General features: G+C 66.6%; 108 protein-coding genes (2 of these 108 running past the window's edge). 40 read left to right on the forward strand and 68 right to left on the reverse strand.

Translation table 11 applies throughout. The features are described from left to right. The 4 genes from CUJ89_RS09500 to CUJ89_RS09515 all read right to left on the reverse strand — a co-directional run. Positions 1 to 197: the 5' portion of a DUF4148 domain-containing protein gene (locus CUJ89_RS09500; RefSeq protein ID WP_114177108.1), read on the reverse strand. Its footprint begins 133 nt before the window's first position; 197 of the gene's 330 nt are visible here — the first part of the coding sequence; it begins with the start codon at positions 195 to 197; the stop codon falls past the left edge of the window. Positions 198 to 271: 74 nt separating this feature from the next. Further along, the gene (locus CUJ89_RS09505) at positions 272 to 598 is read right to left on the reverse strand and encodes a DUF4148 domain-containing protein (protein ID WP_114178563.1); all 327 of its coding nucleotides are present in this window, start codon (positions 596 to 598) and stop codon (positions 272 to 274) included. Between the two features lie 65 nt (positions 599 to 663). After that, entirely contained in the window at positions 664 to 1,083 is a 420-nt protein-coding gene (locus tag CUJ89_RS09510; RefSeq protein ID WP_114178564.1) for an organic hydroperoxide resistance protein, read from the reverse strand. A gap of 279 nt (positions 1,084 to 1,362) precedes the next feature. Next, the gene (locus tag CUJ89_RS09515; protein WP_114177109.1) at positions 1,363 to 1,827 is read right to left on the reverse strand and encodes a RidA family protein; all 465 of its coding nucleotides are present in this window, start codon (positions 1,825 to 1,827) and stop codon (positions 1,363 to 1,365) included. A gap of 251 nt (positions 1,828 to 2,078) precedes the next feature. On the opposite strand from CUJ89_RS09515, the gene CUJ89_RS09520 reads away from it, so the two are divergent. Continuing rightward, entirely contained in the window at positions 2,079 to 3,041 is a 963-nt protein-coding gene (locus CUJ89_RS09520; RefSeq protein WP_114177110.1) for a LysR family transcriptional regulator, read from the forward strand. Between the two features lie 34 nt (positions 3,042 to 3,075). On the opposite strand, the gene CUJ89_RS09525 is transcribed toward CUJ89_RS09520, so the two are convergent. Continuing rightward, complete coding sequence (locus CUJ89_RS09525; RefSeq protein WP_114177111.1) at positions 3,076 to 3,783, reverse strand: SDR family NAD(P)-dependent oxidoreductase; 708 nt, start codon at positions 3,781 to 3,783, stop codon at positions 3,076 to 3,078. Positions 3,784 to 4,265: 482 nt separating this feature from the next. Here CUJ89_RS09525 and CUJ89_RS09530 point away from each other — a divergent pair, with 482 nt between their 5' ends. The 5 genes from CUJ89_RS09530 (at position 4,266) to CUJ89_RS09550 (ending at position 10,204) form a co-directional block, all read left to right on the forward strand. Further along, entirely contained in the window at positions 4,266 to 5,171 is a 906-nt protein-coding gene (locus tag CUJ89_RS09530) for a LysR family transcriptional regulator (RefSeq protein WP_114177112.1), read from the forward strand. Positions 5,172 to 5,265: 94 nt separating this feature from the next. Further along, positions 5,266 to 5,700 (forward strand): MarR family winged helix-turn-helix transcriptional regulator, encoded by a 435-nt coding sequence (locus tag CUJ89_RS09535; protein ID WP_114177113.1) that lies wholly within the window; start codon positions 5,266 to 5,268, stop codon positions 5,698 to 5,700. Between the two features lie 118 nt (positions 5,701 to 5,818). Beyond that, positions 5,819 to 7,339, forward strand: a complete 1,521-nt coding sequence (locus CUJ89_RS09540) for an efflux transporter outer membrane subunit (protein ID WP_114177114.1) — start codon at positions 5,819 to 5,821, stop codon at positions 7,337 to 7,339. A 69-nt stretch (positions 7,340 to 7,408) separates the two neighbouring features. Beyond that, on the forward strand, positions 7,409 to 8,569 hold the full coding sequence (locus CUJ89_RS09545) for an HlyD family efflux transporter periplasmic adaptor subunit (protein WP_114177115.1): 1,161 nt from the start codon (positions 7,409 to 7,411) through the stop codon (positions 8,567 to 8,569). Positions 8,570 to 8,647: 78 nt separating this feature from the next. Then, positions 8,648 to 10,204 carry a DHA2 family efflux MFS transporter permease subunit gene (locus CUJ89_RS09550; RefSeq protein ID WP_114177116.1) on the forward strand — a complete coding sequence of 519 codons (1,557 nt, stop codon included), beginning with the start codon at positions 8,648 to 8,650 and terminating at the stop codon, positions 10,202 to 10,204. A gap of 253 nt (positions 10,205 to 10,457) precedes the next feature. Here the strand turns inward: CUJ89_RS09550 and CUJ89_RS09555 are convergent, their stop codons facing one another. The 7 genes from CUJ89_RS09555 to CUJ89_RS09585 all read right to left on the reverse strand — a co-directional run bounded on the left by CUJ89_RS09555 (position 10,458) and on the right by CUJ89_RS09585 (position 16,802). Next, positions 10,458 to 11,423 carry a D-2-hydroxyacid dehydrogenase family protein gene (locus CUJ89_RS09555; protein ID WP_114177117.1) on the reverse strand — a complete coding sequence of 322 codons (966 nt, stop codon included), beginning with the start codon at positions 11,421 to 11,423 and terminating at the stop codon, positions 10,458 to 10,460. A gap of 134 nt (positions 11,424 to 11,557) precedes the next feature. Continuing rightward, positions 11,558 to 12,655 (reverse strand): alkene reductase, encoded by a 1,098-nt coding sequence (locus CUJ89_RS09560; RefSeq protein ID WP_201752226.1) that lies wholly within the window; start codon positions 12,653 to 12,655, stop codon positions 11,558 to 11,560. 60 nt (positions 12,656 to 12,715) lie between these two features. Then, positions 12,716 to 13,438 carry a hypothetical protein gene (locus CUJ89_RS09565; protein ID WP_201752227.1) on the reverse strand — a complete coding sequence of 241 codons (723 nt, stop codon included), beginning with the start codon at positions 13,436 to 13,438 and terminating at the stop codon, positions 12,716 to 12,718. Between the two features lie 38 nt (positions 13,439 to 13,476). Continuing rightward, positions 13,477 to 13,881, reverse strand: coding sequence for an ester cyclase (locus CUJ89_RS09570; RefSeq protein ID WP_114177119.1), 405 nt, complete (start codon positions 13,879 to 13,881; stop codon positions 13,477 to 13,479). A 149-nt stretch (positions 13,882 to 14,030) separates the two neighbouring features. Next, positions 14,031 to 14,792, reverse strand: coding sequence for an SDR family oxidoreductase (locus CUJ89_RS09575; RefSeq protein WP_114177120.1), 762 nt, complete (start codon positions 14,790 to 14,792; stop codon positions 14,031 to 14,033). Between the two features lie 65 nt (positions 14,793 to 14,857). Beyond that, a complete protein-coding gene (locus CUJ89_RS09580) occupies positions 14,858 to 15,616 on the reverse strand; it encodes an alpha/beta hydrolase (RefSeq protein ID WP_161556535.1) in 759 nt (252 codons plus the stop codon). A 181-nt stretch (positions 15,617 to 15,797) separates the two neighbouring features. Beyond that, the gene (locus CUJ89_RS09585) at positions 15,798 to 16,802 is read right to left on the reverse strand and encodes a LysR family transcriptional regulator (RefSeq protein ID WP_114177122.1); all 1,005 of its coding nucleotides are present in this window, start codon (positions 16,800 to 16,802) and stop codon (positions 15,798 to 15,800) included. 273 nt (positions 16,803 to 17,075) lie between these two features. Between CUJ89_RS09585 and CUJ89_RS09590 the strand changes: the two genes are divergently transcribed. Beyond that, positions 17,076 to 17,732: a glutathione S-transferase family protein gene (locus CUJ89_RS09590; protein WP_114177123.1), complete on the forward strand. Its 657-nt coding sequence runs from the start codon at positions 17,076 to 17,078 to the stop codon at positions 17,730 to 17,732. 114 nt (positions 17,733 to 17,846) lie between these two features. Here the strand turns inward: CUJ89_RS09590 and CUJ89_RS38920 are convergent, their stop codons facing one another. Next, positions 17,847 to 18,134, reverse strand: coding sequence for a DUF4148 domain-containing protein (locus tag CUJ89_RS38920; protein ID WP_114177124.1), 288 nt, complete (start codon positions 18,132 to 18,134; stop codon positions 17,847 to 17,849). A gap of 293 nt (positions 18,135 to 18,427) precedes the next feature. Here CUJ89_RS38920 and CUJ89_RS09600 point away from each other — a divergent pair, with 293 nt between their 5' ends. Next, entirely contained in the window at positions 18,428 to 19,141 is a 714-nt protein-coding gene (locus CUJ89_RS09600; RefSeq protein WP_114177125.1) for a gamma-glutamylcyclotransferase, read from the forward strand. Positions 19,142 to 19,237: 96 nt separating this feature from the next. On the opposite strand, the gene CUJ89_RS09605 is transcribed toward CUJ89_RS09600, so the two are convergent. Both CUJ89_RS09605 and CUJ89_RS09615 read right to left on the reverse strand, forming a co-directional pair. After that, entirely contained in the window at positions 19,238 to 20,149 is a 912-nt protein-coding gene (locus tag CUJ89_RS09605) for a LysR family transcriptional regulator (protein ID WP_114177126.1), read from the reverse strand. A gap of 233 nt (positions 20,150 to 20,382) precedes the next feature. After that, complete coding sequence (locus CUJ89_RS09615; RefSeq protein WP_114177127.1) at positions 20,383 to 20,835, reverse strand: MaoC family dehydratase; 453 nt, start codon at positions 20,833 to 20,835, stop codon at positions 20,383 to 20,385. 328 nt (positions 20,836 to 21,163) lie between these two features. Here CUJ89_RS09615 and CUJ89_RS09620 point away from each other — a divergent pair, with 328 nt between their 5' ends. Next, entirely contained in the window at positions 21,164 to 21,862 is a 699-nt protein-coding gene (locus CUJ89_RS09620; RefSeq protein WP_114177128.1) for a GNAT family N-acetyltransferase, read from the forward strand. Positions 21,863 to 22,286: 424 nt separating this feature from the next. Here the strand turns inward: CUJ89_RS09620 and CUJ89_RS09625 are convergent, their stop codons facing one another. Then, the gene (locus tag CUJ89_RS09625; RefSeq protein ID WP_114177129.1) at positions 22,287 to 22,775 is read right to left on the reverse strand and encodes an aminoacyl-tRNA deacylase; all 489 of its coding nucleotides are present in this window, start codon (positions 22,773 to 22,775) and stop codon (positions 22,287 to 22,289) included. A gap of 100 nt (positions 22,776 to 22,875) precedes the next feature. Next, positions 22,876 to 23,862 (reverse strand): cysteine synthase A, encoded by a 987-nt coding sequence (locus CUJ89_RS09630; protein ID WP_114177130.1) that lies wholly within the window; start codon positions 23,860 to 23,862, stop codon positions 22,876 to 22,878. Positions 23,863 to 24,004: 142 nt separating this feature from the next. On the opposite strand from CUJ89_RS09630, the gene CUJ89_RS09635 reads away from it, so the two are divergent. Next, positions 24,005 to 24,493, forward strand: a complete 489-nt coding sequence (locus CUJ89_RS09635; protein WP_114177131.1) for an adenosine-specific kinase — start codon at positions 24,005 to 24,007, stop codon at positions 24,491 to 24,493. A 385-nt stretch (positions 24,494 to 24,878) separates the two neighbouring features. After that, positions 24,879 to 25,166: a YciI-like protein gene (locus CUJ89_RS09640; protein ID WP_114177132.1), complete on the forward strand. Its 288-nt coding sequence runs from the start codon at positions 24,879 to 24,881 to the stop codon at positions 25,164 to 25,166. A 10-nt stretch (positions 25,167 to 25,176) separates the two neighbouring features. On the opposite strand, the gene corA is transcribed toward CUJ89_RS09640, so the two are convergent. Further along, complete coding sequence (corA, locus tag CUJ89_RS09645) at positions 25,177 to 26,154, reverse strand: magnesium/cobalt transporter CorA (RefSeq protein WP_114177133.1); 978 nt, start codon at positions 26,152 to 26,154, stop codon at positions 25,177 to 25,179. Between the two features lie 191 nt (positions 26,155 to 26,345). Here corA and cydX point away from each other — a divergent pair, with 191 nt between their 5' ends. Continuing rightward, complete coding sequence (cydX, locus tag CUJ89_RS09650) at positions 26,346 to 26,492, forward strand: cytochrome bd-I oxidase subunit CydX (protein ID WP_114177134.1); 147 nt, start codon at positions 26,346 to 26,348, stop codon at positions 26,490 to 26,492. After that, positions 26,489 to 27,106, forward strand: coding sequence for an AAA family ATPase (locus CUJ89_RS09655; RefSeq protein WP_114177135.1), 618 nt, complete (start codon positions 26,489 to 26,491; stop codon positions 27,104 to 27,106). The genes cydX and CUJ89_RS09655 overlap by 4 nt, the downstream gene beginning before the upstream one ends. Positions 27,107 to 27,199: 93 nt before the next feature. Here the strand turns inward: CUJ89_RS09655 and CUJ89_RS09660 are convergent, their stop codons facing one another. After that, positions 27,200 to 28,300, reverse strand: a complete 1,101-nt coding sequence (locus tag CUJ89_RS09660) for a saccharopine dehydrogenase family protein (protein ID WP_034181371.1) — start codon at positions 28,298 to 28,300, stop codon at positions 27,200 to 27,202. 249 nt (positions 28,301 to 28,549) lie between these two features. Here CUJ89_RS09660 and CUJ89_RS09665 point away from each other — a divergent pair, with 249 nt between their 5' ends. The 4 genes from CUJ89_RS09665 to CUJ89_RS09680 all read left to right on the forward strand — a co-directional run bounded on the left by CUJ89_RS09665 (position 28,550) and on the right by CUJ89_RS09680 (position 31,956). Next, positions 28,550 to 29,332 (forward strand): hypothetical protein, encoded by a 783-nt coding sequence (locus CUJ89_RS09665; RefSeq protein WP_114177136.1) that lies wholly within the window; start codon positions 28,550 to 28,552, stop codon positions 29,330 to 29,332. Positions 29,333 to 29,370: 38 nt separating this feature from the next. Then, positions 29,371 to 29,808 (forward strand): hypothetical protein, encoded by a 438-nt coding sequence (locus CUJ89_RS09670; protein WP_114177137.1) that lies wholly within the window; start codon positions 29,371 to 29,373, stop codon positions 29,806 to 29,808. 82 nt (positions 29,809 to 29,890) lie between these two features. Next, positions 29,891 to 30,556 (forward strand): response regulator transcription factor, encoded by a 666-nt coding sequence (locus CUJ89_RS09675; RefSeq protein WP_114177138.1) that lies wholly within the window; start codon positions 29,891 to 29,893, stop codon positions 30,554 to 30,556. Next, entirely contained in the window at positions 30,532 to 31,956 is a 1,425-nt protein-coding gene (locus CUJ89_RS09680; protein ID WP_114177139.1) for a sensor histidine kinase, read from the forward strand. Before CUJ89_RS09675 ends, CUJ89_RS09680 begins: the two co-directional genes overlap by 25 nt. A 3-nt stretch (positions 31,957 to 31,959) precedes the next feature. Here the strand turns inward: CUJ89_RS09680 and CUJ89_RS09685 are convergent, their stop codons facing one another. Next, positions 31,960 to 32,424, reverse strand: coding sequence for an Lrp/AsnC family transcriptional regulator (locus tag CUJ89_RS09685; RefSeq protein ID WP_006755043.1), 465 nt, complete (start codon positions 32,422 to 32,424; stop codon positions 31,960 to 31,962). 375 nt (positions 32,425 to 32,799) lie between these two features. Between CUJ89_RS09685 and CUJ89_RS09690 the strand changes: the two genes are divergently transcribed. Further along, positions 32,800 to 33,351 (forward strand): Spy/CpxP family protein refolding chaperone, encoded by a 552-nt coding sequence (locus tag CUJ89_RS09690; protein WP_114177140.1) that lies wholly within the window; start codon positions 32,800 to 32,802, stop codon positions 33,349 to 33,351. Positions 33,352 to 33,479: 128 nt separating this feature from the next. Further along, positions 33,480 to 33,911, forward strand: a complete 432-nt coding sequence (locus tag CUJ89_RS09695) for a PGDYG domain-containing protein (protein ID WP_021160921.1) — start codon at positions 33,480 to 33,482, stop codon at positions 33,909 to 33,911. 33 nt (positions 33,912 to 33,944) lie between these two features. Here the strand turns inward: CUJ89_RS09695 and CUJ89_RS09700 are convergent, their stop codons facing one another. From CUJ89_RS09700 to CUJ89_RS09735, 8 genes are all read right to left on the reverse strand, one after another. Beyond that, on the reverse strand, positions 33,945 to 34,307 hold the full coding sequence (locus tag CUJ89_RS09700; RefSeq protein WP_114177141.1) for a DUF3022 domain-containing protein: 363 nt from the start codon (positions 34,305 to 34,307) through the stop codon (positions 33,945 to 33,947). A 13-nt stretch (positions 34,308 to 34,320) separates the two neighbouring features. Next, positions 34,321 to 35,109 carry a YhfC family intramembrane metalloprotease gene (locus CUJ89_RS09705; protein WP_114177142.1) on the reverse strand — a complete coding sequence of 263 codons (789 nt, stop codon included), beginning with the start codon at positions 35,107 to 35,109 and terminating at the stop codon, positions 34,321 to 34,323. Between the two features lie 54 nt (positions 35,110 to 35,163). Further along, positions 35,164 to 36,207, reverse strand: a complete 1,044-nt coding sequence (locus CUJ89_RS09710; protein WP_114177143.1) for a LacI family DNA-binding transcriptional regulator — start codon at positions 36,205 to 36,207, stop codon at positions 35,164 to 35,166. Positions 36,208 to 36,611: 404 nt separating this feature from the next. Beyond that, the gene (locus tag CUJ89_RS09715; protein WP_114178566.1) at positions 36,612 to 37,577 is read right to left on the reverse strand and encodes an NAD(P)-dependent oxidoreductase; all 966 of its coding nucleotides are present in this window, start codon (positions 37,575 to 37,577) and stop codon (positions 36,612 to 36,614) included. Between the two features lie 4 nt (positions 37,578 to 37,581). Then, positions 37,582 to 38,862 carry an MFS transporter gene (locus CUJ89_RS09720; protein WP_114177144.1) on the reverse strand — a complete coding sequence of 427 codons (1,281 nt, stop codon included), beginning with the start codon at positions 38,860 to 38,862 and terminating at the stop codon, positions 37,582 to 37,584. 112 nt (positions 38,863 to 38,974) lie between these two features. Continuing rightward, positions 38,975 to 39,967, reverse strand: coding sequence for a sugar kinase (locus CUJ89_RS09725; RefSeq protein ID WP_114177145.1), 993 nt, complete (start codon positions 39,965 to 39,967; stop codon positions 38,975 to 38,977). A 28-nt stretch (positions 39,968 to 39,995) separates the two neighbouring features. Further along, on the reverse strand, positions 39,996 to 40,760 hold the full coding sequence (locus CUJ89_RS09730) for a sugar phosphate isomerase/epimerase (protein ID WP_114177146.1): 765 nt from the start codon (positions 40,758 to 40,760) through the stop codon (positions 39,996 to 39,998). 161 nt (positions 40,761 to 40,921) lie between these two features. Next, a complete protein-coding gene (locus tag CUJ89_RS09735; RefSeq protein WP_114177147.1) occupies positions 40,922 to 41,815 on the reverse strand; it encodes a LysR family transcriptional regulator in 894 nt (297 codons plus the stop codon). A 112-nt stretch (positions 41,816 to 41,927) separates the two neighbouring features. Here CUJ89_RS09735 and CUJ89_RS09740 point away from each other — a divergent pair, with 112 nt between their 5' ends. Both CUJ89_RS09740 and CUJ89_RS09750 read left to right on the forward strand, forming a co-directional pair. After that, on the forward strand, positions 41,928 to 42,995 hold the full coding sequence (locus CUJ89_RS09740; protein ID WP_114177148.1) for a YeiH family protein: 1,068 nt from the start codon (positions 41,928 to 41,930) through the stop codon (positions 42,993 to 42,995). A 103-nt stretch (positions 42,996 to 43,098) separates the two neighbouring features. Continuing rightward, a complete protein-coding gene (locus CUJ89_RS09750) occupies positions 43,099 to 44,832 on the forward strand; it encodes a ClcB-like voltage-gated chloride channel protein (RefSeq protein WP_201752305.1) in 1,734 nt (577 codons plus the stop codon). Positions 44,833 to 44,877: 45 nt separating this feature from the next. On the opposite strand, the gene CUJ89_RS09755 is transcribed toward CUJ89_RS09750, so the two are convergent. Further along, entirely contained in the window at positions 44,878 to 45,498 is a 621-nt protein-coding gene (locus tag CUJ89_RS09755; protein ID WP_114177151.1) for a TetR/AcrR family transcriptional regulator, read from the reverse strand. 180 nt (positions 45,499 to 45,678) lie between these two features. On the opposite strand from CUJ89_RS09755, the gene CUJ89_RS09760 reads away from it, so the two are divergent. The 4 genes from CUJ89_RS09760 to CUJ89_RS09775 all read left to right on the forward strand — a co-directional run bounded on the left by CUJ89_RS09760 (position 45,679) and on the right by CUJ89_RS09775 (position 52,660). Then, positions 45,679 to 46,788 carry an efflux RND transporter periplasmic adaptor subunit gene (locus CUJ89_RS09760; RefSeq protein ID WP_114177152.1) on the forward strand — a complete coding sequence of 370 codons (1,110 nt, stop codon included), beginning with the start codon at positions 45,679 to 45,681 and terminating at the stop codon, positions 46,786 to 46,788. Then, complete coding sequence (locus CUJ89_RS09765) at positions 46,785 to 49,934, forward strand: efflux RND transporter permease subunit (RefSeq protein WP_114177153.1); 3,150 nt, start codon at positions 46,785 to 46,787, stop codon at positions 49,932 to 49,934. The genes CUJ89_RS09760 and CUJ89_RS09765 overlap by 4 nt, the downstream gene beginning before the upstream one ends. A gap of 2 nt (positions 49,935 to 49,936) precedes the next feature. Beyond that, positions 49,937 to 51,511 carry an efflux transporter outer membrane subunit gene (locus CUJ89_RS09770; RefSeq protein ID WP_114177154.1) on the forward strand — a complete coding sequence of 525 codons (1,575 nt, stop codon included), beginning with the start codon at positions 49,937 to 49,939 and terminating at the stop codon, positions 51,509 to 51,511. A 120-nt stretch (positions 51,512 to 51,631) separates the two neighbouring features. After that, entirely contained in the window at positions 51,632 to 52,660 is a 1,029-nt protein-coding gene (locus CUJ89_RS09775) for a MerR family transcriptional regulator (protein ID WP_114177155.1), read from the forward strand. Between the two features lie 234 nt (positions 52,661 to 52,894). Here CUJ89_RS09775 and CUJ89_RS09785 read toward each other — a convergent pair whose 3' ends face one another. Continuing rightward, entirely contained in the window at positions 52,895 to 54,277 is a 1,383-nt protein-coding gene (locus CUJ89_RS09785) for a sigma-54 interaction domain-containing protein (RefSeq protein ID WP_114177156.1), read from the reverse strand. Positions 54,278 to 54,500: 223 nt separating this feature from the next. Between CUJ89_RS09785 and CUJ89_RS09790 the strand changes: the two genes are divergently transcribed. From CUJ89_RS09790 to CUJ89_RS09800, 3 genes are read left to right on the forward strand one after another with little or no spacing between them, the layout of a single operon-like run. After that, positions 54,501 to 55,412, forward strand: a complete 912-nt coding sequence (locus CUJ89_RS09790) for an MBL fold metallo-hydrolase (protein WP_114177157.1) — start codon at positions 54,501 to 54,503, stop codon at positions 55,410 to 55,412. Next, positions 55,409 to 56,731, forward strand: a complete 1,323-nt coding sequence (locus CUJ89_RS09795) for an FAD/NAD(P)-binding oxidoreductase (RefSeq protein WP_415859046.1) — start codon at positions 55,409 to 55,411, stop codon at positions 56,729 to 56,731. Before CUJ89_RS09790 ends, CUJ89_RS09795 begins: the two co-directional genes overlap by 4 nt. 18 nt (positions 56,732 to 56,749) lie before the next feature. Further along, positions 56,750 to 57,556 carry a sulfite exporter TauE/SafE family protein gene (locus tag CUJ89_RS09800; RefSeq protein WP_114177158.1) on the forward strand — a complete coding sequence of 269 codons (807 nt, stop codon included), beginning with the start codon at positions 56,750 to 56,752 and terminating at the stop codon, positions 57,554 to 57,556. 104 nt (positions 57,557 to 57,660) lie between these two features. Here the strand turns inward: CUJ89_RS09800 and CUJ89_RS09805 are convergent, their stop codons facing one another. From CUJ89_RS09805 to CUJ89_RS09820, 4 genes are all read right to left on the reverse strand, one after another. Beyond that, positions 57,661 to 58,482: an ABC transporter permease subunit gene (locus tag CUJ89_RS09805; protein WP_114177159.1), complete on the reverse strand. Its 822-nt coding sequence runs from the start codon at positions 58,480 to 58,482 to the stop codon at positions 57,661 to 57,663. After that, a complete protein-coding gene (locus tag CUJ89_RS09810; protein ID WP_114177160.1) occupies positions 58,479 to 59,405 on the reverse strand; it encodes an ABC transporter permease subunit in 927 nt (308 codons plus the stop codon). Before CUJ89_RS09810 ends, CUJ89_RS09805 begins: the two co-directional genes overlap by 4 nt. Beyond that, positions 59,402 to 60,562, reverse strand: coding sequence for an ABC transporter ATP-binding protein (locus CUJ89_RS09815; protein WP_114177161.1), 1,161 nt, complete (start codon positions 60,560 to 60,562; stop codon positions 59,402 to 59,404). The genes CUJ89_RS09810 and CUJ89_RS09815 overlap by 4 nt, the downstream gene beginning before the upstream one ends. An 86-nt stretch (positions 60,563 to 60,648) precedes the next feature. Continuing rightward, positions 60,649 to 61,743, reverse strand: coding sequence for a polyamine ABC transporter substrate-binding protein (locus CUJ89_RS09820; protein WP_114177162.1), 1,095 nt, complete (start codon positions 61,741 to 61,743; stop codon positions 60,649 to 60,651). Positions 61,744 to 62,168: 425 nt separating this feature from the next. Between CUJ89_RS09820 and CUJ89_RS09825 the strand changes: the two genes are divergently transcribed. Then, positions 62,169 to 62,372 (forward strand): DUF1289 domain-containing protein, encoded by a 204-nt coding sequence (locus CUJ89_RS09825; RefSeq protein WP_114177163.1) that lies wholly within the window; start codon positions 62,169 to 62,171, stop codon positions 62,370 to 62,372. 74 nt (positions 62,373 to 62,446) lie between these two features. On the opposite strand, the gene CUJ89_RS09830 is transcribed toward CUJ89_RS09825, so the two are convergent. From CUJ89_RS09830 to CUJ89_RS09840, 3 genes are all read right to left on the reverse strand, one after another. After that, a complete protein-coding gene (locus CUJ89_RS09830; RefSeq protein WP_114177164.1) occupies positions 62,447 to 63,088 on the reverse strand; it encodes an OmpW/AlkL family protein in 642 nt (213 codons plus the stop codon). 65 nt (positions 63,089 to 63,153) lie between these two features. Next, the gene (locus CUJ89_RS09835) at positions 63,154 to 64,344 is read right to left on the reverse strand and encodes an NAD(P)H-dependent flavin oxidoreductase (RefSeq protein WP_114177165.1); all 1,191 of its coding nucleotides are present in this window, start codon (positions 64,342 to 64,344) and stop codon (positions 63,154 to 63,156) included. 123 nt (positions 64,345 to 64,467) lie between these two features. Further along, the gene (locus tag CUJ89_RS09840) at positions 64,468 to 65,904 is read right to left on the reverse strand and encodes an aldehyde dehydrogenase family protein (protein WP_114177166.1); all 1,437 of its coding nucleotides are present in this window, start codon (positions 65,902 to 65,904) and stop codon (positions 64,468 to 64,470) included. 151 nt (positions 65,905 to 66,055) lie between these two features. Here CUJ89_RS09840 and CUJ89_RS09845 point away from each other — a divergent pair, with 151 nt between their 5' ends. Next, positions 66,056 to 66,421, forward strand: a complete 366-nt coding sequence (locus tag CUJ89_RS09845; protein ID WP_114177167.1) for a hypothetical protein — start codon at positions 66,056 to 66,058, stop codon at positions 66,419 to 66,421. A 279-nt stretch (positions 66,422 to 66,700) separates the two neighbouring features. Here the strand turns inward: CUJ89_RS09845 and CUJ89_RS09850 are convergent, their stop codons facing one another. Further along, entirely contained in the window at positions 66,701 to 67,183 is a 483-nt protein-coding gene (locus CUJ89_RS09850; protein ID WP_114177168.1) for a DUF2501 domain-containing protein, read from the reverse strand. Between the two features lie 300 nt (positions 67,184 to 67,483). Between CUJ89_RS09850 and CUJ89_RS09855 the strand changes: the two genes are divergently transcribed. Together CUJ89_RS09855 and CUJ89_RS09860 are read left to right on the forward strand one after the other, a co-directional pair. Next, a complete protein-coding gene (locus CUJ89_RS09855; protein WP_114178567.1) occupies positions 67,484 to 68,041 on the forward strand; it encodes a hypothetical protein in 558 nt (185 codons plus the stop codon). 82 nt (positions 68,042 to 68,123) lie between these two features. Continuing rightward, the gene (locus CUJ89_RS09860) at positions 68,124 to 68,699 is read left to right on the forward strand and encodes a polysaccharide deacetylase family protein (RefSeq protein WP_114177169.1); all 576 of its coding nucleotides are present in this window, start codon (positions 68,124 to 68,126) and stop codon (positions 68,697 to 68,699) included. Between the two features lie 7 nt (positions 68,700 to 68,706). Here CUJ89_RS09860 and CUJ89_RS09865 read toward each other — a convergent pair whose 3' ends face one another. Further along, positions 68,707 to 69,699, reverse strand: a complete 993-nt coding sequence (locus CUJ89_RS09865; RefSeq protein WP_201752229.1) for a phosphotransferase — start codon at positions 69,697 to 69,699, stop codon at positions 68,707 to 68,709. Between CUJ89_RS09865 and CUJ89_RS09870 the strand changes: the two genes are divergently transcribed. Further along, entirely contained in the window at positions 69,698 to 70,387 is a 690-nt protein-coding gene (locus CUJ89_RS09870) for a cephalosporin hydroxylase family protein (RefSeq protein ID WP_114177171.1), read from the forward strand. The two genes, CUJ89_RS09865 and CUJ89_RS09870, sit on opposite strands and share 2 nt — an antisense overlap. Here CUJ89_RS09870 and CUJ89_RS09875 read toward each other — a convergent pair. The 7 genes from CUJ89_RS09875 to CUJ89_RS09905 form a co-directional block, all read right to left on the reverse strand. Continuing rightward, a complete protein-coding gene (locus tag CUJ89_RS09875; protein ID WP_114177172.1) occupies positions 70,344 to 71,549 on the reverse strand; it encodes a glycosyltransferase in 1,206 nt (401 codons plus the stop codon). The genes CUJ89_RS09870 and CUJ89_RS09875 overlap by 44 nt on opposite strands. A gap of 7 nt (positions 71,550 to 71,556) precedes the next feature. Beyond that, positions 71,557 to 72,609, reverse strand: coding sequence for an asparagine synthase-related protein (locus CUJ89_RS09880; protein WP_114177173.1), 1,053 nt, complete (start codon positions 72,607 to 72,609; stop codon positions 71,557 to 71,559). Further along, positions 72,606 to 73,484, reverse strand: coding sequence for a radical SAM protein (locus CUJ89_RS09885; protein ID WP_114177174.1), 879 nt, complete (start codon positions 73,482 to 73,484; stop codon positions 72,606 to 72,608). Before CUJ89_RS09885 ends, CUJ89_RS09880 begins: the two co-directional genes overlap by 4 nt. Position 73,485: 1 nt before the next feature. After that, the gene (locus tag CUJ89_RS09890) at positions 73,486 to 74,478 is read right to left on the reverse strand and encodes a phosphotransferase enzyme family protein (RefSeq protein ID WP_114177175.1); all 993 of its coding nucleotides are present in this window, start codon (positions 74,476 to 74,478) and stop codon (positions 73,486 to 73,488) included. Beyond that, entirely contained in the window at positions 74,479 to 75,228 is a 750-nt protein-coding gene (locus CUJ89_RS09895; RefSeq protein ID WP_114177176.1) for an FkbM family methyltransferase, read from the reverse strand. 235 nt (positions 75,229 to 75,463) lie between these two features. After that, the gene (locus CUJ89_RS09900) at positions 75,464 to 77,056 is read right to left on the reverse strand and encodes an ABC-F family ATPase (protein WP_114177177.1); all 1,593 of its coding nucleotides are present in this window, start codon (positions 77,054 to 77,056) and stop codon (positions 75,464 to 75,466) included. Positions 77,057 to 77,188: 132 nt separating this feature from the next. Next, the gene (locus tag CUJ89_RS09905; RefSeq protein ID WP_114177178.1) at positions 77,189 to 79,477 is read right to left on the reverse strand and encodes an AsmA family protein; all 2,289 of its coding nucleotides are present in this window, start codon (positions 79,475 to 79,477) and stop codon (positions 77,189 to 77,191) included. A gap of 152 nt (positions 79,478 to 79,629) precedes the next feature. Here CUJ89_RS09905 and CUJ89_RS09910 point away from each other — a divergent pair, with 152 nt between their 5' ends. Next, the gene (locus tag CUJ89_RS09910) at positions 79,630 to 80,331 is read left to right on the forward strand and encodes an ATP-binding cassette domain-containing protein (RefSeq protein ID WP_114177179.1); all 702 of its coding nucleotides are present in this window, start codon (positions 79,630 to 79,632) and stop codon (positions 80,329 to 80,331) included. Continuing rightward, on the forward strand, positions 80,328 to 81,131 hold the full coding sequence (locus CUJ89_RS09915) for an ABC transporter permease (protein ID WP_114177180.1): 804 nt from the start codon (positions 80,328 to 80,330) through the stop codon (positions 81,129 to 81,131). The genes CUJ89_RS09910 and CUJ89_RS09915 overlap by 4 nt, the downstream gene beginning before the upstream one ends. Before the next feature lie 40 nt (positions 81,132 to 81,171). On the opposite strand, the gene CUJ89_RS09920 is transcribed toward CUJ89_RS09915, so the two are convergent. From CUJ89_RS09920 to CUJ89_RS09930, 3 genes are all read right to left on the reverse strand, one after another. Then, positions 81,172 to 81,645 carry a PliI family lysozyme inhibitor of I-type lysozyme gene (locus CUJ89_RS09920; RefSeq protein ID WP_114177181.1) on the reverse strand — a complete coding sequence of 158 codons (474 nt, stop codon included), beginning with the start codon at positions 81,643 to 81,645 and terminating at the stop codon, positions 81,172 to 81,174. 240 nt (positions 81,646 to 81,885) lie between these two features. Then, positions 81,886 to 82,437, reverse strand: coding sequence for a DUF6013 family protein (locus tag CUJ89_RS09925; protein ID WP_114178568.1), 552 nt, complete (start codon positions 82,435 to 82,437; stop codon positions 81,886 to 81,888). A 159-nt stretch (positions 82,438 to 82,596) separates the two neighbouring features. After that, on the reverse strand, positions 82,597 to 83,613 hold the full coding sequence (locus CUJ89_RS09930) for a zinc-binding alcohol dehydrogenase family protein (RefSeq protein ID WP_114177182.1): 1,017 nt from the start codon (positions 83,611 to 83,613) through the stop codon (positions 82,597 to 82,599). Between the two features lie 124 nt (positions 83,614 to 83,737). Here CUJ89_RS09930 and CUJ89_RS09935 point away from each other — a divergent pair, with 124 nt between their 5' ends. Beyond that, on the forward strand, positions 83,738 to 84,676 hold the full coding sequence (locus CUJ89_RS09935; RefSeq protein ID WP_114177183.1) for a LysR family transcriptional regulator: 939 nt from the start codon (positions 83,738 to 83,740) through the stop codon (positions 84,674 to 84,676). Between the two features lie 170 nt (positions 84,677 to 84,846). Further along, a complete protein-coding gene (serB, locus tag CUJ89_RS09940) occupies positions 84,847 to 85,692 on the forward strand; it encodes a phosphoserine phosphatase SerB (protein ID WP_114177184.1) in 846 nt (281 codons plus the stop codon). Between the two features lie 85 nt (positions 85,693 to 85,777). Here the strand turns inward: serB and CUJ89_RS09945 are convergent, their stop codons facing one another. The 5 genes from CUJ89_RS09945 to rimO form a co-directional block, all read right to left on the reverse strand. After that, the gene (locus CUJ89_RS09945; protein WP_114177185.1) at positions 85,778 to 86,959 is read right to left on the reverse strand and encodes a cystathionine beta-lyase; all 1,182 of its coding nucleotides are present in this window, start codon (positions 86,957 to 86,959) and stop codon (positions 85,778 to 85,780) included. A 113-nt stretch (positions 86,960 to 87,072) separates the two neighbouring features. Beyond that, positions 87,073 to 87,615, reverse strand: coding sequence for a hypothetical protein (locus CUJ89_RS09950; protein WP_114177186.1), 543 nt, complete (start codon positions 87,613 to 87,615; stop codon positions 87,073 to 87,075). Between the two features lie 18 nt (positions 87,616 to 87,633). Next, on the reverse strand, positions 87,634 to 88,824 hold the full coding sequence (gene bktB, locus CUJ89_RS09955) for a beta-ketothiolase BktB (protein ID WP_114177187.1): 1,191 nt from the start codon (positions 88,822 to 88,824) through the stop codon (positions 87,634 to 87,636). Between the two features lie 69 nt (positions 88,825 to 88,893). Continuing rightward, a complete protein-coding gene (locus CUJ89_RS09960; protein ID WP_114177188.1) occupies positions 88,894 to 89,820 on the reverse strand; it encodes a sugar kinase in 927 nt (308 codons plus the stop codon). 3 nt (positions 89,821 to 89,823) lie between these two features. Continuing rightward, on the reverse strand, positions 89,824 to 91,185 hold the full coding sequence (gene rimO, locus CUJ89_RS09965; protein WP_114177189.1) for a 30S ribosomal protein S12 methylthiotransferase RimO: 1,362 nt from the start codon (positions 91,183 to 91,185) through the stop codon (positions 89,824 to 89,826). Between the two features lie 379 nt (positions 91,186 to 91,564). Here rimO and CUJ89_RS09970 point away from each other — a divergent pair, with 379 nt between their 5' ends. Further along, entirely contained in the window at positions 91,565 to 91,819 is a 255-nt protein-coding gene (locus tag CUJ89_RS09970) for a hypothetical protein (protein ID WP_114177190.1), read from the forward strand. A 76-nt stretch (positions 91,820 to 91,895) separates the two neighbouring features. On the opposite strand, the gene CUJ89_RS09975 is transcribed toward CUJ89_RS09970, so the two are convergent. From CUJ89_RS09975 to CUJ89_RS10005, 7 genes are all read right to left on the reverse strand, one after another. Continuing rightward, a complete protein-coding gene (locus CUJ89_RS09975) occupies positions 91,896 to 92,972 on the reverse strand; it encodes a lysozyme inhibitor LprI family protein (protein WP_236654883.1) in 1,077 nt (358 codons plus the stop codon). Positions 92,973 to 93,110: 138 nt separating this feature from the next. After that, the gene (gene phaR / locus CUJ89_RS09980; protein ID WP_114177192.1) at positions 93,111 to 93,677 is read right to left on the reverse strand and encodes a polyhydroxyalkanoate synthesis repressor PhaR; all 567 of its coding nucleotides are present in this window, start codon (positions 93,675 to 93,677) and stop codon (positions 93,111 to 93,113) included. Between the two features lie 119 nt (positions 93,678 to 93,796). Continuing rightward, a complete protein-coding gene (locus CUJ89_RS09985; protein ID WP_114177193.1) occupies positions 93,797 to 94,537 on the reverse strand; it encodes a 3-ketoacyl-ACP reductase in 741 nt (246 codons plus the stop codon). A 121-nt stretch (positions 94,538 to 94,658) separates the two neighbouring features. Continuing rightward, positions 94,659 to 95,840: an acetyl-CoA C-acetyltransferase gene (locus CUJ89_RS09990; RefSeq protein ID WP_114177194.1), complete on the reverse strand. Its 1,182-nt coding sequence runs from the start codon at positions 95,838 to 95,840 to the stop codon at positions 94,659 to 94,661. A gap of 99 nt (positions 95,841 to 95,939) precedes the next feature. Further along, positions 95,940 to 97,805, reverse strand: coding sequence for a class I poly(R)-hydroxyalkanoic acid synthase (gene phaC / locus CUJ89_RS09995; protein ID WP_114177195.1), 1,866 nt, complete (start codon positions 97,803 to 97,805; stop codon positions 95,940 to 95,942). Positions 97,806 to 98,165: 360 nt separating this feature from the next. Then, positions 98,166 to 99,005, reverse strand: a complete 840-nt coding sequence (gene pgeF / locus CUJ89_RS10000) for a peptidoglycan editing factor PgeF (protein WP_114177196.1) — start codon at positions 99,003 to 99,005, stop codon at positions 98,166 to 98,168. 6 nt (positions 99,006 to 99,011) lie between these two features. Beyond that, positions 99,012 to 100,220, reverse strand: coding sequence for an RluA family pseudouridine synthase (locus tag CUJ89_RS10005; protein ID WP_114177197.1), 1,209 nt, complete (start codon positions 100,218 to 100,220; stop codon positions 99,012 to 99,014). 41 nt (positions 100,221 to 100,261) lie between these two features. On the opposite strand from CUJ89_RS10005, the gene CUJ89_RS10010 reads away from it, so the two are divergent. Next, positions 100,262 to 101,086 carry an outer membrane protein assembly factor BamD gene (locus tag CUJ89_RS10010; RefSeq protein ID WP_011549700.1) on the forward strand — a complete coding sequence of 275 codons (825 nt, stop codon included), beginning with the start codon at positions 100,262 to 100,264 and terminating at the stop codon, positions 101,084 to 101,086. A gap of 120 nt (positions 101,087 to 101,206) precedes the next feature. Here the strand turns inward: CUJ89_RS10010 and CUJ89_RS10015 are convergent, their stop codons facing one another. From CUJ89_RS10015 to CUJ89_RS10025, 3 genes are all read right to left on the reverse strand, one after another. Further along, the gene (locus CUJ89_RS10015; protein ID WP_114177198.1) at positions 101,207 to 103,453 is read right to left on the reverse strand and encodes an ATP-dependent DNA helicase; all 2,247 of its coding nucleotides are present in this window, start codon (positions 103,451 to 103,453) and stop codon (positions 101,207 to 101,209) included. 55 nt (positions 103,454 to 103,508) lie between these two features. Continuing rightward, a complete protein-coding gene (locus CUJ89_RS10020) occupies positions 103,509 to 103,724 on the reverse strand; it encodes a YdcH family protein (protein WP_006478692.1) in 216 nt (71 codons plus the stop codon). A gap of 77 nt (positions 103,725 to 103,801) precedes the next feature. Further along, positions 103,802 to 104,554 (reverse strand): hypothetical protein, encoded by a 753-nt coding sequence (locus CUJ89_RS10025; RefSeq protein WP_114177199.1) that lies wholly within the window; start codon positions 104,552 to 104,554, stop codon positions 103,802 to 103,804. Between the two features lie 160 nt (positions 104,555 to 104,714). Between CUJ89_RS10025 and CUJ89_RS10030 the strand changes: the two genes are divergently transcribed. Continuing rightward, a complete protein-coding gene (locus CUJ89_RS10030) occupies positions 104,715 to 107,042 on the forward strand; it encodes a Tex family protein (protein WP_114177200.1) in 2,328 nt (775 codons plus the stop codon). Between the two features lie 260 nt (positions 107,043 to 107,302). Here the strand turns inward: CUJ89_RS10030 and CUJ89_RS10035 are convergent, their stop codons facing one another. The 4 genes from CUJ89_RS10035 to CUJ89_RS10055 form a co-directional block, all read right to left on the reverse strand. Further along, positions 107,303 to 109,219 (reverse strand): potassium transporter Kup, encoded by a 1,917-nt coding sequence (locus CUJ89_RS10035; RefSeq protein WP_114177201.1) that lies wholly within the window; start codon positions 109,217 to 109,219, stop codon positions 107,303 to 107,305. A 265-nt stretch (positions 109,220 to 109,484) separates the two neighbouring features. Further along, entirely contained in the window at positions 109,485 to 110,081 is a 597-nt protein-coding gene (locus CUJ89_RS10045; RefSeq protein ID WP_201752230.1) for a phosphoribosyltransferase, read from the reverse strand. A gap of 6 nt (positions 110,082 to 110,087) precedes the next feature. Beyond that, positions 110,088 to 111,434: an adenylosuccinate synthase gene (locus tag CUJ89_RS10050; RefSeq protein ID WP_011352252.1), complete on the reverse strand. Its 1,347-nt coding sequence runs from the start codon at positions 111,432 to 111,434 to the stop codon at positions 110,088 to 110,090. Between the two features lie 113 nt (positions 111,435 to 111,547). Further along, positions 111,548 to 112,072 carry the 3' end of an ATP phosphoribosyltransferase regulatory subunit gene (locus CUJ89_RS10055; RefSeq protein WP_114177202.1) on the reverse strand. It continues 624 nt past the right edge of the window, so the window shows 525 of its 1,149 coding nt (coding positions 625-1,149); its start codon lies beyond the right edge, outside the window — the gene reads right to left on this strand; it ends in the stop codon at positions 111,548 to 111,550.

Here is a 112,072-nt window from a genome sequence, read left to right on the forward strand (position 1 = left end):
CGGCTCAGCGCCGCCTTGAGATTGTCCGGGTAATTCGGGTCGTTGGGGCGGTTCGGCAGGTAACCGGCCTTCTGCAGCGCGGCCAGTTCCGCACGCACCTGCGCACGCGTCACGGTGCTTTCGCCGGCGAACGCCGGTGCGGCAACGGAGGCCGACACGGCAACAAGGAGGGCAGCGATCAATTGGGTTTTCATCATTTACCTCGACAGGAAAACAGGAATTCAGGTGTTGCGCACCGCACGCCGGCAATCGGCGCCGTTCGCGGTTTCGTTCAATGACCGAAGTAGATCGAGCGCTCGGCGATGCGCGTCGCGGGCCGGCTGCCCGACTGCGTGGCGGCAACGGCATCGTTGCCGTAACCGGATGCCGACGGAGCAGCCGCCACGGCGTCGTTCGCGTGAATGCGCGTCAATGCGGCCTGCAGGTCGTCAGGGTAGTGCGGATCGTTCGCGCGGCCCGGCCGATAACCGGCTTGTGCGAGCAGGACGAGCTCGGCACGGACTTGGGCGCGGGACACGACGGCTTCGTCGGCAAACGCCGGTGCGGCAGCAGAAGCCGAAACGGCGACGAGAAGGGCAGCGATCAATTGGGTTTTCATCATTTACCTCGATAGGAAAGAAGTCTGGAATTTGGCGGGCGGCGAGCGGCCGCCCGATGCAACGTTCACGCGATACGGATTTCGACGTCGATGTTGCCGCGCGTCGCCTTCGAATACGGGCAGGTCTGATGCGCGGCATCGACGATGCGTTGCGCGACGTCGCGATCGAGCCCCGGCACGCTCACGTTCAGCCGGGCCTGCAGGAAGTAAGCGTTGTCGGCCGTACCAAGATCCACTTCGGCGTCGACAGCGAGATCGGCCGGCAGCGTCACCTTCGCTGCGCGCGCCGCAAGCTGCATCGCGCCGATGAAGCAGGCCGACCAGCCGGCCGCGAACAGCTGTTCCGGGTTGGTGCCGTTACCGGCGCTGCCCGGCGACGACAACTGGATGTCGAGGCGGCCGTCGGAACTGCGAGCCGAGCCATCGCGGCCACCCGAAGTCGTATGCGTCTTGCCCGTGTACAGCACTTTTTCGATCTTGCTCATCATTTGCTCCGTCATCAGTTGGCAGGTTTTTCTCAGATGCGATTCGATCGCATGCGATGCAGTTTGGTCGAGGCGACCAATCGAGTCAAGCGTATTCGATTAAATCGCACGCGACATTTTGTATTTCAATGTATCCGAAACGTGTCCGGCTTTGCCGGACAAGGCTTCCAGGCGATCGAGCCCTGATATTCAGGATGTCGTCGCCCGCGACGAACTCCTGGCAGGGCGGGTGGAAACGCCCGCGGGGATGGACTGCCATCCCGCGGGACGGGCGATACATCACGCCGGGTCGATCTCGGCGATCACGACGAGGATGACGGCCGCGTCGGCCGGCAACTGGCGCTGGGAGAACGCCGAGCGCGCGTGTCCTGCCTTGCCGCCCAGCACGGCGGCGAACAGGTCCGACGCGCCGTCGATCACGGCCGGCTGCCCGTAAAAACCGTCGGCCGAGCTCACGTGCCCCTCGACACGCACGATCTTGCGCAGGCGGTCGAACCCGCCCAGATGCTTGCGGATCTGCGCGAGCACGTTCAGCGCCGCGAGCCGGGCGGCGTGCCGGCCTTCGTCGACGCTCAACTGCTCGCCAACGCGGCCGGTACAGACGATCCTGCCGTCGACGAGCGGCAGTTGTCCCGAAATGAACAGCAGGTTGCCGGCTTCGCTGACGGCCGTATAGCTGCCGAGCGGGTTCGGCGGTTCTGGTAACGCGAGGCCGAGTTCGGCCAGCTTCTGTTCGACGATCATGTCGTTCTCCAGGCGGGAAAAGGGATCGGGCGATCGGTATTGACTGTCAGTCACTCTAGTCATGCGGCCGAAGCCGGTAAATGTCAGCGGCGCAATTGATTCAGGACGCGGTGTAACGAATGACGCAACGCGCGCAACGGCCCGATGCGGGCCGCGTCCGCCCACGTACGCTCGCTGGTTTCCTGCGCGATACTCATGCACACTCGTTGGTTCATCGTGTGCCACACACCCGAGACGGCAGGAGCCGCCCCATGCAACGAAAATTCGACGATCTGCTGCTGGGCAGCATCGAGCTGTTCTGTCTCGCCGCCGAGCTCGGCAGCTTCACGCTTGCGGCAACCGCGGCGAGCGTCACGCCGGCCGCGGTCAGCCGGTCGGTGGCGCGGCTCGAGGAGCGTCTCGGCGTGCGGCTGTTCGTGCGCACGACACGACAGATCCGCCTGACCGATTCCGGCCGGCGCTATTTCGAGCAATGCCGCGATGCGCTGTCGCAGCTCGTCGACGCGGAACGCGAAGCGACCGGCCAGCAGGCGACGCCCGCCGGCGTACTCCGGATCAGCATGCCGACGCCGTACGGGCACTATCGCGTGCTGCCGCTGCTGCCCGCGTTTCGCGAGCAATATCCGGACGTGCGCGTCGAAACCCACCTGAGCAACCGCAACATCGACTTCGCCGAGGAAGGCTTCGATCTCGCGATCCGCGGGCGCGCGCCGGCCGATTCGAACCTGGTCGCGCGCAAGCTGGAGGACGCCGAACTCGTGATCGTCGCGACGCCCAGCTACCTGAAGCGCGCGGGCATGCCGGCCGCCATCGACGATCTGCATGCGCACGAATGTATCCAGTTCGAGCTGCCGAGCAGCGGGCGGCCGATTCCCTGGCTGTTCGACGACGGATCGGACGAAATCGACGTCGCGACAACCGGCAGCTACGGCACGTCGGGCGACGTCCTCGCCGGCGTGACGCTCGCGCGCGGCGGCGCAGGCCTGTTCCAGACCTACCGCTTCATCGTCGAGCAGGATCTGCACGTCGGCACGCTCGTGGAGGTGCTGCCCAGCCTGGGCGGCCGGTCGCGGCCGTTCATGCTGCTGTACCCGCATGCGCGCTATCTGTCATCGCGCGTGCGCGTGTTTGTCGACTTTCTCGTCGAGCACCTGGCGCGCGCGCCCGGCAAGCAGCAGGGCCGTACGCGCGCCAAACGAGCCGGCGCATCATGATAAGCACGCCGGCTCGTTCTTTCGATGCCGATACTCAATGCCCGGCGCTCTGGCCGCCGTCGACGTGCAGGATCTCGCCCGTGACGAACGGCGCCGAGTCGAGATAAAGGATCGCGCCGACGATGTCGCTCATCTCGCCCATGCGGCCGACCGGGTGCAGCGACGCGAGCGTCGCATGCGTTTCGGGTGCATGCATCGGCGACTTGATGATGCCGGGCGACACCGCATTGACGCGAATACCGGCCTTCGCATACTCGATCGCGAGCGACTTCGTCGCCGCATTCAGGCCGCCTTTCGTCAGCGATGCGAGCACCGACGGCACGTTGCTGTTCGCGTGATCGACGAGGCTCGTCGTGATGCTGACCACGTGACCGCCGCCATGCTTTTGCATTGCGTCGACCGCGCGCTGCGTGACGTGGAAGAAGCCGTTCAGGTTGACGCTCGTGATCTGCGCGTAGTCATCCGCGGTGTACTGCGTGAACGGCTTCGCGACGAACACGCCGGCGTTGTTGACGAGCGTGTCGACGCGGCCGAAGCGTTCGATCGCCGCATCGACCACGCGTCGCGCGACGGCCGGATCGCCGATGTCGCCCGCGACGGTGACGAGATCGGGGGCGTTCGACGGGCCGATCGAACGGGATGTCGCGACGACGCGATGGCCGCGTGCGCGGAATGCATTGACCGTTTCCGCGCCGATGCCTTGCGATGCGCCGGTGACGATGATGACTTTGGATGTGCTCATGATATGCCTCGATGGGTGAATGGCTTTCGGCCTCAGTGCCGACCGGATCGATGAGTCCGATGGGCAGACTGTAGGCGCGCCGATCACGATTTCGAACACCCACCGTGGAGCAACAGTCTTGCGTCGCGGGAACAAATACGGGGAGGGTCGGTTGTCTCCTATTTGTCCGCTACGGAACAGGTAGTTGGATAAATTGATGCATCTATCCGGATAACTTTTCTTATCACAATAGTGTGATTGAAAATCCAAACTCACCGTTTCAGAAACGCGCCTGACGTCGCCGTCCAGCCATTCCCACGTGTGACTCGCCATCGATTCGAGGGTAGGGAAGCGGTCGTAAGGGCGAAGCAGCCCCCGGCCGACACCGATCCTGAAGCGAGCGCACGTACCGTCGCGTTGCGTCGGTCTGGCTTGCCGGTTTTGTTATATTTCTGCGGACAAGCCGCCAGGCGCTCCACCAAACCCGTTCTCGAGATGCCGCCATGGATTACATCGAAAGCATGCGTATTTTTCGGACGGTCGTCGAACTGAAGAGCTTCGCCCGCGCGGCGGATCATCACGGCATGGCGCCGCCGGCGGTTTCGCGAGCGATCGCGGCGCTCGAACAGCGGATGGGATGCCGGCTGCTGAACCGGACGACCCGCCGGCTTTCGCTGACGGAAGCCGCGGAGCGGTTCTACGAAAGCTGCGTGCGTATTCTCGAAGAGGTGGATACGGTCGAGGCGGAAGTCGCGAACCAGACGCGAGAGGCCCGGGGCGTGTTGCGCCTGGTCGCGCATGCGACCGCGACGATACAGCGGCTCGTCCCGCTGATTGCAGGATTCAAACGAGCGCATCCGAAAGTCACGCTGGACGTCACGCTGACGGAGCGGCCGGTCGACCTGGTCGGCGAAGGGTACGACCTGGGCATCGTCGTACCCTTCATGCTGATGAGCGAGACGACGGTCATCCGCGTGCTCGACCGGATTCCGGTGGTCATCGTTGCAACGCCCGACTACCTGAAGGCCGCATCGACACCCGTGCATCCGTCGGATCTGGCCGCACACCAATTCGTACCGCTGTCGCCGTCGATCCGCCGCCCCGACCTCCGCTTCCGGATCGACGGGCAGGAACTCGCCATGGCGCTGAGCTTCGACGTTTCGTCCAACAGCCCCGCGTTCAACCGCGAGATGGTGCTGCAGGGTCTGGGTATCGGCATCACGCCGCTGGCGCTGGTCGAAAACGACCTGGCGTCCGGAAAGCTGCGGCGGCTTCTCGCCGATTTCCCGCTGGTCGACGACAGCATCGAGCTTCAGCTCGCTTACAGCAACCGGACGCTGCTGCCCGCCAAGGTGCGCGCATTCATCGACCACGCGGTCGATTTCTTCGAAACCTCGAGAACGCCGTAAGCCTCAGGCCGCGCGCCATTCCTGCACGAAGCGACAACAATCTGATAACCCGCCCGCCATCGTTCTCCGGCGGGCAGGGTACTAACCTGTGCGCATGCACTCAATCGACCTCCTTGACGACGACTGTTTCGCGCTTCGCCAGGCTTCGCGGCATATCTCGAAACTCTACGAGCACCATCTGTCCGCCGTCGACATCACGCCCACGCAGTTCAGCATCCTGGGTACGCTCGCCGTCGGGGCGGGCCTGACCATGGCCGAACTCGCGAAAGCGATGGTGATGGACCGAACGACGCTGGTGCGGGCACTCCAGCCGTTGCTGCGGCGCGGCCTGGTTGCGACGCCCGCCGAAGGGAAGCGCCATCGTCGGCTCCAGGTCGTATTGACCGCGCACGGATCGAAGAAGCTCGATGAAGCCGCCGTTCACTGGGCGGCGGCGCAGGCCCGCTTCGAACGCGATTTCGGATCGCAGCAGGCGGCTCATCTGCGCCGCGAACTGTTTCGCATGACGCTCGACACGTCAGACAGTTAGCCGCCCCGACAACTCATTCATGCAATTCCAGACATTGATGCGCGACTGCCCGATAGCTAACGTGTGCATATGCACCAATCAATCGTTCGATGACTTGATGACTCAAGGAAAAATGGAAATGGAAACGACGACGTATCACTCGCTCCCCCGGCCGCGGTCGGGCATTCGTAAGGGATGGATCGCCGCAGCGGCCCTGGCGTTCAGCCTGGCCGGCTGCGTGAACTATGCAGGCATCCACAGCGACAAGCAGATGGCGGCCCCGACGAAGTTCGAGTCGACCGAGAGCCTGCCGGCCGAGGGCGGCAAGTGGCCCGCGATGAACTGGGCAAGCCAGTTCGGCGATCCGCAGTTGTCGGCGCTGATCGACGAAGCGTTGCGCGGCAATCCGACGATCGACCAGGCGCGCGCCCGGATCGAGAAGGCGTCGGCGTACATCGGCACCGCCAGATCCGCGCTTTATCCGAATGCGAACGGCAGCTATACGTGGACGCGTCAGCGCTACACCGAAAACGGCATCGTGCCGCCGCCGTACGGCGGCTCGTGGCAGAGCGAGAACAGCCTGCTGGCGAGCGTGTCGTGGGATCTCGACCTGTGGGGCAAGAACCGCGAGCGGCTGCGTCAGGCCGTCTCCGGGGAAAAGGTGGCGGACGCGGAAGCCGAGGAGGTGCGCATCACGCTCGCCGCGTCGGTGGCGAGCACCTACAACCAGCTGGCGCTGCTGTATGCGCTGCGCGACATCCAGGTTCGGGAAGTATCGAACCGCGAGACGATTGCGCGCATCACGGACGGGCGCGTCAGCGCGGGGCTCGACAGTAATGTGGAGCGGCAGACCGCCTACGGCGAAACCGCGACGAGCCGTTCGAGCGTCAGCGATCTCGACGGCCAGATCAAGACGGTGCGCTACCAGTTGGCCGCGCTGCTTGGCGCGGGCCCGGATCGCGGCCTCAAGATCGCCAACCCGTCGCTGCGCGGCGGCGACATCGTCGCGCTCCCCGACAACCTGCCTGCCGACCTGCTGTCGCGCCGGCCCGACATCGTCGCGGCCTACTGGAAGGTGGACGCCGCCGTTCATGACGTGAAGGAAGCCAAGGCCGAGTTCTACCCCGACGTCAATCTGTCGCTGGCGGCCGGGCTCGACGCATTCGGCTGGGGGCGCTTCCTGACGGCGGGCAGCGGGCAATTCCAGGCGGCCCCGGCCATTCACCTGCCGATCTTCGACGCCGGCGCACTGCGCTCGCAATTGAAGGGGCGTTATGCGGACTTCGACTACGACGTCGCGACCTACAACCAGACGCTGATCGGCGCACTGTCCGACGTCGCCACGCAAGTCACGCAGATCCGCTCGACCGATCTCCAGCTGGTCGATGCGCGCAAGGCGCTGGATGCGCAAACGACTGCCTATCAACTGGCGGTCGTCCGGTACCGGTCGGGGCTCAACCCGCAACTGCAGGTGCTGAACGCGGACGACAACCGGCTGGCGGCCGAGACGGCCGTGGTCAATCTCGAGATGGGCCGTCGCAGCCAGCAGATCGGGCTGATCAAGGCGCTCGGCGGCGGTTTCGATGCATCGCACGCCGGTCTCGCGGCGACCGCCGAAACGCCGATTCCTGCGCGATCCCAACCCGCAGCGTCGAACTGATTGATTGCTTCGGCGGGCGCATCCCGTCGAACGGAAAACCTTGAACCTCAACCTTGACTGGAGCCATCCATGAACACCCCCGATTCACAGCCGACCGACGAAGCACCGAAGAACCCGGGCAAGCGCAAGGCGCTGCTCGCACTGGTGGCCGCGTCCCTCGGGATCGCCGGCGCCGCCTACGGCGCCTACTACTTCCTCGACGCGCGCTATCACGTCGAAACCGATGACGCGTACGTCAACGGCAACGTCGTGCAGATCACGCCGCAGGTATCGGGCACGGTCATCGCGGTGAACGCGGACAACACGCAGATCGTGAAGGCCGGCGAGTCGCTCGTGCAGATCGATCCCGCGGACGCGAAGATCGCGCTGCAGCAGGCCGAAGCGAACCTCGGCCAGACCGTCCGCAAGGTTCACGGGCTCTATGTCGACGACGACAAGTACCGCGCGAACATCGCGGAGCGGCAGTCCGATCTCACGAAGGCGCAGGACGACCTGCGGCGGCGCCAGTCGACCGGCATGACGGGCGCCGTGTCGGAGGAAGACATCTCTCATGCGCGGGACGCCGTCCGGTCGGCGCAGGCTGCGCTCGATGCCGCGAAGCAGCAACTCGGCTCGAATCGGGCACTGACGTCGAACACGACCGTCGACCAGCATCCGGACGTGATGGCCAGCGCCGCGCGCGTTCGCGACGCGTACCTGGCTTATTCCCGCACGACGCTGCCGGCGCCCGTCACCGGCTACGTCGCGCAGCGATCGGTTCAGGTCGGGCAGCGCGTGTCGCCGGGAGCCGCACTGATGTCGGTCGTGCCGCTGAACCAGGTGTGGGTCGACGCGAACTTCAAGGAGTGGCAGTTGCGCCACATTCGCATCGGCCAGCCGGTCGAGCTGACTGCCGACGTCTACGGTTCGTCGGCCGTCTATCACGGCAAGGTGGTGGGCTTCACGCCGGGCACCGGATCGGCGCTCGCGCTGCTGCCGGCGCAGAACGCGACGGGCAACTGGATCAAGGTCGTGCAGCGGCTGCCGGTGCGGATAGAGATTCCGCCCGCGGAACTGGACAAGCATCCGTTGCGCGTGGGGCTGTCGATGACGGTCGACGTCAACGTGAAGGATCAGCGCAGTGCCGGTCTCGAAGCCGATCCGCCGTCGATCTACAAGACCGACGTGTTCGCGAAATACGGCGACAAGGCCGATGCCGCGATCGCCGACATCATCGCCGCCAACAAATGACCTTCCGTCGCCCGGCGAACGCGCGTGCGAAGCAGCCTGCGCCCGCGTCGCCGGACCAACCGCAACCGGATGATTAACATGACCGCCAACCAATCGAATCCTCCCCCGCTGACGGGGATGACACTCGCACTGGGCTCATTGAGCGTGGGCCTCGCGGGTTTCATGACCGTCCTCGATTCATCGATCGCCAACGTCGCGATTCCAACCATCTCGGGCAACCTCGGCGTGTCGGTCGACGAAGGCACCTGGGTCATTACCGTATTTGCCGCGGCGAATTCCGTCGCGATCCCGCTGACCGGCTGGCTGACCCAGCGGCTGGGCCAGGTCAAGCTGTTCGTCGGCTCGATCCTGCTGTTCGTGCTCGCGTCGTGGCTGTGCGGCATCGCGCCGTCGCTGCCGTTCCTGCTAGGGGCACGCGTGTTGCAGGGCCTCGTGGCGGGGCCGCTGATCCCGATGTCGCAGGCGCTGCTGCTCAGTTCGTGGCCGAAGGCGAAATCCTCGCTGGCGCTATCGCTGTTCTCGATGATCGTCGTGACCGGACCGATCGTCGGGCCGTCGCTCGGAGGCTGGGTCACGGACAGCTACGCGTGGTCGTGGATCTTCTACATCAATATCCCGGTCGGGTTGTTCGCGGCCACGATGGTCTGGTTCCTCTACCGGAAGCGCGATACGCCAACCCGGAAACTGCCGATCGACTTCGTGGGGCTGACTTTGCTGATCGCATGGGTCGCGTCGCTCCAGGTGATGCTCGACAAGGGCAAGGACCTCGACTGGTTCTCGTCGAACACGATCATCATCCTGACCATCGTCGCGGTCGTGGGCCTGGTGCTGTTCATCATCTGGGAGTTGACCGACAAGAATCCGATCGTCGATCTCACGCTCTTCAAGCAGCGCAACTTCCTCGGCGGCACGATTTCGATCGCGATTGCCTACGGGATCTTCTTCGGTACGCTCGTGTTGCTGCCGCAGTGGATGCAGGAGTATCTCGGCTACCGGGCAGTCGACTCGGGGCTCGCCACTGCGCCGCTCGGCATCTTCGCGGTGATCGGCGCGCCGATCATGGGCAAGATCCTGCCGCGCTCGGACGCACGCATCATCGGCACGCTCGCGTTCGTCGGCTTCGCGGTCGTCTATTACATGCGCACGTTCTTCTTCACGGACATCAGCGAGGGCTACATCATCCTGCCGACCCTGCTGCAAGGTATCCCGATGGCGTTGTTCTTCGCGCCGCTGACCGTGATCATCCTGTCGGGGCAGCCGCCTGAAAAAGTGCCGGCCGCAGCAGGCTTGTCGACCTTCGCGCGGATGTTCTTCGGCGGCATCGGCACGTCGCTGGCGGGCGTCGTGTGGAACAACCGGACGATCATGCACCACGAGATCCTGACGCAGCAGTCGAGCCCGACCAACCCGATGTTCAATGCGCAGATGGACAGCTACCATTCGCTGCTCGGCCTTGGCCAGGGATCGTCGTATGCGTTGTTCGATCATGTCGTGCAGTCGCAGTCGGCGATGCTCGGGCTGAACGACGTGTTCTACGGCGCGGCGGTCGTGATGATCATCATCATCCCGCTCATCTGGATCACCAAGCCGGGCAAGGCAGGGGGTTCGAGCGATGCGGCCGCCGCCGCCCACTGAAAGGGGGCCTGGCGTTTGGCGGCGTCGCTTCTGTCCGTCAAACGCCGAATGAAGACCGATGCACAGGAAGGCCGCGCCCGAATCGGAGCGCGGCTTTTCGCATCAGGCGATGCATCGCTTGCGGTGTCGTTGGCTCAAAGCACTTTGGGAGGCTGTTCGATCTCGCTGTCGATCAAGCCGGGAGGTTCATCGCGTGGCTGCCCTACGAATTGCCCGACGCACAATCGACCAGCCGCATCGGGCATCCCGAAAGTCATGGAAGTGCAGGGGATTGCATCTGGTCGAGCCATTCGACGATGTTGCGCACGGTGTCGCCGTAGAACCTCTCGTACAGCTCGCGCGCCACGTAGCCGATATGCGGCGTGGCGAGCACGTTATCCAGCGAACGCAACGGGTTCGCCGGTTCCAGCGGCTCGGTATCGTAAACATCGATCGCAGCGCCGGCGATCCGACCGTTCTTCAGTGCGGCGAGCAACGCGGCCGTATCGACGATGGGGCCGCGCGACGTATTGACGAGGCGGCTCGTGGGCTTCATCTGCCCGAGTTCGGCAGCCCCGACCAGGCCTCGTGTCCGTTCGCTCAGGCGGACATGGATCGACAGAAAATCGGAAGACGAGAACAGGTCATCCTTGCTGACCCGTTGCACGCCTTTCGATTCGGCGCGCTCCGCCGTCAGGTTCTGGCTCCACGCAATCACGTTCATGCCGAACGCGCGGCCGATCACGCCGACTGCCGCACCGACGTTGCCGAGTCCGAGCAGGCCCAGCGTCTTGCCGGCGAGTTGCGTGCCGAGCGTGACCTGCCACCCGCCGTCGCGCAAGGCTCGATTCTCGACGGCAAGGTTGCGGGCGAGGCCCAAAATCATTGCCCATGTGAATTCGACGGTCGGCGCGGACCAGTATCCCGTGTGAACAACCTTCACGTTCCGCTCGGCCGCCGCCGCTTCATCGATCGACGCGTTGCCGGCACCGGTCGACGCGATCAGCTTGAGATTGGGCAACTGCGCGATGATCGCGCGCGTGAGCGGCGTGCGCTCGCGCATCACGCAAAGCACGTCGAACGGCTTCAGGCGCTCGATGACCTGTGCATCCTCGGCCACATGGTCGTTGAAGACCGTGATGCTTGCGCGGCCGTTCAACGGGGACCAATCGGCCATTTCGAGGGCAATGTTCTGATAGTCGTCGAGCACGGCGACCTTGACGAGAGAGGCATGTGGCATGAACGTTCTCCTTCGAAGACAACCCGGTTTCCGAAGACCGTGGCCTCCGCGCAGCCATGATCGGTCCGCCGGCATCGATCGCGCAAGACGCGCAGGTCACCGATGACTGACGTGATGGCTGGCGCGTCGCCGAATCACGCCGGCAGCGCCTGAAGGGTCGGGTAGTCGGTGTAGCCGTCGGCGTTCGCGCCATAGACCGTCGGCCAGACGACTTCGGCAAGCGGTACGTCGATCGCGAAGCGTTTCGGCAGATCCGGATTGGCGATGAAAGGGCGGCCGAAGGCCACCATGTCGACCAGCCCCGCGTCGATAAGCCGATTGCCGTTCGCACGATCGAGATCGACGTTGGCGATGATGTTGCCGCGGTAGATGCTGCGGAAATGGCGGAACATGCCGTCGCCGGCCAGTTCGGCCAGCGGCGTTGCCGACAGATCCGTCATGGCGCCCATCAGCAGCAGATGCGAAAGATCGAATTCGTTGAGCCGGCCGATCACGTATTCGGATGTCGCGAGGGTCTCGTCCGTGGAAACGAAGGCGCCCGTTTCGGACGTCGCCGGCCCGGTCTTGATCCCCGTCCGGTGTGCGCCGGCTGCCTCGACCACGGTCTCGACAACCTCGAACAGGAAGCGTGCGCGATTTTCAATCGTGCCGCCATATTCGTCCGTGCGCAGGTTGGTGCGAACGTTGAGGAACTGGTTGAACAGATAGTGGTACCCGCCCTGGATCTGCACACCATCGAAGCCGGCCGCGATCGCGTTGCGTGCTGCCCGGCCAAAATCGGCGACCGTACGGCGGATTTCGTCCTTGGTCATTGGACGCGGCACGACGGTGTCCTTGCGGCCGGACGCCGTCACGCTCTGCTGTTCCGGATTGACCGCGGAAGCGGACGGCGGCGCATCGCCGCCCAGCAAATCCGGGTGCCCGATCGAACCGGTATGCCAGAGCTGCGCGACGATCCGGCCGCCTGCTCGATGCACGGCTTCCGTCACCACGCGCCAGCCGCGCACCTGCGCGTCGCTCCACAGGCCGGGAACGTCTGCCCATCCGAAGCCCTCGGGGCTCACGAAAACACCTTCGCTGATGATCAGCCCCGCGGACGCACGCTGCGCATAGTAGTCGGCATGCAGGGCGGTCGGCGCATGCTCGGGATTCGCCGCCCGCATGCGCGTGAGCGGCGCCATGACGATGCGGTTGGGCAAATCGAGATTCCCCATGCGGATCGGTTCGAGCAACGGCTGGTTGTACTGGTTTTTCATGAAAATCTCCTGCGAAACATGAAAGGCGTCCTGCGCCTATTCGGTGTGGAAATCGATGCTGCGGAAGTCGATGGACACCAGCAGCGGTTCGTCGATCTTTTGCGCTGCGTCGTCGTAGGCAAAAACACGGCGCGACATCGGCACCATGACACCGCGCACGTCACGATAGCCGGACGCATAGTTGGCGCCGCGCGCGCCGCCCATCACGTCGACCGTGTAATCGTGGCGGCGCAGCAGCCCGTCTTCGCCGAAATAGGAAACCTGCTCGCGACTGTGGCTGGCGATCGCATCCGGGAACGTGACTTTCAGGCGCCGCCAGGTTTCGCCGTTCTCGTACCAGTCGGGCAGCTCTTCCGTATGGAAGCCCGGGCGGGCGTAGAGAAACGGAATGGTCAGGTAGGTCCAGAGCGCGTAGCCGGTGAAGTAGAGCGCATGCAGGCGGTCCCAGCGGGTTTGCTGGGTATGGCCTTGATAAGCGTCTCGCGGCGTACGCCGTGCTTCGGGCGCCTCGCCGTTCGCGGCGCCGATGCCGACAACGTCCGGCTCGAACGTGCCGCGCCAGCCGCCGGCCTTCGACGTGATGGCGATGTGCTGGCGCCGCAGGTCAGCGGCCAGCTCGATGCCATGGAACATGTCGGGCTGGTCTTTCAGGTGCCAGATGGCGCCCCCGATATCGAGCTCCGCCGAAACCGTGCGGAACCTCTCCCAGTTGTCGATCCCGCCATGGGCCTGAATGGCCTGTTCGAGCAGCGTATTCATTGCGTCCTCCGTGTGTCGAGCGGCATGTCGCGCGCGCGTTAGCGCTCGTCGCCAAACTTGTCGCCAAACATCGGATAGCCGCCGGCGGATTCGCTGCGCACCGCTTCGTTCTGCAGCACGTCCCAATGCTCGACCATCTTCCCGTTCTCGATTCGCAAGATATCCACCGCAATCAGCGCCGTAGGCATGGCGGAGTTGCTGTAGCGGCTGTGCACCCACACGAAGTCGCCGTTTGCGGCCACCATGTCGTACTCGAAACGCAGGTCGGGCATCGAATCGACGAGGCCGAACAGACCGTCGCGGCCAGCCGGAACGAGCTGGCTGTGCTGGATGTAGGAGTCGGACCAGAACTGCGCAGCCTTCTCGTAATCCTTCTTGTTGAACAACGTGTCGAGCGCGTCGAGAACGAGCGCGATGTTCTTTTCTTCAAGTGCCTTCGACATGATTCGTACTCCGATTATTTAAGGTGTCGTTCCGTTCATTCCGGTTTGCTTTCGCCCGGACTGGATGGTCCGGAACGACACGTCAGGGTGACGGGAAAAGCGTCTTCAGTACCGCTTCTTGCGCCGCGAATGCGTGGCGCATGCTGCTGTCATGCAACGGGAATCGGGTTCTCCGCGATGAGCTGGTTGAACTGCTCGACGAATGCGTGTTCGTTCGGCCCCGCGTTGTCGCGCAACGGCTTGGCTGCCTCGACGACGACTTCGGTCGTCGCGGTTTCGAGCAGCTTCAGCGTTTCTGCGACAAACGCGTCGACCGGCATCGCGCGCGAGTCGCCGCTCTTGTGCACGAGATCGGTGTCGACCCACGGCGGGGCAATTTCGAGCACGCTCACGCCGGTGTCGCGCAGCATGAAGCGTTGCGACAGCGTGTACGAGTGGATCGCGGCCTTCGTCGCCGAATAGAGGGCTGTCGACGCGAGCGGCACGTACGCGAGCACCGAACTGTTGTTGATGATCGTCGCGTCGGGCTGCTGCTTCAGGTGCTCGACGAACGCCGCGCTCACGCGCACGGGGCCGAGCAGGTTCGTCGTGACGAGTCGCACCGCCTGTTCGTCATCGAGCGGCCCGCCGGCGTCGTCGAACGGCATGATGCCCGCGTTGTTGATCACGACGTTCAGCGCCGGATAGCGCTCGATCAGTTGCGCGGCGACCTTGCGGATCTGCGCCGCGTCGCCGATATCGAGCTCGACGGTGTCGATGCCGGGGTTTTGCTTCGCGATTTCATCGAGCAGCGCCTTGCGACGGCCGGCGACGATGACCTTGTTGCCGCGCTGGTGAAAGGCTTCCGCCAGCGTACGGCCGATGCCCGATGTGCCGCCGGTGATGAAGATGGTATTTCCGCTGAGTTTCATGATGAGCGCTCCTGGGTGGATGAATATCGATCAAAGGACTTCGAACACGCTGTAAATCGCGGCCATTAGCTGCCCGCAAGCTGGCGCCGGAGGAAACCGCTGACCGCGAGCAGCGTGGGCGCATGCGTCGCGATGCCCGCGCGCGTCGTGCCGGCATAGCGCGCGCATTCCGTGGGGACGCCCGCGGCAATCAACGACGCGGCGTAATGTTCGGCTTCGATATGCAGCGGGTCATGCTCGACCGTGGCAATGAACGTGGCCGGAAGTTGGGCGAGGCGACAGGATTCGAGCGGCGCGGCATACGGATGAACGCGCTGCGACAACGTGGGCAGATACGCGCGGTAGCTGGCCGCCAACGCGTCGATGGCGGGTGTCGCATGCATCGTGTACCGGCCGACGCGCGTCATGCTCGGGTCGAGCAGCGGCGCAAGCAGCACCTGCGCACGGATACCGGCGTCGCCGCGGTCGCGCGCAATGGCGGCGAGACCCGTGGCGATGTTCCCGCCGGCGTCGTGGCCGGCAACGGCCATCTGTCGCTTGTCCGCACGCATCCCCTTGGCTTCGGATCGCACCCACTGCAGCGCACGATGCGCGTCTTCCACCGCATTCGGAAAGGGAAAGGCCGGGGCGAGCGAGTAGCCGATGGAGAGCACCCATGCACGCGCCTGCAACGCGAGCGCCTCGCAGACGGCATTCGTTTCGTCGAGCGAGCCGGTCGTGAACAGGCCGCCGTGGAAATAGAGGACGATCGAGAGCGGGTGCTTCTGCGCCGACGGCCGGAAGCTGCGCACGTCAATCGGCTGGCTGTAGCCGTTGATGCGCACTTCTTCGACCAGCAAACCTGAAAGGGAAACGGTAGACATACCAGTCAACGCGGCTGCGTTCTCATTTGCTTGAACAATGAACGCATTCTGGTTGTTACCGCGAAATCGATAAATCTCGTGCTTGCCGCAACAGTGTTCTCTCCGCGAGAACAATGCGGCGGCCTTTGCGAGCGGGGCTTGCCTACGCTATCGGCTCTTCTTCGTCACCGTCCAGGTCGATCGCGTCGCCATCCTGCGTATCGATGCTGGCCGGGCCGCAGCGCGCATCCGTCTCCGGCGTACTGGATAACCGAGGGTCGTTGCGGAACAGCTCGGCGATCCAGTCGACGAATGCGCGCACGGTGGCGGAAAGGTGGCGATTGTGCGGATAGACCGCGGAGATGGGCAGCGGCGGCGGTTTCCATTGCGACAGAATCTCGACCAGCGCGCCCGATTCGAGGTGCGGCAGTGCGAGGAAGCGGGAGCCCTGGACAATGCCGAGGCCCTTCAGCGCGCCGCTCAGATAGGCTTCCGCGTCGTTTACCGCGATGGAGCCGCGCATCCTCACCTCGACCGCTTTGCCGTCGACGTCGAACGTCAGCGGCATGATCCGCCCCGTGCGGCCCCAGTAGTAGTTCACGGTACGGTGATCGGCGAGTTCTTCCAGCGTCTGCGGGGTGCCCGATTGCTCGAGATAGTCGGGGCTTGCAACGGTCACGCCCTGGTAGATGCCGACACGTCTCGCCACCAGCGACGAATCCTGCAGGGTGCCGATGCGCACCACGCAGTCGATGCCTTCCTGGACCAGATCCAGCGGCTTGTCTCCCAAGCCGAGCATCAGGTCGATGTCCGGATAGCGCGCATGAAAGTCGCTCAGCGCGGGCATGACGATGACGCGCCCGAGCGCGCCGGGCATGTCCACGCGCAACCTGCCGCGCGGCGATCGCTCCTTGCCGAGGAACGAATTCTCGATGTCGTCGAGATCCGCGAGGACGCGCACGCATCGCTCGTAATAGGCCGCGCCGTCCGCCGTGAGGTTCAGGCTGCGCGTGGTGCGCTGCAGCAGCCGGGCTTTCAGGTGGGCCTCGAGGCTCTGGACGATCACGGTCACGCGCCCCCGTGTCAGGTCCATCGTATCGGCTGCACGCGTAAAACTTTTCGTTTCCACGACGCGGGCGAATACTCTCATGGCCAACACGATATCCATTACCCGGACCTTTCAGAACGACGCGTTGAAATTTCATGCGGCCTTCCGTAGCGTTCGATACACACGGGAGGCCACAACCCGGACGATTACGCCCAGCGCGCAGTCTAAACCGCGACGTAAAAGGCCGCCACACGCCGCAGCGGCTACGTGATTACCCGACTGTTCATGTCGCCGATGCCTGTTCGCAGTCGATTCGCATGCCCGTTGATCGTGAACGAACTGGCTTAAACTGGCCTTTCGAGTCGTTCAACCGATGTCCGTGGAGATTTCCCAATGAAACTGGTGGGTCCGTGGTTGTCCGGGTACACGCGCCGTGTCGGCGTGACATTGAATCTCCTGAACATCCCGTTCGAGCATCTGCCTTATCACGCTTACCAGCAGCCGGAGCGCGTCGCGGCATTCAGCCCGATGAAGCGGGTGCCCGCACTGCAACTGGACGACGGCCAGGTGCTCATCGACAGCGGCGCGATCGTCGACTATCTGGACAGCCTGGTACCGGCCGAGCAGCGCTTGATGCCTGCCGGCGGCCCGGAGCGCGTGCGCGCGATGCAGCTCGTGAGCTATGCGACAGCTTGCTACGACAAGCTGGCGCGCTATTGCGACGAACTGATGCTGCGCCCCGAGTCTTATCGACTGGCACATCTGCAGGCCGGCTACCTGGAACAAATGCAGGCCGGGTTCGGCGTACTGAATGCCGCTGATGCGGAACCGTGGCTGCTTGGCGCGCGCATTTCGCAAGCGGACATCATGACCGTCATCGCCTTTCAGAGTGCCGCGGTGGTCATGCCGCACGCGATCACCAGCGACGCATTTCCCCAATTGGCGCGCCTCGCGCAGCATGCCATGCAGTCGGCTGCGTTTTCTTCGACGGTTCCCGACCTGAGCGATATGCAGGCCTCGGGACTGCTCGGCACGAACAGCGGCACATAGCAGCCGTTCGCACCGGATTCACCGCGCTATTGTTCCCGGGCGGCGAACCGCGATGCCGTTCCTCGCGCATTGATTAGTTGCGCACGGCTCAACAGCGAGAGACGCCGCGATCCGTCATTTCCGCATGACGTTCAGCGGCGAATGTGCTTCGGCCTGGAACATGACCTGCTTGCTTCCGGATTCGGTCTGTGCGTCACGTTCGTGCTGGCGCGCGACTTTCGCTTCGGCGGCCTGCAGGCTTTCCGCATAGTAGTAGTCCATCGGGTTGTAGCCGGCTTGCTTGAGCTCGATGAGTTCGTTGCGAACCTGCGCGCGCGTCAGCGGCTGGGTTGCCTGCGCGAAAGTGATTGCGGGCGCAGCGAGTGCGGATGCAACGACGAGTGTACGAATCATCGATTTCATGATGACCACCTCCGGAAGATTGGGCGAAGCGACCTTTGTTTCAGTCGTTGAGTGCAGCTTAGGATCGAACGACGACGCGATAAATGGCCGCCATTCCAATTCAACGTTCCAGTTCGAACAAAAGTGCTTGAGCGATCGCGCCGCCCGACGAGCAGGGCCGCCGATGACGCGTCGCCCGCTTTGCGTCCGCTTTTTCATTCGCGACAAAAGCGCATTGTTTGCTCTCCGCTTCCTCGCGATGGCAGCGCGACATACAGTCATCTCACTGCCACGACACGCAATCGCCCCCGGCCATGTCCGACGATCGACGCACCACCGACTCCGTCTACGAGATGACGCGCGAGCGCTTGGCGCGAGGCACGCTGCTGCAGGCGCTGCGCGCGGATCCGCCGGCCGGCATGACGATTCGAAACGATGCGGAACTTGAACGCACGTTGCGGGCTACGCTCGACCGCCACGCATCCGGGCGCGATCTCCACGTATTCGCGTACGGTTCGTTGATGTGGAATCCGGCACTCGATGTCGCCGGTTCGTCGGTTGCGCACGTCGAGGGCTGGCACCGGGCGTTCTGCTTGCGGCTCGTCATCGCGCGCGGCACGCCCGAGCAACCGGGCGCGATGCTCGCGCTCGACCGCGGTGGCAGGTGCGACGGCGTGCTGTACCGGATCGACGCGGCCAAGGTCGAATCCGAATTACGCTTGCTGTGGCGACGCGAAATGCTGGCCGATTCGTACGAACCGCAATGGATCACGGCGAAAGTCGACGGCCAATCGATCCGCGCGCTGACCTTCGTCGTCAACCGGTTGCACGACCGCTACCTCGGCGGATACGCGCTCGACCGCGTTGCGCACCTGATCCGCACCGGTCGCGGCCCGCTCGGCACGTCGCGCGACTACTTCGACTCGACCGTTCAGGCGCTGGCGCGCTTCAGTCTCCATGACGCCGGCATCGAACAGCTCCTGCGCGAGATACGCGGCGCGGACGAAGCCGAATCCGCGAACGGTTGATGCTCGACGTTCGCGGATTGCACGCGAATTCAGGCGGTCAGCGCATCAGACCGACGAGCGCACGTGGCGGACAATCCGCTCGGCCAGGCCCGGACGTCAGCGGCGCCTGAGGTGCTCGTCGCGCTCGAACAGCGCGATGACCCAGTCGATGAACACGCGTACTTTCGCGCTCAGGTAGCGGTTGGGCGCGTAGATCACGCAGATCGGGTTGGGATGGGGCGTCCAGTCTTCGAGGATCGGCACGAGCGTGCCGGCGGCGATGGCGTCGCGGACCGAATAGGACGGCGCCTGGATGATGCCGAGGTTCGCATGGCCCGCGGCGAGGTAAGCGTTCGTATCGTTCACGACGAGCCGATGATTCAGTGCGAGATCGCTTCTCTTTCCGTCGACCGAGAACTGAAACGGCAACGCGCGGCCGCCGCGCGAAGGAATCATGCCGAGGGTCGGAAAATCGCGCAGCTGGTCCGGCGACGTCGGCGTACCGTGCGCGTCGAGGAATGCGGGCGTCGCACAGGTCGTGAAGCCGAAGCTGCCGATCTGCCGCGCGACCAGCGACTGCTCGTCGACTTCGCCCGCGCGTATCGCGCAGTCGATGCCTTCGGCGATCACGTCGCTACGCTTGTTGCCGATATCGAGTTCGATCTCGACGTCGGGGTACGCGTCATAGAATTCCGCGAGCGCGGGCACGAGGACGAGCGTGCCGATCGCCGCCGCGGTATCCACGCGAATCTTGCCGGACGGCTTCGCGCGTGCATGGGTCGTCGACGATTCGATTTCCGCGAGATCGGCGAGCAGACGCACGACGCGCTCGTAGTAGATCGCCCCTTCCGGGGTGACCGTCACCGATCGCGTGGTGCGATGCAGCAGTCGAACCTGCAGGTCTTCCTCGAGCTTCTGGATCAGCCGCGTCAACGTCGCATTCGGCATGTCGAGCGTATCGGCCGCTTTCGTGAAGGTTCCGGCTTCCACGACTCGGACGAATGCGTTCATCGCAGCGATGCGGTCCATGTGCGCGACTCCAGTCGAGAGTGGAGTCGCCATTAGACCGCAATCCGGCTGCGTCCCGCTAGCACCCGTGGAAATCCATCGCCGGGCGCGGTCGGCCTTTGTTGAGCGCATTGACGGCCGAGCGGATGCCGCGGCGCGCGTCGTCGGTTTCGAACAGCGGCATCGCGATGTCGAACATTATTTCGTTCGCGGCTGAACGATGTGGCTCGCTGAACGGTGCAGGGCGGTGCGCGTCACGCAGCGCGACGCGCGACCATCAGCCTGGCGGTCAGAATCTGCACGACTTCGCCGCGTTGATTGACCGTCCTGGATCGCAGCGTCAGCATCCCGTACTGCGGGCGCGACCGGGACGGCGTCAGCTCCGCGACTTCGCTCTCGACGCGCAGCACGTCGCCGGCGCGCGTCGGCAGCTTCCATTCGATGTCGGCGCCGGCGCCGAGTACCCCGTTGGCCAGCTTCGGTCCGCTCGATACGAGCAGCCGCATCGTGATCGCCGCGGTATGCCAGCCGCTGGCGGCCAGGCCGCCGAACATCGTGCTGCGCGCGGCGTCGTCGTCGAGATGGAACGGCTGCGGATCGAATTCCGCTGCGAATCGCTTGATGTCGGCGGCGGTGACCTCGCACGTATCGCCGACGAAAGTGTCGCCGACCTTGAGATCGTCGAAGGTGAGAGGCTGCTGTTCCATGGACGTATCCGATGCGCGGGAGGGAAGATCCGGGCGGCGACGCTGCTGCGTTGTCGTTCGGGCTTGACGCCACTGTATGAAACGTTCCGATGCGGAGTAAGAGGGCGGCGATGAATGTGGCATTCCGGATCGGTCAATAATCGGCGCACCGGGATGCGGGTGTCGCGAGCGGCAACGAACGGGGGGACGCCGCGCATAACCGGGCCGCAAGGTGCCGACAAGCCGTCGTGCTCATGCCGCCTGTCGTTCGGCATTATTGATTCGATTGGAAAACCGCTTTGATCCGGCACGCCTAGGGTAGAGGCGCGCGTATCGCTAGACTGATTGCATGTTGGAGCGCCAGCCGAAAGCGACGTCGCTTTCCGTGTCGAACGGAATCCGGACGCACACCGAGCAGGGCGAATACAATGCGGAGGAAAGGATGGATACGATCGGGATCGAACCGGCCCCATACTGCGAGTCCATGCCGGACGGACCGGCCCTCAGCATCCGGCGCATTTGGGAGGCGAGGGACGGAACGCCAGTACTCCTGCGTGCCATCGAGCACGGCGATCTCGAGATCGAACGCGACCTGGTCGACCGGCTGTCGAGCCAGAGTCGCTACATGCGGTTGATGTCGGCGCGCAAGCCGACCGACGACGAGATGGTCCGATGGACCTGCATCGACCGCCAGCGGGAAGGCGCGGTAATCGCAACGATCTGGGCCGGCGGCCATGAGCGCCTGATCGGCGTCGCGCGCTACGCGATGAACGACGGCGAATCCGATATCGCCGAATGCGCGATCGTGATCGACGATGCCTGGCATCGGCAAGGACTCGGCCGTGCGTTGTTGTCGAGTCTGATCGATCTTGCAGGACGGTCGGGCATCAAGCGGATGGTCGGCACGACGTTGAGCGAGAACGACGCGATGATCGGTCTGGCGCGGTCACTCGGATTCAGCTTGTTTCGGGAGGCGGGGGTGGCGTTCGTGACGAACCTGCGGCTCGATCTGGATGCTCGTCATTCGGCGCTGCCGGACGAAGCCTGAAGCGTCAGAGCGCTCGCCAAGGCATCAGACGCTGCTCGACAATGGCTTCCACGACCTTGAGACGATCCACTTGATGCATCGTCATCGTGATCGTCCCAGTCGCGTTCATCGCCGGCGCTCCCAAGGGTGCAGACGATCAACCTACAGGTCAAAACACGACATTTCTAAGTAGCCAGAACACGACATTTCTATAAAGCTACTACAATCAGAATCGTCGATAATTATGATTATGTCAAATAATAAATTTACCCAAGTAACTCACTGAAACCACCGCTAGGCAACCCCCGAATCGCACCTCACCGGCGCTTGCCATCGTCCTGTTTCCGCCCGAACCCGAGCCGCCACCTCGAAACCAAGCACACACCAACCCGCGACGACACTCCAGGCCGTCGTCATCCCCAACCCGCCACAGCAACCGCTCGCATCAGGACAACATCATCCCTTGCATCTTGTGCGAGAAATGCGCGCGCTCGGCCGTCTCCATCAGCATCAGGAATTCTTCCTGCGTCATGTGGATCAGCGCTTCGTGGTCGCCAGCCTCGAAATAGACTTCCGGCTGCTGAGCGAGGCGTTCCTCGAGAAACGTTTTCATCCCGTACGCCATGCAGACCGGCGGCAACGCGCCCATGTCGCAATCCTTGAACAGTTCGCGCAATTCGACCTCCCGGGCGAGCACGAGATGACGGCCCGTCTTCACCCAGAGGTCCGACAGGCGCACGGCGTGCGTCGTCGGCAGGACGGCGGCGACGTAGCCCTCGTCGTCTTCAAGCAGCACGGTTTTCGCGAGGCGGTCGCCGGGAATATGCGCGGCGGCGGCCGTCTCCATGCTCGTATGGCTATAAGGGTGGTACACGACTTCGTACCGAGATGACTTCTGGCGCAGGCAATCCTGCAGGGTGGCTGACACAGGCATGGCACACCTCGTCTGGGCGAATCGGGCGAACGGAGTTCGCTCCGGATTTTTCAGCATAGGTCGCATTTTGGCCAATGGAAATCGCCGCCTCGCCCCTTCTTCATTCGGGCTCCAACCCCGGTTCCAACCCCTTTTCGCGCAGCCATTCGCGGTTGAAAAGCCGCGCTCGATAGATGTCGCCGCGATCGCACAGCAAGGTCACGATCGTGTGCCCCGCACCCATCCGGCGGGCCAGCCAGACCGCCGCCGCGACGTTGATGCCGCTCGATCCGCCGACGTACAGCCCTTCCTCGCGCAGCAGCCGGTAGACCATCTTCACGCACAGCGGATCATCGATCCGCACGGCGTCATCGATCGGCGCGCCGGCGAGATTCGCGGTGACGCGCGTCGAACCGATGCCTTCGGTGATCGAGTTGCCTTCGGCGCTGAGGTCGCCCGTTTTCACGTAACCGTAGAGCCCGCTGCCGTGGGGATCGGCCAGCACGATCCGGACCTCCGGATTCTGCTCCTTCAGGTAGCGGCTCACGCCCGCCAGCGTGCCGCCCGTGCCGGTGGCGCAGACGAATGCATCGACCGTGCCCGCCGTGTCGCGCCAGATTTCCGGCCCGGTCGTCTCGTAGTGCGCCTGCCGGTTGACGACATTGTCGAACTGGTTGGCCCATACCGCGTTGTCGAGTTCGTCGGCAAGCCGCCCGGCAATCTTCTGATAGTTGTTCGGGTCGCGGTACGGCGCCGCCGGCACCGGGCGCACGTCGGCGCCGAGCGTGCGCAGGATTGCCATCTTGTCCGGCGATTGCGTGTCGGGAATCACGATCACGCAGCGATAACCGCGAGCCGCGCAGATATGCGCAAGACCGATGCCCGTGTTGCCCGCCGTACCCTCGACGACGGTGCCGCCCGGCTTCAGTGCGCCGCGCTGCTCGGCGTCGCGGATGATGTAGAGCGCCGCGCGATCCTTCACCGATCCGCCCGGATTCATGAATTCCGCCTTGCCCAGGATTTCGCAGCCCGTTTCCGCGCTGAGTTTCGCCAGCCGGATCAGCGGCGTGCGCCCCACGCAGTCGACGAAGCCTCGTCGCACGTCCATGTTCCACTCCTTTGCATTCGCGCTCGCGCGCCATACACAACGAAGGATAGGACGCGCCCGCCGCTTTCGGCGCCGGCCGCCGCGTACTAAGCTTGGAGAGCCCATTACGGCGCGCGCGCCGCATCGCCAGACGAGGTCCGCCATGCTGCAATTGCAAACCGTCGCCGTCGACAAGCCCGAGGCCGTGAATTTCATCCTCGGCCAGTCGCATTTCATCAAGTCCGTCGAGGACATCCACGAGGCGCTGGTCGGCACCGTGCCCGGCATCCGTTTCGGGCTCGCGTTCTGCGAGGCATCGGGCAAGCGGCTCGTGCGCCGTTCCGGCACCGATGTGGAACTCGTCGAACTCGCGTGCCGCAACGCCCGCGCAATCGGCGCCGGTCACGCTTTCATCGTGTTCCTCGGCGACGGTTTCTATCCGGTCAACGTGCTCAATGCGATCAAGGCCGTGCCGGAGGTCTGCCGGATCTACTGCGCGACCGCGAACCCGACCGACGTGATCGTCGCGGAGACCGCGCAAGGACGCGGGATCGTCGGCGTCGTCGACGGCTTTCCGCCGCTCGGCATCGAGAACGACGACGACGTGCGCTGGCGCAAGGATCTGCTGCGCACGATCGGATACAAGGCGTAGGCGCGCATGCTGCCCCCCCGCGGCGGGCGTCGCGGGATTCGCGTGCTCGCGTGCGGCGCGGGATGCCCGGCCGATGTGCAGCCGCCGGTACTGCCTGCCGCACCGGCACCGCCCGTGGCTGTACCTCACCCGCCGCCCACGTCGGGATCCGCGGCTGGCCTCGGCCTGGTCGCATAAGACGCACAGGCCGATGCATCAAAGGCGCGTTCGCGGCCGGGATTTCAGGGCGCGGGAAAACTAGACCGTTAGTTGCATTTAAGAGAGCGGGAATACGCTCCCGCTTGCGCCGCGCCGCTGCCGCCTGGCTGTCCTATACTGGCCGCAGCAGACTGACCGACGGCCGTACCGACGCACTAGCAGCAGCCGACCCTTCCCGGAGCAACGCATGCATTACCAGCTGATCTACGAACTCGTCGACGATTACCTGTCCCGGCGCGAACCGTTCCGCGCGCAGCACCTCGCACTCGCACAGGCCGCGACCGAGCGCGGCGAACTCGTGCTCGCCGGCGCGCTGGCCGACCCGGCCGACCAAGCCGTGCTCGTGTTCGAAGGCGATTCGCCGGAAGCGGCCGAGTCGTTCGCGCGTGCCGATCCGTACGTGCAGAACGGCCTCGTGAAATCGTGGCGCGTGCGTCCGTGGCGCGTCGTGATCGGCAAGCACGCGCCGCGCTAGACGCGCGAGGCTACAGCCACCCTGCCCGCTTGAAGCGCCACCACAACCCGAGGTCGGCCCCGAGCATCACCGCAATGCAGCCATAGAAGCCGTATTTCAGGTGCAGTTCGGGCATGTTCGCGAAGTTCATCCCGTAGATGCCGGCGATCATCGTCGGGATCGCGAACAGCGCTGCGAACGAGCCGAGCCGCTTGGTCACCTCGTTCTCCGCGAGCGAGATCATCCCGAGGTTGACCTGGATCGCCGTCACGATCATCTCGCGCCGCCCTTCAATCGTCTTCACGATCCGCTGCAGATGGTCGTACACGTCGCGGAAGTAATGCTCCATCCCGCTGCAGACCTGCGGGATACGCCCGCCGGTGAGCTTCGCGAGCGGCTCGATCAGCGGCGCCGTGTGCTGGTGCAGCATCACGAGCCGGCGCTTCAGCGAATAGAGATCCTCGATGATCGCGCGCGACGACGCCGGCGTGGCCTTCGTAAAAATGCGGTCCTCGAGTTCCTCGAGCTCGACGCCGAGCGTTTCGAGGATCGGGAAATAGCGGTCGACGACCTGGTCCATCAGCGCATAGAACACGAACGCCGAGCCTTCCTTCAGCAGATGCGGCTCGCGCTCGCAGCGCTTGCGCACGTCGCGGAAGTCCTGCTCGGTACGGTTGCGGATCGACAGCACGTAGTTCGGGCCGACGAACACATTCAACTCGCCGACCTTGAGTTCGTCGTCGCCATCGAGCTCGACCATATGCAGCACCGCGAACAGCGAATCGCCGTACTCCTCGATCTTCGGCCGCTGATGCCCCTTGCGGGCATCCTCGAGTGCGAGCTCGTGCAGCCCGAACTCCTCGCCCATCAGGTCGATTTCTTCGGGCGTCGGATCCTTCAGCGCCACCCACACGAAGCATTCGGGCTTCGACACGTAGTCGCTGATGGCGTCGATCTCGATGTCGGCCAGCTTGCGGCCGTCCTGATATGCAGCACAGTTGATCAGCATGTTGTCCGTGATGTTGCAGTTTGCGCATCAGTTTACCGCTTTGCTGCGCGGGCGGCCCGGCTTGCGCAGCAAAGCGATATTGGTCATGATCGTGCTTGCTGCGTGCACCGCAGCACGCGCACCGGGGAACAGGGGCACTTCGACAGGCCCGCGGCACGGCCGGGCGGCCCAACCGTCAAGGAGACAGACCTATGTGGTATTTCTCGTGGATACTCGGCATCGGCGTGGCGCTCGGCTTCGGCATCATCAACGTGATGTGGCTGGAAGCGGAAGTGTTCTCGCGCGGCGACAAGCGCGGCGACACGTCGAGCCAGGGGTCGGGGAGCAAGGTTTCGTGACGCACCTGGTGTTCTTCTGCGGTCATGCCGGCACCGGCAAGACCACGCTCGCGAAGCGGCTCATCGGGCCGCTGATGCGCGCGACCGGCGAGGCCTTCTGCCTGCTCGACAAGGATACGCTGTACGGCCGCTACAGCTCGGCCGCGATGGGCGCGCTCACCGAGGATCCGAACGACCGCGACAGCCCGCTCTACCTGAAGCATCTGCGCGATCCCGAATACCACGGCCTGCTCGACACGGCCCGCGAAAATCTCGCGCTCGGCATCAGCGCGATCGTCGTCGGTCCGCTGTCGCGCGAAGTGCGCGACCGGCGCATCCTCGACCGTGCGTGGCTCGGCATCGCGCCCGACGTCACGCTGACGGTCGTCTGGGTCCACACGTCGGAAGACGTCGCGCACGCGCGGATCGTCGCGCGCGGCAACCCGAACGATGCCTACAAGCTCGCGCACTGGGACGAATACCGGCAGCGCCGCTTCGTGCCGACCGGCAACGAGTGCGACGGCATCGTGATGTTCGACAACACCGCGCCGTCCGACATGGATGTCGACGCGCTGCTGTACCGCATCGTGCCGCCCCCGCCGCCGACGACGATCGTCCCGCCGCTGCCGGCCTGAGCGGCACCCTTCCCGCTTCCCCAAGAAACAACGCCGGAAGCGCTGCTGCGCTCCCGGCGTCGTACGGCCCTCGTGCCAGAGGCTGGCAGGCGGTCAGGCCACCGCGTGCACGCGCTCCATCGTGCCGCCTTCGTACAGCTTGCCGAAGCGGTTCGACAGGAACGCCTTCAGCGACACCTTTTCCTGCGGGATGAAACCGCTCTGCGGCAGCTTTTTCTCGCGGAACAGATCCAGCACCGCGCACATCGCGCCGGCCGTCGTGATCTGGATCGCGCTCATGTGCATCCCGCACACGTCCTTCGCGAAGATCTTGCGCGTGAACACGTCCTGCACGAGCTGGCCGTCCTTCACGCCCGTCACCGTGACGAACACGAGCACGACGTCCTGCTTCGTCGACGGCACCGCGCGGCGCATGATCGACTTCAGCGTGTCGCGGTCGGTCGACAGGCGCAGGTCCTCGAGCAGGAACTGGACGAGTTCGCGGTGGCCCGGGTAGCGCACCGACTTGTAGTCGAGCGTCTCGACCTTGCCCGACAGCGTCTCGCACAGCGTGCCGAGGCCGCCCGACGTGTTGAACGCTTCGTATTCGGTACCGTCGAGCGAGAAGTGCTCGAGGCCTTCGAGCGGCTGCACCCACTGCTTGCGGCCGTCGCGGATCGCTTCGCACGGCTGGCAGTATTCGTTGATGAGGCCGTCGACGCTCCACGTCAGGTTGTACTTCAGCGCGTTGGTCGGATACTCGGGCAGCGCGCCGACGCGCATCTTCACGTCGCGCACTTCGCTGAAGCCGTTCACCAGTTCGTGCGCGGCGATACCGATGAAGCCCGGTGCAAGGCCGCACTGCGGCATGAACGCACGATCGGAGCCGTCGGCCAGTTCGCGGATCGCGTGGGTCGCGCGCACGTCTTCGGTCAGGTCGAAGTAATGGACGCCGGCAGCCTTCGCGGCGGCGGCGACGTTGACCGCGAGGTAGTAAGGCAGTGCGTTGACGAGCGCATCGAAGCCCTTCACTGCTTCGCGAATCGCGTTCGCGTCGGCCGAATCGACCCGTTGCGTCGCGATGCCTTCGCGCGACAGCTTCGCGAGCGCATCCGCATCGCGGTCGAACGCGACGACTTCGTAGTCGCCCGTTTCGCGCAGCATGTGAGCAATGGTGTGGCCGATCAGACCTGCGCCGACGATGGCGATTTTCATGCGCTTATCTCCTGATGATGGGTTGGTGTTGTGTACGGCGTCGAGCCATGAACACAGTTTAGGGACGCGCAAAATCAGTTCCAAGACGAAGAATGATGCGAAACGACCGATAATTTCGACGTTACGACGAACCATTTCGTCGAAATGTCGAAACGACGCGTTTCAGCCCGCCAACAGCCTCGCTATGGCTGGCCTAAGTCTCCCGTTTCAGACTGCATGCCGACCACCCGATTCCCAAGGAGGCATCGCATGCAATCCCTGCCCGTCAATCGCGCGTCGCACTGGCTGAACAAGGTGCCGGACATCGCGCTGTCGTTCTGGATCATCAAGATCATGTCGACCACGGTCGGCGAAACCGGCGCGGACTTTCTCGCGGTCAACGCGGGCCTCGGCCAGACCGTCACGCGCATCGCGATGGCGTCGCTGCTCGCGATCGCCCTGTGGCTGCAGTTACGCACGCGCCGCTACGTGCCATGGATCTACTGGCTCACGGTGGTGCTGGTCAGCATCGTCGGCACGCAGATCACCGACCTGCTCACCGACGGCCTGAACGTCAGCCTGTATGCGAGCACCGCCGCGTTTGCCGTCGCGCTCGCCGCGATCTTCTTCGTGTGGCATCGCATCGAAGGCACGCTGTCGATCGACACGATCGTCACGCCGCGGCGCGAACTGTTCTACTGGGCCGCGATCCTCTGCACGTTCGCGCTCGGCACCGCCGCGGGCGATCTCGCAACCGAAGCGCTCGGGCTCGGCTTCACGCTCGGCGCGCTGTGCTTCGGCGCGGCGATCGCAGCCGTGTTCGTGATGTGGCGACTCGGCGTCAATGCGGTCCTGGCGTTCTGGGTCGCCTACATCCTGACGCGCCCGTTCGGCGCATCGCTCGGCGACCTGCTCACGCAGGCCCGCGCATACGGCGGGCTCGGCTTCGGTGCCGCGTGGACGAGCCTGCTGTTCCTGACCGTGATCGTGCTGCTCGTCGCCGTCGCGCAGTTCGGCAGCGGTCCGCGCACGCGTGCCGGCGCCGCCGAATGACGCCCTTCCCTATCCGTTCATCGAATCGAGGACACCCCATGCGCTTCCCGTATTCCGTTTCCCGTCTCGCCGTTGCCGCGGCCACGATTGCCGCGTTGAGCGCCGCCGGCTGCTCGAAGCACCAGGATGCGAACGCGTCGACATCGGCGCCCGCGGCGGCCTCGGCGTCGCCCACGGCTGCCCATGTATCGAAGCTCGGCGACCTGTCGTCGTTCCGCACGATCGCCGCCGACGTCGACACGCTCGTCGGCAAAGGCGACCTGGCCGGCGCGAAAACGCGCATCAAGGATCTCGAGATCGCGTGGGATGCGGCCGAAGCCGGCCTCAAGCCCCGCGCCGCCGCCGACTGGCACATGGTCGACCAGGAGATCGACCGTGCGCTCACCGCGCTGCGCGCCGACCATCCGACCCAGGCCGATTCGGCCGCCGCGATGAAGAACCTGCTCGCGGCCCTCGACCGGTTCAGCGGCAAATAAGCAGTGCCCCGGGCGCACGGCACGTGACGCGCGCGCGGGAATCGCATACGCTGGCGGCGTTTGCGCCGCACGGAGAACACGTATGCGAATACTGCTCGTCGAAGACGATCCGATGATCGGCGAGGCCGTCCATGCCGCGCTGAAAGACGCGTCGTACGCCACCGACTGGGTCACCGACGGCGGGCGCGCGTTGACCGCGTTCGCCGCGCAGCCCTACGACCTGATCCTGCTCGACCTCGGCCTGCCCGGCCGCGACGGGCTCGACGTGCTGGCCGGCATCCGCGCGAAGGACGCCAGCGCGCCGCTGCTCATCGTCACCGCGCGCGACGGCCTCGACGACCGCCTGCGCGGTCTCGACGGCGGCGCCGACGACTACATCGTGAAGCCGTTCGAGATGGCCGAGCTGCTCGCGCGGATTCGCGTCGCGATCCGGCGTCGGGCCGGTTCGGCCGCGCCGCTGCTGAGCAACGGGATCGTGTCGCTCGACCCGGCGACGCGCGAGGCCGCCGTCGACGGGCACGCGCCGGTCCCGCTGTCGAATCGCGAGTTCTCGCTGCTGCGCGCGCTGCTGGTGCGCCCCGGCGCGATCCTGTCGCGGCGCGAGCTCGAGGATCGCCTGTACGGCTGGGGAGAGGAAGTCGAAAGCAACGCGGTCGAATTCCTGATCCATTCGCTGCGCCGCAAGCTCGGCAGCACCGTGATCAAGAACGTCAGGGGTGTGGGATGGATGGTTTCAAGAAGCACCTGAGCGAGTCGATCGGGTTCCGCCTGTCGGTCGCGCTGTCGGCCGCGATCCTGGTCGTCGCCACGGCAGCGGCCGCGTTCGCGTTTTCATCGGCATTCGACGAAGCGCACGAATTGCAGGACGACGTGCTGCTCCAGGTCGCGACGCTGCTCGACCGCCAGCGTGCGTCTTCGCCCCGTGCCGCCGGCGCCGGGCCCGCGCGCGAAAGCGACGAGCTGTCGCGCGTGATCGTGCAGCCGCTCGGCGGCAATCCGCAGCCAAGCGCCGACGGCGCGCCACGGCTTGCGTTGCCGTCGACGCTCGCCGACGGGCTGCATACACTCGACGCCGGCGGCAACGCGTATCGCGTGATGGTCCATACGTTCACGAACGGCGAGCGCATCGCGGTCGCGCAGGAAGCCGGCGTGCGTGACGACGTCGCGCGCGAGAGTGCGTGGCGCACCGCGCTGCCGCTGCTGATCCTAGTACCGATCCTGCTGCTGCTCGTCGCCGATCTCGTGCGCAAGCTGTTCCGCCCGGTGGCCGCGCTGTCTGCCGGCATCGACGCGCGCGACGAGCACGACCTGCGCCCGGTCCCGGCCGATCACGTGCCGGTCGAGGTGCGGCCGTTCGTCGTCGCGATCAACCGGATGCTCGAGCGCGTCGCGCAATCGGTCGACGCGCAGCGCCGCTTCGTCGCCGACGCCGCGCACGAGCTGCGCTCGCCGCTCACGGCGATGTCGCTGCAGGCCGAGCGCCTTGCCGACACCGACCTGCCGGACGATGCGCGCGCGCGCCTCGCCGCGCTGCGCGGCGGGCTCGAACGCAGCCGCCACCTGATCGGGCAACTCCTCGCGCTCGCGCGTGCGCAAAGCGCGCCGGCCGCCCCGCCCGGCGCCGTGTCGGTGCATGCGATCTATCGCCGCGTGCTGGAAGACCTGATGCCGCTCGCCGATGCGAAAACGATCGACATCGGCGTCGAAGACGGCCCGGACTCCCGCGTGCCCGTCGACGCGCTCGAACTCGCGTCGCTGATCATGAATCTCGTCGACAACGCGATCCGCTACACGCCGCCCGGCGGCCGCGTGGACCTGTCGACGCAACGGACGGACACGCACGCGTGCGTGACGATCGCCGATACCGGGCCGGGCATCGCTCCGCATGAACGCGAGCGCGTGTTCGATCCGTTCTATCGGGTGCCCGGCAACGAACAGATCGGCTCCGGGCTCGGCCTGTCGATCGTGAAGATCCTCGCGGACCGGATGGGTGCCGGCATCACGCTCGCATATGCGGACGAACGGGAATCGCGCGGGCTGCGCGTATCGGTGCGGATTCCGCTCGCGCGGCCGCCCGGCGCGGTGCAGCCCGACAGCCGGGCCGATGCGCAGACGGAAGACGCTCGGCGCGATGGTCGCCGGGTGTGAGCGTCAGCCGCCGATCGTGCCGCGATCGATCTTGCGCGACAGAATGATCGACGTCGTCGTGCGTTCGACGCCTTCGAGCGTGCCGATCTGGTCGAGCAGGTCGTTGAGCCGTTCGGGCGAATCAGCGCGCAGCCATGCGACGTAGTCGTACTCGCCGCTCACCGCGCACAGCAGCTGCACCTCGGGCATCCGGTCGAGCCTGCGCAACACGTCCTTGCCGAACTTCGGCGTGAGGATGATGCCGACATACGCGTAAATGCTCGCGTCGAGCACGTCCTGCCCGAGCCGGACGCTGTAGCCGGCGATCACGTTGGTGCGTTCGAGCCGTGCGATGCGTGCGACGACCGTCGTGCGCGCGACGTCGAGCTGGCGCGCGAGATCCGCGACGCTGGCGCGTGCATCGGCTTGCAGCAGCGCGACGAGTTGCCGGTCGAGATCGTCGAGTTGGTCGAGGCGGGGTGGACGCATGAGGCTGGGCCGGCGTGCGACACGCCAGCGAAATGGAAGGTGACGCGATGATAGCGCCGAACACCGGTACGCCCAAACGGCATCGAACGACTACGGAAGCGCGCGCCGTCATGCGACCGCGCCGCCTTGTCCGTGCGCAACGACCGCGTCCGAAGCGCGCTTGTCGCGCCCGTCGCCGGTACTCGCCGGACGATCACACGGCCCGCGCCGATCCGCCGTGTTCCTTTCAATTTCGATTCGTTTCGGATGTAAGCAAGTGTCGCATTCACTACCGCGCCGCACGCAACGTGCTACTAATAGCGGGCGACGCGAGATGCACGCTTGCGGCAATTGCCGCCGTGTCCGCTCGCAAGACACCACCCCGGAGAGCCAACCATGAAGAAAATTTCGCTCACCCTCGCTACGCTTGCCGTTGCAGCCAGCGCGTTCGCGCAAACCCCGGCGCAGCCGCAAGCGCCCGCTCCGGCCACGACGGCTGCGGCCGCGGCTTCGGCCCCGACCGCCGAGCAGCGTGCGGCACGCCACGAAGCACGCGTCGAGCAACGTATCAAGTACCTGCACGACCAGTTGAAGATCACGTCGGCGCAGGAACCGCAATGGAAGACGTTCGCCGACACGATGCGCGACAACGGCGACACGATGGGCCGCCTCTATCGCGACCGGATGGCAAAGCACGACGTATCCGCGCTCGACGACATCAAGCAGTATGCGGAACTGTCGCAGGCGAACGCCGACGGCGCGAAGAAGCTCGCCGACGCATTCGCGCCGCTTTACGAGAGCTTCCCGGCCGAGCAGAAGGCGCTGGCCGACACGACGTTCCGCAGCTGGCTGCACCACGGCGGCGAGCAGCGCGGCAAGGGCAAGACGAAGGGCAAGGAAGGCAAGGCGGCAGCCGCACCGGCCGCGAGCGCCCCCGCACAGAACTGACGCCCTCCCCGCCGGCGCCGCGCTGCCCGTCCGGGCCGAACGGCGCCGCGCCTGCTCCAGGCGATCGGCGCGTCACACGGCGCGCCGGATTCGGGATAAGCTCCCGGCTTTTCCCGCACTTCCTCGCCATGCTCGAACTCAAGCACATCGATCTGCGCACCGACCCGCAGGCCCGTCGCGTCGTCAAGGACGAAACCGTCGCCGTTTCATTCGCGGATGCCGACGGCGAACTGATGAGCCTCGAAGGCCCGAACCGCTATGTCGCGGGCGACGCGCTGATCACCGGCTCGACCGGCGACCGCTGGGTCGTGTCGCGCGCGCGCTTCGACGCCAAATACCTGCCCGCCGATCCGGCACTCGCACACGGTGCACCGGGCGCATACCGGAACCGGCCGGCCGTCGTGCTCGCCCGCCGGATGGACGAGCCGTTTACGATCGCCCGCTCGGAAAACGGCGACACGCTGCGCGGCGTCGCCGGCGACTGGGTGATGCAGTACGCGCCCGGCGACTACGGCGTCGTGCAGGCGCAGCGCTTCGCGCAGGTCTACCGCGACGCGTAATCCGCCACGCCGGCATGGCGCCGGCGCGTAAGCTCACGCAAAGTCTTCGTCGAGTTCGAGTTCCGCGTCGCGCTCGATGGCCTCGCCGGCCGCGTGCCGCTCCTCGAGCGACCCGAGCATCGCTTCCGTATACGCGTGCAGCACCGCATGGCTGCGCGCGCGCTGCATCGGCTTGAGCGCCAGATAGCGCGCGAGTGCCGCCGGAACGATACGGATATCGAACGTCATCCGCTTCGGCGTCGCGCCGAAACGCATCGCGAGCCAGTGCACCGACAGGAACCGTCCGCGCTCGTCACTGCTTTCGGCAAAGCGCGTCTGCTCCGGAAAGAGATCGCAGATCACGCGCGCGAGCGCGTCGAATTCCGCGCTCTGGCATTCGATCAGGTAGTCGTCCATTCCGTCTCTCCCGTCAGGCAGCCGTACGCGACGGCCGGCACGTCTTGACCAGCACGACGACCAGGATCGCGGCCAGCACGAAATACGCGCCCTCGACCCATGCGGCCGGCAGCACGCGCACCTGGTACAGCAGCGCCGGCGCCGCCGCGAGCGCATGCAGCACGATCGCGAGCGGCAACACGCCCGCGCGGCCAGCGCGCACGCCGCGCCATACCAGCACCGACAGCGCAAGCTGCAGCACGAACGCCACGCAGCGTTCGAGCAGCAACAGCAGGATCGACTGCGCCGACAGCGTCGCGAGCATCACTTGCAGCCGCACGACGGTATCGACCGGCAGGTCGGAGAGTTGCGTCTCGAGCTGGCCGCGGCTCGCCAGCCACGCGAGATACGACCACTGCCCCCACACGAGCACGCCGACGAACCACGCTTCGGCGCCGCCGTGACCGATCCCGTAGCCGATCCCGCGGCCATCGCCGGCCGACGCGCCGTAGCGGCGGTTCAGGAAACGCATCCCGAGATAACGACCGACTTCCTCGAACACGGCGGTTGCGAGCGCGCTGTACGCGACGAACGCGAGCGGCTGCGTCAGCCAGCCATCCGCCGGCGTCCGGCTCAGCACGAGCCCGTGGAACGCGCGTTCGACGATCATCGCAAACAGCGTGAAGACGGCGACGCCGACGATCGTGTCGCGTCGGTTGAGCGCAAGCGGCTTGCGCAGGATACGGAAGAGGACGAGCGGCAGCAGCGCGATGATCAGCGTGGCGGCGATCAGCACCGCCAGCGTGACGGGAGCGACAGTCATGTATTTCCTTGTTCGGGGCAGCGCACCTGACGCGCTGCGTGCCCCGAATGATACTCAGCTTGCGGTCGACGCGCGCGCAATCAGCTCGCCCGGCAGCATCGCGACGCGCACGTCGCCCGCCGCGCCGTCGATCCGCTCGTGCACGAATTCGACGGCCTTGTAGCCGATTTCGTAAGTCGGCTGGCGGATCGTCGTGATGCCGATCAGCTCGGCCCATTCCGGATCGTCGATCGACAGCAGCGCCGCCTTCTGCTGCCACGCGGCGCCGAAACGCGCGCGCAGATGGCGCGCGATCGCGAGCGCGACCGGCGCGTTCGCGGCGAACAGCGCCGCGCGCACGCCGCGCCGCGCCGCATCGTCGATGCGGGCATTGACGTCGGCGAAGGCCGCGGCGGTCGCGTCGGGCTCGTTCAGGTCGAGCACGACCGTCGACGGCACCGGCAGCCCGCGGGCGTCCAGCGCCGCGCGGAACGCGGCCTCGCGCACGCGCCGCGAACTGACGCGCTCGAACGGCTGCACGACGAAATGGATCGCGTCGAAGCCGTGCTCGACCAGGTGCGCGAGCGCCGTCTCGATCGCATCGGCGTTGTCGAGGCCGATCAGGTCGGCCTCGAAGCCCTCGACCGTCCGGTCGACGAGCACGGCCGGGATGCCGGCGCCGCGCAGCGGGCGCAGCACATCCTCGTCGGCGCCGAGCGCGTTGACGATCAGCCCTTCGACACGGTAGGTCGTGAGCAGCTGCAGGAAGCGGCGCTCCATCTCGACTTCATTCGCCGCGTGACAGATGAGCGGCATGTAGCCGAGCGCATGGCACGCGGCCTCGACGCCCTGCAGCACTTCGACGGTGTAAGGATTGGTCAGGTCGGCCGCGAGCATGCCGAGCAGCCGGTTGCGGCCGCGCTTGAGCCCGCGCGCCATCTGGTTCGGCCGGTAATTGAGCCGCGCGATCGCCGCTTCGATGCGCTGGCGCAGATCGGTGGACAGCACGTGCGTCTCGCCGTTCAGGTAGCGCGAAACGCTGGTCTTGCCCGTGCCGGCCTCGCGCGCGACGTCGCTGATCGTCGCCGGACGCGTCGTGGAAGGTTGCGAATCGGTCACTGTCGTGCCTCGCGACGTACGATCCGCGCCGCTTCGTGAGCAGACGGACCTTTGTTGTTGGATACGAAAGCCATCCGGCGGCCTCTCCTGTCGATCAGCGTTAGTGCTTTAGCACTTACGCTGATCCCATGCTTCGCGGTCGATCAGCGTTAGTGCTTCAGCACTTACGCTGGTCCCATGCTTCGCGGTCGATCGGTGCCGGCGCGTGAGCGCCCGCTCCGGTCACGTGCAAAAGCAGTCGGCCGCACCGGACCTGGCGCGAATGCCCGTCGCCGGACGCCGCCGGCAGCGTGGCCGAGCCGTCGATGCGACGAGCGGGCGATCATAACGCAGCCAGCCCTCCGGCACCAAGACCATCGACTCTAACGGCGCCTGAGCCGCACCGGCCGGTTGCCCGCCACCGCTCAGGCCCGAGCCAGCGCGTCCGGATTGACGAGATTCGTGCGCAGCGTGCCGGCCAGCGCGCCGACCAGGTTTTCCGCGGCGCAGCGCGCCATCGCGTGGCGCGTCTCGTGCGTCGCCGAGCCGATATGCGGCAGCGCAACGACATTCTTCAACTGCAGCAGCGGCGAATCCGCCGGCAGCGGCTCTTTCTCGAACACGTCGAGCCCCGCGCCGCGGATCGTGCCCGCACGCAGCGCGTCGACCAGCGCGGCTTCGTCGACGACGGGCCCGCGCGACGCGTTGATCAGGATCGCGCCGCGCTTCATCTTCGCGAATTCGGGCGCGCCGATCAGGTGATGCGTGTCCGGCGACAGCGGCACCTGCACGCACACGAAATCCGACTGCGCGAGCAGTTCGTCGAGCGTCACGCGCCGCGCGCCGTATTGCGTCTCGGCTTCGGCATGCGCGGACCGGTTCGCGTACAGCACCTGCATCCGGAAGCCGAGCGCCGCGCGCCGCGCGACCGCGCCGCCGATCCGCCCGAGCCCCACGATGCCGAGCGTCTTGCCCTGCACATCGGTACCGTACAGGTCGGGCCCGATGCTGCGATGCCAGTGGCCGGCCTTCACCCACTCGGCCAGCTCGACCACGCGCCGCGCGGACGCGAGGATCAGCGAAAACACCGTATCGGCGGTCGACTCGGTCAGCACGTCCGGCGTATGCGCAAGCACGATCCCGCGCCGCGTGAGATCCGCGACATCGAAGTTGTCGTAGCCGACCGAGATCGTCGACCAGGCCTTCAATCGCGGTGCGCGGTCGAGCATCTGCGGCGTGACCTTCAGGCTCGCGCCGATCGCGCCGTCCGCGTTGCCGAGCGCATCGGCAAGTGCGTCGGCGCCGTCGGCCCGCACGACGTCCGCATGCTCGCGCAGGTACGCGAGAACGTCATCGGGCAGCGGCTTGTACGCGACGATACGAGGCTTCATCGTTTCATTTTCCTTGCAGCGGCGCGGCGAGCGAATGCGCATCGCGCGCCTGGGGTTTGACGGACAGCGTGAGGATCACCGCGGCGACGAGCGCGGCGCTCATGAATGCGTACGACGCGACGGGCGACCCGGTCGCGCCGTTCAGGTAGCCGACGAAGTACGAGCCGACGAACGAGCCGAGCGCGCCCATGCTGTTGATCAGCGCCATCGCGCCGCCGGCGACGTTCTTCGGCAGCAGTTCCGGCACGATCGCGAAGAACGGGCCGTACGGCGCATACATCGCGGCGCCCGCGACGACCAGCAGCGCATACGAGATCCAGAAATGCGACGAGCCGAGCGCATACGACGCGGCGAACGCGGCCGCGCCGATCAGCAGGAACGGCCACACGAAACCGCGCCGCGAGCCGACCTTGTCGGACGCCCACGATGCGGCGAGCATCGCGATCGTCGCCGCGAGATACGGCAGCGCGGACAGCCAGCCGGTCGCGACCATCCCGAGGTCGGAGCCGTTCTTGACGATCGACGGCAGCCACAGCACGAAACCGTACACGCCGATGCTCCAGCAGAAATATTGCGCGCACAGCTTGATCACGGCCGGCGAGCGGAACGCCTCGCCATAGTTGCGCACCGGCTTGATCGCCGCCTGCTCGGCCGCGAGCGCGGCGTCGAGGTCGCGCTTTTCCTGCGCGGTGAGCCACGACGAATCGGCCGGCTTGTCCTGCACCAGGAACCACCAGCACACGGCCCAGATGACGGCCGGCACGCCTTCGGCGATGAACATGTGGCGCCAGCCGAATTCGTGCACGAGATACCCGGACAAGATCGACATCCACAGCACGGTGACCGGGTTGCCGAGGATCAGGAACGTGTTCGCGCGCGAGCGCTCGTTCTTCGTGAACCAGTTGCTGATGTAGATCAGCATCGCCGGCATCACCGCCGCCTCGACGACGCCGAGCACGAAGCGGATCGCCATCAGTGACGGGATGTTGCTGACCACGCCCGTGAGCGCCGCGCAGCCGCCCCACAGCACGAGGCTGACGAACACGAGTTTCTTCACGCTGCGGCGTTCCGCATAGATCGCACCGGGGATCTGGAAGAAAAAGTAGCCGAGGAAGAACAGCGCGCCGATCAGCGACGACAGGCCCTTGCTGATCCCGAGATCCTGGTTGATGCCGGCCGCGGCCGCGAACCCGTAGTTCGCGCGGTCGAGGTAGGCGAGGCTGTACGTGATGAAGACGATCGGCATGATCGTCCACCAGCGTCGGGCTGCGAGATTGGTTGCCATGTGTATGTCTCCTTCTGTCGACCGGAACTGGCGCTTCAGCGCCCATCCGGTCTCGGGCAAAGCTGTGCGTCGCGCACGAAATGGATCCGCGGATTGTGCCGTGTCCGGCCTCTCATTGCGCGGTGACGGTTTCCTCTAAGCGATCGGCGCGATTGCTGACATTTTCGAGTCGGTCGAGTGCTTCGCGGGTCGGCAAGCCTTCCGAATCGCCGATCACCTGGATCGCGAGCGCGCCGATCCGGTTGCCGCGCGCGACGGCCTGCGCGACGCTCCGGCCTTCCAGCAGCGCGCTGACCACACCGACCGCAAAGCCATCGCCGGCGCCGACCGTGTCGACGACGTGCTCGACGCGCTCGCCCGCGACCGTGCCTTCGCGGCCGTCGGCCGTCCGGTAGTACGCGCCTTCCGCGCCGAGCTTGATCACGACGCCGCGTGCGCCCTGCGCGAGATAGAAGCCCGCGATATCGGCCGGCGTGTCGCGCCCGGTGAGCTGCCGCCCTTCGGCAAGGCCCGGCAGCACCCAGTCGGCGAGCGTCGCGAGCGCGTTCAGCGTCTTCGCCATCACGTCGGCGGACGGCCACAGCGTCGGGCGCAGGTTCGGGTCGAACGAGATCGTCTTGCCGGCCGCGCGCATCTCGCGCGCAAGCTGGAACGCAAGCTCGCACGACGTCGCGGAGATCGCCGGCGCGACACCCGTCAGGTGCAGGTGGCGCGCGCCGAGCACGTAGTCGGCCACATAGTCGTCGCACGACAGGTGGCTCGCGGCCGAGCCCTTGCGGAAATATTCGACGGTCGGGTCGCTGCCGTCGTCGTTGCGCGATTTCAGCTGGAAACCGGTCGGATAGCGCGGGTCGATGGTCACGCACGACGCATCGATACCTTCGCGCGCCAGCGTGTCGAGCACGTAGCCGCCGAACGAATCGCGGCCCACGCGGCTCATCCAGCCGACCCGGAAGCCGAGCCGCGACAGGCCGATCGCGACGTTCAGGTCGGCGCCCGCGATCCGCTTCGCGAATTGCGCCGCGTGCGCGAGGTGGCCGGGCTCGGTCGCGACGAACATCGCCATCGCTTCGCCGTAGGTAACGACATCGAGTGCTGCTTTCATGAATGAACTCCCCAGGATCCTTCCGCCGTCACGCGGTTGCGAGCCATGCGACGCGCCGGCATGCATCGCCAGCCAGGTCGGCTGCGTCGAACGGAAACTCGATGCCGCGCGGCGCATGCTGCGGCAGCGCCGCGAGCACACCGGTCATGAGCGAATCGTTCGGCGCCGGCGCGGTGGCGAAACGGCGCGCGCCCTCGCCAACGACTGCCTTGCAATGAATGTATTCCACATGCGGCGCGAGCACCTGCGCGCAATCGAGCGGCGCTTCGCCCGGCCACTGCCAGTTGCCGATGTCGAACGTCATCCCGAGCGCATCGGGCAGGCCCGCCGCGGCCAGCGCATCGAACAGCCCGCGGAACTGCGAGAGCGCGCCGCCGACCGGAAGCTGGCCGTTCTCGACCACCACGCGAGCACGCGCGCCGCGCGACAGCGCGACGATGTCGGCTGCATGTGCGTCGCCTGCGAAGCCGCCGAGCTGGAATTTCACGAAGCGCGCGCCGAGCGCGTCGGCTTCCGCGAGCGCGGCGCGCAATGCGTCCGCATCGAGCGCGCCCGTTTCCGTGTACAGCGTAGCCGGCGTCGAATAGACCGACCACAGCCCGTGGCCGGCCAGTTGTGCGCCGAGCGCGGCCAGCGCGCCGGGCGCCGCGTCGTCGTCCGACGCGAACAGTTCGCGCCGCACCTCGAAACCGGTCGCACCGGATGCCGCCGCAGTCGCGATGAATGCGCGGTGGCCCTCTTGTCGCACGCGGTTGATTCCGAATGCGCTCGCCACGATCACGATGTCTGTCATTTTGCCCTTTTTTTACCGGAATGGAACCGGTTCCATCAACTTGAGACGGATGGTGCGCTTCGCTTCAGACCCACGCCATAGAGAAAATCCCTAAGACCGGACGCCACGCGAATGCGCGCCCGACGGCGTGCATCGCGCGTTCCCGGGCCGGCTTGGGCCGCTTATGGAATGTCGTGCGCGAGACTCGTTTCGAGGAATTGCGCGGCGACCCGCGATGGTGCGCCTCCGTGCGGCACGAGGATGGAGAAATGCCGCGTGAGCGGCGCGGGCGCGAGCGAACGCGGCACGAGCGCCGCATCCTGATGACGCAGCGACATCGCGGACACGAACCCGACGCCCATCCCGGCGCGCACGGCCTCCTTCACGGCTTCGACGCCCGCGATCTCGAACGCGACGCGCATCGGCGCGCCGCCATGCGCGAACGCACGCTCGACGAGTTGCCGCACGCCGGAGCCCTCTTCGCGCAGCACGAGCGGATGCGCGGCGAGCGCGGCGAGCGTCACACCCGCATCGTAGCCGGGCGCCGCGAGCGGATGGCCGGTCGGCACGATCGCGACGATCTCGTCCTCGTGCCACGGATGCACGGCCGTGCCGGGCGGCAGCGCCTCGCCCGGCGGCCCTTCGATCATCGCGACGTCGAGCGACGCCAGCGCCGCGACCACGTCGGCCGTATTGCCGCTCATCGTATGGATCGTCACGCGCGGCGCGCGCGGCTGGAACGCCGCGATCAGGTACGGCAGCAGGTAGCTCGCGGGCGTCGTGCTCGCGCCGATGCGCAGCGTGCCGGCCTCGAGGCCGCGCACCGCGTCGCGAAACGCGCGCGCCTGCGCAAACGTGTCGCGTTGCGCCTTCGCGTACTGCGCGAGCTGTTCGCCGACCGGCGTCAGGCGGATGCCGCGGCCGTCGCGCTGGTACAGCGGCTCGCCGAATTCGTCCTGCAACAGCCGCAACTGGCCCGACACGGCCGGCTGCGACAGATGCAGCGCCACGGCGGCGTGGCTGATGTTCAGGTGTTCGGCGACGGCGGCGAACGTTATCAGTTGATCCGGGGTCATGGGGAGAAATTATCGGCTTTCCGGATAGTTTACGTCACTAATCACAATTTTTCATATCGATATAACAAAATTAGGATTACAGCATCGCAACACGCTCCATCACGGTGCTTCCATGTCCACTGCCCCGACTCCCCATCTCAGCCACACCGCGCCGTCGATGCGCGGCCAGTTGAACGGCGTGCTGTTCGTCGCGCTGTTCGCCGCCGCCGTCACGAGCCTGTCCCAGCTCCCCGCGATCGCGGGCCTCGGCCTGTCGCCGCTGATCGTCGGCATCGTCGCCGGTGCGCTGTACGGCAACGCGTTGCGCGACGGCATGCCGGCCAGCTGGGCGGCCGGCGTCAATTTCTCCGCGCGCAAGCTGCTGCGCATCGCAGTCGCGTTCTTCGGGTTGCGCGTGAGCCTGCAGGAAATCGCGCAGGTCGGGCTGCCGGGCCTGACGGTATCGGTGCTGGTCGTCGTCAGCACGCTCGTGATCGGCACCTGGGCCGGCATGAAGCTGATGAAGCTCGATCGCGACGCGGCGCTGCTGACCGCGGCCGGCAGCGCGATCTGCGGCGCGGCCGCCGTGCTCGCGTTCGAGTCGACGCTGCAGTCGAAGCCGCACCAGAGCGCGATGGCCGTGGGCAGCGTCGTGCTGTTCGGCACGCTGTCGATGTTCCTGTACCCGATCGCGTATCACGCCGGGCTGCTGAACCTCGATCCGGCCGGCCTCGGCCTGTTCTTCGGCGGCACGATCCACGAGGTCGCGCAGGTGGTTGGCGCGGCCAGCGACATCAGCCCGCAGGTCGCGCACGTCGCGACGATCGTCAAGATGACGCGCGTGATGCTGCTTGTCCCCGTGCTGCTCGTGCTCGGCTGGTGGCTCGCCCGCTCGGCCCGCGCCACGGCCGGCGGCGCGCAAGGCAAGCGCAAGGTGGCGGTGCCCTGGTTCGCGCTCGGCTTCCTCGGCTTCGTGATCGTCAATTCGCTGAACGTGCTGCCCGCCGACGTCACGCACACGCTGAACGTGCTCGACACCTTTGCGCTGACGATGGCGATGACCGCGCTCGGCATCGAGACGCGCGTGTCGCAGATCCGCGCAGCCGGCCCCCGTGCGCTGATGACCGGCCTGATCCTGTACGTGTGGCTGATCGCCGGCGGCTACGGGATCACCTGGACCGTGCAGCACTGGCTTGGCTGAGCCGCATGTCCGCAACGCTTCGCGCGCCGCGCCCGACGGGAAGGTCCCGCGGGCGCGGCGCAATGCTATGCTTCGCGTCGTTTTCCATCGCCCTTTTGCAGCCGTGCTCTCGTTCCTGCTGAAGCTGCGCACCCGCGCCCAAACGCTGTTCCGCCTGTCGGACGCCCACACGATGCTGATCTGGTCGGCGATCGTCGGCGTCGGCGGCGCCTTCGCGACCATGGCGTTCCGCGAAGGCATCGACCTGATGCAGCACCTGATCTCCGGGCGCAGCGGCAGCTTCGTCCAGATGGCGAAGAGCCTGCCGTGGTACGTGCGGTTCTGGATGCCGGCCGCGGGCGGTTTCCTCGCCGGCTGCGTGCTGCTCCTCGCGACGCGCGGCGACAGGAAATCCGGCAAGACCGACTACATGGAAGCCGTCGCGCTCGGCAACGGCATCGTGCCGGTGCGGCAGAGCCTGTGGCGCAGCGTGTCGTCGCTGCTGACGATCGGCAGCGGCGGCTCGATCGGCCGCGAAGGCCCGATGGTGCAGCTCGCGGCGCTCGCCGCCTCGCTCGTCGGCCGCTTCGTGCACTTCGACCCGCCGCGCCTGCGCCTGCTGGTCGCCTGCGGCGCCGCGGCCGGCATCACGTCCGCGTACAACGCGCCGATCGCCGGCGCATTCTTCGTGTCGGAAATCGTGCTCGGCACGATCGCGATGGAGAGCTTCGGGCCGATGGTCGTCGCGTCGGTCGTCGCGAACATCGTGATGCGCGAATTCGCCGGCTACCGGCCGCCGTACGAGATGCCGGTGTTTCCGGCCGTCACGGGCCCCGAGGTGCTGCTGTTCGTTGCACTCGGCGCGCTGTGCGGCGTGCTCGCGCCGCAGTTCCTGCACCTGCTCGACGCGTCGAAGAACCAGTTCAAGCGGCTGCCCGTGCCGCTGCCCGTGCGGCTGGCGATCGGCGGCCTCGTCGTCGGCGTGATCTCGGTGTGGATTCCGGACGTATGGGGCAACGGCTACAGCGTGGTGAACCACATCCTCCATTCACCCTGGACCTGGCAGGCGCTCGTCGCGGTGCTCGTGTTCAAGGTGGTCGCGACCGCCGCGACGGCCGGCTCGGGCGCGATCGGCGGCGTCTTCACGCCGACGCTGTTCGTCGGCGCCGTGTTCGGTTCGCTGTTCGGGCTTGCGATGGAAGCACTGTGGCCCGGCCATACGTCGGCCTATTTCGCGTACGCGATCGTCGGGATGGGCGCGTTCATGGCGGGCGCTACGCAGGCGCCGCTGATGGCGATCCTGATGATCTTCGAGATGACGCTGAGCTACCAGGTCGTGCTGCCGCTGCTGGTGTCGTGCGTGTTCGCGTATTTCGTCGCACGCGCGACGGGCACGACGTCGATGTACGAGATCACGCTGCGCCACCACCAAGACGCGCAGGAACGGCTGCGGCTGCGCACCACGCAGATGCGCGAGCTGATCCAGCCCGCGCAGACGGTCGTGCCGCTCACGGCGAGCGTCGCCGACATGACCCGCGTGTTTCTCGAATATCCGGTGAAGTACCTGTACGTGACCGACGCCGCCGGGCGCTTCCGCGGCGCGGTCGCGCTGAAGGACATTACGTCGGACCTGCTCGACAGGCGCGACACGACCGACAAGACGGCCGCGCACTACGCGCATACGCCGTTTCCGCTCCTCACGCCCGACATGCCGCTCGCCACCGCGCTCGAACGCTTCATGGCGTTCCAGGGCGAGCGGCTGCCGGTGATCGAAAGCGAAGCCGAGCCGACGCTCGCGGGCGTCGTCTACAAGACGTCGCTGCTCGACGCGTATCGGCGGATGACCGGCGACCACTGACGCGCGCCGCAGGCGGGCGCGCCTCCCGCGAACCACCTTCCCCGCTCAGTCCGGCGCGCGCCCCAGCACGACCCGCGCGAAGAACCCCGCAAGCACCGCTTCGGCCACCTCGGCCGGCACGTGCTGCGGATCGGCCGTGTAGTACGACTGCACGCCGTCGCACAGGCACATCAGCCCGAACGCGAGCGTCTCGGCCGGCAACAGCAGCGGCGTGCCCGACCGCTCGGCGAAGCGCTGGATGAATTCGGCCATCTGCAGGCGCTTGCCGTGCAGGAACTGGTTGAAGCGCACGCGGAATTTCGCGTCGCGCGCGGCCTGCAGCTTCGCCTCGCCCCACAGCAGCGAGAATTCGTCGTCGAGGAACAGCGTCCGGTAGTGCGCGAGCGTCATCGACTCCATCTGCTCGCGCGACCCGCCCTCGTCGAAGATCGCCTCGAAATCGGCCTGTACCGATGCATGGTTGCGCTCCAGCAACTCCAGCAACAGTTCCGACTTGCTGCGGAAATTCGAGTAGAACGCGCCACGCGTATAGCCGGCCGCCGCCGCGACGTCCTCGACGCTCGCGGCAACATAGCCTTTCTTCAGAAAAATGCGGTGCGCGGCATTCAGCAGACGTTCGCGCGTCTGGTCCCTGCTCTGCTCGCGAGTTAAGCGCTGAGGTTTCATGGCGCGCAGTCTAGCACCATTCCCCTTTCGGATTCATCTTTGCATTCAGATACAGGTATGTATTAGAATCCGCCACAGTTTCCGAAATATGTTTGTCCGCGCGCCCGTGCCGGCGCCGCTTGGGGCAAGCGCCTGCCGCGCTTGCCGGCTTTGTTCCGCTTCACCTCACCTGGGGGTTTCGTGAATCGCTCCGGTTTCCGCGTCGCGCTGCTGATCGGCGCCGCGCTTGTCCTTGCCGCCTGTCATCCGAAAGAATCCGCACCGCCCGTGCCGCGCCCGGTCGTCGCGCTGCCCGCTCATGCCGACACCGCCGCGGCCGCGCGCACGCTGCCCGGCGAAATCCAGCCGCGCTACGCGACACCGCTGTCGTTCCGCATCGCGGGCAAGATCATCGAGCGCAAGGTGCGCCTCGGCGATACCGTCAAGGTCGGCCAGGTCGTCGCGCTGCTCGATCCGTCCGACGTCGAGAAAAACGCCGCGAGCGCGCAGGCGCAGCTGGATGCCGCAACGCACAGCCTCGCGTTCGCGAAGCAGCAGCTCGACCGCGATCGCGCGCAGGCGCGCGAAAACCTGATCGCGACCGCGCAGCTCGAACAGACCGGGAACAGCTACACGTCGGCGCTCGCGCAACGCGACCAGGCGCAGCAGCAGCTCGCACTCGCGAAGAACCAGCTCCGCTACGCGACGCTCGTCGCCGATCACGCCGGCACCATCACCGCCGAACAGGCCGACACCGGCCAGAACGTGTCGGCCGGCCAGGCCGTCTACCAACTCGCGTGGTCCGGCGACGTCGACGTCGTCAGCGACGTGCCCGAGGCCGCGCTCGCGTCGCTCGCACCCGGCCACGCGGCGACCGTTACGCTGCCGTCGCTGCCGGATCGCCAGTTCGCCGCGAAGGTGCGCGAAATCGCGCCGGCCGCCGATCCGCAAAGCCGCACGTATCGCGTCAAGCTCACGCTCGCCGCGCCCGATCCGTCGATCCGGCTCGGGATGACCGCCAGCGTCGCGTTCGACGGCGCGCCGGCCAACGGCGACGCGCAGCCGATCACGCTGCCCGCGACCGCGCTGTTCCACGACGGCGCGCAACCGGCCGTGTGGGTCGTGCGCGCAAAGGACGACACGCTCGAATTGCGCCGCGTCGACGTCGCGCGCTTCAACGAGCGCACGGTTACCGTGTCGCACGGGCTGCAGCCGGGCGAGCGCGTCGTGCTGCAGGGTGTGCATACGGTCAGCGCGGGCGAGAAGGTACGCCCGATCGCGCCGCTGCATCCGGAGGACTTCGCATCGTGAGCGCCTCCCACGAAGAAGGCCGGTTCAACCTGTCGGCGTGGGCGCTGCGCCACCAGGCACTCGTCGTCTACCTGATCGCGCTCGCGACGCTCGCCGGCATCCTCGCGTACACGCGCCTCGCGCAGTCCGAAGACCCGCCGTTCACGTTCCGCGTGATGGTGATCCGCACGTTCTGGCCCGGCGCGACCGCGCGGCAGGTGCAGGAACAGGTGACCGACCGGATCGGCCGCAAGCTGCAGGAAACGCCGGCCATCGATTTCCTGCGCAGCTATTCGCGCCCCGGCGAATCGCTGATCTTCTTCACGATGAAGGATTCGGCGCCCGTGAAGGACGTGCCCGAGACCTGGTACCAGATCCGCAAGAAGGTCGGCGACATCGGCTATACGCTGCCGCCCGGCGTGCAGGGCCCGTTCTTCAACGACGAATTCGGCGACGTCTACACCAACATCTGGACGCTCGAAGGCGACGGCTTCACGCCCGCGCAGCTCCACGACTACGCGGACCAGTTGCGCACCGTGCTGCTGCGCGTGCCGGGCGTCGGCAAGGTCGACTATTTCGGCGACCCCGACCAGCGGATCTTCATCGAGGTCAATAACGCGCAGCTCACGCGCCTCGGCATCTCGCCGCAACAGCTCGGGCAGGCGATCAACGCGCAGAACGACATTTCGTCGGCCGGCGTGCTGACGACCGCCGACGATCGCGTGTTCGTGCGGCCGAGCGGCCAGTTCGACAACGTCAACGCGATCGCCGATACGCTGATCCGCATCAACGGCCGCACGTTCCGGCTCGGCGATCTCGCAACGGTCAAGCGCGGCTACGACGATCCGACCGTCACGCAAATGCGGAGCAACGGGAAGGCCGTGCTCGGCATCGGCGTCACGATGCAGCCGGGCGGCGACGTGATCCGGCTCGGCAAGGCGCTCGACGCCGAATCGAAGGACCTGCAGGCGCAACTGCCGGCCGGCCTCAAGCTGACCCTGGTGTCGAGCATGCCGCACGCGGTCGCGCATTCGGTCGACGACTTCCTCGAAGCCGTCGCCGAAGCTATCGCGATCGTGCTGGTCGTGAGCCTCGTGTCGCTCGGACTGCGCACCGGGATGGTCGTCGTGATCTCGATTCCCGTCGTGCTCGCGGTGACGGCCCTCTTCATGTACCTGTTCGACATCGGGCTGCACAAGGTGTCGCTCGGCACGCTCGTGCTCGCGCTCGGGCTGCTCGTCGACGACGCGATCATCGCGGTCGAGATGATGGCGGTGAAGCTCGAACAGGGCTACAGCCGCGCGCGCGCCGCCGCGTTCGCATACACCAGCACAGCGTTCCCGATGCTGACGGGCACGCTCGTCACCGTGTCGGGCTTCCTGCCGATCGCACTCGCGAAATCGAGCACCGGCGAATACACGCGCTCGATCTTCGAGGTGTCGGCGATCGCGCTGATCGCATCGTGGTTCGCGGCCGTCGTGCTGATCCCGCTGCTGGGCTTCCACATGCTGCCCGAGCGCAAGCGGCACGCACACGAAGCACACCTGCCCGACGACCACGAGCACGACATCTACGACACGCGCTTCTACCGGCGGCTGCGCGGCTGGATCGACTGGTGCATCGAGCGGCGCTTCGTCGTGCTGCTGATCACGGGCGCCCTCTTCGTCGTGTCGCTGATGGGCTTCTCGCTGGTGCCGCAGCAGTTCTTCCCGAGCTCCGACCGGCCCGAGCTGCTGGTCGACCTGCGGCTGCCCGAGGGCGCGTCGTTCGCGGCGACGCTGCGCGAGACGGAACGCCTCGAGAAGGTGATCGACAAGCGCCCCGAGATCGATCATTCGGTGAACTTCGTCGGCAGCGGCGCACCGCGCTTCTACCTGCCGCTCGACCAGCAGCTGCAACTGCCGAACTTCGCGCAGTTCGTGATCACCGCGAAGTCGGTCAAGGATCGCGAAAAGCTCGCGACCTGGCTCGAAACCACGCTGCGCGACCAGTTCCCGGCCGCGCGCTGGCGGCTGTCGCGACTCGAGAACGGCCCGCCGGTCGGCTATCCGGTGCAGTTCCGCGTGAGCGGCGACAGCATCGCGACGGTCCGCTCGATCGCCGAGAAGGTCGCGGCAACGATGCGCGGCGACAGCCGCGCGGTGAACGTGCAGTTCGACTGGGACGAACCGGCCGAGCGCTCGGTGCGTTTCGAGATCGACCAGAAGAAGGCGCGCGAACTGAACGTCACGTCGCAGGACGTGTCGAGCTTCCTCGCGATGACGCTGTCCGGCACGACCGTCACGCAGTACCGCGAACGCGACAAGCTGATCGCAGTCGACCTGCGCGCGCCGCAAGCCGACCGCGTCGACCCCGCGAAGCTTGCCGGCCTCGCGCTGCCGACGCCGAACGGCCCGGTGCCGCTCGGCTCGCTCGGCCGCTTCAAGCCGACGCTCGAATACGGCGTCGTGTGGGAACGCGACCGCCAGCCGACGATCACCGTGCAGTCGGACGTGCGCGCCGGCGCGCAGGGCATCGACGTCACGCATGCGCTCGACGCGCAGCTGAACGCGCTGCGCGCGCAGTTGCCGGTCGGCTATCAGATCAACATCGGCGGCTCGGTCGAGGAAAGCGCGAAAGCGCAGAATTCGATCAATGCGCAGATGCCGCTGATGGCGATCGCCGTGTTCACGCTGCTGATGATCCAGCTGCAGAGCTTCTCGCGCGTGCTGATGGTGGTGCTGACCGCGCCGCTCGGGCTGATCGGCGTGGTCGCCACGCTGCTGCTGTTCGGCCAGCCGTTCGGCTTCGTCGCGATGCTCGGCGTGATCGCGATGTTCGGCATCATCATGCGCAACTCGGTGATCCTCGTCGACCAGATCGAGCAGGACATCGCAGTCGGCCACGGCCGCGTCGACGCGATCATCGGCGCGACCGTGCGGCGTTTCCGCCCGATCACGCTGACGGCCGCGGCCGCCGTGCTCGCGCTGATCCCGCTGCTGCGCTCGAACTTCTTCGGGCCGATGGCGACCGCGCTGATGGGCGGCATCACGAGCGCAACCGTGCTGACGCTGTTCTACCTGCCCGCGCTGTACGCGACGTGGTTCCGCGTGAAGCGCGACGAACGCGACCCGCAGGACGACCCGCCGCATGGCGGCAGCACGCCGGCCGCGCCGTCGGGAGCCTGATCATGAATGTACCGATGAACCTGAAAACGAAAGCCGCGCGCGCGCTCGCCGTCGCAAGCCTCGCCGGCCCGCTCGCCGGCTGCGCATGGTTCGCGCCGAGCGGCGAGCCGCCCGCGATGCCGTCGCCCGCGCACTACGGCGCCACGCCGCAAGTGCAGCAGACCGTGTCCGCGCAAGGCGTCGCGCAGCAGTTCGAAGTCGGCGCGCAGCCCGTGCCCGACTGGTGGAAACAGTACCGCTCCGATGCGCTGAATGCGCTCGTCGACGAAGGGCTGCGCAACAGCCCGACGCTCGGTGCGGCGTCGCATTCGCTGGACGCCGCGCGCGAACAGCTGCGCGGGCAAATCGGCAGTTCGATGCTGCCGTCGATCGACGCGACCGGCCAGGCCACGCGCCAGCGCGCGCTCGGCGTGCCGATTCCAGCGCTCGGCGCGCCGACGCTGCTGTACGACACGTTCGTCGGGCAACTGCAGGCGAGCTACACGCTAGACCTGTTCGGCGCGTCGCGTTTCGCGAACCGCGCGCTCGCGAAACGTGTCGACGTCAGCGCATTCCAGCTCGAATCCGCGCGGCGCGCGCTGGCCGCGAACATTGTCACCGCGTCGATCACGGTGTCGGTGCTCAATGCGCAGATCAATACGACCGAGCGGCTCGTCGCGCTCGCGAACGACCAGGCACACGACGCGGAGCGACGCTACGCACTCGGCTCGGCGTCGCGCAGCGACGCGCTGAACGCGCGACAAAGCGCCGACACGTTCGAGGCGAGCCTGCCGGCGCTGCGCCAGCAGCGCGACTCGGCGCGCCATGCGCTCGCGGTGCTGGTCGGCCGCACGCCCGACCGGCCGCCGGCCGATCTCACGCTCGCCGATCTGCACCTGCCCGAGCAGGTGCCGGTGGTCGTGCCGTCGGACCTGCTGCAGAGCCGCCCGGATATCCAGGCGGCCGACGCGGGGCTGAAGGCGGCCGCGGCCGAAGTCGGCGTCGCGACCGCGCAAATGTTCCCGCAGCTGTCGCTGTCGGCGGCGATGGGCAAAGGCGGCTTCAGCTGGCCGACGATGCTGTCGGGCGCCGGCGCGATCTGGAATGTCGGCGCGTCGCTCAGCCAGCCGATCTTCCATGGCGGCGCGCTGCTCGCGCAACGCCGCGCGGCAAAAGCGACCTACGAGGCCGCGGTCGACCAGTACAAGCAAGCCGTGCTCGGCGCGTTCCAGAACGTCGCCGACTCGCTCGCGGCACTCGAGCACGATGCGGAGGCGCTCGACGCGTCGTCCCGCGCCGCGCTTTCCGCGCGCGGCGCGTACGACGACGCGGCCGCCCGCGTGCGGCTCGGCGCGCTGCCGCCGTCGGCCGCGCGCGCCAGCGAGTTGCAATACCGCAACGCGCGGCTCGACGAGATTCGCGCGACCGGCGCGCGGTTCGCGGATACCGCTCGGCTTTACCAGGCGATGGGCACGCCGCCGGCCGACAAGGCCGACCAATCCGGCAAGGCCGGCACGACCGGCAACGCGGCCGGCGACAGCGCAACCGGCAGGCAAGCGCGCGCCGCCACGCCCGACACCCCGCCTTCGCCGCAATAAGCCGGCCTTTCGATCGGGCGCGCGCGGGGCAACCCTGCGCGTCCGAGTTCCGATCTTCCGCTTGACCCTCACGTAGCGTAACGTTCGAGACTCCAGTGTGCGTACCGAACGGAGGAACGAATGCGACTGAAAGTGGGAGAACTGGCGAAACGCAGCGGGCTGACCGTCCGCACGCTTCATCACTATCACGCGATCGGTCTGCTGACGCCTTCGGCGCGCGCCGACAACGGCTACCGGCTGTACGACCGCAACGACATCGCCCGGCTTCACCAGATCCAGGCCCTGCGTCGCTTCGGACTGTCGCTCGCCGAAATCGGCGACTACCTGAACCAGCCCGGCACCCCGCTCGTCGATCTCGTCGCGAAACAGATCGCGCTGCTCGACCGTCAGCTCGCGCAAACCGCGCAGCTACGCGAGCGGCTCGTGCATCTGCATGCGCAGCTCGCCGAGGGCACGGAGCCGGAACTGGCCGATTGGCTTACCACACTGGAGTTGATGACCGTGTACGACAAATATTTCTCAGAGGAAGAACTCGCGCGCATGCCGATGTACCGCAAGAGCCAGACGGGCGACGCGGAATGGATCGCGCTCGTCGGCGACGTGCGCGCACTGCACGACGCGGGCGTGCCGCCCGAGGACGAGCGCGTGCGAGCGCTCGCCGACCGCTGGATGGCGCTGCTCGTGCGCGACACGAACAACGACCCGCGGCTGCTGGCGAAGCTGAACCTGATGCACGAGCGCGAGCCGTCGATGCAGGCGCAGATCGGCGTTACGACCGCGTTGCGCGACTATGTGCTGCAAGCCGTTGCCGAAACGAAGATGCGGATCTTCGAGAAGTATCTGGAGCCGGACGAGATCCGTTTCATGCGAGCGCACTACGGCGAGCGCGCGATGGAGTGGCCGCAGTTGATGGCCGACGTACGCGATGCAGTCGAGGCCGGCAAGCGTCCCGAGTCGCCGGAAGGCCTCGCACTCGCGCAACGCTGGCTCGACCTGTTCCGCGGCTATGCGGGCGACGATCCGGCCACGCATGCGAAATTCCGCAAGGCGATGACGACCGAGCCGGTGCTGACGAAGGACGCATGGATCGACGACACGCTGCTCGGTTTCATGCGCGAGGCGATGGCGCGGCTTGCGCCTGCGCACTGATCGAATCGAGCGCGCGCGGTCCGTGTGCAGGCAGCATGCCACCTGCCACGGGCCGCGCGCCCACCGCATCAGTCCACGTGCAATCGGCGGCCTGTGCCGGGTGGGTCAGCGCAGCAGCTGCGAGCAACAGGCAAGGCGGAAGGAAGCGACTCTTCATCGGCGACGGGGTTGGGACCGAACGCGCCATTATCGGCAATGCCGCCTGCCGCTGCCAGCCGCGCGCAACGCGCCCGCTTACCGGTCGCGCACGCCGAGCCCGAGCGCCTTCATCCGCCGGTACAACGTCCGCTCGCTCATCCCGACCTGCTCGGCGAGCGCCTTGCGCGTGCCGTCGAACGTGCGCGCCATGCGCACGAGCTCCGCGTCCGACACGCCGCGCGCCTCCGCCGCACGGTCCTGCGGCGCCGCCGATGCGGCGACCAGCTCGGCCGGCAGGTGCTCGACCCGGATCGTCCCGTCATCCGCGAACAGGCACGCGCGTTCGAGCACGTTGCGCAGCTCGCGGATATTGCCCGGCCACGCATACGCATCGAGGCACGCACGCGCGCGTTCTGTCAGCACGAACGGCCGCGCGCGCGCATCGCCCGCGTTGGCGCGCGCGTTCGCGATCCGCCGCAGGATCGATTCGGCCAGCAGCGCGACGTCGCCGCGCCGTTCGCGCAGCGCCGGCAACGGAATCGGAAACGCGTTGATCCGGTAGTAGAGGTCCTGCCGGAACCGGCCGTCGTCGATCATCTCGCGCAACGGCTTGTGCGTCGCCGCGACGAGCCGGAAATCCGCGCGCAGCGCTTCGACGCCGCCAACGCGCCGGAACGTGCCCGATTCGATCAGCCGCAGCAGCTTCACCTGCATCGGCAGCGGCACGTCGCCGATCTCGTCGAGAAACAGCGTGCCGCCCTGCGCGGTCTCCACGAGGCCCGGCTTGCGCTGGTTCGCGCCCGTGAACGCGCCTTTCTCGTAACCGAACAGTTCGCTCTCGAACAGCGTCTCGGCGATCCCCGAGCAATCGACGACGACGAACGGCCCCATCGCGCGGTCGCTCGCCTCGTGCAGCGCTCGCGCGAACAGTTCCTTGCCGGTGCCCGATTCGCCGAGCAGCAGCACGGGCAGCGTCGACGGCGCGACGCGCTGCAGCGCGCCGAGCGCCGCGTTGAACGCGTCGGCACCGCCGACGAGCCCTTCCGCGCTCGGCTGCGCGGACGCGCTGCGCACCGTCGTCAGCCGCTCGACGTACGCGATCACGTTGCCGTCCGCATCGAAGATCGGCCGCAGCTCGACGTCGACATGCTCGGGGCCGCGCGGCGTGTGGTGGATGTGCAGCACGCGGTTCAGCCCGCGCGATTCGAGCGCCTGCTTCATCGGGCAATGCTCGCCGGCCTGGTCGCACGGCACGTCATAGTGATGCGAGACCTGGAAGCAGTGCCGGCCCACGTGCTCGACGCCCGCCACGCCGAACTGGCGCCGGTACGCATCGTTCGCCGCGAGGATGCGGTAGTCGGGATCGACAACGATCATCGGCTGCGGGTCCTGCTCGAGATATGCGACCAGCGCGCGCACGTCGGGCATGACGTCATGGTGCGGCGCGGGAACGATCGGGATGGTGTCGTGCGGATTCATGCGGAGGCTCGGTGGCGATTCTGCCGGACGGACTGCCAGGCTGACCGCCAATTCTGCCACGACACTGCCAGATATGGCAGTCCGCATCCACGGCCGGATGCCGCCGACGCCCGCGCATGACGGCGGCCACGCCGAAAACATGAGCCGAATCAAGTCCCTGGCACATCGGCCGGTGCCAGGGCGCAGGCTGGCACGCTTCTTGAGTTAGAGATCCCGATTGCAGATGCAGAACCCGATCGAGGACACCTCCGTGAGCAACGCCTCCACGCTATCGGTCGAAGGCTTTTTCGACCCGGCGACCCACACCGTCAGCTATCTCCTGCTCGATACGGCGAGCCGTGCATGCGCGCTGATCGACAGCGTGCTCGACTACGACCCGAAATCCGGCCGCACACGCACCTCCAGTGCCGACCGGCTGATCGCCCGCGTCGCCGAACTCGGTGCGACCGTGCACTGGCTACTGGAGACGCACGTGCACGCCGATCACCTGTCGGCCGCGCCGTACCTGAAGGCACAGGTCGGCGGCCGGATCGCAATCGGTTCGCACGTGCGCCGCGTGCAGCACGTGTTCGGCACGCTGTTCAACGCCGGCCCCGGTTTCGCGGAGGACGGCCGCCAGTTCGACCGGCTCGTCGACGACGGCGACACGCTCGCGCTCGGCGCGCTGACGATCCGCGCGCTGCACACGCCGGGCCACACGCCCGCCTGCATGACGTACTGCGTCGACGACGCAACGCAGCGTGCGGCTTTCGTCGGCGACACGCTGTTCATGCCCGACTACGGCACGGCCCGCTGTGACTTCCCCGGCGGCGACGCACGCACGCTGTACCGCTCGATCGCGCGCGTGCTCGGCCTGCCGCCCGACACGCGCCTGTACCTGTGCCACGACTACCAGCCGGGCGGCCGCGACGTGCAGTTCGTGACGACCGTCGCCGAGCAGCGCCGCGCGAACGTGCATGTGAAGGACGGCGTGACCGAGGACGATTTCGTCGCGATGCGCACCGCGCGCGACGCGACGCTCGACATGCCCGTGCTGATGCTGCCGTCCGTGCAGGTCAACATGCGCGCCGGCCACCTGCCCGAGCCCGAAAACAATGGCATGCGCTACCTGAAGATCCCGCTCGACGCGATCTGAGCCATGCGCCCCAACCGGAGAACCCCGACATGACCATCCGCAAGCCGACCGACGCGCTGTCGGTCCCGCCGCAGATCGCGGCAGCCGTCGACGCGCGGCACGACATCGTGATCGTCGGCGCGGGCGCGGCCGGCGTCGCGGTCGCGTCGAGCCTGCTCGCGCGCGACGCGTCGCTCGATATCGCGGTGATCGATCCGGCCGACGTCCACTACTACCAGCCGGGCTGGACGATGGTCGGCGCGGGCGTGTTCCGGCCCGACACCACCGCACGCCCCATGACCGACGTGCTGCCGCGCGGCGTGCACCGGATCCAGGCCGCCGTCGCGGGCTTCGAGCCCGACGCGCATGCGGTCGTGCTCGACGGCTGCCGCCGCATCGGTTATCGCAAGCTCGTCGTGTGTCCGGGGCTCAAGCTCGACTGGCACGCCATTGAAGGCCTCGCCGACACGCTGGGCCGCCACGGCGTCACGTCGAACTACCGCTACGATCTCGCGCCGTACACGTGGGAACTCGTCCGCGCGTTTCGCGGCGGCAATGCGCTCTTCACGCAGCCGCCGATGCCGATCAAGTGCGCGGGCGCGCCGCAGAAAGCGATGTACCTGTCGTGCGACCGCTGGCGGCGCACGGGCAGTCTCGGCGCCGCGAACGTCGAGTTCCTGAATGCCGGCGGCGCACTGTTCGGCGTTGCCGACTACGTGCCCGCGCTGATGGAGTACGTGAAAAGCTACGACATCGCGCTGTCGTTCGGCCACAACCTCGTCGCGATCGACGGGCCCGCGCGCCGCGCGACGTTCGCGCGTGCACTGCCGGACGGCGGCAAGGAAACCGTCGTGCGTGCGTTCGACATGATCCACGTCGTGCCGCCGCAGAAGGCGCCCGACTTCGTGCGCACGAGCCCGCTCGCCGACGCGGCCGGCTGGATCGACGTCGATCCGGCGACGCTGCGGCACACGCAGTTTCCGGACATCTACGCGCTCGGCGACGCCACCAACACGACCAATGCGAAAACAGCCGCGGCTGCCCGCAAGCAGGCGCCCGTCGTCGCGCACAACCTGCTCGCATCGCTCGGCCTCACGCACGGCGACGCCGCGTACGACGGCTACGGCTCGTGCCCGCTCACCGTCGAGCGCGGCAAGATCGTGCTCGCCGAATTCCTGTATGGCGGCAAGGTCGCGCCGACCTTCCCCGCCTGGCTGATCGACGGCAAGCGTCCGTCGCGGCTCGCGTGGCTGCTCAAGGAACGCGTACTGCCGCCGCTCTACTGGAAAGCGATGCTCAAGGGCCGCGAATGGCTCGCGAAGCCCGCGATCGCACGTTGAACGAGGTCCGATGACGTCATGCTGATTTCCCTCATCCTGGGCGGCTTCGTCGGCGCCGTGCTCGGCCTGACCGGCGCCGGCGGCGGCATTCTCGCAGTGCCCGCGCTCGTCGTCGGCATGGGCTGGCCGATGCAGCAGGCCACGCCCGTCGCGCTCGTCGCGGTGGCGGGCAGCGCCGCGCTCGGCGCGCTCGAAGGTTTCCGCCGCGGGCTCGTGCGCTATCGCGCGGCACTGCTGATGGCCGTGGCCGGCGTGCCGCTCACGACGTTCGGCGTGAAGCTCGCGCACGTGCTGCCGCAGCGCGTGCTGCTCGCGCTGTTCGCGCTGACGATGCTGGTGGTCGCCGGCCGCCTGCTGCACCAGGCCCTGCGCTCGCCGGCCGGCAGCGCGACCGCGTCGCCGCTGTGCGTCGGCCGCGTGAATCCCGACACGGGCCGCCTCGTCTGGTCCTGGCCCGTCGGCCTCGCGCTCGCGTCGACCGGCGCGGTGACGGGCCTGATGACCGGGCTGCTCGGCGTCGGCGGCGGTTTCGTGATCGTGCCGATGCTGCGCAAGTTCACGAACGTGTCGATGCATGGCGTGGTCGCGACGTCGCTGATGGTGATCGCACTGGTCGGCACCGGCGGCGTGTTCGCGACGGTCGTATCGGGCACGCGTGCGCCGCTCGACATGACGCTGTGGTTCGCGGTTGCGACCGCCCTCGGCATGGCCGCCGGCCGCGGCGCGTCGCGGCACCTCGCCGCGCGGCACGTGCAGGCCGGCTTCGCAGGCGTGCTCGTGTGCGTCGCGCTGGGGTTGCTCGCGAGGGCGGCGTTCGGCGCGTGAGCGGTGGCGCGACAGCGCAACCATAAACGCACCCGCAAAACAAAACGCCCGGCCCGACTCGTCGTCGGCACCGGGCGTTTTGCATGACAGCCGCCACGCAGGCGTCAGGTCGCGAACGCCATCATCCGCTTGCGTTCCTGACGCAGCATCACGAAGTTCGCGATCACGACACCGGCCGTCACCGCGACGATGAACAGCGTCGCGAGCGCGTTCATCTCCGGGTTCAGCCCGAGGCGCACGCGCGAGAACACGACGAGCGGCAGCGTCGTCGAACCGGGGCCCGACAGGAACGCCGACAGCACCAGATCGTCGATCGACAGCGTGAACGACAGCAGCCAGCCCGCGATCAGCGCCTGCGAGATCAGCGGCAGCGTGATCGTGAAGAACACCTTCAGCGGCGTCGCGCCGAGATCGAGCGCGGCTTCTTCCAGCGACGGGTTCAGCTCGCGCACGCGCGACTGCACGATGATCGCGACGTACGAGATGCACAGCATCACGTGGCCGAGCCAGATCGTGAAGACTCCGCGCTCGGCCGGCCAGCCGATCCACTTCGCCAGTTCGATGAACAGCAGCAGCAGCGAGATCCCCTGGATCACCTCGGGAATCACGAGCGGCGCGTTGATCATCCCGCTGAACAGCGCGAAGCCGCGAAAGCGCCCCATCCGCGCGAGCACGAAGCCGGCCCACGTGCCGATGAACACCGACGCGAACGCGGTCAGCACGCCGATCTTCAGCGACAGCCATGCGGCCGTCAGCAGCTCGTCGTCCTCGACGAGCGCCGAGTACCAGCGGAACGAGAAACCCGACCACACGGTAACGAGCTTCGACTCGTTGAACGAATAGACGATCAGGCTGATGATCGGGATGTACAGGAACGCGAAGCCGGCAAACAGCGCCGCGAACTGCAGGTAACGATTCGGCTTCATCGGCGGGCCTCCTGCTCCTTCGCCTGGAAGTGCTGGAACATCGCCATCGGTACGAGCAGCAGCAACACCATCGCGCAGGTCACGGCCGACGCCATCGGCCAGTCTGCGTTATTGAAGAATTCATTCCACATCACGCGGCCGATCATCAGCGTGTTCGCGCCGCCGAGCAGCTCCGGAATCACGTACTCGCCCACCGCCGGGATGAACACGAGCAGGCAGCCCGCGATGATCCCGTTCTTCGACAGCGGCAGCGTGATCTGCACGAACGCCTTCCACGGCTTCGCGCCGAGATCGTACGCGGCTTCGAGCAGGCGCAGGTCCATCTTCACGAGGTGCGCGTAGAGCGGCATCACGAGAAACGGCAGGTACGAATACACCATCCCGATGTACACCGCGTAGTTCGTGCGGTACAGCTCGATCGGCGTATGGGTCAGGCCGATCCACATCAGGAAGTTGTTCAGCAGGCCGTTGTTCTTCAGGATGCCGATCCATGCGTACACGCGGATCAGGAACGACGTCCAGAACGGCAGCATCACGCCCATCATCAGCAGGTTGCGGGTCGCCGGGTTCGAGCGCGCGATGTAGTACGCCATCGGATAGCCGATCAGCAGACACAGCAGCGTCGTGATCGCGGCCACCCACACCGAGTTCACGTAGGTCGCGAAATACAGGCTGTCCGTGAACAGGAACGCATAGTGCGACAGGTTCAGCGCGACGTGCACGACGCCGTCCGCGTACGACGCGAGCTCCGTGTACGGCGGGATGCCGAGCTGCAGCTCGGCGAAGCTGATCTTGACGACCAGCACGAACGGCACGAGGAAGAACAGCACGAGCCACGTGAACGGCCCCGCGACGACCGCCGTGGCGCCCGTCAGGTTGAAGCGCCGCACCGGCCACTCGAGCAGGGACTTGAACGCGCTCATGAGGTCAGCACCACGCCTGCGGTCGCGCTCCAGCGCACGTAGATCTCGTCGCCGAGCGACGGCGTGTCGAGCTCGGAAATCGCGAGGCTCGACACGTTCGCGATCACCGTCTTGCCCGCGTCGAGCTTCACGTGATACAGCGAATAGCCGCCCATGTACGCGACGTTGCTGATCTTGCCGCGCGCCCAGTTGAACGCGCCTTCGGGCGGCTTGCGCGTGAGCGCGATCCGCTCGGGGCGCACCGACACCGTGACCGGCATCCCGAGCGGGCCCGAGATCCCGTGGCTCACGTACAGCCGGCTCGGCAGTTCCGGCGATTCGATGTACACGTGGTCGGGTTCGTCCTCGACGGTCACGCCGTCGAACAGGTTCGTCGAGCCGATGAACTCGGCCGAGAAGCGGCTGCTCGGATATTCGTACACTTCGTTCGGCGAGCCAATCTGCACGATCTGCCCTTCGCTCATCACCGCGAGGCGGTTCGCCATCGTCATCGCTTCTTCCTGGTCGTGCGTGACCATGATGCAGGTGACGCCGACCCTGTTCAGGATGTTGACGAGCTCGATCTGCGTGCGCTGGCGGATCTGCTTGTCGAGCGCGGACATCGGCTCGTCGAGCAGCAGCAGCTTCGGGCGCTTGACCAGCGAGCGCGCGAGCGCGACGCGCTGCTGCTGGCCGCCGGACAGCTGGTGCGGCTTGCGCTTCGCGTACTTGCTCATCTGCACGAGTTCGAGCACGGCGGCGACGCGTTCCTTCAGCTCGGCCTTCGGCGTGCTTTCCTGCTTGAGGCCGAACGCGACGTTCGACTCGACCGACATGTGCGGGAACAGTGCGTACGACTGGAACATCATGTTCACGGGCCGCTTGTACGGCGGCATCTGCGCGAGGTCCTCGCCGTCGATCAGGATCTTGCCCGACGTAACCGTCTCGAGGCCCGCGAGCATCCGCAGCAACGTCGACTTGCCGCAGCCCGAGCTGCCGAGCAGCGCAAACAGCTCGCCCTGGCGCACGGTCAGGTTGACGCTGCGCACGGCTTCGGTGTCGCCGAATTTCTTGACGACGTCGACGATCTGGACAAAGTTCTCGGCGCGCGCATTGGCGCCGGAGGAGGAAACGGAGGACGGCGCGCCCACGACCGGCGCGCCCGACTGGCTATTCATGATGTGCTGCTTCTCTCCTGCGTTTGACGAACAAAGCCCCCGGGGGCACCAGGGGCTTCATGACTGCTGGCTCACTGCGGCTCGCGTCAGCGGCCCGATTTCAGCTCGGTCCACAGACGCGTCTGCAGGCGCTGGATTTCAGGCGGCAGCGGCTTGAGCAGGAACAGCGTCTTCACGACGTCGGCCGGCGGGTAGACGGCCGGGTCGTTCGCGACGTCGGGCCGCACGTACTTGCGCGCCTCGGCGTTTGCGCTCGGGTAGTACACCGCGTTCGTGATCGCCGCGTGCACCTTCGGATCCTCGATGTAGTTGATCCACTGAAGCGCGGCATCCTTGTTCTTCGCGTCCTTCGGGATCGCCATCACGTCGAACCACACCGGCGCGCCGCCCTTCGGAATGTAGTACTCGATCTTGTACGGCTTCTTCGCCTCGATCGCGCGATGCTTCGCGATCACGACGTCGCCCGACCAGCCGTACGCGAAGCAGATGTCGCCGCCGACCAGGTCGTTGATGTAGCCCGACGAGTTGAATTGCGTGATGTATGGGCGGATCTTCTTCAGCACTTCCATCGCGGCCTTGTAGTCGGCCGGGTTCGTGCTCATCGGATCCTTGCCGATGTAGTGCAGCGCCGCCGCAAACATCTGGTCGGGTGCGTCGAGCACCGACACGCCGCAGGTCTTCAGCTTCGCGAGGTTTTCCGGCTTGAACAGGATGTCCCAGTTGTCGAGCGGCACCTTGCCGAGCGCCTGCTGCGCCTTCGTCAGGTTGTACGCGAGACCCGTCGTGCCGTACGCCCAGGGCACCGAGAACTTGTTGCCGGGGTCCGCACCGGCGACGAGCGCCATCAGTTGCGGATCGAGATACTTGAGGTTCGGCAGCTTCGACTTGTCGAGCGGCGCGAAGATGCCGGCGGCGATCTGCTTGCCCGCATAGTTGCTGGTCGGCACGACGATGTCGTAGCCCGAGCTGCCCGTCAGCAGCTTCGCCTGCAGCGTGTCGTCGCTGTCGTAGTTGTCGTAGCGGACCTTGACGCCCGTCTGCTTCTCGAAGTTCGGGATCGTGTCCTTCGCAATGTAGTCCGACCAGTTATAGATATTAAGCTGCGTATCCTTCGCCGCTGCCGCCGATGCACCCACGCACAGCGCGAGCGCTGCGAACCGGCCCACTACCTTTGCTTTCATCCCGTTCTCCCTCCGACCGGACCGCTTGTCCGGCTGCCGTCTGCCTCGTCACGGCGGCGCACTCTGGCGCTCCGCCCCTCGAAAACCCCGAACGCTACCACCATTCGCGCTCCGTCACAAAAAAATCATGCCGGTGTCGCGCAAACGGAACAGATTCCCGCCGACGGCCGGTCAGGCCGCCCGTGCGACGGGGCGTTCCGGGGAATTCTATCGGGTAATCGGCGGCTGTCCACCGGGAAAAACAGGTGGAGGCGAAACCGCGTTCGCGTGCCGGACGCGCGGACCGTTCGGCGGCTGCGTGCGCCGGACGCCCGGTCGTACTGTCACGAACCTGCGCCGGTACAGCATGCCGGCCGCACCCGCCCGACCGACCGGCCGCGATGCATTAAAATGGCGGCTGACGATTCAACTGTGCGAACCTTCCGATGGCCTCCAATCTCCACGACCTGCCCGACAGCCCCTGCATCGGCGTGTGCTCGACCCTCTTCGACGAAGTCTGCAAGGGCTGCGGCCGCACGGCCGGCGAAGTGTCGAACTGGGTGTTCCTGAGCGACGACGAAAAGCGCGTGGTATGGGAGCGCATCACGCGCGAAGGCACCGCGATGCGCTTCCAGTACGACAAGCTGTAAATCCGCCACGCAAAAAAAGAGCGGCATGCCGACCGCCATGCCGCCAACCCCAACTCTGTTCTTTCCCGCCGCGTCTAGAACTTCATCCCGACGCCCACGCCGACGATCAGCGGATCGATGTGCAGCGTGCCGATGCCCTTGTCACCGAGCGTCGCATCGGTGCTCATCCAGATCTTCTTCACGTCGACGTTCACGAACACCTTCTTCGTCACCTGCACGTCCACGCCGAACTGCAGCGCGGGGCCGAAGCTGCTCTTGTCGATCGACACGCCCTGCCCGCCGACGTTGAGCCCGTTGTTGTAGAAGTACGTGTAGTTCAACCCCGCGCCGACGTACGGACGCACCTTGCCGGCATGGTTGAAGTGATACTGCAGCAGCAGCGTCGGCGGCAGCACGCCCACGCCGCCGAGATTGCCGAGGCTCGACGTCATCTGGTGTCGCGACGTGCCGAGGATCAACTCGACACCGAGGTAATCGCGGATCATGTACGTGAAGTCGAGCTCGGGCACGATCGCGTTGTTCACGCCGACGTTGAGCGCGCCCAGCGTGTCGCTCGCGCGCTCGTTCGGCTGGATGCTGATCGCGCGAAGCCGAACCAGTACGTCACCCTGGTTGATGCCGTCGCCCGGCGACGCCGCGTGCGACAGCGAAGGTATCGCGACGAAGCTTGCCGCGACGGCGGCAGCGGTGACACAAGTTCGAATCGTTTTATGCATGGTACGGACCCCCAAGGAATGGTTTCCATTCTCCCTGTAGGGTCTTTTCGTCATCTTGATATCCGTCAAGCCAGCGTAAACGTGGGACGGTTTGCCGCAGGCTCGCTCGCACAGCCCGTCAGCAGCAGGTCGAGCAAGTCGCGCACGCTGCGGATCGCTCGGCCGAACGGCAACGCTTCACGGCCGCGGAAGAACAGCCCGTTCGCGACGTCGCCGCGCAACGCGGCCGCCAGCCGCGTGTCGATGCAGAAATGGCCGAACTTCTCGATGCCGTCGCGCAGGCCGCAGACGCTCAGGCATTCGAGCGCGGTCGGGCAGCGCTGCTTGAATGCGCCGAGCTTGTTGCGGATGCGCGTCTCGTTGCGCAGGTAACGATCGAGCCACGGCGTCTTCACCGCGCGCGCGGGCAGCCCCGTCACGCTGACGAATTCGACGATGTCGTCGGGCGTCGCCTCGGCGAGCACGCGCTTGAAGTCCGGATGCGCATCGCCCTCTTCCGTCACCGCGAACGGCGTCCCGACCTGCACGCCGTTCGCGCCGGCCGCGAACGCCGCGCGCACCATGTCGTGACTGTTGATCCCGCCCGCCACGATCAGCGGGATCGTCTCCCGCGCGAGGCCGAGCGATGCCATCACCTGGGCGGTTTCGTCGAGCACGTGCGCGAAATCGAAACGAGGGTCGTGCATGTCGCCGATCTGCGTGACGCCGAGGTGGCCGCCCGCATGCGCAGGATGCTCGATCACGATCGCATCGGGCAGCCGCCCCTTCTTCATCCACTTCTTCAGCACCAGCGCGATCCCGCGGCTGTCCGACAGGATCGGGATCAGCGCGATGTCGTGTCCTTGCGTGAGATCGGGCAGATCGAGCGGCAGGCCCGCGCCCATCACGATCGCGTCCGCGCCTTCGTTGCACGCGACACGCACGTAGTCCGCATGTGCGCTCACCGCCTTCATCACGTTGACCGCGATCATCCCGCGCCCTTCGCCGTAGGTCTTCGCGAGACGGATCTCGCGTGCCAGCGCGTCGAGGTTCGCGGCTTCGAGCGTCGCGCGATCGGGTTGCGCGCGGCAACGCGCGAGCAAGTCGGCATGATGGTGGCGCAGGTCGATGCTCGCGATCGTGCCGACCGCGCCTTCGCGCGCGACGCTGCCCGCCAGCCGGTGCGCGGAGATACCGACGCCCATGCCGCCCTGCACGACAGGCAGCAAGGTGCGGCCGCGAATCGTCAGCGGCGGAAAGGAAGTGCGTACGGTCATCTGAAACCTCGTCGGAACATCGGAACCGCGATGATCGACGATCCACAGCCACGCACCTTGACGGCCGTCAATAAAAAAACGGCACGCGAGCGTGCCGTTTCCGGTTCGTGCGGCGCGAAGCGCTCAGGCCGGCTTCGCCGCCTTGAGCTGCATCGACTTGTACTCGAGATACTCTTCGAGCCCGTACGCGCCGTTCTCGCGGCCGTACCCGGACTGCTTGTAGCCGCCGAACGGCGCGGCCATGTTCCACACGCCGCCGTTGATGTCGACCTGCCCCGTGCGGATGCGGCGCGCGACGCGCATCGCACGCTCGTCGCTGCCGGCCCACACCGCGCCGCCAAGCCCGTACGGCGAATCGTTCGCGATGCGCACGGCTTCGTCTTCGTCGCGGTACGTGATGATCGACAGCACCGGCCCGAAGATTTCCTCCTGCGCGATCGTCGAGGTCGGATCGACGCGGCCGAACACGGTCGGCTTCACGAAGAAGCCTTTCGCGAGGCCGTCCGGCAGGCCCGTGCCGCCCGTCACGAGTTCCGCGCCGTCGTCGATCCCGCGCTGGATGTACGACTGCACGCGTTGTTGCTGCACGGCCGACGCGAGCGCGCCGAGACGCGTCGTCTCCTGCCGCGGATCGGCCGGAACGTACGCTTCGGCCGCGACCTTCGCGAGTTCGCGCGCCTCTTCATAGCGCGCTTCCGGCACGAGCATCCGCGTGTGCGCCGAGCAGGTCTGGCCCGCGTTCAGGTAGCACGCGTTGACCGTCCCCTTCACGGCTGCCGCGAAATCCGCGTCGTCGAGAATCACGGATGCCGACTTGCCGCCCAACTCGAGCGCGACGCGCTTGACGCTCGCGGCCGCCAGTTCGGCCACGCGCTTGCCCGCGCGCGTCGAGCCGGTAAACGACACCATGTCGACATCGGGATCGGTGGCCAGCACCTCGCCGACGACCGGGCCGTAGCCGCACACGAGATTGAACACGCCGGCCGGCAGCCCCGCTTCATGGATCGCCTCGGCGAGCATGAACGCGTTGAGCGGCGCGATCTCGGTCGGCTTCAGCACGACCGTGCAGCCGGCCGCGAGTGCCGGCGCGACCTTCAGCGTGATCTGGTTCAGCGGATAGTTCCACGGCGTGATCGCCGCGACGACGCCGACCGGCTCGCGCACCACCAGCGAATTGCCGACCTTCGCCTCGAATTCGAACGACTCGGCGAGCTTGGCATACGCGTTCCAGTTGTAGATCGGGCCGCCGACCTGGACCGCGCGCGACAGCTTGATCGGCATTCCGACTTCGCCCGTGATCGACTGTGCGAGTTCCTCGCTGCGCGCCTGCAGGTTCTCGGCGATCTTGCGCAGGTAGCCTGCGCGCGTCGCGGGCGGCGTCGCGGCCCACGCGTCGAACGCAGCGCGCGCAGCGCGAATTGCATCCTGCGCGTCGGACGGCAGGCCTTCCGGAATCCGGCCGATCACGGCCTCGGTGCCCGAATCGATCACGTCGATCGTGCCGGTGCCCGCCGGTGTGCGCCATGCGCCGTCGATATAGAACTGATCGTAGATTTTCATCGTCGTTTCCTGTCTCCCGGAAAGGGAACATTCTAACCATCCGCACCACTCCGGGTGCGCCGCATGGCCCGCATCGTGCTATGTTTTTAGTATCGACGCCGGCTTCCGCGGCCTGGGCCGCCCGGAATCGATGCCTTTCGTGAGCGCTGCCATGACCGACGCATCCCATACCCTCGGCTCACAGGACCGCCTGGAGCTGCTTTGCTGGCTCACCTGCGGCAATCTCGGCGCGTTTTACCTCAACGAAGCGTGGCCGGACGCCACGTTCCAGGTCCAGGCGGCACACCGCTGGCTCGACCACCATCTGCGGCAGGCCGACTGGCTTGCGATCGCAAAGCTGGCCGCGCTCGCGCAGGACATCGCGAAACGGCACGCCGGCTTCGTCGACGCGCCGTGGGCGCGCGACGCGGTCGAGGAAATCGTCGATACCGACGATCTCGACTATCGGGCGAAACTCGTGCAATGGGTGTACGAAGACTGCTGCAAGGCGCTGGCCGACAAGCGGCTCGCGGATTGACGCGCGCCTCGGGCGCAGCCGGCAGCGCGGCATGCGGAAGGCAGCTAGGCGGCTGGCCGGTCTGCATCGGCAACCGCCGTGAATCGTCGGCACGCAACGCGCGCGTGGCCTGACAATTTCCCTGCACCGGGCGACGGATCGGACGATAGTCGCCGAAACAACGCACCGGGCATGGCGACGCGCCGCATCGGCGGCGAAATGCATGCGCGGGCGGCGGTCACACGGCTTGCGCCGCCGTTCGATATCGTGCGCACCGTCACAAAGCGCACGCCCCCGCGCTTACAGCAGCGATTTCCCTTGCGCCAGCACCTTGTCGCAGATCTGCTTCGTCACCTGCTGCTTCAGGCCGCCGCCGCTCAGGTCGAGCTTGTTGCCGTTGCCGGCATCGAGCACCCCGCTCGCGCCGCTGGTGTAGCTGCTGTCGGACGATGCATTGCCGCCGAGCTTGCCCATCAGCGCGTCCTTCACCGACGATGCGCCGCCGGACGCGCCGCCGAGATAGTTGTTCTGGATGCAGAACTGCAGCAGGCCCGCGACGTTGCCGGTGCTGCCCGGCATCAGCGACGAACCGCCGCCGCCCGTCAACGCGCCGCCAAGGCCGCCGAGATTACCGAGCGCGCCGCCGGCGCTGCTGCCCGAGTCGCCACCGCCGCCCCCGACCTGTTTCAGGACATCGCCAAGCTGCGCATGGGCCACCGAAAACGGCGCGAGCAATCCGATCAGCGCGCCGGCAACGGTCGCGCGGTATAGACGTGCATTCATGTGAAGCCTCCCGGTTGTGACTGAGTGAGTACCGCGAATCGAATCCAAGGATACTCAATCAACCCGTGCATGACAGCCTTCGTGCGCGGCCTGAAAGGTCAGGCATCGTGATATCGCGGCGATTTGACAATACTTGACGGGGTGCCGTGTCCGGTACCCCCGGTTCGACGCGCGAGTCGATTGCACCCGCTCGCAATCGCCATTCCGTTTCGCCGCCGCGCGCGAAGCGTCATAGAATCGTCGTCGTCGGCCATTCGGACCATCCGGCCCGATCTCACACCGAACATGAAGGACACTCGCGTGGCGCTCGCCTACCGATTTCTACTGATCGCCGGCGCATCGACCGCGCTGATTGCCGGTTCCGGCGCCGCCCGCGCGGCACCCGCGCCCGCAGCGGCGGCTACCGTGGCGTGCCCGTCGCCTTCGTTCGACCGCTATCCGGCACCCGCCGCAAGCGCGCCGCGAAAGCCGGCCGCGGCGCCCCGGCTGACCAGCAAGGAGGCCCACCTCTACCGCACCGTCATTCGCGACGCATTCACGCAACCGGCCAATTTTGCCGGCCACTATCGCGTCGCGATCTGGGGTTGCGGAACGGATTGCCGGAATTTCGCGATCGTCGACAAGTACACCGGCGCGACGTACACGATGCCCGGCGTGAAGGCTATCTCGGGCGTCATGGGCAACGACGACGAACGCGTCGATTTCCGCGCCGGCAGTGCGCTGCTGATCGTCGCGGGCTGCTTCAACGACGACTGCGACGACAACAACGCGAAGGCCGCACGGTTCTTCTACGAATGGACCGGCACACGGTTGCGCCCAGCCGGCACCTGTCCGCTGGCCATCGAACCGCTCCAGTAGCCGGCCCGATCGATGCGCCAGCCGCCGCCCGGCACGACTTGCGCTATCGTTCCGGTACCCCCTAACGGCGCGCCCACACGCGATGTCAATTCACCTCAGTTTCGACGACGGACCCGGCCCTTCGACGCCGCCCTTGCTCGACGTACTGCGCGCCGCCTCATGCGAGGCAACCTTCTTCCTGCTCGGCAAGAACCTGACGGGCGCGCTCGACGTCGCGGCGAGGATGGCGCGCGAAGGCCATCGACTCGGCAATCACACCTATTCGCACGCAAGGCCGGGCGCGCTGGCAGACGACGTGCTGATCGACGAGATCGACGCGACTGACGCGCTGATTCGCGAGGCCTATCGCCGAGCCGGCGTTCCCGTGCCGGATGCAATTCCGTTGCGCCTCCCTTACGGGCTGGTGCCGCAAGACAATCGCACCGGCGTGCTTGCGCGTCTGCAGCGCAAACACACGGGCTGGACCGCGATACTGGACGACTGGCAGCGCCCGGCGCCATCACCTCAGGCGCTGTTCGGTGCGATGTGCGCGCATGTCGACGCCAGCGCGGCACGGCATCGCGACGTGCTGTTCTGCATGCACGACGGATCGCGGCATGGAGAAGCCCGTCCCAACACAGTCGAAGCCGTGCGCCTGTTCCTGACTCGACAGGACTGACGGCCGGTTAGCTTCCGGGCGCCGCGCCGTCCAGCAACTGCCGCCAGCCACCGAGAAATCCGATGCCGGGCCCCGGCATCCACAGGCCGCGCTGCGCAGCTTCCAGATGGATCAGCGTCTGGTCCGCACAGAACAGGGCCATCAGCGCATCGTGGTTGTCGCGCATCCAGTCCGGCACAGCATCGCGCCGCGTCGCTGCATAGGCCTGCAGGCCTGCGTCCCATCGCCATGCATCGAATACGAAGCGATCGTCCCTGCCCGCATCGCGCGACAGCGCAAACAGCGCAAAGGCCGCTTCGAGCCACTGCGCGCCCTGCCCGACATCGTCGAAATCGAGCACGCCATTCACCGCGCGGCCTACATACAGCAGGTTGCCCGCGTGATAGTCGCCGTGCAGCCAATGCACCGGCCCCGTCAGCCAGCGTGCCGCGGCGGCGAGATGCGCGCCGATCCGCCGGATCATCGTCTCGTAGTGGCTGCCCCAATCGCCCGGCAAGGACGGCATCGCGCGCGCCGATACGCGCGCATGGCGCGCCGACAGCCACGCCAGCGGCGCCGATTCGCTTGCGGGTATCGCCTCCAATGCCGCATGCAGATGTGCCAGCGTGCGCATCGCATCGATCGCGCCCGCTTGCGCATCGTCGGGCAGGCCGGGACTGCCGTCGATATGCTCGAACAGATGCAGCCAGCTTCCATTGGGGGCCTGCGCACCGGATTGCGCGTCCACGGTCGGCCTCAGTCGCGGCAGCGCGGGCAGCATCGACGCTGTGCGCGGATGGCCGAGATGGTCGAGTATCGACGCCTCGCGATGCACCTGCTCGACCGGTTTGCCGGACCACGACACGCGCAGCACCGCGTGGCCCGAATCGCACTCGACGAGATACGTTTTGTTAGTATGGCCCGACGACAGCGCCTGCATGCGCGCCGGCCTGATGTTCCAGTGCCGGTGAAGCCAAGGTTCCAGCGTTTTCACGTCACTCCTACTCGTTGCATTGACCATGTCAGAGCGTCCTTCGGCCCGCATGCGGGACATCAACATCGAATGGCTGACACGCGCCGCCGAATTCGACCATCTGTTCCAGACGCGCTGGCTCGGCGAGCGCTTCTTCCATCTGCCCGGCGACATGCTCGCGCTCCAGGAACTGATCTGGCGCGAGCGCCCCGACTGCATCGTGCAGACCGGCATCGCGGCGGGCGGCGGCGTCGTGTTCTCCGCGTCGATGCTGGAATTGACGGGCGATCGCGGCCGCGTCGTCGCGATCGAACCGCGCCTGCGCGACGAGGTCAGACAGCGCCTGCAATCGCACCGGCTCGCCCATCGCATGGAACTGATCGAAGGCGAGTCGTGCGCGGCCGATACGCTCGCATCGGTGCGCGCGCAGATTCGCGACGGCGCGCGCGTGATGGCGATCCTCGATCTCACGCATACCCACGCGCACGTGCTGCGCGAGCTCGAATGCTATGCCGCACTCGTGACGCCCGGCAGCTACGCGATCGTGATGGATACCATCATGGAGTATCTGCCGGCATCGATGTTCGACGGCAAGCCGTACGGCAAAGGCAACAACCCGGCCACGGCCGTGCGTGAATTTCTCGCCCGCGACGACCGGTTCGAAGTCGACCAGGACATCGAAGACCGCGTGCTCATGACGCTGTCGCCAGGCGGCTTCCTGAAGCGAGTTCGCTGATCAGGCGAGCGGCCTGCGCCGAGCCGTCGCGCGCGTAGCTCGCGCGGATCCGCGCCGCATGCTCGCGCAACGAACCCGGACACAACAGGCGTTCGAGCGCCTCGGCAATGTCCGCCACGCCGGCCTGCTGCAGATCCAGCCGGCAACCCGCGCCGGCCCGCTCGACGAAGTGCGCCGAATGGAACTGGTCGTTGCAGAACGGCGACAGCAGCATCGGCACGCCACAGGCGAGCGACTCCATCACCGAATTCGCGCCGCCGTGGCTGACGAACGCGTGGGTGCGCCGCAGCAGCGCCAGTTGCGGCGCATAACGCACCGCGACGACGCGCGCGTCGTCGGCCGGCAGCAGATCCGAATCGATCAGTTCGCCCACCGACAGCACCAGTTGCGCCGACGTCGTGCGCGTCGCATCGATGACCTTGGCGAACACATCCGGGTGGTAGTAAAGCTGGCTGCCGAGCGACATGTAGACGAGCGGGCGATCCGCGTCGAGGCGTTCCCACGGGAACGGCGTCTCGTCGCCGCGCGGGCCGGACGGCAGCGCGGGGCCGACCAGCTCGACACCCGGCGGCGGCGCGCCGACCAGCGCGTCGGTCGTGAACGCGAGCGTCAGATGCGGCGACAGGATGTCGCAACCGCGAAAGCGCGCGTCGAGCCCGTAGCGCGCAAACAGGCGCGTGCGTTCCGGCGCGAGCCATCGCACCGTGCGCAGCAGTTCCGAATCGAGATCGTCCGGCAGCACCGGATTCAGCGAATTGGACATCGCGACCCACGGCAGCCCTTCCAGTTCGGCGGCAATCGCCGCCGCATAGAGCAGCGGATCGATCACGACGACGTCCGGCTGCCATTCGCGCAGGACCGCGCGGATGCCGTCCACCTGCGCGGGTGCAAGGTCGATCAGCAGCGTGCGGATCCAGTGCCGCAGCCAGTCGGCGTCGCGAATGTTCGCAGCGAAGCTCGCGCCGCGCGACAGGTCGTGCCGTTCGGGCGTCTCGCGCGGCCCGACGAATGCGAAATCGCCGGCGCCATCGAGCTGCTCGCTGATGTCGGCCGGCGCGTAGAACGCAACGTCGCAGCCGGCGGCGCGCAGATGCTGGGCCGGGCCGATGCAGGGATTGACGTGACCCTTCTCGGGCACCACGCAAAACAGGATGCGTTTCATCAGGGTCTCAGGTTGGGCGATGCGCAGCATCGAGGTGGTCGAGGATCAGGGTCAGCGTTGCCCACAGTACGCGTTCGGTATCCGCCTGCAGCGTGGGTGCGGCAAGACCGAGCAGGTCGGCTAGCGCGCGCGTACGGTCGCGATCGAGCAGCGCCGCGAGATCCATCGCCGGTGCGAGCCGCCCGCGCTTGGGGCCCTGCACGAGACGGTCCGGCAGATTCAGGCGCGCACCGAGATCGCGCAGGCACTGCTTGTTCGGGTCGGGCGCGATGCTCGTCAGATGCCCGACGACGACGGCGTCGACAAACGGCGGATGCAGGTCGACCGACGCCGCATCGAACAACGCATGGCACAACGGCAGATAGTTGGCCGACTGGTCGCGGCGCAGCACCTGATCCGCGCCGTCCCCGGTGATGGCCACTTCGACACCGTCCGCGGCCATCGCCTCGGCCAGCAGCAGCTTGGCGACCGGATGAAGGTTGAACATCGGTTCCTCGACCGCGTGGGTCGTTCTCGGCAGGGCGGCCACGAAATCGGCTTCGTTCGCATGGACGATCTTCACGCTCGCCTGCATCTGCCCGGCCAGTTCGAGCGCCGCGTCGCGTTCGCAGTAGTCCGGCATGTCGGTGGCGAGGATGTAGGACGTCACGCGTTGCTGCGCGCCGAGTTCGCGCAGCAACGCGAGCAGCAGCGCCGAATCGAGCCCGCCGCTCAGCGCCAGCGCGACGCGCTTGCCGCTGTCGAGCGCGCGCTGCAGCGACGCGCGCAGCACGGTCTCCAGATCGGCGCGCTGCGGCCGTTCGGGCGCCGGCTGCACCGCCAGCCCTTGCGGCGAACGGATCAGCGCATGGCCGGGCGGCACCGCCAGCACGTCACGCAGCACGGTGCGGCCGAGCAAACGCTCGCCGCTCAGGTAGCCCGCGATGGCCGCCGCGTCCGGCGCGCCGGACGGTTGCCCCGACGCGTGCAGTACGGTCCGGATACCGGATGCCGACAGGCCGCTGCGCGGATGGTAGTGCAGGCGATGGAAGCCGAACAGGTCGCGCGTGCCGACGATCATGGATAACGAGCCTTCAAGGTGTCCACTTCGATGCGTTTCAGAATGCGATGCGGCGCCACCGGCGCGCTGCCGCCCTGGCAATGCAGGCACGCTTCGAGCGGCGCCTCGCGTTGCAGATAGGCCAGCATCGCGTCGAGCATGCCCGCATCGTCGCGCAGCGGCAGGCCGTCGGACCGGAAATCCTTCTCGCCCTTGTAGAGCGTATGGAAATGCGCCGGACGCGTGCACGTGTAGAACATGCCGTCGCGAATCATATGGCAGCGCTCGCGGATCCAGCAATCGTGATAGAGGCGCTGCGCTTCATCGCGGTCCGTGCCGGGATGTGCGCGATTCATCGTCGTGAATACGTCCTGCACCTTCCAGTTCAGGCGCACGTCGAAACGCGCGGCCTGACGCTCGACATACGCGATCAGGTCAGGCAAAAGTGCCGGCTTCGGATAGCGCGAGATCGTCAGCGCATCCACCGCCTGCCAGAACGCGTCCGGCATCTCGCCGAGCTTCAGCCCGTTCGTCGTGACGGAGATCACCGGCGCGATGCCCGTCGCGCGCACGCGTTCGATCAGTTCGACGAGGGCCGGATGCAGCAACGGTTCGCCACCGACCAGTTTGAACATGCGCGGGCTCAATACCTTCGCGGCCTTGCGCAGATCGGCCTCGATCGATTCCGGGCTCGCATGCCACTCGGGCAGCAACGGCGACAGCGAGCAGCATTCCGCGCAGGTCAGGTTGCAGTGATCGACGATATGCGCTTCCAGCGAGCGCGTCCTGACGCGCCCGTCTTCGACGCGGTAATCGCGATCCAGCGGCGGCGGGAACACATGCTGCCGCTCGCCGGACGGCGTCGGATTCGAAATCGGGTTCAGATTCGCATTCACTTCAGCTTCCTGCTTCCACGCAACGGGAAAAGAAATCGACGAGACGGCCGCGCGCGTCCACCATCGCGGACGCCATCGTCACCGCCCCGTTCAGGTGCGCGGCGAAGCGCGACGGATCGTCGAGCCAGCCTTGCACGACCCAGAGCTTCAGCGCGTGCTGCAGACAGGCGGCATCGACCGCCCATGCGATGCGCGCGGGATTCACCGGCCGGCCCCGTCGATACGCACGCACGAAGGCTTCCGCCAGGTGCGGCGCCTCCAGCGGCAGATGATTCAGGCAGCGCACCAGTTCGTATTCGCGCGGTGCGCCGATCGACGCTTCCCAATCGAGGATCAGCGGCGGCAGCGTGCCCGTGAACAGATAGTTGAACTGGTTGTAGTCGTTGTGGATCGGGTGCTGCGGATCGTCGGCGGGAAACGCTTCGATGCTGCCGGGGTAGTAGCGGTCGAGCATGCGCAGCGCGAGGTCGACGTAGTGATACAGGTGCGCGGCGCTGTCGTTCGAGCGTGCGCGATTCATTGCGTCGAGCAGGCTGCGGCGTACTTCATCTGCGTCGATCGCAGTCAACCGCGCACGGATCGTGCCGAGCGATGACAGATGCAATTGCTCGAGGCTCAGGTGCAACGCGGCCAGGCTCGCGCCGAGCGCATCCCATTCGGCCGGCGAAAACGTGTCGTACGTTCTGAACTGCCCGGCTTCCCAGCGCGTCAGCATCGCGTGCGAGCTCGGGACCGTCCACAGCAATGCGCCGGCCGTCGTGCGTTTCAGCGTCTGCACACGGAAGCGCGCATCGCCGTGCGTCTCGAAATGCGCGAGGACGGCGGCTTCCCTGGCCGCGCGCGCATGATGCCCGGGCGCGTAGAGCTTGACCGCTACGCCGCCGTCAGCGGTCGGCAGATGCCACACGCGTTCGCCGACCCGGCGCGGCGGCCCGCTTCGGCCGAGCGCGTAGGCGTCGCGGATCTCGTCGAAGGTGGCGGCGTGCGGGTTCATTCAGATGTGCTCGGCCGGCCCGTGCCGATACGGATGGCCGGTAAGGAAGGTGTTGTGCCCGACGTAGCGCAGCTTGTACATCGCCGGCCGGAACAGCACCGAAGGATCGTTGTTCGCGATGCCGAGCAGCGGATACAGGTCCTGCCGCACGAAGAACGCGTTGTTGCCCATGTCGTCGCAGCAGACGAGCTCATACCCCTTCTGCCTGCCGAGGTGAACGAGCGATTCGAGGCTGGCGCCGTAATAGGTCGATCCGTCCCATTCGTGGTCCGGATTGAAGCACATGACCCAGCGCTCGGGCGGCGTGTAGTACGGGTTGTATTCGATCACGACGATGCGCGGCCGGAATGCCTGCAGGCCGCGCCACACCCAGTAGTCGTTGCCGTCGATATCGATCGACAGCAGGTCGAAGTCGGCCGGCGTGTTCGCATCGGCGAGCAACTGGTCCACCGTGTCGGGCTGCACGCGGTCGTGGTGCAGGCGGACGCGATCCGCGCCCGCGTAGTGGGCAGCGAGCTTGCCGAAGCGGTACGTGCTCCCCTCCACCAGCACGCCGCTCCAATCCTGTTCGCGCAGCAGCCGCGCGGTGTTGCTGTTGCGCAGGCCGTCGCTCGCGCCAATGTCGACGCAGAAGCGGTTGGCCGGCGCGATCCGCTCCATCAGTCGCGCCAGGATGCTTTCCTCGGTGCCCTGCGCGTACAGGCTTTGCGCAAGGCCGGACAGGTCGAGCGTGGGAGGATGGTCCTGCATCGAGGGGGCGGCTCCGGGTCGGAATGGGATCGGCGTTCGGTGGGTAATTTACCCGAAGTCGTTTGACGGAAGGAAGCTGGAATTCGCGACGCCGTCGGGCTTCGCCGGCGTGGACATGAAAAAGCCCGCATCGACGAGGCGTCGATGCGGGCCTGATAGGTTTCCGGCGGCCTCGCTCCATGCGCCCGGCTTCATGCTGTCTAGCCGGGGCACGCGAACGAAAGCGTCAGGACAATTACTCCTGCCCCTGGCTCGTCAGGAATTCCTCGTAATTACCGCCGAAGTCGAACAGCGTGCCGTCCGTCTTCACTTCGATGATCCGGTTGGCCAGCCCGCTCACGAATTCGCGGTCGTGCGAAACAAAGATCAGCGTGCCTTCGAATTGCTCGAGCGCGATCTGCAGCGACTCGATCGATTCCATGTCCATGTGGTTGGTCGGCTCGTCCATCAGCAGCACGTTGTGGCGGCCGAGCATCAGCTTGCCCCAGATCATGCGGCCCTTCTCGCCGCCCGACAGCACCTTCACCGACTTCCTGATGTCGTCCGACGAGAACAGCAGGCGGCCGAGCGTGCCGCGCACCATCGTCTCGTCGTCGCCGTCCTTGCGGTACTGGTCGATCCAGTCCATCAGCGTGATGTCGTTCGGGAACTCCTCGTACGTGTCCTGCGGCATGTAGCCGACATTCGCGTTCTCGGACCACTTCACCGTACCGTGTTCGAGCGCGAGCGCGCCGAGCAGCGAACGCAGCAGCGTCGTCTTGCCTGCACCGTTCTCACCGATGATCGCGATACGCTCGCCCGGCTGCACCGACAGGTTGAAGTTCTGGAAGATCGTGCGCTCGTACTTCTTCGTGATGTCTTCAGCGACCACCGCGACGTTGTGCAGCTTCTTCTCGAACTCGAAGCGGATGAACGGGTTCTGGCGCGACGACGGCTTGAATTCCTCGATCTTGATCTTGTCGATCTGCTTCGCACGGCTCGTTGCCTGGCGGGCCTTCGACTTGTTCGCCGAGAAACGGCGCACGAAGTCCTGCAGTTCGGCGACCCGCTCCTTCGCACGCGTATTCGCCGCGGCCTGGCGCTCGCGCGCCTGCGCCGATGCGAGCATGTAGTCGTCGTAGGTGCCCGGCCAAACCTTCAGCGTGCCGAAGTCCATGTCGGCCATGTGCGTGCACACCGAGTTCAGGAAGTGACGATCGTGCGAGATGATGATCATCGTCGAGTTGTACTCGTTGAGCGTTTGCTCGAGCCAACGAATCGAGTTGATATCGAGGTTGTTGGTCGGTTCGTCGAGCAGCAGCACGTCAGGCTTCGAGAACAGCGCCTGCGCGAGCAGCACGCGCAGCTTCCAGCCCGGCGCGACGTCGCTCATCGTGCCGCGGTGGAACTTCTCCTCGATGCCGATGCCGAGCAGCAGCGCGCCCGCGCGCGCCTCGGCGTCGTAGCCGCCGTATTCGGCGAACTTGCCCTCGAGCTCGGCCGCGTGCATGTAGTCGTCGTCGGTGGCTTCCGGGTTCGCGTAGATCGCGTCACGCTCGGTCATCGCGGCCCACATCTCGGTGTGACCCATCATCACGACGTCGAGCACGCGCACGTCTTCGTACGCGAACTGGTCCTGGCGCAGCTTGCCGAGACGCACGTTCGGCTCCAGCGCGACGTTGCCGGCGCTCGGCTCGAGGTCGCTGCCGAGGATCTTCATGAACGTCGACTTGCCACAACCGTTCGCGCCGATCAGACCATAGCGGTTGCCCTCGCCGAATTTGACCGAGATATTCTCGAACAGGGGCTTTGGCCCGAATTGCATCGTGATGTTGGCAGTAGAAAGCACGGCTGGTCCCGTTAAGAGATAAATCGACGGAAAACCGTGTATTTTAGCAGGTGTCGGAGAAACTGCCGACCACACCGTTCCGGCCCCGCCAGTCTGCCCGCCACGCCGGGCACCTGACGGTGCCCTCGCGCATCACTTGCCGGCCTTCGCGGCCGCCTTCTGCGCCGCCTTTGCGTTTATCTGCCCGAACAGTTCCGAGCACGGCACATCGCGGTTGTTGCTCGGTGCGATCAGCGGGATCAACGCCGCGAGCGGGTTGATCAGCCCGAGCCCGACCATCGCGCCGGCACGCAGCGCGAGCGCGCCCGCATCGACGCCGACGTTCGGGTTCTTGAACGTGCCCTTCGCGTACAGCGGCGAGCGCAGCGAGAAGACCCGGAAGCCCTTCGTATGTGGATGGATCTTCAGGTCGAGCGTTTCGTCGCGCAGGCTGATCGGGCCGTCGACGTTGATCAGCGCATCGTCCGTATCGAGCGCGAATACCTTCGGGTCGAGAATCCCGTTGGTCGCGACGAAGTCGATCGCCGCGCAATTGATCTTCACGTCGTTGTTGCCGAACAGCTTCTCGTAGACGACGTTCGCGACGTTCAGCCCCGCCGCTTCCATCAGCAGGCGGCTGATGCGGCCGTCCGTCACGAGCGCCTTCACTTCGCCGGTCGACGTCGCGGCCAGCGCGGCCGGCGAGTTGCCGGTCGCCGACAGCGACGCGTCGCCGTTGATCTCGCCAAGCGCCGACTGCATGACCTTCTGCGTCGGGAACAGTTGCTTGAGCTTCAGGTGCCGCGCGGCCATCGTGAAGCGGCCCTTCAGCGGCGCGCCGCTGCCGTCGAGATGCGCGGTCGTCGCGAGCGTACCGCCCGCGACGCCGAACTGCAGCGGTTCGAGCGACAGCACGCCATCCTGCATCACGATGTGCGTGTACAGGTTGGTGATCGGCAGGTTCGCGCTCTTGACCAGCTTGCGGCCCGTGAACTTGACGTCCGCGTCGAGCGCGCGCCAGCGATCGGTACGGAAGGTCTCGACCGGCAGCACGCGGCCCGACGGCTGGTGCGTCGTGTCGCCGCGCTTGGCCTTGCTCGCGGCCGTATCCGCGCCGATCACCGGTGCGAGATCGGAGAACTGCAGCAGGTTCGACACCAGTTCGCCCGACAGCTTCGGCCGCGGCTCGCGCTGCGCGTAGGTCAGCGTGCCGCCGAGATCGCTGCTGCCGACGCGACCATTGAAGTTCTCGTAGCGGAACGTGCTCGCGTGCTGCTTGAAGTTGCCGATCAGCCGCCCTTCGGTCGCGTAAGGCGGCGTGTCGGGCAGCGTGATGCCGGTGAGCTGGTAAAGATGCGACATCGACGTGCCCTGCAGCCACAGCCGCAGGTCGATCGCCGCGAGATGCATCGGATCGGTCAGCGTGCCGACGATCGCGAGCCGCGTGTCGCCGGCCTTCACGTCGGCCTGCAGCGGGAACGGCCGCGACGCATCCTGGATCGCCAGCACGCCGCCGAGCTTGCCGGTACCGCTGATCGGCACGTTCTTGTAGCGGCCGTCGACCTTCAGCCCGAACGCATAGGTCGGGCCGGACGGCTTCGCGGGCGCCGCGGCGCCGCTTGCGCCAGACGCGGCCGATGCAGAAGAAGCGGACGAAGCAGAAGAAGCCGAAGAAGCCGAAGCAACGGAAGATGCAGCCGAAGCACCCGCGGACGACGCCGCACTCGCAGCCTGCGCCGCGGAAGCACTCGACGCGGCCTCCGCGTTGGCCTTCGCGCTCAGTTGCGCGGCGCCGTGCTTGCCGACACGCTGCGCCGACGCCGCACGCGACGTCTGTTCCTGCTCCTTCAGCACGTCGCCGAGCGGGATCGGCTGCCCGAGCGTATCGATCGCGACAGTCAGGTCGGCCTTCGTGATCGCGTCGTGATACGTGACGGTGCCCTTCGCGAAGCCGAAGCTGTCGAGCCGTACCTTCCATGGCGACGGCTGCGACGATTGCTTGAACTGGAACGTCCACGTGTTGCTGCCGTCGGCGAGCCGCTCGAGGTCGACGGCAGGATTCACGACGTCGATCGACGGGATGACGATCTCGTGCGCGAGCAGCGGCAGGATCGCGAGATCGAAGTGCGCGGCATCGAGCGTGACGAATTTGGGCGCCTTTGCCCAGTCGGGATTGCCGATCTCGAGCTGCGTGGCCGAAAAGCTCGGCCAGGGCACCCATGCGCGCCAGCCGGTCTCGCCGTCGGGGCGGCGCCAACCGACCTTCAGGTCGCCGTTGATCGCGAACGGGCGGCCGAGTGCGGCACTCACCTGTTCGTTGACCCACGGTTTCGCGTGGTTCCAGTCGAACGTGAAGATAAAAACGCCGGCCGCCGCGATGAGCACCGCGACGATACCGACGACCCATGCAGCCGATTTGCCGATGGCTCGGGTTAGCGTCATGGCGGTTCCGTTGTTGTTCTGAAATGTTGCCGCACCATGCCGGGCCGCGTGCGTGGACGAACGGCGCACGACACCCGCGGCTTTTCAATCGGTATTATGACGCACGCCATGGTGACGTTTCGACGCCGTTAACGCTTTTTTTCATTTGTGACATGACAGCCCCCACCGGCCTCATCGATGCGCAGCGCATCACGCGGCGCGACGCCAGCAGCGGCAAGACCCTGCTCGCCCCGACCGATTTCAGCCTCGCAGCGGGATCGCGAATTGCTATCACGGGACCGTCCGGGTCGGGCAAGAGCGTGCTGCTGCGCGCGCTCGCGCTGCTCGATCCGCTCGACGGCGGCCATATCCTGTGGCGCGGCAGCCGGATCCGCCGCAGCGCGATCCCGCGCTACCGACGCAGCGTCGCATACGTGCGCCAGCGCCCCGCGCAGATGGACGGCACCGTCGAATCGCAATTGCGCTATCCGTATTCGCTCGCGATCTATCGCGATGCCGCGTTCGATCGCGCGCGCGCCGAAGCGCTCGCCGCGCAGGCCGGCCGCGGCCCCGACTTTCTCGACAAGCGCGCGAGCGACCTGTCGGGCGGCGAAGCGCAGATCGCCGCGCTGCTGCGCGTACTGCAGCTCGATCCCGACGTGCTGCTGCTCGACGAACCGACGTCCGCGCTCGATCCCGAATCGGTGCGCGCGATCGAGGCGCTCGTCGGTGCGTGGTTCGACGCGGCGCCCGACGCACGCGCGTACATGTGGATCTCGCACGATCCGGCCCAGGCCGCGCGGATCGGCACGATGCGGCTCGTCATGCAGGCCGGCGTGCTGCACGGGACCAACCCGATGGAGGCTGCACAATGAGCCCGGCACTGCAGGACCTGAGCCTCGTCGACGTCGGCATCGCCGCCGCGCTCGTCGCCGTCAACGGCGCGCTATCGGCGGCACTGTCGCTCGGCCTCGGTCGCAAGCTCGCGCTCGCAGCGGTGCGCACCGTCGTGCAGTTGCTCGCGATCGGCTACGTGCTCGGCTGGGTGTTCGGCCATCCGCATTGGTACGTCGTGTTGCCGCTCACAGCGCTGATGACGTTGATCGCCGGTTTCGCCGGCGCGGGACGCGGCAAGCACACGTACCGCGGCCAGCGCATCGACAGCGTCGCGTCGATCTGGTTCAGCAGCTGGTTCGTCGCGGCGGTCGGCCTGTTCGTCGTGATCCGCATCCATCCGTGGTACGCGCCGCAATATGCGATCCCGATCCTCGGGATGATTCTCGGCAATACGCTGACAGGCGTATCGCTCGGCGTCGAGCGGATGATGGAAGAACTCACGGCACGCCGCGACCGCGTCGAGACCGCACTCGCACTGGGCGCGACGCGCTGGGAAGCCGCGCAGGACGCCGCGCGCCAGGCCGTGCGCGCGGGCATGCTGCCGACGCTGAACCAGATGGCCGTCGTCGGCGTCGTCAGCCTGCCGGGGATGATGACGGGCCAGGTGCTGGCGGGCCAGTCGCCGCTGCAGGCCGTGCGCTACCAGATCGTGATCATGTTCCTGATCGCCGCGGCCTCCGCGCTCGGCACCGTCGGCGCGGTGCTGATGACTTATCGCCGACTGTTCTCGGCCGATCACCGCTTTCTCGCGTCGCGGCTCGAAGAGCGCGCGCACTGACACGCGGCGGCGCCGCGCGATGCGTTCGCCCGGTGCGCGGTCAGCGCGCGCCGCGGCGCTTGCCGAGCGCCTGCCGCAACGCGCCCGCGATGTCCGCGTCGGGCGCGAGCCCGTCGACCGATGCGACGAGCCGCACCGCGCGCGGCGTCGTCACATAGGCCTGCGCGCCGACATAGCCGCCGCTGCCGGCCGAGCGCGTCGTCACGACGAGCGCCTGCGGCGCCCGCGCGCCGAGGTCTGCCGTGAACACATCGGTGACCGTACCATCGCGCGCATGCAGCGTACCCGTCACGTAATCGTCGGTATCGAAGCCGGGCGCGGCATGTGCGGTCGAATACACGCGTACCGCGTAGCTGCCGATCGAGCACGGCTCGAGTGCACCGCTCGACACGACCGCCACCTGCTGCCGCGACGGCAGCTCGACCTTCTTCACGAAACTGCAATCGTCGGCCGCCTGCGCCTGCGCGGCGGCGAACGCAACGGCCGACAGCAGCACACGCATTCGGAGTTTCATCGGGATGTCGTTACCGGAAGATGATGATGCGGGCGAGCATAGCGTGACATGCGCATGACGTCACGCACCGCTGTCGCACGGCGAACCGATGCAACGCCGTTGCCGCGGCAACGTACAGCGAAGAAGGTCGCGGGAAAGCATCGTGACGGCGACACGAAATGGTCACGTGCCGCCCTGCCCGTCCCGCCAGTCGAACCCGTTGCGCGTGCACCGGACCAAACGCCGGCCCGCGCGCGCCGCTCAATGCTTGATCGACACCGTCACCTTCGTGCCATCGCTCATCGCGACGGACTTCGAACCGCCGTTGGTCGGGATCGACACCCACTTCACCTGGCTCACCGACACGACGTCCGGACACTGCAGCGACTTGCCGCCGGCCGTCACATTGCGCGTGCCCTTCGGCGCGGCCGCCTGGAAGCTCATCTGCACGTTGGCGACCCCCTTCGCATCGACCGACGGCGCGAGCCGCACCTGGGTCTGGCGCACCATCGCGCCGTTCTCGTCACGCGGCAGGTTGTCTGCGTTCGGGCAGCCGCTCGGCATCGCGACCGCGCCGCTCGGCGGCACCGACTTCCAGTTGAAGTCGTCCGTCTCGCCCGAGCGGATCTTGCGGGTCTCCTGCGTATTGCCGAAGGTCTTCGAGTCGACCTTGACGGTGTATTCGAGCTGTCCCGTACCGCCGCCCTTCAGGCTGCCCTTGACCGGCGGCGCCGCAAATACGCTCGCGCTGACGCACGCCGCCGCGAACACGACCGACCACGATGCGGCGACTGACAAGCTGCGTTGGCTCATGCTGACCTCCTTGTAATGCGGCGGCACGCGCGTGCCGCGCGGTTTTCGATGCATGATGCGCTGCCAGTCTACCGCCAAGCGGCAGGCAATGCGCCGCAAACGCATCGGGTGTTACCCCGCTTGCGTTCGCGACGTCGCAACCATATGTGCGATGCCGGCTCAGAAGCCGCTCAGCACGAGCTTGCCGATCGAGCGCCCGGCCTCGAGCAACTGGTGCGCGCGCCGCAGGTTCGCGGCATTGATCGCGCCGAGCTGCTCGCCGAGCGTCGTGCGCAGCGTGCCGTTGTCGACGAGCCGCGCGACTTCGCCGAGGATCCGGTGCTGCTCGATCATGTCCGGCGTCTCGAACATCGCGCGCGTGAACATGAATTCCCAGTGAAACGCGGCGCTCTTCGCCTTCAGCAGTTCGACCGGCACCGGCTTCTCGTTCTCGACGATCGTGCAGATGCCGCCCTGCGGCCGGATGACTTCCGCAGCGGCAGGGAAATGGCGGTCCGTGTCGTTGAACATCAGCACGTAGTCGACGTTCGGATGCCCGGCCTCGCGCAACTGCGCAGGCAGGTCGCCGAAATGGTCGACCACCGCATCCGCGCCGAGCGCGCGCACCCATTCGGCCGACGCCGGCCGCGACGCGGTCGCGATCACGTGCAGTTGGCCAAGCGCCTTCGCGAGCTGGATCGCGATCGAACCCACGCCGCCCGCGCCGCCGATGATCAACACCGACTTGCCGGCGTCCGCCCCCTGCGGCGACACGCGCAGCCGGTCGAACAGCGCTTCCCATGCGGTCAGCGCGGTCAGCGGCAACGCGGCCGCGGCGGCGAAGTCGAGCGTGCGCGGTTTCAGCGCGGCGATCCGTTCGTCGACCGCATGGAATTCGCTGTTCGCGCCGGGCCGCGCGATGCTGCCCGCATAGAACACTTCGTCGCCGGGCCGGAACAGCGTGACGTCGGCGCCAACCGCGACGACCGTGCCGGCGGCATCCCAGCCGAGCACCCGCGGCGTGTCCTCGACCTGCGGCTTCGGCGAGCGCACCTTGGTATCCACCGGGTTCACGGAAATGGCCTCGACCTTCACGAGCAGGTCGCGCGGGCCCGGCACGGGCTGCGGCAGCTCCACGTCGAGCAAGGCCTGCGGGTCGTCGATCGGCAGATAGCGGGTCAGTCCAACAGCTTTCATTACGAAACTCCTTTCACGGAAACCGGGCGGGCTGCGGCGCAGCCCCATGAACGTCATCGTAGGCAACCCGATCCTTCGAGAAAACCGCTATATTTCCTGAAACATTTTCAGGAATTTCAGAACAATGGCGTCCGATCCGATTCCGGCTCCCGACAAGCCGCTCGACCTGCTCGACGTCGCGCTGTTCGTGCGCGCGGCGCTGCTCGCGAACGTCACCGCGGCCGGGCGCGAATTCGGCGTTTCGGCCGCGGTCGCCAGCGCGCGTATCGCGCAGCTTGAGCGCCAGCTCGGCGCGCGTCTGCTGCACCGCACCACGCGCCGCATCAGCCTCACCCAGGACGGCGAGGTCTTCATGGCGCGCGCCGACGCGCTGCTGTCGGCCGCCGACGCCGCACGCGCATCGGTCGGCCGCGGCCGCAGCGAGCCGTACGGGCGGCTGAAGGTGTCGATGTCGTCGTCGTTCGGCCGCCAGCATGTCGCGCCGGTGATTCCCGCGTTCCTTCGCCGCTATCCGTCCGTGTCGCTCGACCTGCGGCTGTCCGACGAGATCGTCGATCTCGTCGACGACGGCTACGACGTCGCGATCCGCCTCGGCGCGCTGAAGGATTCGACGCTCGTCGCGCGCAAGCTCGCCGTGAACCGCCGTGTGCTGTGCTGCTCGCCCGCGTATCTCGCCGCACGTGGCACGCCGCGCCATCCGGCCGACCTCGCGCAGCACGAATGCGTGATCCTCGGCGACCAGCGCGACTGGTCGTTCGCCACGCCGCAAGGCCCGCTCACCGTGCGGGTAGGCGGCAGGCTCGTCGCGAGCAACGGCGAGGCGATCCGCGAAGCACTCGTCGACGGCTTCGGGATCGCAATCAAGTCGACCTGGGACGTCGGCCCGCTGCTCGCGAGCGGCGCGCTCGTCACGGTGCTCGACGACTATCCGTTCGCGGACGACGTCGCGATCTGGGCCGTCTACCCGAGCCGCGCGCACGTGCCGCTGAAGACGCTCGCGTTCATCGCGTTTCTCGCCGAGCATTTCGGCGATCCGCCGTACTGGGATCGCGCGGACGGGTGACAACCGCCGCGCCGCGCACGGTTTCGTACCGGCCCCGATCGCCGTGCGCGGCCAACCGGCTACAATGGCGCGTTCGCGGCGCAAGGGCCTGAAGCCGAACGGGGCCCGCGTCCGCAGGCGGCCGCCCGTTGGCCGCGCAAGCATTTCATTCGCCTTCCAACCATCCCGCCATGACCCACAATCTCGTCATCCAGAGTCTTGCGCCGCTGTCGGACGCCCATCACAAACCGCTGCTCGCGCTGTCGCGCGGCACCCGCATCGTGCAGACCGACGATCATGCGCTGCGCATCGAAAACGCGAACCCGGCGCAGCGCCTCGACATCGACGCGTACTGCGGCACGCACGCGCTCGACTTCGGGTTCGTCGAGGCCGGCCGCACGCTCGGTGATTTCGGGCTGGCCGTGATGGACATGGATTCGACGCTGATCACGATCGAATGCATCGACGAGATCGCCGATTTCTGCGGGCTGAAAACGCAGGTCGCCGAGATCACCGAAGCGTCGATGCGCGGCGAGATCCGCGACTTCAACGAAAGCCTCACGCGCCGTGTCGCGCTGCTGGCCGGACTCGACGCGCAGGCGCTCGAACGCGTATACGAGGAACGGCTGCAACTGTCGCCGGGGGCCGAGACGATGCTTGCCGGCGTGAAGGCTGCCGGCATGAAGACGCTGCTCGTGTCGGGCGGCTTCACGTTCTTCACCGAGCGGCTGAAGGCCCGCCTCGGCCTCGACTACGCGCATGCGAACACGCTCGAGATCGTCGACGGCAAGCTGACCGGCAAGGTGCTCGGCGAGATCGTCAACGCCGACGTGAAGGCGCGCCTGCTGCGCGAGACGTGCGCGTCGCTCGGCCTTGCGCCGAGCCGCGCGATCGCGATGGGCGACGGGTCGAACGACCTGAAGATGATGGCCGAAGCCGGGCTGTCGGTCGCGTTCCACGCGAAGCCCGTCGTGCGCGACGCGGCGACGGTCGCGTTCGACCACGTCGGCCTCGACGGGCTGCTGCGGCTGTTCTGATACAGCGAGATCGCCAATGAAAACGCCGGCGCGATGTCGCATCGCGCCGGCGTTTCGTTTTTCCGTGGACGTTATCGGCCCGCGGTCAGCCGAGTGCGGCCTGCATCGCGCGCTCGATGTCTGCGCGCAAGTCGGCTTCGTCCTCGAGACCGACATAGAAACGCACCAGCGTGCCGCGATGCGGCCAGTCCGGACGCATCGACGCGACGTCGTAAGGCATCGCGAGGCTGCACGCGCCGCCCCAGCTCCAGCCGATCGCGAACAGTTCGAGCGACTCGACGAAGCGGTCGACCTGCTCCGCGCTGTAGCGCTCGTCGAACACCACCGAGAACAACCCGCCCGCACCCGTGAAGTCGCGCACGAACGATGCGTGCCCCGGGCAGTCGGCGATTTGCGGGTGCAATACCGCCGCGATCTCCGGCCGCGCCTTCAGCCATTGCGCGAGCGCGAGCGCGCTCTTGCTGTGCGCGTCGAAGCGCACCTGCATGCTCGGCAGGCTGCGCAGCACGAGCGAGCAATCGTCGACCGACACGCCGATCCCGCAGCGCATCCGCGCGAGCTTCAGCTTCGCGTGCAGTTCCGCGTCCGCGGTGATCGTCGCGCCCATCAGCACGTCGCTGCCGCCCGACTGGTACTTGGTCAACGCCTGCACCGAGATGTCGACGCCCTGCTCGAACGGCTTGAACGCGAGCCCGGCCGAATAGGTGTTGTCGATCGCGGTGACGATGCCGCGCGCCTTCGCGGCCGTCGTGATCGCCTGCACGTCGGGCACTTCCATCGTCACCGAGCCGGGCGCCTCGATCCAGATCAGCCGCGTGTTCGGCTGGATCAGATCGGCGATGCCGGCGCCGATGAGCGGATCGTAGAAGCGCACGGTAATGCCGAAATCCTTCGCGAGCCAGTTGCCGAAATCGGCGTTCGGCCCGTACACGTTGTGCGGAATCAGCACGTCGTCGCCCGCTTTCACGATCCCGAAATAGACGTTCATGATCGCCGCGAGGCCCGACGGCTGCAGCAGCGCATGCGTGCCGCCCTCGATCTCGGCGAGCCGCTGCGCGAGCGTGAGCGACGTCGGCGTCGCATGCAGCCCGTAGCGCCACTGGTTGTCGTTGTGCCAGACGAGCGCGCGCATCGTCGCGAGATCGGGGAACACGACCGTCGATGCGCGCGCGACCGGCGGCACGAACGAACGGAAGCCTTCCGGAATGACGTCGTCGGGTTGAACGATGCGGGTTTGCAGCGCGCGCTTGGAAGTGGATGCAGTCATGACAGGGAGCCGGGCACAAGGCCGTTCGGTTGCGGAATATGTCGCTAGATTAGCCAAAATCGGCGCATCTGGCCCGGTACAATGCGCGCCGCGCACACCAAGCCAGCGCGGGTTCAGTCGTCGGTGCGCAGATTCACGACACCGCCCACCGTCTCGATTTCCTGCACGCGGCCGTCGCGCACCTGCAGCGCCGCGCGCTTGGCCGGCGCCAGACGTAGCACGACGGGCTGCGGGTCCGATTCGTCCGAGTTCATCCGGTCGGCCTTCAGGTCGCCCGTCGCGTCGAAGCGGCCGACCCACACGCCCGTGATGTTCGTGCCGTCGTTCGACTCCTCGATCTCGAGCGTGTCTCCGTCGCGATCGCCCGCGAGCAGGACGACCTCACCCGTATCGGCGAACTGGTATTCGCCGTGCACGCCTTCCTCGTCCGTCTTCGGCCCGAGATGCACGACAATCGGCCGATCGCCGAGCGAGCCTTCGTAGCGCGGCAGGCGGGAGAATTCGGGATTCGGCCGCAGCGGCCGCGCGGGCGCCGGTTCATCCTGTTGCGCGCCCGGCGCGACGGCCTGCGCCGCGACCGCGCCCGGCATCGCGATGCCCGCCGCCAGCGCGCCTGCGACGACGAGCGCCCGTTGCCATTCCGAATATCGACCCACCTTGCGTTGCTCCTTGCTTCAGATTCGCTCGAAAATCGCGGCGATGCCCTGCCCGCCGCCGATGCACATCGTCACGAGCGCGTAACGGCCGCCGACGCGCTGCAACTCGTACAGTGCCTTGACGGTGATTACCGCGCCCGTCGCGCCGATCGGGTGGCCGAGCGAAATGCCGGACCCGTTCGGATTCACCTTTGCCGGGTCGAGACCCAGTTCCTTCGTCACCGCGCAGGCCTGCGCGGCGAATGCCTCGTTCGCCTCGATCACGTCGAGATCGGCGACCGTCAGCCCCGCGCGTTCGAGCACCTTTTGGGTGGCCGGCACGGGGCCGATCCCCATGTAGGCCGGATCGACGCCCGCGTGCGCATATGCGACGAGGCGCGCGAGCGGCTTCGCGCCGCGCTTGTCGGCCACGCCGCGCTCCATCAGCAGCACCGCGGCCGCCGCGTCGTTGATGCCCGACGCGTTGCCGGCCGTCACCGTGCCGTTCTCCTTCACGAACACGGGCCGCAGCTTCGAGAAGTCATCCAGGCTCGCGTCGTGGCGCACGTGCTCGTCGTGATCGAACACGACCGGCGTGCCCTTCTTCGAGCCGATCAGCTCGACCGGCAGGATCTGCGCGTTGAAGTAGCCGGCCTTCGCCGCATGCGACGCGCGGCGGTGCGATTCGAGCGCGAGCGCATCCTGCGCGTCGCGCGAAATGCCGTACTTCGCCGCGACGTTCTCGGCCGTCACGCCCATGTGGATCGTCTGAAACGGATCGTTCAGCGCGCCGACCATCATGTCGACCGCGCGCATGTCGCCCATGCGCTGCCCGAAGCGCGCAGCCGGGATCGAATACGGCGCGCGGCTCATGTTCTCCGCGCCGCCCGCGATCGCGATGTCCGCGTCGCCGAGCAGCACGCCCTGCGCGGCCGACACGATCGCCTGCAGCCCGGAACCGCACAGCCGGTTGACCGTGAGCGCCGGCGCATGTTGCGCGACGCCGCCGTTGATCGCGGCGACGCGCGCGAGATACATGTCTTTCGGCTCCGTGTGCACGACATTGCCGAACACCACATGGCCGACCTCGTCGCCCGACACCTGCGCACGCTGCAATACTTCGCGCACGACCTTCGCACCGAGCTCGGTCGGCGCGATGTCCTTCAGGCTGCCGCCGAAATCGCCGATCGCGGTACGCACGCCGCTCACCACCACCACTTCACGTTGCATGTTGCCTCCTCATCCTTCTCGTCGAATGAATCGATCGTGCAGGGCCGTGGCCGGCGTGCGTGTTCCGCGTCAGCCTTGCATCAGGCGCTCCACCGCATCGCAGTGCGGAATCGGCGCGACCGCGCCGTAGCCCGTCGTCGACAATGCTGCTGCCGCGTTCGCATAACGCGCCGCCGCGAACGGATCGTCGCCCGCGACGATCCGCGCAACGAATGCGCCGCCGAAACAGTCGCCCGCGCCGGTTGCATCGACGGCCTCGACCGCGAAGCCCGGCACGACGCGCCGCTCGTTCGGCGTCGCCACATAGGCGCCTTCCTTGCCGAGTTTCAGCGCGACGACCTGCGGCCCGTGTTCGAGCATCGCATCGACGATCGCGTCGCGATCGTTCGCGCCCGTGAGCGCCGTGACGTCGTCCCAGCTCGGCAGGCAGATGTCCGTCTGGCGCAGCGCCTCGCGCATCACCGCGCGGGCGCGTGGCAGCGGCCACAGCTTCAGGCGCAGGTTCGTATCGAAGCTGACCTTCGCGCCGTTGCGGCGCACATGGTCGATCGCCGCGAACGCAGCGTCGCACGCGGCCGTGCTGATCGCGAGGCTGATGCCCGACAGGTGCACGGCCTTCGCGGCCGCCAGCACGTCCAGCGGCAGGTCGCCCGCCGCATAGCGGCTCGCCGCGGAGCCCGCGCGCAGATAGTCGAACTGGTGGCCGTCGGCGCCGTGCGTGACGAAATACACGCCGGTCGGCGCCGCGCGGTCGATCCGCACGTACGTCGTATCGACGCGTTCCGCGCGCCACATGTCGGCCAGCAGGCGACCGAACGGATCGTCGCCGATCGCCGACACGAAGCCCGTCGACGCACCCTGGCGCGCCGCGGCGATGCAGAAGTTCGACGTGTCGCCGCCGAAGCCCTGCAGGAATTCGGGCCGGCCCGGCTGCGACTGGTTGAATTCGATCATCGCCTCGCCGAGCGCGAGGATCTCCGGAAATGCGGCGGTCATCGCTTACACCTCGCCCCACAGATCGTGGCCATCGGCGCCCGTGATCTTCACCGACACGAAATCGCCGACCTTGTAGCGTTTCGATGCCTTCGCGGCCGGCTCGACATAGACGACGCCGTCGATCTCCGGCGCATCCGCCGCCGTGCGGCCGATGCCGCCTTCCGCGCTGACTTCGTCGATCAGCACCTTGAGGGTCTTGCCGACCTTGCGCTGGATGCGGTTCGCCGACACTTCCTCGGCGACTTCCATGAAGCGCGCGCGGCGCGCTTCGCGGACGTCATCGGGCAGCGCGCCGTCGAGTTCGTTCGCGGTCGCGCCTTCGACCGGCGAATAAGCGAAGCAGCCGACGCGATCGAGTTCCGCCTCGCGAATGAAGTCGAGCAGCGTTTCGAACTGCGCTTCCGTCTCGCCGGGGAAACCCGCGATGAACGTGCTGCGGATCGTCAGGTCCGGGCAGATCTCGCGCCACTTCTGCACGCGCTCGAGCACCTTCTCGGCGTTCGCCGGACGCTTCATGCGCTTCAGCACTTCCGGGTGCGCGTGCTGGAACGGTACGTCGAGATACGGCAGCACGTGGCCCTTGAACGGACCTTCGGCCATCAGCGGTATCACTTCGTCGACGCTCGGATACGGATACACGTAGTGCAGGCGCACCCACGCGCCGTACTGCGCGGCGAGTTCGCCGAGCGCGGCGACCAGGTCGGTCATGCGCGTCTTGATCGGCTTGCCGTTCCAGAAGCCCGTGCGGTACTTCACGTCGACGCCGTACGCGCTCGTGTCCTGCGAGATCACGAGCAGTTCCTTCACGCCCGACTTGAACAGGTTCTCGGCTTCCAGCATCACTTCGGCGACCGGACGCGACACGAGATCGCCGCGCATCGACGGGATGATGCAGAACGTGCAGCGGTGGTTGCAGCCTTCGGAGATCTTCAGGTACGCGTAGTGGCGCGGCGTGAGCTTGATGCCGGCCGCGGGCACGAGGTCGACGAACGGATCGTGCGGCTTCGGCAGGTGCGAATGCACGGCCTGCATCACTTCGCCTACTGCGTGCGGGCCCGTAACGGCGAGCACCTTCGGATGGACCTCCTCGATCAGGCCAGAGCCGCTCGCGCTCTTCTTCGCGCCGAGGCAGCCGGTGACGATCACCTTGCCGTTCTCGGTCAACGCTTCGCCGATCGCGTCGAGGCTTTCCTGCACGGCTTCGTCGATGAAGCCGCAGGTGTTCACGACGACGAGGTCGGCGCCATCGTAGGTGCCGGAGATTTCATAACCTTCGGCACGCAACTGCGTGATGATTTGTTCGGAGTCGACGAGCGCTTTCGGGCACCCGAGGGATACGAACCCTACTTTGGGGGATTGGGACATCTGGAATGTGGGGGCGTGGCAGCAAAAGCGTGAGTTTACAGCGATTTAGGGTCCAGCGACCCAAAACAGGCAGCCGATGGCGGCATCGATCGCCCGATCGGGCATGGCGCTCGCCGGTGGCCGATCTCGAAGTGGCGCTTGATACGCTCCTTTTGCTTCAAGACAAAGACGTGCCGGCCTGCCATCGTCACCGCGCGGCCCCTCCGCCCCATGACGGCGACGCCCTCGAGCCGCCGTCGAATTGAGGGTCGATCCGGACGCCGGCTGCCGGGATTCCCCCCTGCACAATCTGTCGGCCACAAGAATCGGTACGGATGCGAGCTGCCGCTATGCGAAAATCGCAGCGTCCGCTCTCTCCAATCGACCCAACGGGGCTCGCATGACCACCCACATCACGATCGAATTCACCGAACACGCTGCCGAGACCATCGGCGAGCAAACCAGCACCAGCTTTTCCTATGACCAGGGTGCCCATGTGCCGCAACCCGGCGACTTCGTCGAACTCGATAATTCGCGGCAAACGTTTTTCGTGATCGGCCGCGTGTTTTCGCTCAAGGCCAACTACAGCGCGGTCAAGCTCGTTCTCGACCTGCCACCGTCGGACGATCATCAAGGGTTCGATCCGGAGTCGTGATACCCCCGCTTCCTTGACGGGTCAGGGATTGTAAAAAAGCCCGCCGAAGCGGGCTTGCACGCAATCCGGCGCGTACTCACGGAAACTTCGCCGCCGTCAGACACCGCTCGAACCACTCCGCATCGTCCCCGTCGCCGATCGGCCACATTTCCGCATCGAGTTGCGGCAACCCGGTTGGCGGCGCGGGCGCGCGGTTGTCGCCACCAGACGCTCCCGCACGCGTCCACCTCGATTGTGCCCCGCCGTTATCGCACGCACTCGCATGTGCCTGCCCCTCGCAGAACGCCACCGGTCGCATCTTCCCGCCATCCGCCGCACTCACCGAGCGGTATTGATAAACCGCGCCGGTCGCCCAGTCTTCACTCTGGCTACAGACCCGCGCACGATGCTGCACATGCACCGCGCCGAAACACGCATATGAAACGTGCGCACCACTCGCATCGTCGGGAATGAAATCGCAGTTTGCATCGAAACCGGTCAACGGGCCGCCCGTGTATTTCGCGAGCCACTGGCGCTCGGCCTGCGCTTGCGCAATCAGCCCTTTGCCCGACTGATCGGCCAGCACAGCGGTGCGCCGATCGATGGCCTTGCGCACTTCGTCGACGGCCAGCGGATGGCCATCGTAATCGGCATCGAGACGGTTGTTGCGCGCGCCGATCCAGCGGCGCTGGCTACGCACCAGCATGTTGTGGATCGCAGTGTCCGGCGCGACCTTCAGCGCGCCCGCATAGGCCAAATTCATTCGCGCATCGGCCGCCCGCAGCACGGGGTTCGTGCAGATGCGCTTCTCGATCGATTGCACGGCTTTCGCGCAATCCATCGCAAAGCCCGGAACGGCCAAGCCAACGCCCATCATGAACATCGAAGCAAGACCTGCCAACCGGCCGGCCGACGCCGTTCGAATCCCTTGCATGCTCACTCTCAGTCGGTTTGTTTTTCTCGGCCGCACCGCATCGACGCGGCATCGAACATCTTGTCGCACCCGGGAACCGATACTGCGTTTCGCCAAAGATGGCCCTGCGCGTCGCAGTCCGCGCCGCTTCGGGTACGACAGGCAAACACCCGCGCCGGCACAAACGCACACCATCAGGCGCGGCGCGTCCCGGCTTTCATTCGTATGTGACTGGATCTCGATCGATCGGACAACGGTCATGCCCGCCCCGTTCGGGGTACAGGCTTTCGGTGCCGACGATCATGAACGACCGTCGGCGACATCTTCCGGCAGACGGCAGCCGCGCATCGTTGTGCCGGAGCGCACGCGCGCCGCCGCGGCAGGCCTGCCGCGAAATCGTTACTTCTTCTCCGGCTCCGATTCGCCCGGCTGCTTGAACGGGAACGCGCTTAACATCGACTTCGCCTGGTTCTGCATCTGCTCCTGCATCTGCACGAACATGTTCTTCGACTGCTCGATGTAGCTCGTCATCATCCCTTGCATCATCGGCGCCTGCATGTTCATGAACTGCGACCAGACTTCCGGATTCATTGCGTTGGTGTCGTACAGGTTCTTCGACTGATCCGAGAGCTTGTTCTGGATATCGATGAACGCCTGGATGTTCTTTTCCAGGTACGTGCCCATCATGCCCTGCATCGCGTGACCATAGAAACGGATGATCTGCGACAGCATCGACGACGAGAACATCGGCACACCACCGCTTTCCTCTTCGAGAATGATCTGCAGGAGGATGCTGCGCGTCAGGTCTTCGTTGGATTTCGCATCGACGACCTTGAAATCCTCCTGCTCCAGCACGAGTTGCTTCACGTCGGTGAGCGTAATGTACGTGCTTGTCTCGGTATCGTAGAGCCGGCGGTTCGGGTACTTCTTGATGAGCCGTTCGGCCGTCTTCTTTGTAGTAGTCATGTAACGCCTTTCAGTGCAGCGTAGCGCAAGTGACGAATCCCCGCCGCCCGAATCCGGGAGGCGGGGGCCTTCGGAACACACCCGGCTGCACGGCCACCCGGCCCGCGCAGCCCGGGCGTTCAGCCCATGTGCAGGCCGCCGTTCAGCGAGAAGTCGGCGCCCGTCGCGAAGCCGGAATCGTTCGACGCGAGCCACGCGACGATCGAGCCGATTTCCTCCGGCCCGCCGAGACGCCGCACCGGGATCGTCGCGACGATCTTCTCGAGCACGTCGGGACGGATCGCCTTCACCATGTCGGTGCCGATGTAGCCCGGCGACACGGTGTTGACCGTCACGCCCTTCGTCGCGACTTCCTGTGCGAGCGACATCGAGAAGCCGTGGATGCCGGCCTTCGCGGTCGAGTAGTTGGTCTGGCCGAATTGCCCCTTCTGGCCGTTCACCGACGAGATGTTGATGATCCGGCCCCAGCCGCGCTCCACCATCCCGTCGATCACCTGCTTGGTCACGTTGAACAGGCTCGTCAGGTTGGTGTCGATCACGGCGGTCCAGTCTTCGTGCGTCATCTTGCGGAACACGACGTCGCGCGTAATGCCCGCGTTGTTGACCAGCACGTCGATCTCGCCGACTTCGGCCTTGACCTTGTCGAACGCTTCCTTGGTCGAGTCCCAGTCGCCGACGTTACCTTCCGACGCGATGAAATCGTACCCGAGCGCCTTCTGGGCCTCGATCCATTTCACACGGCGCGGCGAGTTCGGGCCGCAACCCGCGACCACCTTGAAGCCGTCTTTCAACAGACGCTGGCAGATGCTGGTGCCGATGCCGCCCATCCCGCCCGTTACGTACGCAATTCGCTGAGACATAAATCTCACTCCATTTTTTGGTTTCGAGAGCTGCCTGAGGCCCCCTCTGACTTCACGTGGCACCGGCCGAAGCCGCAATCGGCCGGCGCCCGGATTCGGTTCGCTGGTAGCAGACGGCCGGTTACGGACGCTCGACCGCGAGCGCGACGCCCATCCCGCCGCCGATGCACAGCGACGCCAGACCGCGCTTCGCATCGCGCTTGGCCATCTCGTGCAGCAGCGTCACCAGGATCCGGCAGCCCGACGCGCCGATCGGGTGACCGATCGCAATCGCGCCGCCATTCACGTTCACCTTCGACGTGTCCCAGCCCATCTGCTTGTGCACCGCCAGCGCCTGCGCCGCGAACGCCTCGTTGATCTCCATCAGGTCCAGGTCGCCCGGCGTCCAGCCCGCGCGCTCCAGACACCGGCGCGACGCCGGCACCGGGCCCATCCCCATCACGCTCGGATCCACGCCCGCATTCGCGTACGCCTTGATCCGCGCCAGCGGCGTCAGGCCCAGCGCCGCTGCCTTCTTCGCCGACATCACCAGCACCGCCGCCGCGCCGTCGTTCAGCCCCGACGCGTTCGCCGCCGTCACCGTGCCGTCCTTCGAGAACGCCGGCTTCAGCCCCGCCAGCGCTTCCGCCGTCACGCCGTGACGCACGAACTCGTCGGTCGCGAACTGCAGCGGCTCGCCCTTGCGTTGCGGGATCGACACCGGCACGATCTCGTCGTTGAAGCGCCCGGCCTTCTGCGCCGCTTCCGCCTTGTTCTGCGACAGCGCCGCGAACGCGTCCTGCTCGTCGCGCGTGATCCCGTATTCCTTCGCGACGTTCTCCGCCGTGATGCCCATGTGGTACTGGTTGTACACGTCCCACAGGCCGTCGACGATCATCGTGTCGACCAGCTTCGCGTCACCCATCCGGAACCCGTCGCGCGAGCCCGGCAGCACGTGCGGCGACGCGCTCATGTTTTCCTGGCCGCCCGCGATCACGATGTCCGCGTCGCCCGCGACGATCGCATTCGCCGCCAGCATCACGGCCTTCAGGCCCGAGCCGCACACCTTGTTGATCGTCATCCCCGGCACTGCCGCCGGCAACCCGGCCTTGATCAGCGATTGCCGCGCCGGGTTCTGCCCCGAGCCGGCCGTCAGCACCTGGCCCAGGATCACTTCGCTGACCTGATCGGGCTTCACGCCCGCACGTTCCAGCACCGCGCGGATCACCGTCGCGCCCAGCTCGGGCGCCGCAATCTTCGCAAGCGAGCCGCCGAATTTGCCGACCGCGGTCCGCGCGGCCGATACGATCACTACGTCCGTCATTTCCCTTTCCTCCAGGCCCGCACGACACGGCGCATCGCTACCGGCCCCGTTAAAAAAACTGCGATGCACCGGACAGCGTGCGCCGCTGTCCGGTTTTCGTCAATCGCGCTGCAACACGTAACGCCCCGGCGCCGGTTCGATCACCGGGAACTGCGCGGAACCGGGCTGGGCGGGCGGCGCCACCTTGCGGCCGCCGTACTGGTCGAGCCACTCGACCCAGGTCGTCCACCAGCTTCCCGGCTGCTCGGTCGCACCGGCGAACCAGTCGTCTGCGGACTCCGGCAGGTCGCTGTCGTTGACCCAGTAGCTGCGCTTCTTCTTCGCCGGCGGATTGATCACGCCCGCGATATGACCCGACGCGCCGAGCACGAACTTCAGCGGGCCCGTCAGGATCGACGTCGATGCGTAAGCCGTCTGCCACGGCACGATGTGATCCTCGCGCGAGCCGTAGACGAAGGTCGGCACGTCGATCAGCGACAGGTCGACGGCTTCGCCGCAGACGGTCAGCGCGCCCGGCTCGCGCAGCTTGTTCTCGAGATAGGTATTGCGCAGGTACCACGCGTACATCGGGCCCGGCAGGCTCGTCGAGTCGCTGTTCCAGTACAGCAGGTCGAACGGCGTGGGCGTGCGGCCCTTCAGGTAGTTGTCGACGACGTAGTTCCACACGAGGTCGTTCGGGCGCAGGAACGAGAACGTATTCGCGAACTCGACGCCGCGCATCAGCCCCGGTTGCGTGCCGTTCTTGCCGCCGATGGTCTGCTCGCGCATCTGCACGTGCGCCTCGTCGACGAACACGTCGAGAATGCCCGTGTCGGTGAAGTCGAGCATCGCGGTAAGCAGCGTCATCGACGCGGCCGGATGCTCGCCGCGCGCGGCGAGCACCGACAGCGCGGTCGCGAGCATCGTGCCGCCGACGCAGAAGCCGAGCGTGTTGATCTGCTCGCGGCCGCTGACCTGCTGCACGGCGTCGATCGCCGCGAGCAGCCCTTCGTTCATGTAGTCGTCCCACGTCTTGTGCGCGACCGATGCATCCGCGTTGCGCCACGACACGAGGAACACCTGATGGCCGTTCGACAGCGCGTGCGCGACGAGCGAATTCTCGGGCTGCAGGTCGAGGATGTAGAACTTGTTGATGCACGGCGGGACGATCAGCAGCGGCCGCTCGAACACCTTGTCCGTCTTCGGCGTGTACTGGATCAGCTGCATCAGGTCGTTTTCGTAGACGACCGCGCCTTCAGTACACCCGAGGTTCTTGCCGACCACGAACTGCGATTCGTCGGTCTGCGAAATCTTGCCGCGCTGCAGGTCGCCGAGCAGGTTCATCATCCCCTGCCGCAGGCTTTCGCCTTGCGTCTCGAGAATCGATTTCTGCGCGTCGGGATTGAGCGCAAGGAAGTTGCTCGGCGCGGCGGCGGCCGTCCATTGCTGGACCGTGAAACGGATGCGCTCGCGCGTCTTCGGATCGGTCTGAAGCGCGTCGGCCAGTTCCTGCAGGTAGCGTGCGTTGAGCAGATACCAGGCAGCCGCGAACGCATGCGCCGGCGACGCCTTCCATGCATCGCCACTGAAGCGGCGGTCTTTCAGTTCGGGCGACTCGAGCTTCGCGGCGGCCGCCTGCTGCATCAGCGTCATGCAATCGCGCGCGTAGTCGGCCTGCAGCGTCTGGAGCCGTTCGGGCGGAATCGCAGCAACCGGCAGCTTCAGCCCCGCGAACGGCGACGCCATGCCGCCGAGATCGGGCATCGACGGCACCTGGAACGGAAACGATGTCGGGAACTGGAATGTCGCGAACGGATTCACGGTGGCCGATGCAGTCGCGGCGCGTGCCGGATCTGCAAAACCGCGCCACGCGTTCAACCACGACTCGAACATCTGCTGCATCGGCTGGGCGGCCGGATCGAATCCGGTGCTGCCCGCGGAATTGCCCGCCTGAGCGGACGTCGACGAATTTTTCGATGCTGTCATTACCTGCCTTACCGGTGATTCGTGAGCGTCAATCGTGAAATCCTGCTCGCGCGCGGCGTGCCGGCTGCGAGCCGGGCCGTCATGCTCTGGAGAGGCGTCTCCAGATTCTGCCGCAGTGCGGTATTTTTATCATTATCGTTTTCCCCATGTGAAGCGCCACGTCAAACCACTGAACATTTCTGCGCGGAGATAATCCGCGCGCAACAGACGGGACAAGGGTTCCGGCGAAACATAAAACATTTTAATTGACTTGACTTCGGGATTTTTCATTCAGCCGCGCATGCAACGCCGCATTGCCGCCTAAATATCGAGATAACCCGATTTCGCGGCGCAATAAACCACGCGCGCATGCGCATGCCGTCAGTCGGCCAGCCAGATCGCCGCCGCCATACGGCCCGTCACGCGGTCGCGCCGGTACGAATAGAAGCGCGCGTGCTCGCTGACCGAGCAGGCCGTCCCGCCGCTCACGTGCGCAACGCCCGCACGTGCGAGACGCAGGCGCGCGAGCGCATAGAGATCGGCGAGAAACTTGCCCGGCGCGCCGGCGATCGCGACGAACGCAAGCCGGGTTTTATCATGCTCCGACTGCGGAGCCGTGTCGAGAAACGCGTCACGCACGTCGGCGCCGACCTCGAACGCCTGCGGGCCGATCGCCGGCCCGAGGTACGCATGAAGCGCGTCCGTCGCGCCGCCCGAAAGCGCCGCGACGCGCGCCGCGGTCTGCTCGACGATGCCGGCCGCGAGACCGCGCCAGCCCGCATGCGCGGCGCCGACCGCCCGGCCCTGCGCGTCGCACAGCAGCACGGGCAGGCAATCCGCGACCATCACGACGCAGACGGCGCCCGCCTGGTCCGTGACGCTCGCGTCGGCCTGGACCGGCGCCTTAGCCACGGGCGCCGCCGCAATCACCTCGTCCGCGCGCACGATCTGCGCGCCGTGAACCTGCTCGAGCCATGCGGCGCTCGACTGGCCTGCCAGCGCGAGCAAGCGCGCGCGATTCCCGGCGACATGGGCCGGATCATCACCGGTATGCAGGCCGAGATTCATCCCGCCCGGCAACACGGCTCCGTCCTGCCAGCGCCCGTACGGGCCTTCGCTCACACCACCATCACGCGTCGTGATCAGCGCGCGCACGCGCGGCGAAACCTGCCAGTCGGGCTGCACGCAGTCCTGCCACGTCAACGGCGCCAGGTTCGTCATCGGCACTCACTCCTCCTCATCGTCAGGGTACGGCTCATCGTCGTGATATTCGCCGCCGAAATCGTCATCGTCGTAGACACCATCATCGTCGTCGAATTCCTCGTCGCCCTGCCCGAAGCCGAGCGCCGCGACGAGCGCGTTCATGTCGTCCGGCAGCGGGCAGCGCCATTGCACCGCCTTGCCCGTAACCGGATGCACGAGGCCGAGCCGCCATGCATGCAGTGCCTGTCGCGCAAACCCGTCCGGCAGCGGCGCGACCGAGCGCTTGCCGCGCGCGCGCCCGTAGACGGGATCACCGAGCAGCGGGTGCCCGGCGTGCGCGCAGTGCACGCGGATCTGGTGCGTGCGGCCGGTTTCGAGGTCGCACTGGATCGCCGAAACCGGCTGACGTTGCCACACGCATGTGTCAACCGTGCGGAAATGCGTGCGCGCGGGCTTGCCCGACGCGCTCGTGACGACGGCCATGCGCGTGCGCTCGCGCGGATCGCGGCCGATCGGCGCGTCGATCGTGCCTTCCTCGGGCATCGTGCCCCACACGAGCGCGAAATAGCGGCGCTTCACCGTGCGGGCCTGCAACTGGCGCACGAGGTCCGTCTGCGCGGCCAGCGTGCGCGCCACCACCATCAGGCCCGACGTCTCCTTGTCGAGCCGGTGGACGATCCCCGCGCGCGGCAGGCCGGCCGCCGCGTCGCCATAGCGATGCAACAGCCCGTTGAGGATCGTGCCGCTCCAGTTGCCGGCTGCCGGATGCACGACGAGCCCGGCCGGCTTGTTGATGACGACGAGCGCGTCGTCCTCGTAGATGACGTCGAGCGGCACCGGCTCCGGCGTGAACGCGAGCTGTTCGGGAAGCAGATCGGGCACGAGCTCGATCGTCGCGCCGAGCGGCACCGGCTGGCGGATCTTCGCCGGCGCGCCGTTGACGAGCACGCGCTGCGCCTCGATCCAGCTCTGCAGGCGGCTGCGCGAGAATTCAGGGAACAGCTGGGCGAGCGCCTTGTCGAGGCGTTCGCCCGCCAGCGACGGCGGCACTTCGACGACGCGCGGCGCCTCATCGGCCGCCACGGACGGCACAACGGGGGGTTGCAACACGTCGCCGGTCAGATTGTCATCGAGGGAATCCCCCGAGGCAGCGTCGGCGGGCCGATCGCTTGGGCTATAATCTTCGCGATTTGGTGTGCCCGGCTGGGCATTCTGCGAACTTGAACGGGTCATTTAGACTGGGTCACCGAGACTTGAAGCTAGGACATGCGAGCATGATGAATTCGACCAAACGTACGGCCAGAACCGTCGCCGCCCGAGCTGCGGCGGTAGCGGCCGCGGCCCTCATCGCCGGCTGCCACGGCTTGCCGCAGAAGCAGGACGAGACGGCTACCTGGTCGAACAACAAATTATACTCAGAGGCCCAGGACGCACTGTCCGGCGGCGACTGGGGCAAGTGCGCGAAATATTTCGAATCGCTGCAAGGCCGCGATCCGTTCGGCCATTTCGCGCAGCAGGCGCAGATCAACGTTGCATACTGCAACTGGAAGGATAACGAAGCGGCAGCCGCCGACCAGGCCGTCGACCGCTTCATCCAGCTCCACCCCGATCATCCGGATATCCCGTACGCGTACTACCTGAAGGGGATGATCCACTTCAACGACGATCTCGGCCTGTTCGGCCGCTTCTCCGGCCAGGACATGAGCGAGCGCGATCCGCAGGCACTGCGCGAATCGTACGATGCGTTCAAGGTCGTCGTCGACCGCTTCCCGAAGAGCAAGTACGCGCCCGACGCAGCCGCACGGATGCGCTACATCGTCAACGCGCTCGCGTCGCACGAAGTGCACGCGGCCGACTACTACTACCGGCGCGGTGCCTACGTCGCGGCAATCAACCGCGCGCAGCTCGCGATCAAGGACTACAAGGGCGCGCCGGCGATCGAGGACGCGCTGCACATCATGATCCTGTCGTACGGCAAGCTGAACCAGCCGGAACTCGCCGAGGACACGAAGCGCGTGCTCGCGGGCACGTTCCCCGACAGCCCGTACGTCACGGGCCACTCGCGCCCCGGCGCGAAGAAGTCGTGGTGGCAGTTCTGAGAACTGCGCGACGCAACGCCAGCTGCACCAACAAAAAACCCGGCCATCGAGCCGGGTTTTTTGTTGGCACCGCATTCGGGCGACGCAGGTGCGGTCACGCGGCAATCGCCGCGCGTGCCGTCACGTGCGTTTTTCCGAGCGGTACTCGTCGAAGAAGTCCTGGACGACCGCGATCTCTCGGGTCCGCTTGAACGGCGGCAGGCTCTGCCAGATCCGGCGCCCGTAGGGTTTGTCGACGAGCCGCGTGTCGCAGATCATCAGCACGCCGCGATCCGTCTCCGCGCGAATCAACCGGCCCGCGCCCTGCTTCAGCGTGATCACGGCCTGCGGCAACTGGTGCACGGCGAACGGGCTCAGGCCCTTCTTCGTCAGCGCATCGAGCCGTGCGGCCAGCACCGGATCGTCCGGCGGCGCGAACGGCAGCTTGTCGATCACGACGAGCGACAGCGCGTCGCCGCGCACGTCGACGCCTTCCCAGAAACTCTGGCTGCCGACCAGGATCGCGTTGCCGTATGCGCGGAAGCGGTCGAGCAGCTCGGTGCGGCTCGCATCGCCCTGCACGAGCAACGGCGTGTTCCAGCCGCGCGACTCGATCACGTCGCGCAGCTTCGACGCGATCCGGTCGACCGCGCGCAGCGTCGTGCACAGCATGAACACGCCGCCGCCGGACGCCTCGATCGCCGGCAGCGCGGCATCGAATACGGCATCGGTAAACGCCGGCGACGACGGTTGCGGCAGGTTGCGCGGCACATACAGCAGCCCCTGCGCCTGGTAGTCGAACGGGCTCGCGAGCGTCATCGAGCGACGCGAACTGAGGCCCATCTGCGCCGCGTAGTGCGTGAAATCGCCGCGCACCGACAACGTGGCCGACGTGAACACCCACGCACGCGGCACGCCCGCACGCTGCTTTGCAAAGATCGGCGCGACCGACAGCGGCGTTTCGTGCAGTTGGACGGTATGCGCGAACACCTCGACCCAGCGCACCTTCTCGTTCGGATCGCCGTCGGACGCCGCCTTGTCGCCGGCCGCCGCCGCGTCAGCCTTCGCGGCCGCTTCCGCCGCACCGGGCGCGACCCAGCCGGCCAGCAGGTCCTGCAGCTCGCGGGCGCGCCGCAGGCACGCTCCGAGCGATTCCGCCCGCTCGGCCTGGCTTGCAAGCGCCGACGCGAGCGCGTCGAGCGCAGCCTCGAGCGCGTCGAGCGCGCCGAACATCGGGTGATCGTCGCCGAGCTGGGCGAGCGACATGCGTACGATCTGGTCGTTCGCGAAGGCGAGGCGCAAGTCGCGCGCCGCGCGTTCGAGATCGCCGCCGAGCTTCACCCACTCGACCGCGTCGCGCGCATGGCTCAGGCCTTCGGCCACCGTGTCGCGTGCGAGCTCGAGAATCTGCGTCGTCGACAGCGTCTCGCCGAAGAACAGCGTCGCCGTCTCCGGCAACTGGTGCGCTTCGTCGAAGATGACCGTGTTCGCGTTCGGCAGCAGCTCGGCCATCCCCGTGTCGCGCAGCATGATGTCCGCGAAGAACAGGTGGTGGTTGACGACGACGACGTCGGCCTGCTGCGCCTCGCGCCGCGCCTGCATCACGAAGCACTCCTTGTAATGCGGGCATTCCTGGCCGAGGCAGTTGTCGCGCGTCGACGTGACCATCGACCACACGGGCGCCGTTTCCGGCACGCTCGCGAGCTCGGCCTTGTCGCCGCTCTTCGTGATCTTCGCGAAGCGGACGATTTCCTGCAGATAGGCCGTGTCCTGCCGCGACGGCAAGCGACCGTTGTCGGCCGTGCGTTGCAGGTAGTAGTGGCACAGGTAGTTCGCGCGTCCCTTGAGCATCGCGACCGTCACCGGCACCGCGAGCGCGTTGCGCACGGTCGGGATATCGCGCTGGAACAGCTGGTCCTGCAGGTGCTTCGTGCCGGTCGACACGATCACCTTGCCGCCCCACAGCATCGCGGGCACGAGATACGCATAGGTCTTGCCGGTACCCGTGCCGGCCTCGACGATCAGCGTGTTGTCGCCCGCATCGCTGTCGGTCTCGGCCGCCGCGGCCGCGTTCGCGCCCGGCTCGGCCGTCTTGTCGCCGTCGCCGAGGCGGCGCGCCGGCCGCTTGCGGGTTTCGAAGATCTCGGGCTCGGGCATCCGACGCGCGGATGCTTCCATCGCGGAGGCAACCGCACGCGCCATCTCGATCTGCGACATACGCGGCCGATAGCCGTCGAGCGCTCGTGCCAGCAGCCCGCCTTCGCCGAAGATCGTGTCGAGTTCATCGACGCGCTTGCGGCTCAGCTCGAAGGTGCCTTCGGGCGCACGAACGCGCCCGGCGGACGCGTCACGCCGGGCATCGGGGGGGGCTTCAAGCGGTGAATTCAAGGCAAGCGTTCCTGTGTCCAGCGCCCGAGCGGCGCCGGCGCTTGCCAGGCCGCGCTCAGGCGCGCTTATCCGGTTCCAGCTGCGATTGCAGCAAAATGATTTTGTCTTTGGCCGCCAGCTTTTCCTTCTTCAGCCTGTGCAGCGTAATGTCGTCGATGTCGGAGTGTCCTTCCTTCAGCTCGATCTCCCGAGCGAGCTGCTGGTGCTGCTCCTGCAATGCAGCCAAACGGTTGTGCAATTCCTGCTGCTGTTCCGTGTGACGGTTTTGCATATTTGCCTCCTCATCGAAGCAGCGCACCGGCTGGCGTGCCGACGCGCACGAGACTGATTCCGGATCAACCCAACACGTTACTGCCCCTGCTGTTGCTGCTGCTTGGCCTTCTCGGCCGCTTCCTGCTGACGCCGCTCGACATCGGCCTTGTGCTGCGCGGCTTCCTTCTGCTTCTGCTCGTAGCGCGCGGCGTTGTCCGAGCGCTCCTGCGCCTTCTGCGTCGCCTGCTGGTGCGCCTGGTCGAGCTTGTGCTGGAAGTCGGCCTGCTTCTGGTCGTATGCCTGCTTGCTCGCCGCGCGCTGCGGCCCTTCCGCGCCGCGCTGCGCCTGCTTCAGTGCATTCTGCTCCTGCTTGTCGCGGAACGCGGCCGCGTTCGCCGCGTCGTTCGCCGCGCGCTGCGGCGCTTCCGCCGCATTCTGCGCCTGCTTCAGCGCCTGCTGCTGGTCGCGCTGTTGCGCGCGCACCGCGCGCTGCTCGTCGTCGAGCGCGAGCTGCTCCTGGCGGATGCTCGCCCGCTCGTCGCGCATCTGGTCACGCGCCTTGCCGAGACAGTGATTGACGAAGAATTTGCTGTAGCAATCGTGCTCGGCCACCGCATAACGATAATCGTTTTCTGCGGAGCGTTGATTGAGCACTTTTTGACGGGCGTCGAAATCCGGTGCGGCGGAGGCCGCAACAGGCGCGGCCGCGACGGCGTCCGGCGCGGTTGCGCCCGAGGCCTGTGCGAACGCGCCGGAAGGCCCGGCAGACAAAGCCGCGGCGAGCGCTGCGCCGAGCGCGACGAGAGAAATGCGGGAAGTTGGCAACGTCGTAGGAAAGCTGCGGGACATGTGTCAAATTCTATCACCCCCGGCTGGACGCTCCGCCATTTATGGCAAAATGCCCCGCTTCACTCACCCGCGGCATCTGGTCCGGCGGGCCCGCCATGCAGCCCGCCGCTCCGGGCCAGCCGGCCCGCGCCGCGATTTCAGCAGGCAGATCAACCACGACATGACGGAAACCGTAGCACTCAAGATCGTACAGCGCATCGCCACCGAACTGTCCGTCCAGCCGCGCCAGGTCGCCGCGGCCGTGCAACTCCTCGACGAAGGCTCGACCGTTCCGTTCATTGCCCGGTACCGCAAGGAAGTGACCGGCAACCTGGACGATACGCAGTTGCGCCAGCTCGAGGAACGCCTCCTGTATCTGCGCGAACTCGAGGATCGCCGCGCGGCGATCCTGTCGAGCATCGACGAACAGGGCAAGCTGACCGACGAGCTGCGCGCCGCGATCGACGCGGCCGACAGCAAGCAGGTGCTCGAAGACCTTTATCTGCCGTACAAGCCGAAGCGCCGCACGCGTGCGCAGATCGCCCGCGAGGCCGGCCTCGAGCCGCTCGCGCAGGCGCTGCTCGCGAACCCGCTGCTCGACCCGCTGGCCGAGGCGGCCGCGTATGTCGACGCCGACAAGGGCGTCGCCGACGTGAAGGCCGCGCTCGACGGCGCGCGCGACATCCTGTCCGAACAGTTCGGCGAGACGGCCGAGCTGCTCGGCAAGCTGCGCGACTACCTGCACAACCAGGGTGTCGTGTCGTCGGCCGTCGTCGAGGGCAAGGAAAACGACGAAAGCGAGAAATTCCGCGACTATTACGACTACGCGGAAACGATCAAGACCGTGCCGTCGCACCGCGCGCTCGCGCTGTTCCGCGGCCGCAACGCGGGCATCCTGACGGTCAAGCTCGGCCTCGGCGAAGAGCTCGACGTGCAGGTGCCGCACCCCGGCGAGGCGATGATCGCGCGCCATTTCGGCATCGCGAACCAGAACCGCCCGGCCGATAAATGGCTGTCGGACGTGTGCCGCTGGTGCTGGCGTGTGAAGGTGCAGCCGCACATCGAGAACGAACTGCTCACGCAACTGCGCGAAACGGCCGAAACCGAAGCGATCCGCGTGTTCGCGCGCAACCTGAACGACCTGCTGCTGGCGGCGCCGGCCGGCCCGAAGGCCGTGATCGGTCTCGACCCCGGACTGCGCACGGGCGTGAAGGTCGCGGTCGTCGACCGCACCGGCAAGGTGCTCGCGACCGACACGATCTACCCGCACGAGCCGCGCCGCGACTGGGACGGCTCGATCGCGAAGCTCGCGCGCATCGCCGCGCAAACTCAAGCCGAACTGATCAGCATCGGCAACGGCACCGCGTCGCGCGAAACCGACAAGCTCGCGAGCGAACTGATCGCGAAACACCCGGAACTGCGCCTGCAGAAGATCGTCGTGTCGGAAGCCGGCGCGTCGGTCTACTCGGCGTCCGAGCTCGCCGCGAAGGAATTCCCCGAGCTCGACGTGACGCTGCGCGGCGCCGTGTCGATCGCGCGCCGCCTGCAGGACCCGCTCGCCGAGCTCGTGAAGATCGAGCCGAAAGCGATCGGCGTCGGCCAGTACCAGCACGACGTGAACCAGCGCGAACTCGCCCGCTCGCTCGATGCTGTCGTCGAGGATTGCGTGAACGCGGTGGGCGTCGACGCGAACACGGCGTCCGCCCCGCTGCTCGCACGCGTGTCGGGCCTGAACGCGACGCTCGCGCGCAACATCGTCGACTACCGCGATGCGAACGGTCCGTTCCCGTCGCGCGAGCACCTGCGCAAGGTGCCGCGCCTCGGCGACAAGACGTTCGAACAGGCCGCCGGCTTCCTGCGCATCACCGGCGGCGAGAATCCGCTCGATCGCTCGTCGGTGCACCCGGAAGCCTATCCGGTCGTCGAGCGGATGCTCGCGAAGATCAGCAAGCGCATCGACGACGTGCTCGGCAACCGCGAAGCGCTGTCGGGCCTGTCCCCGACGGAATTTGTCGACGAACGTTTCGGCCTGCCGACCGTACGCGACATCCTGTCCGAACTGGAGAAGCCGGGCCGCGATCCGCGCCCGGAATTCAAGACCGCGACGTTCCGCGAAGGCGTCGAGAAGGTGTCGGATCTCGTGCCGGGCATGACGCTCGAAGGGGTCGTGACGAACGTCGCCGCGTTCGGCGCGTTCGTGGATATCGGCGTCCATCAGGACGGCCTCGTCCACGTGTCCGCGATGTCGACAAAGTTCATCAAGGATCCGCACGAAGTCGTGAAGGCCGGCCAGGTCGTCAAGGTAAAGGTGCTGGACGTCGACGTGAAGCGCCAGCGCATTGCGCTGACGATGCGCCTCGACGACGACGCGGCAGCGCCCGGCATGCCGTCACGCGGCGGCCAGGATCGCGGCAACGCCGGGCGCGGCGCCGCCGCACGCCCGCCGCGTTCGCGCGAGCCGGAACCATCCGGCGCAATGGCTGCGGCATTCGCGAAGCTGAAGCGCTGAGCACGCGAAAGCCATCGACGCACGAAAAGCCCGCCGAAAGGCGGGCATTTTCATTGCTGCCGCGAGAGGTGCGCACGGCTCGATGCGTGCTTGCGCCTGCGGGCAGGTAGTCGGCTATCGGATTGGCGTGTGAGGACGGCTTGTGCAGAATACGCAGCGCCATGCGGCTGCGTGTACGGCCGGCAATGCGAACGATCGCGGCCTGTTCCTGCGGTCGACAGACGCGGCGCGCGGCCAGACGGCCCGCGCGCCGCGCCCGGTCAGATCTCGATCTTCGTGCCGAGCTCGACGACGCGGTTCGCCGGAATCGAGAAGAAGTCGGTCGGCTTCGCGGCATTCTGATGCATCCACGCGAACACGCGCTCGCGCCAGATAGACATCCCGGGCAGATGCGTCGGCACGACCGTTTCGCGCGCGAGGAAGAACGACGTATCCATCAGTTCGAACGTCATGTCGCGCGTGCGACCGAATTCCTCGATCACGGCCTTCACGTCCGGCGTCTCGTTGAAGCCGTACTCGGCCTTGACGATGTATAGCCCGCCGCCCGCATCACGCGAACTCAGGCGCTTGTCGTCGCGCACGTAAGGAATGTCGCGCGTGACGAACGTCAGGAAAATGGTCCGCTCGTGCAGCACCTTGTTGTGCTTCAGGTTGTGCAACAGGCTGACGGGCACGAGCTTGTCGTTGCCGGTCAGGTAGATCGCGGTGCCCGACACGCGATGCGGCGGATGCGCGAGCAGCCCCTGCAGGAACGGCTCGAGCGGAATACCATCGGCTGCCGTGCGCTCCTTGACGATGTGGCGCCCCTTGTACCAGGTCATCAGCAGGAAGAACAGCAGCGCGCCGATGCCGAGCGGCAGCCAGCCGCCCTGCGCGACCTTCAGCAGGTTCGCGCCGAAAAAGCCCAGGTCGATCGCGAGGAACACCGCGATGATCGCGCCGACCAGCAGCCGGTTCCAGTTCCACACCTTCACCATCACGACGCAGGCGAGCACGGTCGTGATCACCATCGTTGCCGTCACCGCGATGCCGTACGCGGCCGCGAGGTTGTCGGAACTCTTGAAGCCGACCACGATGCAGAGGATCACGAACAGAAGCAGCCAGTTCACGACCGGCACGTAGATCTGGCCAATCGCGAGTTCCGACGTATGCAGCACCTTCATGCGCGGCACGTAGCCGAGCTGGATCGCCTGCGACGTCAGCGAATATGCGCCCGAGATCACGGCCTGCGACGCGATCACGGTCGCGACCGTCGACAGCACGACGAGCGGCAGCAGCCCCCACTCCGGCGCCAGCAGGAAGAATGGGTTCTCGATCGCTTTCGGATTCTGGATCAGCAATGCGCCCTGGCCGAAGTAGTTCAGCACGAGCGACGGCATCACGAGGCCGTATGCGGCGAGGCGGATCGGCTTCGCGCCGAAGTGACCCATGTCCGCGTAGAGCGCTTCTGCGCCGGTCAGCACCAGCACGACCGAGCCGAGCACGACGTAGGCCTGCAGCAGGTGATCGGCCATGAACGACGCCGCGTAATACGGGTTGATTGCCGCGATGATGCCCGGCACGCGCACGATGTGGTACACGCCGAGTGCCGCGATCACGACGAACCACAGCACCATGATCGGGCCGAACAGCTTGCCGACCAGCGCGGTGCCGTGGCGCTGGATCCAGAACAGCGCGATCAGGATCACGATCGTGATCGGCAGCACGAGGTGGGACAGGTGCGGCGTCGCGATTTCGAGACCTTCGACCGCCGACATCACCGAGATCGCCGGCGTGATCACCGCGTCCCCGTAGAACATGCACGCACCGAATATCCCGAGCGCCATCAGCGCGCCCGCGACGCGGGTCTTCGAGTCGAGCGGCCGCAGCGACAGCGCCATCAGCGCGAGCACGCCGCCTTCGCCGTTGTTGTCTGCCCGCATCACGAACAGCAGGTACTTGACGCCGACCACCAGGATGATTGCCCAGAACAGCAGCGAGATCACGCCGAGAATCGAACTTTCGGTGAGCGGAATGCCGTGTGCGGGGCTGAACGCCTCCTTCAGCGAATACAACGGGCTTGTGCCGATGTCGCCGAACACGACGCCGATGGCTGCTATCGCCAGCGCCCGCATCGAGTGTTGTTGCGTCGAGTGCGGCGCATGTGCTGCGTTGGTCGCGTGGATCGTGTCGTTCATATGAAGCGTAATAATCGGGTCCGGGTCGGACAAAACGAGCGCTATTCTACTCGCGCCCCCGTGAAACGCCGCCCTGCTCTGTTGCCGTGGAGCCACGTGATCCACGCTGCGCATGCAATCCGGCGCGAGCTGTGGCAGGGCTGCCATCATAGCCGGGGCTGCGCCGTCTGCCTATCGGGTACGCTGCGCGGCGCACCCGGCGCGCCAATGAAAAACGGCGCCGCAAGCGGCGCCGTACAAGGCTTTCCTTCGATCGGCCGGCCGCTTACGCGCCCGAACCGTCGCGCTGCGCGCGACCGCGCTTGATCCACGCCTCGAGGTTGTGCGGACGAACCGTGTCCCACTCCTCGAACGGCTGATGAATCCACGGATTCGTCGGCAGATACTGCACGTGATAGTCGGGCTTGACCTTCGAGCAACCCTTGTACCAGAGCACCGCCGAGCGCACGGCCGTGACGGCCGGATAGCGCTCCTTCAGGTGCTCCTGCACGCGTGCGAGCGTGACGCCCGAATCGACGAGATCGTCGACGAGCAGCACGTTGCCCGCGAGGTTGCCGCGCGTCATCGTGATGTACTGGGCGATATCGAGATTGCCCTGCTCGGTGCCGGCCGCTTCCCGATACGAGCTCGTCGCGAGGATCGCGAGCGGCACATCGTAGATGCGCGACAGTTGATCGCCAACCCGCAGACCGCCGCGGGCAAGGCACAGGATCTGGTCGAACTTCCAGCCGGATCCATGCACCTGCAGCGCGAGCAGCTCGATCAGCCGGTGATATTCGTCCCAGCCTACCCACAGGTTCTTGTCGTCGTTGCGCGGATCGGTCATCACGATTTCCACGGTCGTCGTATTTTCCTGCGTCATCGAGTCTTATACCTTGAACGGATGGCGGAGAAGGATCGTCTCGTCGCGGTCCGGGCCCGTCGACACCATGTCGACCGGCACGCCAGCCACTTCCTGGACACGGGTCAGGTATGCCTGCGCATTCGCCGGCAGTGCTTCCCACGTCTTGATGCCGACCGTGCTTTCCTTCCAGCCGGCGAAGGTTTCGTACACGGGCTCGCAACGGGCCACGTCGGCTGCGCCGCGCGGCAGGATGTCCGCATCCTTGCCATCGATCTTGTAGCCGACGCACAGCTTGACTTCGTCGAGGCCGTCGAGCACGTCGAGCTTCGTCATGCACAGGCCCGACACGCCGTTGATCTGGATCGAGCGACGCAGCGCGGCCGCATCGAGCCAGCCCGTGCGGCGCGGACGGCCGGTGACCGAGCCGAATTCCTTGCCGACGTTCGCGAGCGTGACGCCGACCTGGTCCTGGCGCTGCGGGTTATCCGCATCGTACAGTTCGCTCGGGAACGGGCCCGAGCCGACGCGCGTGCAATAGGCCTTCGTGATGCCGAGGATGTAGTTGAGCTTCTGCGGGCCGACGCCCGCGCCGGCCGACGCCGCACCCGCGACGCAGTTGCTCGACGTGACGAACGGATAGGTGCCATGGTCGATGTCGAGCAGCGTGCCCTGTGCGCCTTCGAACAGCAGGTTCTGGCCCGCGTTGTTCGCGTCGTACAGGCGGCGCGACACGTCGGCCACCATCGGCTTCAGGCGATCGGCATAGCCGAGCATCGTGTCGAGCGTGGCCTGGAAGTCGACGGCCGCGCCACCCAGGTACTGGGTCAGCACGAAGTTGTGGAAATCGAGGTTTTCGCGCAGGCGGTCGGCGAAGGTCTTCGCATCGAACAGATCCTGCACGCGCAGCGCGCGGCGGCCGACCTTGTCTTCATACGCGGGGCCGATGCCGCGGCCCGTCGTGCCGATCTTGCCCGCGCCCTTGCGCGCTTCGCGCGCCTGGTCGATCGCGATGTGGTACGGCAGGATCAGCGTCGTGGCTTCGGAAATGAACAGACGATCACGCACGTTCACACCGGCCTCTTCCAGCTCGCCGATTTCCTTGAACAGTGCCTCGGGGGACAGGACGACGCCGTTGCCGATGTAGCAGGCGACGCCTTCACGCATGATGCCCGACGGAATGAGGCGCAAGATCGTTTTCTTGCCGCCGATGATGAGGGTGTGGCCGGCGTTGTGGCCGCCCTGGAAACGCACGACGCCCTGAGCGTGGTCCGTCAGCCAGTCGACGATCTTGCCCTTGCCTTCATCACCCCATTGAGTTCCCACGACGACGACATTGCGCCCGGGAGTCACGTTCACTGCGCTGGCAGACATGTTGATTCGTTAGCTGGTTAAAAACGTATTCTACCTAGGTTCGCGGGCGATTCCGATTTTTTCCGTTTCGCTTCAACGATATGCACGCCGAAGCACGGCCCGCGAACGCCTGTTTATCGGGGTTCGACCACCCATACACCGTTGCGCTCGACGAGCGAACGGTCGCATGCGAACTCGTCGAGCACGTGGTCGTGGCCCGGCAGCGCCTGGATCACGACCTCGCCCGCATCGCGCAGCGCCGCAACGGCCGCGCGCAGCGCATCGTCTTGTACCCACGGCGCGAGAATCGCTGTGCCGCGCGCCTCGACCGGCGAAATCCGCGCGAGCTCGCGCAGGTCGAGCGAGAAGCCCGTTGCCGGACGGGCACGGCCATACGCCTGGCCGACATGGTCGTAGCGGCCGCCGCGCGCGATCGCGTTCGGCACACCGTCGATGTAGGCACTGAACATCGCGCCGCTGTGGTACGCATAGCCGCGCAGGTCGGCGAGGTCGATTGCCACTTCGGCGCCCTTCGCCTGCGCCGCGAGCTGCGCCAGATCGTCGAGCGCCCGCGTGATTTCAGGCAGCACCGGCAACCGCGTGCGCGCCTCGGCAAGCACGCTCGCGTCGCCGTAGAGGTGCGGCAGCGCGCGCAGCGC

Source organism: Burkholderia pyrrocinia (genome assembly GCF_003330765.1).
GTDB lineage: Bacteria > Pseudomonadota > Gammaproteobacteria > Burkholderiales > Burkholderiaceae > Burkholderia > Burkholderia pyrrocinia_B.

What these genes read in the sequence shown, in the direction of transcription:
- CUJ89_RS09505 (WP_114178563.1), bottom strand. Translation starts at nt 598, where the DNA reads ATGAAAACCCAATTGATCGCTGCCCTTCTCGTCGCCGTTTCGGCTTCT.
- CUJ89_RS09510 (WP_114178564.1), bottom strand. Translation starts at nt 1,083, where the DNA reads ATGAGCAAGATCGAAAAAGTGCTGTACACGGGCAAGACGCATACGACT.
- CUJ89_RS09515 (WP_114177109.1), bottom strand. Translation starts at nt 1,827, where the DNA reads ATGATCGTCGAACAGAAGCTGGCCGAACTCGGCCTCGCGTTACCAGAA.
- CUJ89_RS09520 (WP_114177110.1), top strand. Translation starts at nt 2,079, where the DNA reads ATGCAACGAAAATTCGACGATCTGCTGCTGGGCAGCATCGAGCTGTTC.
- CUJ89_RS09525 (WP_114177111.1), bottom strand. Translation starts at nt 3,783, where the DNA reads ATGAGCACATCCAAAGTCATCATCGTCACCGGCGCATCGCAAGGCATC.
- CUJ89_RS09530 (WP_114177112.1), top strand. Translation starts at nt 4,266, where the DNA reads ATGGATTACATCGAAAGCATGCGTATTTTTCGGACGGTCGTCGAACTG.
- CUJ89_RS09535 (WP_114177113.1), top strand. Translation starts at nt 5,266, where the DNA reads ATGCACTCAATCGACCTCCTTGACGACGACTGTTTCGCGCTTCGCCAG.
- CUJ89_RS09540 (WP_114177114.1), top strand. Translation starts at nt 5,819, where the DNA reads ATGGAAACGACGACGTATCACTCGCTCCCCCGGCCGCGGTCGGGCATT.
- CUJ89_RS09545 (WP_114177115.1), top strand. Translation starts at nt 7,409, where the DNA reads ATGAACACCCCCGATTCACAGCCGACCGACGAAGCACCGAAGAACCCG.
- CUJ89_RS09550 (WP_114177116.1), top strand. Translation starts at nt 8,648, where the DNA reads ATGACCGCCAACCAATCGAATCCTCCCCCGCTGACGGGGATGACACTC.
- CUJ89_RS09555 (WP_114177117.1), bottom strand. Translation starts at nt 11,423, where the DNA reads ATGCCACATGCCTCTCTCGTCAAGGTCGCCGTGCTCGACGACTATCAG.
- CUJ89_RS09565 (WP_201752227.1), bottom strand. Translation starts at nt 13,438, where the DNA reads ATGAATACGCTGCTCGAACAGGCCATTCAGGCCCATGGCGGGATCGAC.
- CUJ89_RS09570 (WP_114177119.1), bottom strand. Translation starts at nt 13,881, where the DNA reads ATGTCGAAGGCACTTGAAGAAAAGAACATCGCGCTCGTTCTCGACGCG.
- CUJ89_RS09575 (WP_114177120.1), bottom strand. Translation starts at nt 14,792, where the DNA reads ATGAAACTCAGCGGAAATACCATCTTCATCACCGGCGGCACATCGGGC.
- CUJ89_RS09585 (WP_114177122.1), bottom strand. Translation starts at nt 16,802, where the DNA reads ATGGATATCGTGTTGGCCATGAGAGTATTCGCCCGCGTCGTGGAAACG.
- CUJ89_RS09590 (WP_114177123.1), top strand. Translation starts at nt 17,076, where the DNA reads ATGAAACTGGTGGGTCCGTGGTTGTCCGGGTACACGCGCCGTGTCGGC.
- CUJ89_RS38920 (WP_114177124.1), bottom strand. Translation starts at nt 18,134, where the DNA reads ATGAAATCGATGATTCGTACACTCGTCGTTGCATCCGCACTCGCTGCG.
- CUJ89_RS09600 (WP_114177125.1), top strand. Translation starts at nt 18,428, where the DNA reads ATGTCCGACGATCGACGCACCACCGACTCCGTCTACGAGATGACGCGC.
- CUJ89_RS09605 (WP_114177126.1), bottom strand. Translation starts at nt 20,149, where the DNA reads ATGGACCGCATCGCTGCGATGAACGCATTCGTCCGAGTCGTGGAAGCC.
- CUJ89_RS09615 (WP_114177127.1), bottom strand. Translation starts at nt 20,835, where the DNA reads ATGGAACAGCAGCCTCTCACCTTCGACGATCTCAAGGTCGGCGACACT.
- CUJ89_RS09620 (WP_114177128.1), top strand. Translation starts at nt 21,164, where the DNA reads ATGTTGGAGCGCCAGCCGAAAGCGACGTCGCTTTCCGTGTCGAACGGA.
- CUJ89_RS09625 (WP_114177129.1), bottom strand. Translation starts at nt 22,775, where the DNA reads ATGCCTGTGTCAGCCACCCTGCAGGATTGCCTGCGCCAGAAGTCATCT.
- CUJ89_RS09630 (WP_114177130.1), bottom strand. Translation starts at nt 23,862, where the DNA reads ATGGACGTGCGACGAGGCTTCGTCGACTGCGTGGGGCGCACGCCGCTG.
- CUJ89_RS09635 (WP_114177131.1), top strand. Translation starts at nt 24,005, where the DNA reads ATGCTGCAATTGCAAACCGTCGCCGTCGACAAGCCCGAGGCCGTGAAT.
- CUJ89_RS09640 (WP_114177132.1), top strand. Translation starts at nt 24,879, where the DNA reads ATGCATTACCAGCTGATCTACGAACTCGTCGACGATTACCTGTCCCGG.
- corA (WP_114177133.1), bottom strand. Translation starts at nt 26,154, where the DNA reads ATGCTGATCAACTGTGCTGCATATCAGGACGGCCGCAAGCTGGCCGAC.
- cydX (WP_114177134.1), top strand. Translation starts at nt 26,346, where the DNA reads ATGTGGTATTTCTCGTGGATACTCGGCATCGGCGTGGCGCTCGGCTTC.
- CUJ89_RS09660 (WP_034181371.1), bottom strand. Translation starts at nt 28,300, where the DNA reads ATGAAAATCGCCATCGTCGGCGCAGGTCTGATCGGCCACACCATTGCT.
- CUJ89_RS09665 (WP_114177136.1), top strand. Translation starts at nt 28,550, where the DNA reads ATGCAATCCCTGCCCGTCAATCGCGCGTCGCACTGGCTGAACAAGGTG.
- CUJ89_RS09670 (WP_114177137.1), top strand. Translation starts at nt 29,371, where the DNA reads ATGCGCTTCCCGTATTCCGTTTCCCGTCTCGCCGTTGCCGCGGCCACG.
- CUJ89_RS09675 (WP_114177138.1), top strand. Translation starts at nt 29,891, where the DNA reads ATGCGAATACTGCTCGTCGAAGACGATCCGATGATCGGCGAGGCCGTC.
- CUJ89_RS09680 (WP_114177139.1), top strand. Translation starts at nt 30,532, where the DNA reads ATGGATGGTTTCAAGAAGCACCTGAGCGAGTCGATCGGGTTCCGCCTG.
- CUJ89_RS09685 (WP_006755043.1), bottom strand. Translation starts at nt 32,424, where the DNA reads ATGCGTCCACCCCGCCTCGACCAACTCGACGATCTCGACCGGCAACTC.
- CUJ89_RS09690 (WP_114177140.1), top strand. Translation starts at nt 32,800, where the DNA reads ATGAAGAAAATTTCGCTCACCCTCGCTACGCTTGCCGTTGCAGCCAGC.
- CUJ89_RS09695 (WP_021160921.1), top strand. Translation starts at nt 33,480, where the DNA reads ATGCTCGAACTCAAGCACATCGATCTGCGCACCGACCCGCAGGCCCGT.
- CUJ89_RS09700 (WP_114177141.1), bottom strand. Translation starts at nt 34,307, where the DNA reads ATGGACGACTACCTGATCGAATGCCAGAGCGCGGAATTCGACGCGCTC.
- CUJ89_RS09705 (WP_114177142.1), bottom strand. Translation starts at nt 35,109, where the DNA reads ATGACTGTCGCTCCCGTCACGCTGGCGGTGCTGATCGCCGCCACGCTG.
- CUJ89_RS09715 (WP_114178566.1), bottom strand. Translation starts at nt 37,577, where the DNA reads ATGAAGCCTCGTATCGTCGCGTACAAGCCGCTGCCCGATGACGTTCTC.
- CUJ89_RS09720 (WP_114177144.1), bottom strand. Translation starts at nt 38,862, where the DNA reads ATGGCAACCAATCTCGCAGCCCGACGCTGGTGGACGATCATGCCGATC.
- CUJ89_RS09725 (WP_114177145.1), bottom strand. Translation starts at nt 39,967, where the DNA reads ATGAAAGCAGCACTCGATGTCGTTACCTACGGCGAAGCGATGGCGATG.
- CUJ89_RS09730 (WP_114177146.1), bottom strand. Translation starts at nt 40,760, where the DNA reads ATGACAGACATCGTGATCGTGGCGAGCGCATTCGGAATCAACCGCGTG.
- CUJ89_RS09735 (WP_114177147.1), bottom strand. Translation starts at nt 41,815, where the DNA reads ATGACCCCGGATCAACTGATAACGTTCGCCGCCGTCGCCGAACACCTG.
- CUJ89_RS09740 (WP_114177148.1), top strand. Translation starts at nt 41,928, where the DNA reads ATGTCCACTGCCCCGACTCCCCATCTCAGCCACACCGCGCCGTCGATG.
- CUJ89_RS09755 (WP_114177151.1), bottom strand. Translation starts at nt 45,498, where the DNA reads ATGAAACCTCAGCGCTTAACTCGCGAGCAGAGCAGGGACCAGACGCGC.
- CUJ89_RS09770 (WP_114177154.1), top strand. Translation starts at nt 49,937, where the DNA reads ATGAATGTACCGATGAACCTGAAAACGAAAGCCGCGCGCGCGCTCGCC.
- CUJ89_RS09775 (WP_114177155.1), top strand. Translation starts at nt 51,632, where the DNA reads ATGCGACTGAAAGTGGGAGAACTGGCGAAACGCAGCGGGCTGACCGTC.
- CUJ89_RS09785 (WP_114177156.1), bottom strand. Translation starts at nt 54,277, where the DNA reads ATGAATCCGCACGACACCATCCCGATCGTTCCCGCGCCGCACCATGAC.
- CUJ89_RS09790 (WP_114177157.1), top strand. Translation starts at nt 54,501, where the DNA reads ATGCAGAACCCGATCGAGGACACCTCCGTGAGCAACGCCTCCACGCTA.
- CUJ89_RS09800 (WP_114177158.1), top strand. Translation starts at nt 56,750, where the DNA reads ATGCTGATTTCCCTCATCCTGGGCGGCTTCGTCGGCGCCGTGCTCGGC.
- CUJ89_RS09805 (WP_114177159.1), bottom strand. Translation starts at nt 58,482, where the DNA reads ATGAAGCCGAATCGTTACCTGCAGTTCGCGGCGCTGTTTGCCGGCTTC.
- CUJ89_RS09810 (WP_114177160.1), bottom strand. Translation starts at nt 59,405, where the DNA reads ATGAGCGCGTTCAAGTCCCTGCTCGAGTGGCCGGTGCGGCGCTTCAAC.
- CUJ89_RS09815 (WP_114177161.1), bottom strand. Translation starts at nt 60,562, where the DNA reads ATGAATAGCCAGTCGGGCGCGCCGGTCGTGGGCGCGCCGTCCTCCGTT.
- CUJ89_RS09820 (WP_114177162.1), bottom strand. Translation starts at nt 61,743, where the DNA reads ATGAAAGCAAAGGTAGTGGGCCGGTTCGCAGCGCTCGCGCTGTGCGTG.
- CUJ89_RS09825 (WP_114177163.1), top strand. Translation starts at nt 62,169, where the DNA reads ATGGCCTCCAATCTCCACGACCTGCCCGACAGCCCCTGCATCGGCGTG.
- CUJ89_RS09830 (WP_114177164.1), bottom strand. Translation starts at nt 63,088, where the DNA reads ATGCATAAAACGATTCGAACTTGTGTCACCGCTGCCGCCGTCGCGGCA.
- CUJ89_RS09835 (WP_114177165.1), bottom strand. Translation starts at nt 64,344, where the DNA reads ATGACCGTACGCACTTCCTTTCCGCCGCTGACGATTCGCGGCCGCACC.
- CUJ89_RS09840 (WP_114177166.1), bottom strand. Translation starts at nt 65,904, where the DNA reads ATGAAAATCTACGATCAGTTCTATATCGACGGCGCATGGCGCACACCG.
- CUJ89_RS09845 (WP_114177167.1), top strand. Translation starts at nt 66,056, where the DNA reads ATGACCGACGCATCCCATACCCTCGGCTCACAGGACCGCCTGGAGCTG.
- CUJ89_RS09850 (WP_114177168.1), bottom strand. Translation starts at nt 67,183, where the DNA reads ATGAATGCACGTCTATACCGCGCGACCGTTGCCGGCGCGCTGATCGGA.
- CUJ89_RS09860 (WP_114177169.1), top strand. Translation starts at nt 68,124, where the DNA reads ATGTCAATTCACCTCAGTTTCGACGACGGACCCGGCCCTTCGACGCCG.
- CUJ89_RS09870 (WP_114177171.1), top strand. Translation starts at nt 69,698, where the DNA reads ATGTCAGAGCGTCCTTCGGCCCGCATGCGGGACATCAACATCGAATGG.
- CUJ89_RS09865 (WP_201752229.1), bottom strand. Translation starts at nt 69,699, where the DNA reads ATGGTCAATGCAACGAGTAGGAGTGACGTGAAAACGCTGGAACCTTGG.
- CUJ89_RS09875 (WP_114177172.1), bottom strand. Translation starts at nt 71,549, where the DNA reads ATGAAACGCATCCTGTTTTGCGTGGTGCCCGAGAAGGGTCACGTCAAT.
- CUJ89_RS09880 (WP_114177173.1), bottom strand. Translation starts at nt 72,609, where the DNA reads ATGATCGTCGGCACGCGCGACCTGTTCGGCTTCCATCGCCTGCACTAC.
- CUJ89_RS09890 (WP_114177175.1), bottom strand. Translation starts at nt 74,478, where the DNA reads ATGAACCCGCACGCCGCCACCTTCGACGAGATCCGCGACGCCTACGCG.
- CUJ89_RS09895 (WP_114177176.1), bottom strand. Translation starts at nt 75,228, where the DNA reads ATGCAGGACCATCCTCCCACGCTCGACCTGTCCGGCCTTGCGCAAAGC.
- CUJ89_RS09905 (WP_114177178.1), bottom strand. Translation starts at nt 79,477, where the DNA reads ATGACGCTAACCCGAGCCATCGGCAAATCGGCTGCATGGGTCGTCGGT.
- CUJ89_RS09910 (WP_114177179.1), top strand. Translation starts at nt 79,630, where the DNA reads ATGACAGCCCCCACCGGCCTCATCGATGCGCAGCGCATCACGCGGCGC.
- CUJ89_RS09915 (WP_114177180.1), top strand. Translation starts at nt 80,328, where the DNA reads ATGAGCCCGGCACTGCAGGACCTGAGCCTCGTCGACGTCGGCATCGCC.
- CUJ89_RS09920 (WP_114177181.1), bottom strand. Translation starts at nt 81,645, where the DNA reads ATGAAACTCCGAATGCGTGTGCTGCTGTCGGCCGTTGCGTTCGCCGCC.
- CUJ89_RS09925 (WP_114178568.1), bottom strand. Translation starts at nt 82,437, where the DNA reads ATGAGCCAACGCAGCTTGTCAGTCGCCGCATCGTGGTCGGTCGTGTTC.
- CUJ89_RS09930 (WP_114177182.1), bottom strand. Translation starts at nt 83,613, where the DNA reads ATGAAAGCTGTTGGACTGACCCGCTATCTGCCGATCGACGACCCGCAG.
- CUJ89_RS09935 (WP_114177183.1), top strand. Translation starts at nt 83,738, where the DNA reads ATGGCGTCCGATCCGATTCCGGCTCCCGACAAGCCGCTCGACCTGCTC.
- serB (WP_114177184.1), top strand. Translation starts at nt 84,847, where the DNA reads ATGACCCACAATCTCGTCATCCAGAGTCTTGCGCCGCTGTCGGACGCC.
- CUJ89_RS09945 (WP_114177185.1), bottom strand. Translation starts at nt 86,959, where the DNA reads ATGACTGCATCCACTTCCAAGCGCGCGCTGCAAACCCGCATCGTTCAA.
- bktB (WP_114177187.1), bottom strand. Translation starts at nt 88,824, where the DNA reads ATGCAACGTGAAGTGGTGGTGGTGAGCGGCGTGCGTACCGCGATCGGC.
- CUJ89_RS09960 (WP_114177188.1), bottom strand. Translation starts at nt 89,820, where the DNA reads ATGACCGCCGCATTTCCGGAGATCCTCGCGCTCGGCGAGGCGATGATC.
- rimO (WP_114177189.1), bottom strand. Translation starts at nt 91,185, where the DNA reads ATGTCCCAATCCCCCAAAGTAGGGTTCGTATCCCTCGGGTGCCCGAAA.
- CUJ89_RS09970 (WP_114177190.1), top strand. Translation starts at nt 91,565, where the DNA reads ATGACCACCCACATCACGATCGAATTCACCGAACACGCTGCCGAGACC.
- CUJ89_RS09975 (WP_236654883.1), bottom strand. Translation starts at nt 92,972, where the DNA reads ATGACCGTTGTCCGATCGATCGAGATCCAGTCACATACGAATGAAAGC.
- phaR (WP_114177192.1), bottom strand. Translation starts at nt 93,677, where the DNA reads ATGACTACTACAAAGAAGACGGCCGAACGGCTCATCAAGAAGTACCCG.
- CUJ89_RS09985 (WP_114177193.1), bottom strand. Translation starts at nt 94,537, where the DNA reads ATGTCTCAGCGAATTGCGTACGTAACGGGCGGGATGGGCGGCATCGGC.
- CUJ89_RS09990 (WP_114177194.1), bottom strand. Translation starts at nt 95,840, where the DNA reads ATGACGGACGTAGTGATCGTATCGGCCGCGCGGACCGCGGTCGGCAAA.
- phaC (WP_114177195.1), bottom strand. Translation starts at nt 97,805, where the DNA reads ATGACAGCATCGAAAAATTCGTCGACGTCCGCTCAGGCGGGCAATTCC.
- pgeF (WP_114177196.1), bottom strand. Translation starts at nt 99,005, where the DNA reads ATGACGAACCTGGCGCCGTTGACGTGGCAGGACTGCGTGCAGCCCGAC.
- CUJ89_RS10005 (WP_114177197.1), bottom strand. Translation starts at nt 100,220, where the DNA reads ATGACCCGTTCAAGTTCGCAGAATGCCCAGCCGGGCACACCAAATCGC.
- CUJ89_RS10010 (WP_011549700.1), top strand. Translation starts at nt 100,262, where the DNA reads ATGATGAATTCGACCAAACGTACGGCCAGAACCGTCGCCGCCCGAGCT.
- CUJ89_RS10020 (WP_006478692.1), bottom strand. Translation starts at nt 103,724, where the DNA reads ATGCAAAACCGTCACACGGAACAGCAGCAGGAATTGCACAACCGTTTG.
- CUJ89_RS10025 (WP_114177199.1), bottom strand. Translation starts at nt 104,554, where the DNA reads ATGTCCCGCAGCTTTCCTACGACGTTGCCAACTTCCCGCATTTCTCTC.
- CUJ89_RS10030 (WP_114177200.1), top strand. Translation starts at nt 104,715, where the DNA reads ATGACGGAAACCGTAGCACTCAAGATCGTACAGCGCATCGCCACCGAA.
- CUJ89_RS10035 (WP_114177201.1), bottom strand. Translation starts at nt 109,219, where the DNA reads ATGAACGACACGATCCACGCGACCAACGCAGCACATGCGCCGCACTCG.
- CUJ89_RS10045 (WP_201752230.1), bottom strand. Translation starts at nt 110,081, where the DNA reads ATGACGCAGGAAAATACGACGACCGTGGAAATCGTGATGACCGATCCG.
- CUJ89_RS10050 (WP_011352252.1), bottom strand. Translation starts at nt 111,434, where the DNA reads ATGTCTGCCAGCGCAGTGAACGTGACTCCCGGGCGCAATGTCGTCGTC.